This window comes from Haladaptatus sp. DYF46 (genome assembly GCF_021083305.1).
Lineage (GTDB): Archaea > Halobacteriota > Halobacteria > Halobacteriales > Haladaptataceae > Haladaptatus.
Genome location: NZ_JAJFAY010000002.1, coordinates 55862 through 166720 on the forward strand (window position 1 = coordinate 55862; position 110859 = coordinate 166720).

The 110859-nt window shown below is 61.5% G+C and carries 120 protein-coding genes, 2 tRNA genes and 1 pseudogene (1 of these 123 running past the window's edge); 43 read left to right on the top strand and 80 right to left on the bottom strand.

Annotated elements, in window-relative coordinates; all coding sequences use genetic code 11:
- A protein-coding gene (locus tag LJF34_RS11325; protein WP_231185122.1) for an acyl-CoA dehydrogenase family protein crosses the window boundary here: on the top strand, positions 1 to 518 show its final stretch. Its footprint begins 622 nt before the window's first position; 518 of the gene's 1140 nt are visible here — the last part of the coding sequence; the start codon falls outside the window, past its left edge; it ends in the stop codon at positions 516 to 518.
- A gap of 6 nt (positions 519 to 524) precedes the next feature.
- The gene (locus tag LJF34_RS11330; RefSeq protein WP_231185123.1) at positions 525 to 734 is read left to right on the top strand and encodes a tautomerase family protein; all 210 of its coding nucleotides are present in this window, start codon (positions 525 to 527) and stop codon (positions 732 to 734) included.
- A gap of 184 nt (positions 735 to 918) precedes the next feature.
- Here the strand turns inward: LJF34_RS11330 and LJF34_RS11340 are convergent, their stop codons facing one another.
- From LJF34_RS11340 to LJF34_RS11370, 7 genes are all read right to left on the bottom strand, one after another.
- On the bottom strand, positions 919 to 1248 hold the full coding sequence (locus LJF34_RS11340; protein WP_231185125.1) for a hypothetical protein: 330 nt from the start codon (positions 1246 to 1248) through the stop codon (positions 919 to 921).
- Positions 1249 to 1611 (bottom strand): hypothetical protein, encoded by a 363-nt coding sequence (locus LJF34_RS11345; protein WP_231185126.1) that lies wholly within the window; start codon positions 1609 to 1611, stop codon positions 1249 to 1251.
- A gap of 475 nt (positions 1612 to 2086) precedes the next feature.
- On the bottom strand, positions 2087 to 2266 hold the full coding sequence (locus tag LJF34_RS11350) for a hypothetical protein (RefSeq protein ID WP_231185127.1): 180 nt from the start codon (positions 2264 to 2266) through the stop codon (positions 2087 to 2089).
- Positions 2267 to 3336: 1070 nt separating this feature from the next.
- A complete protein-coding gene (locus LJF34_RS11355; RefSeq protein WP_231185128.1) occupies positions 3337 to 3765 on the bottom strand; it encodes a hypothetical protein in 429 nt (142 codons plus the stop codon).
- A gap of 793 nt (positions 3766 to 4558) precedes the next feature.
- Positions 4559 to 5395 (bottom strand): helix-turn-helix domain-containing protein, encoded by an 837-nt coding sequence (locus LJF34_RS11360; RefSeq protein ID WP_231185129.1) that lies wholly within the window; start codon positions 5393 to 5395, stop codon positions 4559 to 4561.
- Between the two features lie 473 nt (positions 5396 to 5868).
- Positions 5869 to 6183, bottom strand: a complete 315-nt coding sequence (locus tag LJF34_RS11365) for a helix-turn-helix domain-containing protein (protein ID WP_231185130.1) — start codon at positions 6181 to 6183, stop codon at positions 5869 to 5871.
- 646 nt (positions 6184 to 6829) lie between these two features.
- Positions 6830 to 7837: an SDR family NAD(P)-dependent oxidoreductase gene (locus tag LJF34_RS11370; protein ID WP_231185131.1), complete on the bottom strand. Its 1008-nt coding sequence runs from the start codon at positions 7835 to 7837 to the stop codon at positions 6830 to 6832.
- A gap of 136 nt (positions 7838 to 7973) precedes the next feature.
- On the opposite strand from LJF34_RS11370, the gene LJF34_RS11375 reads away from it, so the two are divergent.
- Positions 7974 to 8120, top strand: coding sequence for a hypothetical protein (locus LJF34_RS11375; RefSeq protein ID WP_231185132.1), 147 nt, complete (start codon positions 7974 to 7976; stop codon positions 8118 to 8120).
- A 740-nt stretch (positions 8121 to 8860) separates the two neighbouring features.
- Here the strand turns inward: LJF34_RS11375 and LJF34_RS11380 are convergent.
- Positions 8861 to 9013 (bottom strand): annotated as a pseudogene (locus tag LJF34_RS11380) (IS4 family transposase); the annotation flags it as partial.
- A 338-nt stretch (positions 9014 to 9351) separates the two neighbouring features.
- Between LJF34_RS11380 and LJF34_RS11385 the strand changes: the two are divergent.
- The 3 genes from LJF34_RS11385 (at position 9352) to LJF34_RS11395 (ending at position 12250) form a co-directional block, all read left to right on the top strand.
- Positions 9352 to 9789: an SRPBCC domain-containing protein gene (locus LJF34_RS11385; protein ID WP_231185133.1), complete on the top strand. Its 438-nt coding sequence runs from the start codon at positions 9352 to 9354 to the stop codon at positions 9787 to 9789.
- 361 nt (positions 9790 to 10150) lie between these two features.
- A complete protein-coding gene (locus LJF34_RS11390) occupies positions 10151 to 10630 on the top strand; it encodes a hypothetical protein (RefSeq protein ID WP_231185134.1) in 480 nt (159 codons plus the stop codon).
- 459 nt (positions 10631 to 11089) lie between these two features.
- Positions 11090 to 12250: a site-2 protease family protein gene (locus LJF34_RS11395; RefSeq protein WP_231185135.1), complete on the top strand. Its 1161-nt coding sequence runs from the start codon at positions 11090 to 11092 to the stop codon at positions 12248 to 12250.
- 550 nt (positions 12251 to 12800) lie between these two features.
- Here the strand turns inward: LJF34_RS11395 and LJF34_RS11400 are convergent.
- Positions 12801 to 13142: a hypothetical protein gene (locus LJF34_RS11400; protein ID WP_231185136.1), complete on the bottom strand. Its 342-nt coding sequence runs from the start codon at positions 13140 to 13142 to the stop codon at positions 12801 to 12803.
- 189 nt (positions 13143 to 13331) lie between these two features.
- Here LJF34_RS11400 and LJF34_RS11405 point away from each other — a divergent pair, with 189 nt between their 5' ends.
- Positions 13332 to 13694, top strand: coding sequence for a hypothetical protein (locus LJF34_RS11405; protein WP_231185137.1), 363 nt, complete (start codon positions 13332 to 13334; stop codon positions 13692 to 13694).
- A gap of 290 nt (positions 13695 to 13984) precedes the next feature.
- Positions 13985 to 15103: an aminotransferase class I/II-fold pyridoxal phosphate-dependent enzyme gene (locus LJF34_RS11410; protein WP_231185138.1), complete on the top strand. Its 1119-nt coding sequence runs from the start codon at positions 13985 to 13987 to the stop codon at positions 15101 to 15103.
- An 82-nt stretch (positions 15104 to 15185) separates the two neighbouring features.
- Here the strand turns inward: LJF34_RS11410 and LJF34_RS11415 are convergent, their stop codons facing one another.
- Both LJF34_RS11415 and LJF34_RS11420 read right to left on the bottom strand, forming a co-directional pair.
- Positions 15186 to 15665 carry a DUF5518 domain-containing protein gene (locus LJF34_RS11415; protein WP_231185139.1) on the bottom strand — a complete coding sequence of 160 codons (480 nt, stop codon included), beginning with the start codon at positions 15663 to 15665 and terminating at the stop codon, positions 15186 to 15188.
- A 122-nt stretch (positions 15666 to 15787) separates the two neighbouring features.
- The gene (locus LJF34_RS11420; protein ID WP_231185140.1) at positions 15788 to 16417 is read right to left on the bottom strand and encodes an RNA ligase partner protein; all 630 of its coding nucleotides are present in this window, start codon (positions 16415 to 16417) and stop codon (positions 15788 to 15790) included.
- Positions 16418 to 16872: 455 nt separating this feature from the next.
- On the opposite strand from LJF34_RS11420, the gene LJF34_RS11425 reads away from it, so the two are divergent.
- The 4 genes from LJF34_RS11425 (at position 16873) to LJF34_RS11440 (ending at position 20606) form a co-directional block, all read left to right on the top strand.
- Positions 16873 to 17253 (top strand): translation initiation factor IF-5A, encoded by a 381-nt coding sequence (locus LJF34_RS11425; protein WP_231185141.1) that lies wholly within the window; start codon positions 16873 to 16875, stop codon positions 17251 to 17253.
- Positions 17254 to 18063 (top strand): agmatinase, encoded by an 810-nt coding sequence (speB, locus tag LJF34_RS11430; RefSeq protein ID WP_231185142.1) that lies wholly within the window; start codon positions 17254 to 17256, stop codon positions 18061 to 18063.
- 340 nt (positions 18064 to 18403) lie between these two features.
- On the top strand, positions 18404 to 19174 hold the full coding sequence (locus tag LJF34_RS11435; protein WP_231185143.1) for a Nif3-like dinuclear metal center hexameric protein: 771 nt from the start codon (positions 18404 to 18406) through the stop codon (positions 19172 to 19174).
- A gap of 319 nt (positions 19175 to 19493) precedes the next feature.
- On the top strand, positions 19494 to 20606 hold the full coding sequence (locus LJF34_RS11440) for a deoxyhypusine synthase (protein WP_231185144.1): 1113 nt from the start codon (positions 19494 to 19496) through the stop codon (positions 20604 to 20606).
- Positions 20607 to 20629: 23 nt separating this feature from the next.
- Here LJF34_RS11440 and LJF34_RS11445 read toward each other — a convergent pair whose 3' ends face one another.
- Positions 20630 to 21019, bottom strand: coding sequence for a pyridoxamine 5'-phosphate oxidase family protein (locus LJF34_RS11445; protein ID WP_231185145.1), 390 nt, complete (start codon positions 21017 to 21019; stop codon positions 20630 to 20632).
- Positions 21020 to 21310: 291 nt separating this feature from the next.
- On the opposite strand from LJF34_RS11445, the gene LJF34_RS11450 reads away from it, so the two are divergent.
- Entirely contained in the window at positions 21311 to 21670 is a 360-nt protein-coding gene (locus LJF34_RS11450) for a hypothetical protein (RefSeq protein WP_231185146.1), read from the top strand.
- A 66-nt stretch (positions 21671 to 21736) separates the two neighbouring features.
- On the opposite strand, the gene LJF34_RS11455 is transcribed toward LJF34_RS11450, so the two are convergent.
- Positions 21737 to 23362, bottom strand: a complete 1626-nt coding sequence (locus LJF34_RS11455) for a tryptophan 7-halogenase (RefSeq protein WP_231185147.1) — start codon at positions 23360 to 23362, stop codon at positions 21737 to 21739.
- Positions 23363 to 23547: 185 nt separating this feature from the next.
- Here LJF34_RS11455 and LJF34_RS11460 point away from each other — a divergent pair, with 185 nt between their 5' ends.
- The gene (locus LJF34_RS11460) at positions 23548 to 24327 is read left to right on the top strand and encodes a helix-turn-helix domain-containing protein (RefSeq protein WP_231185148.1); all 780 of its coding nucleotides are present in this window, start codon (positions 23548 to 23550) and stop codon (positions 24325 to 24327) included.
- A gap of 43 nt (positions 24328 to 24370) precedes the next feature.
- Here LJF34_RS11460 and LJF34_RS11465 read toward each other — a convergent pair whose 3' ends face one another.
- Entirely contained in the window at positions 24371 to 26035 is a 1665-nt protein-coding gene (locus tag LJF34_RS11465; RefSeq protein ID WP_231185149.1) for an MFS transporter, read from the bottom strand.
- A gap of 290 nt (positions 26036 to 26325) precedes the next feature.
- Here LJF34_RS11465 and LJF34_RS11470 point away from each other — a divergent pair, with 290 nt between their 5' ends.
- Positions 26326 to 32727, top strand: a complete 6402-nt coding sequence (locus LJF34_RS11470) for a PGF-pre-PGF domain-containing protein (RefSeq protein WP_231185150.1) — start codon at positions 26326 to 26328, stop codon at positions 32725 to 32727.
- A 278-nt stretch (positions 32728 to 33005) separates the two neighbouring features.
- Positions 33006 to 33200 carry a cold shock domain-containing protein gene (locus LJF34_RS11475; RefSeq protein WP_007977946.1) on the top strand — a complete coding sequence of 65 codons (195 nt, stop codon included), beginning with the start codon at positions 33006 to 33008 and terminating at the stop codon, positions 33198 to 33200.
- A 122-nt stretch (positions 33201 to 33322) separates the two neighbouring features.
- On the opposite strand, the gene LJF34_RS11480 is transcribed toward LJF34_RS11475, so the two are convergent.
- Positions 33323 to 33553: a rhodanese-like domain-containing protein gene (locus LJF34_RS11480; RefSeq protein WP_231185151.1), complete on the bottom strand. Its 231-nt coding sequence runs from the start codon at positions 33551 to 33553 to the stop codon at positions 33323 to 33325.
- Positions 33554 to 33680: 127 nt separating this feature from the next.
- Entirely contained in the window at positions 33681 to 33965 is a 285-nt protein-coding gene (gene eif1A / locus LJF34_RS11485) for a translation initiation factor eIF-1A (RefSeq protein WP_342765871.1), read from the bottom strand.
- Positions 33966 to 34219: 254 nt separating this feature from the next.
- Here eif1A and LJF34_RS11490 point away from each other — a divergent pair, with 254 nt between their 5' ends.
- Entirely contained in the window at positions 34220 to 35728 is a 1509-nt protein-coding gene (locus LJF34_RS11490; protein ID WP_231185153.1) for a phosphoenolpyruvate carboxykinase (ATP), read from the top strand.
- A 19-nt stretch (positions 35729 to 35747) separates the two neighbouring features.
- Here LJF34_RS11490 and LJF34_RS11495 read toward each other — a convergent pair whose 3' ends face one another.
- Positions 35748 to 35966, bottom strand: coding sequence for a hypothetical protein (locus LJF34_RS11495; RefSeq protein ID WP_231185154.1), 219 nt, complete (start codon positions 35964 to 35966; stop codon positions 35748 to 35750).
- A gap of 112 nt (positions 35967 to 36078) precedes the next feature.
- Positions 36079 to 37026 carry a SipW-dependent-type signal peptide-containing protein gene (locus LJF34_RS11500; protein ID WP_231185155.1) on the bottom strand — a complete coding sequence of 316 codons (948 nt, stop codon included), beginning with the start codon at positions 37024 to 37026 and terminating at the stop codon, positions 36079 to 36081.
- A 433-nt stretch (positions 37027 to 37459) separates the two neighbouring features.
- Here LJF34_RS11500 and LJF34_RS11505 point away from each other — a divergent pair, with 433 nt between their 5' ends.
- From LJF34_RS11505 to LJF34_RS11520, 4 genes are all read left to right on the top strand, one after another.
- On the top strand, positions 37460 to 38056 hold the full coding sequence (locus LJF34_RS11505; protein ID WP_231185156.1) for a hypothetical protein: 597 nt from the start codon (positions 37460 to 37462) through the stop codon (positions 38054 to 38056).
- Entirely contained in the window at positions 38053 to 38670 is a 618-nt protein-coding gene (locus LJF34_RS11510; protein ID WP_231185157.1) for a signal peptidase I, read from the top strand. The genes LJF34_RS11505 and LJF34_RS11510 overlap by 4 nt, the downstream gene beginning before the upstream one ends.
- The gene (locus tag LJF34_RS11515) at positions 38667 to 38948 is read left to right on the top strand and encodes a hypothetical protein (protein ID WP_231185158.1); all 282 of its coding nucleotides are present in this window, start codon (positions 38667 to 38669) and stop codon (positions 38946 to 38948) included. Before LJF34_RS11510 ends, LJF34_RS11515 begins: the two co-directional genes overlap by 4 nt.
- 144 nt (positions 38949 to 39092) lie before the next feature.
- Positions 39093 to 39932, top strand: a complete 840-nt coding sequence (locus tag LJF34_RS11520) for a fructosamine kinase family protein (protein WP_231185159.1) — start codon at positions 39093 to 39095, stop codon at positions 39930 to 39932.
- A gap of 12 nt (positions 39933 to 39944) precedes the next feature.
- Here LJF34_RS11520 and LJF34_RS11525 read toward each other — a convergent pair whose 3' ends face one another.
- Positions 39945 to 40595, bottom strand: a complete 651-nt coding sequence (locus tag LJF34_RS11525; RefSeq protein ID WP_231185160.1) for an HAD family hydrolase — start codon at positions 40593 to 40595, stop codon at positions 39945 to 39947.
- 30 nt (positions 40596 to 40625) lie between these two features.
- Here LJF34_RS11525 and LJF34_RS11530 point away from each other — a divergent pair, with 30 nt between their 5' ends.
- Both LJF34_RS11530 and LJF34_RS11535 read left to right on the top strand, forming a co-directional pair.
- Positions 40626 to 40928: a hypothetical protein gene (locus tag LJF34_RS11530; protein ID WP_231185161.1), complete on the top strand. Its 303-nt coding sequence runs from the start codon at positions 40626 to 40628 to the stop codon at positions 40926 to 40928.
- Positions 40929 to 41178: 250 nt separating this feature from the next.
- Entirely contained in the window at positions 41179 to 42096 is a 918-nt protein-coding gene (locus tag LJF34_RS11535) for a sulfite exporter TauE/SafE family protein (protein WP_231185162.1), read from the top strand.
- 4 nt (positions 42097 to 42100) lie between these two features.
- On the opposite strand, the gene LJF34_RS11540 is transcribed toward LJF34_RS11535, so the two are convergent.
- From LJF34_RS11540 to LJF34_RS11550, 3 genes are all read right to left on the bottom strand, one after another.
- Positions 42101 to 42412 carry a hypothetical protein gene (locus tag LJF34_RS11540; RefSeq protein ID WP_231185163.1) on the bottom strand — a complete coding sequence of 104 codons (312 nt, stop codon included), beginning with the start codon at positions 42410 to 42412 and terminating at the stop codon, positions 42101 to 42103.
- 56 nt (positions 42413 to 42468) lie between these two features.
- Positions 42469 to 42780 carry a nucleoside triphosphate pyrophosphohydrolase gene (locus LJF34_RS11545; protein WP_231185164.1) on the bottom strand — a complete coding sequence of 104 codons (312 nt, stop codon included), beginning with the start codon at positions 42778 to 42780 and terminating at the stop codon, positions 42469 to 42471.
- 62 nt (positions 42781 to 42842) lie between these two features.
- Positions 42843 to 43265, bottom strand: coding sequence for a pyridoxamine 5'-phosphate oxidase family protein (locus LJF34_RS11550; protein ID WP_231185165.1), 423 nt, complete (start codon positions 43263 to 43265; stop codon positions 42843 to 42845).
- Positions 43266 to 43388: 123 nt separating this feature from the next.
- Here LJF34_RS11550 and LJF34_RS11555 point away from each other — a divergent pair, with 123 nt between their 5' ends.
- Positions 43389 to 43967, top strand: a complete 579-nt coding sequence (locus tag LJF34_RS11555; protein WP_231185166.1) for a DUF6663 family protein — start codon at positions 43389 to 43391, stop codon at positions 43965 to 43967.
- Positions 43968 to 43997: 30 nt separating this feature from the next.
- On the opposite strand, the gene LJF34_RS11560 is transcribed toward LJF34_RS11555, so the two are convergent.
- Entirely contained in the window at positions 43998 to 45584 is a 1587-nt protein-coding gene (locus tag LJF34_RS11560; protein WP_231185167.1) for an MDR family MFS transporter, read from the bottom strand.
- Positions 45585 to 45826: 242 nt separating this feature from the next.
- Here LJF34_RS11560 and LJF34_RS11565 point away from each other — a divergent pair, with 242 nt between their 5' ends.
- A complete protein-coding gene (locus LJF34_RS11565) occupies positions 45827 to 46561 on the top strand; it encodes a TetR/AcrR family transcriptional regulator (protein WP_231185168.1) in 735 nt (244 codons plus the stop codon).
- 34 nt (positions 46562 to 46595) lie between these two features.
- On the opposite strand, the gene LJF34_RS11570 is transcribed toward LJF34_RS11565, so the two are convergent.
- From LJF34_RS11570 to LJF34_RS11580, 3 genes are all read right to left on the bottom strand, one after another.
- Positions 46596 to 47024, bottom strand: a complete 429-nt coding sequence (locus LJF34_RS11570; protein ID WP_231185169.1) for a universal stress protein — start codon at positions 47022 to 47024, stop codon at positions 46596 to 46598.
- Positions 47025 to 47093: 69 nt separating this feature from the next.
- Entirely contained in the window at positions 47094 to 48563 is a 1470-nt protein-coding gene (locus LJF34_RS11575) for an MATE family efflux transporter (protein ID WP_231185170.1), read from the bottom strand.
- Complete coding sequence (locus tag LJF34_RS11580; RefSeq protein WP_231185171.1) at positions 48560 to 49168, bottom strand: TetR/AcrR family transcriptional regulator; 609 nt, start codon at positions 49166 to 49168, stop codon at positions 48560 to 48562. The genes LJF34_RS11575 and LJF34_RS11580 overlap by 4 nt, the downstream gene beginning before the upstream one ends.
- Before the next feature lie 163 nt (positions 49169 to 49331).
- Between LJF34_RS11580 and LJF34_RS11585 the strand changes: the two genes are divergently transcribed.
- Positions 49332 to 49931, top strand: a complete 600-nt coding sequence (locus LJF34_RS11585; protein ID WP_231185172.1) for a TetR family transcriptional regulator C-terminal domain-containing protein — start codon at positions 49332 to 49334, stop codon at positions 49929 to 49931.
- 6 nt (positions 49932 to 49937) lie between these two features.
- Here the strand turns inward: LJF34_RS11585 and LJF34_RS11590 are convergent, their stop codons facing one another.
- Entirely contained in the window at positions 49938 to 51185 is a 1248-nt protein-coding gene (locus LJF34_RS11590; RefSeq protein ID WP_231185173.1) for an ABC transporter permease, read from the bottom strand.
- Positions 51182 to 51925: an ABC transporter ATP-binding protein gene (locus tag LJF34_RS11595; RefSeq protein ID WP_231185174.1), complete on the bottom strand. Its 744-nt coding sequence runs from the start codon at positions 51923 to 51925 to the stop codon at positions 51182 to 51184. Before LJF34_RS11595 ends, LJF34_RS11590 begins: the two co-directional genes overlap by 4 nt.
- A gap of 220 nt (positions 51926 to 52145) precedes the next feature.
- On the opposite strand from LJF34_RS11595, the gene LJF34_RS11600 reads away from it, so the two are divergent.
- Positions 52146 to 52289, top strand: coding sequence for a hypothetical protein (locus LJF34_RS11600; protein WP_231185175.1), 144 nt, complete (start codon positions 52146 to 52148; stop codon positions 52287 to 52289).
- A 38-nt stretch (positions 52290 to 52327) separates the two neighbouring features.
- Positions 52328 to 53242 (top strand): alpha/beta hydrolase, encoded by a 915-nt coding sequence (locus tag LJF34_RS11605; RefSeq protein WP_231185176.1) that lies wholly within the window; start codon positions 52328 to 52330, stop codon positions 53240 to 53242.
- A gap of 9 nt (positions 53243 to 53251) precedes the next feature.
- Here the strand turns inward: LJF34_RS11605 and LJF34_RS11610 are convergent, their stop codons facing one another.
- A complete protein-coding gene (locus LJF34_RS11610) occupies positions 53252 to 53722 on the bottom strand; it encodes a metal-dependent hydrolase (RefSeq protein WP_231185177.1) in 471 nt (156 codons plus the stop codon).
- 95 nt (positions 53723 to 53817) lie between these two features.
- Between LJF34_RS11610 and LJF34_RS11615 the strand changes: the two genes are divergently transcribed.
- Entirely contained in the window at positions 53818 to 54510 is a 693-nt protein-coding gene (locus LJF34_RS11615; RefSeq protein ID WP_231185178.1) for an SDR family NAD(P)-dependent oxidoreductase, read from the top strand.
- Between the two features lies 1 nt (position 54511).
- Here LJF34_RS11615 and LJF34_RS11620 read toward each other — a convergent pair whose 3' ends face one another.
- Together LJF34_RS11620 and LJF34_RS11625 are read right to left on the bottom strand one after the other, a co-directional pair.
- Positions 54512 to 55216, bottom strand: a complete 705-nt coding sequence (locus LJF34_RS11620) for a DUF2071 domain-containing protein (RefSeq protein WP_231185179.1) — start codon at positions 55214 to 55216, stop codon at positions 54512 to 54514.
- Between the two features lie 17 nt (positions 55217 to 55233).
- Positions 55234 to 55464 carry a hypothetical protein gene (locus tag LJF34_RS11625; RefSeq protein ID WP_231185180.1) on the bottom strand — a complete coding sequence of 77 codons (231 nt, stop codon included), beginning with the start codon at positions 55462 to 55464 and terminating at the stop codon, positions 55234 to 55236.
- Between the two features lie 85 nt (positions 55465 to 55549).
- On the opposite strand from LJF34_RS11625, the gene LJF34_RS11630 reads away from it, so the two are divergent.
- The gene (locus LJF34_RS11630; protein WP_231185181.1) at positions 55550 to 56383 is read left to right on the top strand and encodes a ZIP family metal transporter; all 834 of its coding nucleotides are present in this window, start codon (positions 55550 to 55552) and stop codon (positions 56381 to 56383) included.
- A gap of 74 nt (positions 56384 to 56457) precedes the next feature.
- The gene (locus LJF34_RS11635; protein WP_231185182.1) at positions 56458 to 57108 is read left to right on the top strand and encodes a hypothetical protein; all 651 of its coding nucleotides are present in this window, start codon (positions 56458 to 56460) and stop codon (positions 57106 to 57108) included.
- A gap of 60 nt (positions 57109 to 57168) precedes the next feature.
- On the opposite strand, the gene LJF34_RS11640 is transcribed toward LJF34_RS11635, so the two are convergent.
- The gene (locus LJF34_RS11640) at positions 57169 to 57678 is read right to left on the bottom strand and encodes a hypothetical protein (RefSeq protein ID WP_231185183.1); all 510 of its coding nucleotides are present in this window, start codon (positions 57676 to 57678) and stop codon (positions 57169 to 57171) included.
- A 228-nt stretch (positions 57679 to 57906) separates the two neighbouring features.
- On the opposite strand from LJF34_RS11640, the gene LJF34_RS11645 reads away from it, so the two are divergent.
- Entirely contained in the window at positions 57907 to 59475 is a 1569-nt protein-coding gene (locus LJF34_RS11645; RefSeq protein WP_231185184.1) for a globin-coupled sensor protein, read from the top strand.
- Positions 59476 to 59494: 19 nt separating this feature from the next.
- On the opposite strand, the gene ppc is transcribed toward LJF34_RS11645, so the two are convergent.
- Together ppc and LJF34_RS11655 are read right to left on the bottom strand one after the other, a co-directional pair.
- Positions 59495 to 62170, bottom strand: a complete 2676-nt coding sequence (gene ppc / locus LJF34_RS11650) for a phosphoenolpyruvate carboxylase (RefSeq protein ID WP_231185185.1) — start codon at positions 62168 to 62170, stop codon at positions 59495 to 59497.
- Between the two features lie 74 nt (positions 62171 to 62244).
- Positions 62245 to 62574 (bottom strand): transcription factor S, encoded by a 330-nt coding sequence (locus tag LJF34_RS11655; protein WP_231185186.1) that lies wholly within the window; start codon positions 62572 to 62574, stop codon positions 62245 to 62247.
- Positions 62575 to 62670: 96 nt separating this feature from the next.
- On the opposite strand from LJF34_RS11655, the gene LJF34_RS11660 reads away from it, so the two are divergent.
- Positions 62671 to 63126: a hypothetical protein gene (locus tag LJF34_RS11660; RefSeq protein ID WP_231185187.1), complete on the top strand. Its 456-nt coding sequence runs from the start codon at positions 62671 to 62673 to the stop codon at positions 63124 to 63126.
- A gap of 13 nt (positions 63127 to 63139) precedes the next feature.
- On the opposite strand, the gene LJF34_RS11665 is transcribed toward LJF34_RS11660, so the two are convergent.
- The 10 genes from LJF34_RS11665 to LJF34_RS11710 form a co-directional block, all read right to left on the bottom strand.
- On the bottom strand, positions 63140 to 63550 hold the full coding sequence (locus LJF34_RS11665; RefSeq protein ID WP_231185188.1) for a hypothetical protein: 411 nt from the start codon (positions 63548 to 63550) through the stop codon (positions 63140 to 63142).
- Positions 63547 to 64395, bottom strand: coding sequence for a hypothetical protein (locus LJF34_RS11670; RefSeq protein WP_231185189.1), 849 nt, complete (start codon positions 64393 to 64395; stop codon positions 63547 to 63549). Before LJF34_RS11670 ends, LJF34_RS11665 begins: the two co-directional genes overlap by 4 nt.
- A gap of 128 nt (positions 64396 to 64523) precedes the next feature.
- A complete protein-coding gene (locus LJF34_RS11675) occupies positions 64524 to 65360 on the bottom strand; it encodes an HTR-like protein (RefSeq protein WP_231186316.1) in 837 nt (278 codons plus the stop codon).
- An 11-nt stretch (positions 65361 to 65371) separates the two neighbouring features.
- On the bottom strand, positions 65372 to 66349 hold the full coding sequence (locus LJF34_RS11680) for a beta-ribofuranosylaminobenzene 5'-phosphate synthase family protein (protein WP_231185190.1): 978 nt from the start codon (positions 66347 to 66349) through the stop codon (positions 65372 to 65374).
- 80 nt (positions 66350 to 66429) lie between these two features.
- Entirely contained in the window at positions 66430 to 67386 is a 957-nt protein-coding gene (locus LJF34_RS11685; protein WP_231185191.1) for a hypothetical protein, read from the bottom strand.
- A 361-nt stretch (positions 67387 to 67747) separates the two neighbouring features.
- A tRNA-Pro gene (locus LJF34_RS11690) sits at positions 67748 to 67818 on the bottom strand.
- Between the two features lie 44 nt (positions 67819 to 67862).
- On the bottom strand, positions 67863 to 68969 hold the full coding sequence (locus tag LJF34_RS11695) for a succinylglutamate desuccinylase/aspartoacylase family protein (RefSeq protein WP_231185192.1): 1107 nt from the start codon (positions 68967 to 68969) through the stop codon (positions 67863 to 67865).
- A 67-nt stretch (positions 68970 to 69036) separates the two neighbouring features.
- Complete coding sequence (locus LJF34_RS11700) at positions 69037 to 69909, bottom strand: RNA-guided pseudouridylation complex pseudouridine synthase subunit Cbf5 (RefSeq protein WP_231185193.1); 873 nt, start codon at positions 69907 to 69909, stop codon at positions 69037 to 69039.
- The gene (gene cmk / locus LJF34_RS11705; RefSeq protein ID WP_231185194.1) at positions 69909 to 70487 is read right to left on the bottom strand and encodes a (d)CMP kinase; all 579 of its coding nucleotides are present in this window, start codon (positions 70485 to 70487) and stop codon (positions 69909 to 69911) included. Before cmk ends, LJF34_RS11700 begins: the two co-directional genes overlap by 1 nt.
- A gap of 39 nt (positions 70488 to 70526) precedes the next feature.
- Complete coding sequence (locus LJF34_RS11710; protein ID WP_231185195.1) at positions 70527 to 71441, bottom strand: DUF106 domain-containing protein; 915 nt, start codon at positions 71439 to 71441, stop codon at positions 70527 to 70529.
- Positions 71442 to 71586: 145 nt separating this feature from the next.
- On the opposite strand from LJF34_RS11710, the gene LJF34_RS11715 reads away from it, so the two are divergent.
- Positions 71587 to 71931, top strand: coding sequence for an SHOCT domain-containing protein (locus tag LJF34_RS11715; protein WP_231185196.1), 345 nt, complete (start codon positions 71587 to 71589; stop codon positions 71929 to 71931).
- A 7-nt stretch (positions 71932 to 71938) separates the two neighbouring features.
- Here LJF34_RS11715 and LJF34_RS11720 read toward each other — a convergent pair whose 3' ends face one another.
- A complete protein-coding gene (locus LJF34_RS11720; protein WP_231185197.1) occupies positions 71939 to 72556 on the bottom strand; it encodes an adenylate kinase in 618 nt (205 codons plus the stop codon).
- An 86-nt stretch (positions 72557 to 72642) separates the two neighbouring features.
- Here LJF34_RS11720 and LJF34_RS11725 point away from each other — a divergent pair, with 86 nt between their 5' ends.
- From LJF34_RS11725 to LJF34_RS11735, 3 genes are all read left to right on the top strand, one after another.
- Complete coding sequence (locus LJF34_RS11725) at positions 72643 to 73116, top strand: hypothetical protein (protein ID WP_231185198.1); 474 nt, start codon at positions 72643 to 72645, stop codon at positions 73114 to 73116.
- A 158-nt stretch (positions 73117 to 73274) separates the two neighbouring features.
- Complete coding sequence (locus LJF34_RS11730; protein ID WP_231185199.1) at positions 73275 to 73709, top strand: universal stress protein; 435 nt, start codon at positions 73275 to 73277, stop codon at positions 73707 to 73709.
- Complete coding sequence (locus LJF34_RS11735) at positions 73709 to 75964, top strand: amino acid permease (RefSeq protein ID WP_231185200.1); 2256 nt, start codon at positions 73709 to 73711, stop codon at positions 75962 to 75964. The genes LJF34_RS11730 and LJF34_RS11735 overlap by 1 nt, the downstream gene beginning before the upstream one ends.
- 67 nt (positions 75965 to 76031) lie before the next feature.
- Here the strand turns inward: LJF34_RS11735 and LJF34_RS11740 are convergent, their stop codons facing one another.
- A complete protein-coding gene (locus tag LJF34_RS11740; protein ID WP_231185201.1) occupies positions 76032 to 77630 on the bottom strand; it encodes a TrkH family potassium uptake protein in 1599 nt (532 codons plus the stop codon).
- A complete protein-coding gene (gene trkA / locus LJF34_RS11745) occupies positions 77627 to 78967 on the bottom strand; it encodes a Trk system potassium transporter TrkA (protein ID WP_231185202.1) in 1341 nt (446 codons plus the stop codon). The genes LJF34_RS11740 and trkA overlap by 4 nt, the downstream gene beginning before the upstream one ends.
- A gap of 289 nt (positions 78968 to 79256) precedes the next feature.
- Between trkA and LJF34_RS11750 the strand changes: the two genes are divergently transcribed.
- On the top strand, positions 79257 to 80285 hold the full coding sequence (locus tag LJF34_RS11750) for a bifunctional oligoribonuclease/PAP phosphatase NrnA (protein ID WP_231185203.1): 1029 nt from the start codon (positions 79257 to 79259) through the stop codon (positions 80283 to 80285).
- A gap of 19 nt (positions 80286 to 80304) precedes the next feature.
- On the opposite strand, the gene LJF34_RS11755 is transcribed toward LJF34_RS11750, so the two are convergent.
- From LJF34_RS11755 to LJF34_RS11765, 3 genes are all read right to left on the bottom strand, one after another.
- Positions 80305 to 82707, bottom strand: a complete 2403-nt coding sequence (locus LJF34_RS11755; protein ID WP_231185204.1) for an amino acid permease — start codon at positions 82705 to 82707, stop codon at positions 80305 to 80307.
- A 157-nt stretch (positions 82708 to 82864) separates the two neighbouring features.
- Positions 82865 to 83071 (bottom strand): hypothetical protein, encoded by a 207-nt coding sequence (locus tag LJF34_RS11760; protein WP_231185205.1) that lies wholly within the window; start codon positions 83069 to 83071, stop codon positions 82865 to 82867.
- A gap of 120 nt (positions 83072 to 83191) precedes the next feature.
- Positions 83192 to 83605: a hypothetical protein gene (locus LJF34_RS11765; RefSeq protein ID WP_231185206.1), complete on the bottom strand. Its 414-nt coding sequence runs from the start codon at positions 83603 to 83605 to the stop codon at positions 83192 to 83194.
- Between the two features lie 165 nt (positions 83606 to 83770).
- Here LJF34_RS11765 and LJF34_RS11770 point away from each other — a divergent pair, with 165 nt between their 5' ends.
- On the top strand, positions 83771 to 84739 hold the full coding sequence (locus LJF34_RS11770; protein WP_231185207.1) for a succinylglutamate desuccinylase/aspartoacylase family protein: 969 nt from the start codon (positions 83771 to 83773) through the stop codon (positions 84737 to 84739).
- 756 nt (positions 84740 to 85495) lie between these two features.
- On the opposite strand, the gene LJF34_RS11775 is transcribed toward LJF34_RS11770, so the two are convergent.
- On the bottom strand, positions 85496 to 86461 hold the full coding sequence (locus LJF34_RS11775; RefSeq protein WP_231185208.1) for an mRNA 3'-end processing factor: 966 nt from the start codon (positions 86459 to 86461) through the stop codon (positions 85496 to 85498).
- Positions 86462 to 86626: 165 nt separating this feature from the next.
- Here LJF34_RS11775 and LJF34_RS11780 point away from each other — a divergent pair, with 165 nt between their 5' ends.
- The 3 genes from LJF34_RS11780 (at position 86627) to LJF34_RS11790 (ending at position 89419) form a co-directional block, all read left to right on the top strand.
- Entirely contained in the window at positions 86627 to 87430 is an 804-nt protein-coding gene (locus tag LJF34_RS11780; protein ID WP_231185209.1) for an alpha/beta hydrolase, read from the top strand.
- 110 nt (positions 87431 to 87540) lie between these two features.
- Positions 87541 to 88245, top strand: coding sequence for a 5-formyltetrahydrofolate cyclo-ligase (locus LJF34_RS11785; protein ID WP_231185210.1), 705 nt, complete (start codon positions 87541 to 87543; stop codon positions 88243 to 88245).
- Positions 88246 to 88360: 115 nt separating this feature from the next.
- A complete protein-coding gene (locus LJF34_RS11790; protein WP_231185211.1) occupies positions 88361 to 89419 on the top strand; it encodes a NosD domain-containing protein in 1059 nt (352 codons plus the stop codon).
- 52 nt (positions 89420 to 89471) lie between these two features.
- Here LJF34_RS11790 and LJF34_RS11795 read toward each other — a convergent pair whose 3' ends face one another.
- The 29 genes from LJF34_RS11795 to LJF34_RS11935 form a co-directional block, all read right to left on the bottom strand.
- Positions 89472 to 90467 (bottom strand): AI-2E family transporter, encoded by a 996-nt coding sequence (locus LJF34_RS11795; RefSeq protein WP_231185212.1) that lies wholly within the window; start codon positions 90465 to 90467, stop codon positions 89472 to 89474.
- 55 nt (positions 90468 to 90522) lie between these two features.
- Complete coding sequence (locus LJF34_RS11800; RefSeq protein WP_231185213.1) at positions 90523 to 93264, bottom strand: N-6 DNA methylase; 2742 nt, start codon at positions 93262 to 93264, stop codon at positions 90523 to 90525.
- Between the two features lie 66 nt (positions 93265 to 93330).
- Positions 93331 to 94242: an FAD-dependent monooxygenase gene (locus LJF34_RS11805; protein ID WP_231185214.1), complete on the bottom strand. Its 912-nt coding sequence runs from the start codon at positions 94240 to 94242 to the stop codon at positions 93331 to 93333.
- Positions 94239 to 95471, bottom strand: coding sequence for an ABC transporter substrate-binding protein (locus LJF34_RS11810; protein ID WP_231185215.1), 1233 nt, complete (start codon positions 95469 to 95471; stop codon positions 94239 to 94241). The genes LJF34_RS11805 and LJF34_RS11810 overlap by 4 nt, the downstream gene beginning before the upstream one ends.
- A gap of 214 nt (positions 95472 to 95685) precedes the next feature.
- Complete coding sequence (gene secY, locus LJF34_RS11815) at positions 95686 to 97158, bottom strand: preprotein translocase subunit SecY (protein ID WP_231186317.1); 1473 nt, start codon at positions 97156 to 97158, stop codon at positions 95686 to 95688.
- 237 nt (positions 97159 to 97395) lie between these two features.
- On the bottom strand, positions 97396 to 97884 hold the full coding sequence (locus tag LJF34_RS11820) for an uL15m family ribosomal protein (RefSeq protein WP_231185216.1): 489 nt from the start codon (positions 97882 to 97884) through the stop codon (positions 97396 to 97398).
- Between the two features lie 2 nt (positions 97885 to 97886).
- Positions 97887 to 98351 (bottom strand): 50S ribosomal protein L30, encoded by a 465-nt coding sequence (gene rpmD, locus LJF34_RS11825; protein WP_231185217.1) that lies wholly within the window; start codon positions 98349 to 98351, stop codon positions 97887 to 97889.
- Positions 98351 to 98992 carry a 30S ribosomal protein S5 gene (locus LJF34_RS11830; protein ID WP_231185218.1) on the bottom strand — a complete coding sequence of 214 codons (642 nt, stop codon included), beginning with the start codon at positions 98990 to 98992 and terminating at the stop codon, positions 98351 to 98353. The genes rpmD and LJF34_RS11830 overlap by 1 nt, the downstream gene beginning before the upstream one ends.
- A 1-nt stretch (position 98993) precedes the next feature.
- A complete protein-coding gene (locus LJF34_RS11835) occupies positions 98994 to 99548 on the bottom strand; it encodes a 50S ribosomal protein L18 (RefSeq protein ID WP_231185219.1) in 555 nt (184 codons plus the stop codon).
- Positions 99549 to 99550: 2 nt separating this feature from the next.
- Complete coding sequence (locus LJF34_RS11840) at positions 99551 to 99991, bottom strand: 50S ribosomal protein L19e (protein WP_231185220.1); 441 nt, start codon at positions 99989 to 99991, stop codon at positions 99551 to 99553.
- On the bottom strand, positions 99984 to 100691 hold the full coding sequence (locus LJF34_RS11845) for a 50S ribosomal protein L32e (protein WP_231185221.1): 708 nt from the start codon (positions 100689 to 100691) through the stop codon (positions 99984 to 99986). Before LJF34_RS11845 ends, LJF34_RS11840 begins: the two co-directional genes overlap by 8 nt.
- Positions 100692 to 100694: 3 nt before the next feature.
- Positions 100695 to 101267, bottom strand: a complete 573-nt coding sequence (locus LJF34_RS11850) for a 50S ribosomal protein L6 (RefSeq protein ID WP_231185222.1) — start codon at positions 101265 to 101267, stop codon at positions 100695 to 100697.
- Positions 101268 to 101271: 4 nt separating this feature from the next.
- Positions 101272 to 101664, bottom strand: coding sequence for a 30S ribosomal protein S8 (locus LJF34_RS11855; protein WP_231185223.1), 393 nt, complete (start codon positions 101662 to 101664; stop codon positions 101272 to 101274).
- A gap of 2 nt (positions 101665 to 101666) precedes the next feature.
- On the bottom strand, positions 101667 to 101843 hold the full coding sequence (locus LJF34_RS11860; protein WP_007983484.1) for a 30S ribosomal protein S14: 177 nt from the start codon (positions 101841 to 101843) through the stop codon (positions 101667 to 101669).
- Positions 101840 to 102358, bottom strand: a complete 519-nt coding sequence (locus tag LJF34_RS11865; RefSeq protein ID WP_231185224.1) for a 50S ribosomal protein L5 — start codon at positions 102356 to 102358, stop codon at positions 101840 to 101842. The genes LJF34_RS11860 and LJF34_RS11865 overlap by 4 nt, the downstream gene beginning before the upstream one ends.
- Positions 102355 to 103059 (bottom strand): 30S ribosomal protein S4e, encoded by a 705-nt coding sequence (locus LJF34_RS11870; protein ID WP_231185225.1) that lies wholly within the window; start codon positions 103057 to 103059, stop codon positions 102355 to 102357. Before LJF34_RS11870 ends, LJF34_RS11865 begins: the two co-directional genes overlap by 4 nt.
- A complete protein-coding gene (rplX, locus tag LJF34_RS11875) occupies positions 103056 to 103412 on the bottom strand; it encodes a 50S ribosomal protein L24 (protein ID WP_231185226.1) in 357 nt (118 codons plus the stop codon). Before rplX ends, LJF34_RS11870 begins: the two co-directional genes overlap by 4 nt.
- On the bottom strand, positions 103409 to 103807 hold the full coding sequence (locus LJF34_RS11880) for a 50S ribosomal protein L14 (protein WP_231185227.1): 399 nt from the start codon (positions 103805 to 103807) through the stop codon (positions 103409 to 103411). The genes rplX and LJF34_RS11880 overlap by 4 nt, the downstream gene beginning before the upstream one ends.
- A complete protein-coding gene (locus tag LJF34_RS11885) occupies positions 103807 to 104145 on the bottom strand; it encodes a 30S ribosomal protein S17 (RefSeq protein WP_231185228.1) in 339 nt (112 codons plus the stop codon). Before LJF34_RS11885 ends, LJF34_RS11880 begins: the two co-directional genes overlap by 1 nt.
- The gene (locus LJF34_RS11890; RefSeq protein WP_231185229.1) at positions 104136 to 104564 is read right to left on the bottom strand and encodes a ribonuclease P protein component 1; all 429 of its coding nucleotides are present in this window, start codon (positions 104562 to 104564) and stop codon (positions 104136 to 104138) included. The genes LJF34_RS11885 and LJF34_RS11890 overlap by 10 nt, the downstream gene beginning before the upstream one ends.
- Before the next feature lies 1 nt (position 104565).
- Positions 104566 to 104772: a 50S ribosomal protein L29 gene (gene rpmC, locus LJF34_RS11895; RefSeq protein WP_231185230.1), complete on the bottom strand. Its 207-nt coding sequence runs from the start codon at positions 104770 to 104772 to the stop codon at positions 104566 to 104568.
- Positions 104772 to 105770 carry a 30S ribosomal protein S3 gene (locus LJF34_RS11900; RefSeq protein ID WP_231185231.1) on the bottom strand — a complete coding sequence of 333 codons (999 nt, stop codon included), beginning with the start codon at positions 105768 to 105770 and terminating at the stop codon, positions 104772 to 104774. The genes rpmC and LJF34_RS11900 overlap by 1 nt, the downstream gene beginning before the upstream one ends.
- On the bottom strand, positions 105770 to 106231 hold the full coding sequence (locus LJF34_RS11905) for a 50S ribosomal protein L22 (protein WP_231185232.1): 462 nt from the start codon (positions 106229 to 106231) through the stop codon (positions 105770 to 105772). The genes LJF34_RS11900 and LJF34_RS11905 overlap by 1 nt, the downstream gene beginning before the upstream one ends.
- Before the next feature lie 3 nt (positions 106232 to 106234).
- Positions 106235 to 106660 (bottom strand): 30S ribosomal protein S19, encoded by a 426-nt coding sequence (locus LJF34_RS11910; protein ID WP_231185233.1) that lies wholly within the window; start codon positions 106658 to 106660, stop codon positions 106235 to 106237.
- Entirely contained in the window at positions 106657 to 107379 is a 723-nt protein-coding gene (locus LJF34_RS11915) for a 50S ribosomal protein L2 (protein WP_231185234.1), read from the bottom strand. The genes LJF34_RS11910 and LJF34_RS11915 overlap by 4 nt, the downstream gene beginning before the upstream one ends.
- A 2-nt stretch (positions 107380 to 107381) precedes the next feature.
- Complete coding sequence (locus tag LJF34_RS11920) at positions 107382 to 107633, bottom strand: 50S ribosomal protein L23 (protein WP_231185235.1); 252 nt, start codon at positions 107631 to 107633, stop codon at positions 107382 to 107384.
- A complete protein-coding gene (gene rpl4p, locus LJF34_RS11925; protein WP_231185236.1) occupies positions 107630 to 108376 on the bottom strand; it encodes a 50S ribosomal protein L4 in 747 nt (248 codons plus the stop codon). Before rpl4p ends, LJF34_RS11920 begins: the two co-directional genes overlap by 4 nt.
- Before the next feature lie 3 nt (positions 108377 to 108379).
- Entirely contained in the window at positions 108380 to 109396 is a 1017-nt protein-coding gene (locus LJF34_RS11930; RefSeq protein ID WP_231185237.1) for a 50S ribosomal protein L3, read from the bottom strand.
- Positions 109397 to 109400: 4 nt separating this feature from the next.
- Positions 109401 to 110243: an RNA methyltransferase gene (locus LJF34_RS11935; RefSeq protein ID WP_231185238.1), complete on the bottom strand. Its 843-nt coding sequence runs from the start codon at positions 110241 to 110243 to the stop codon at positions 109401 to 109403.
- Positions 110244 to 110456: 213 nt separating this feature from the next.
- Between LJF34_RS11935 and LJF34_RS11940 the strand changes: the two genes are divergently transcribed.
- Positions 110457 to 110527 (top strand) — tRNA-Gly (locus LJF34_RS11940).
- The last annotated feature ends 332 nt before the right edge of the window (positions 110528 to 110859 follow it).

Sequence of the window (110859 nt, forward strand, 5' to 3'; positions counted from 1 at the left end):
CGCGCGTTTCCCTTTCAGACGTCCATGTTCCTGCTGATCGCCTCGTTGGCGAGAAAGGAGAGGGATACACCGAACGTGGTGAAATCCACACCGGTGTAAACGTCCCTGCCCGTGGTGTTGGTATCGCTCGTGCTGCGCTCGAAGACACAGTTTCGTACACGAGTTCAAGAGAGCAATACAGCCAGCATATCAGTGACTTCCAGGGCGTACGATGGGAGATCGGCGAGATGGCAGAACGTGTCGACACAGCTCGATTGCTCACACTTCGAGCAGCTGACTGCGCTGATCGGGGCCACGATGTAACACGCGAGTTTGCCATGGCGAAGATCAACGCAACGCAGGCCGCAGTCGACAATGCGAACAGAGCGGTTCAACTCCATGGCGGTCTCGGATACACTACCGGATATCACGTTGAACGCTACCTTCGTGATGCGAAACTCCTGACGATAGCTGGCGGTCCAAATGAGGGTCACAAAGACACGCTTGCAAAAGCTGTGATCGAGCGGGACGGAGAGTGATTCCGTATGCCGTTAGTTACAATTTCAGTGCTGGCGGGCAAGTCCGACGAGTATCGAAATACAGTCGCTGATGCGGCCAACACGGCTGTGCTCGATACGCTTGACTTCCCACCAGGTGACCGCTATCAACTTATTCAAGAACTCCCTTCGCAGGATTTCGAGTTACATGATCGAGACGGGGATCTCCCCAGAAAATGTGATGATCGTCATCACTGAGAATAGTGAAGAGGACTGGTCTTTCCGAGATGGTGTGGCCCAGTTTATAGCTGATAGCGAATCAGATTGAGAGCAAAATGTACCCTCTATAACTAACATACAGCCGGATTCCTTCCGGCGAACGTCCGAAGCAGAAGTGAACCAACCTCGGTACCCTCAATGAAATCTGTGGGTACAGTTACCGTCATCGAAGATACGTCTCAAGCGAATCAACGACGTGATCGACGAAGTCCTTCGTGACTCGGCCCTGCCACGCAACCAAATCTTCGATACGAGGGGAGTGGACTGCCCATGGAGAGACGAACGATTCGTACGGTACACCACCTGTTTTCCAGCTAGCAGACTCTAGGGGAATCGAATCACCGTACTCTTTCGTCGAGAGAGCGACAGCCACGTACTGCTCGTCGCCGAACGGATGCGATTCGTTGTTGACGATGAGCCACGGTCGTTGGCTATCGTCGCCCAGTTTGAACGGGTCCGAACTTCGAACCACATCGCCACGTTCCGGTTGCATCTAGTCGTCTCGCTCGCTTGGATGCGGTTCGTCCGGAGCGACTGCGTCCCACTCGTCGGGTTCGATCGCTCCGTCGTCTTGATCGAGCCGTTCCGTTATCGTGTGGAGGGCATATGCGTCTGCAACCCGATCGAGATCGTTCGTTATCGCCCAGTACTCCCCTCTGTGTCGGACGAGTTCGCGCTGTTTCAACCGCGAGAGGGCAGTCCCAACTGTGTTCGGATCCGCGTCGATACTGGTAGCGATTTCAGACCGAGTGAACGCTTTGTCCCGGTTTGTGTATAGATAGGCAAGTACCTGTTCGGGCACGCTCGGGCCATTTGGGAGGTTTCCAGCTTCGAACTCCTCGATACGAACGGGCATGCGCTGTACTTGGTGTGCCGACGTAATCAATGTACGGGCGTGCTGAAGCTGTGATCCAGTGGAGGGTCACTACCAACAGATACTCTCAATCAGTTGGCTGAAAATGGTAGAGGTTATCCATCGCTCGGCACTGTCTAGTTAAGAGATTCCGTTGTAAAGTGGCGTTTCAACGTCTCTACCATGAGTAGCTAACGAATCTCTTCGTCTCATCATGACTAGGTTTTCGGTGAAGCAATCGAATTCAGTCTTCTCACAGTGCAGTCGATCTAAATCTCAAAAATTAGTACGTATGACTAGTGCATAAATCCCCGCCAATTGTACCGCTGCCACTTGGTTTTCCTTATCTAGACAGTGCCCTCTCTGAAATTTGGTCGTTTTAGCGGATTGACTTCCTGTGGGCAGTATAAGCGGCAGTGGAAATAGCCACCATCACCCTCTCAGAGAAGCATATTTCGTCCGTTCGCACCACTCACCACTATGGGATGTGAACCGCTCGGGCAACGAGTTCCACCTCGGTGACTTTGATACAGGACCCTTCCACGTTGTGTGGGTCGTTCGAGGCGGTCGGCAGTGGATAGAAATATCGGTCATTCGATGGACGCGGATAGTCGTGTGGATGGACATCCGTGGTTTCGACCTGCCGAATCGGTGGCATAGATGGTTGAACTAAGCAGAGAGCCAAACCAGTTGCTTCGTTCCATACTGGTGGATTTCAATGAAGATCGGTCATATTTATTGTAACCACCAGTTACCGACTCAATTGTTACGATCAGGGAGTGTATAACGAAATATAGAACTGTATTTGATGCGGATGTAACATGCAAAAAAGACTTGGCGACCAAAACAAGTTTGATCGAAGAGGAATCGGGGAAGCCGAGCTCGCTACCGGCGTCATGGCCGATTCTTTCGACACATGGTGTGTAGACTCAAGTGACATGGGATACACGAACAGGGAGAACGTCTCTCTTGAGTCCTATGTCAACGCATCATCAGCCAGTATTAAATCGAGTTCACAGAAGTCCTCATCGGAGGTCGCGGTATGACATCAGACCGATTTGACAGGAGGGCCTACCTAGGGATGTTAGCAGCAGGTGGGCTTGCTGCTTTAGGAGTAGATCGGGGTATAGACAGTATCCAAGCCCAAACCACAGATCCTGGGGTAGTCGATCTTGGAGCGGCCGGTGAGTATACGATTCTAGCAAAATCGGGAATCTCTACCGTTCCGGATTCCGATGTGACCGGGAATATTGGAGTGAGTCCAGCCTCGTCGACTGCCATAACTGGCTTTTCATTGACGTTGGACTCATCGGGCGAATTCGCGACATCGAATCAAGTGAGTGGACAAGTATATGCGGCCGATTATGCGGAACCGACTCCGTCCAACCTGACCACGGCCGTGAACGATATGGAATCCGCATACACCGAAGTCGCTGGACGCGGACCTCCGGACTTTAACGAGTTGAACGGCGGAAATATCGGAGGTTTGGTACTTCCCCCGGGGATCTACCACTGGAGCACAGACGTGTCGATAAGTGAGGATATAACGCTCGTGGGAGGCCCGGATGATACCTGGGTCTTCCAGATAGATGGCAACCTTACCACGGCTAGCGGGACGAATGTCATCTTGAGTGGCGGCGTCCAAGTCAATAACATCGTCTGGCAGGTTGCTGGCGGTGCCGGTGTGGAGCTCGGAACGGACTCACAATTTGCGGGAATTGTGATGACTCAAACGAAAATAGATGTGCTTACCAATGCGTTAGTGAACGGCTGCCTGTACGCACAGACTGCTGTCAATCTCCAGATGGCAACAGTCACAGGTTGTGAATCTAACGAGCCAACCACAACCACGACCACGGACACCACCACCACGGACACCACCACGACCACAGACACCACCACCACCCCGACAACAACCACGGACACGACAACGACCACGGACACCACCACCACCCCGACAACAACCACGGACACGACAACAACCACGGACACCACCACCACCACGGACACCACCACCACCCCGACCACGACCACGGACACCACCACAACCACGGACACCACCACCACCCCGACAACAACCACGGACACCACCACAACTACGGACACCACCACCACACCGACCACCACCACGGACACACCGACCACCACCACGGACACACCGACCACCACCACTAAAAAGCATCACAAGCACCGCAAAAAGCACCGGAAGCACCGTAAAAAGCACCGGAAGCACCGTAAAAGGCACCGGAAGCACCGGAAGCACCGGAAGCACCGCAAAAAGCACCGGAAAGACTGCAAAAAGCATCGGAAGCACCGCAAAAAGCACCAGAAGAAACACGGAAAAAAGCATCGGAAAGACTGCAAAAAGAAAGACCGGAAGAAAAAGCGACCCGACGACAACTGTGAGGACAACAACACTAAATAGCTAATCGGTGAAGGGTTCAATAGAATTTTTCACACTGTGCTGTTGGTACTCCCCGGATTATCTCCGCGTTCATCGATCTAGTGCTTTTCTCAACCGAGAACTGCTCAGCGAGACGTTGGAGACCGCGAATTGTGCATGGAGCGCGTGTTCGGATGCAGTGATCCGCCGTCTTTTCCTGCTGATTATTCCACTGTCGTCGTGCCGCGCGGCGTGGCATGATGCATACAATGGGACTAGTGAATGTTATTGCCAAAACCTGTATGAGTGGTCATCAATCGAACGAGTACCGCTGTCGTCGAAACCGTTGCCCAGGCAGCACACTGCGACCAGCAGGAGCTCAGTCCACTCAATGAGTGGATTGATCCTGACGCCTTCGATGCGATGATTGCACCCCCACTGGCACGGAACACCGATACGACCGCGTCGATCTCCTTCACCTACACTGACTACTCCGTCACTGTCCACAGCACTGGCTCCGTTCACGTTGCTCCCGCCTAAGAACCCCTGCTGCTAGTGCACCGAAAACTAATCCTCCGCAGTCGTATCGGGGTCTTGTCGCGGTGGTAGTCCCGTCGCCATCAGTCGTCGGGCGATCACCACAATCCCATTGTCGAACCCCCGCCCAAACACCGCCTTTTCCGTCTCAACCCCACCAGTGTCCGTCTCATGCACCGAACTCACGAGAATCGTGTTCTTGTCGATCAATAGTAGCCGACTGATCGTCGTATCGTCGGTTGCCTCAAGCGGTGAACTGTGCAACCACTCTAACCCGGAGACGAACACTTCTGCATCGGGCAGTGCCTCTGCAATTTGCTTGCGGAGTTCCTCGGTTTGGGTGCCAACCAGCACATCAAGACCCGTATCGAGCGCCTCTTGGAGCTGTTCAAGTAACCCGTCAGTAATAACCTCGTCCCGCCCGACGATGAGCACGATCTCTCTCCCGGCGGCATCGATGAGTTGTTGAGTCCGATTCGAAATCGCAGTGGTCCCTGAGAGTGCCCAGACTTCGTGCGTGATTTCCTCATCCCCATCCGGAATCGCGGGTTCAATATTGTCTATCGCCTCGATGAGTGTGTCCGTCCGTGATTCATACTCCTGACGCAACGTCTCTGCGGCTTCCTCGATCGGTACGGCGCGAAATTGTTGAGGATTCGAATGCTGGATCTCGACGAGGCCCTTGGTTTCTAACACGCGAATTGCATCATACACGCGTGTTCGCGGAACCTCGGAGGTCTCGTTGATTTCTTTAGCTGTCCCCTTTGGCAGGCGTGCTAAGGCGACAAAGCAGCGTGCTTCGTACTCCTTTAACCCGAGTTGTTGGAGCAGTTCGATCGATCGTTGTTGATTAGATAGCTCGTTCATGGGTCCCAACCATCTGTTTGCTGATACCGGTGCTGGTCACACCGTTTTGTCGTCGCCTGTCGGTCAGCTGGTGTCTGGCCCAGCGAACGTGATCGACAGGTCGATTCACTATCAGTACATTTTATTTCTCCACACGTATCAAAGGCACTCATCCCCACACTGGCAGATTGCTCCTTCACCAGCCTGTATACCATTCACTCAGATAATCACAGGGGCACAATCATGAAAACGCAATTTATCGCAGTACGATTGCTGATTTCACACCACCAATCGAGGTCGGTTCGATGGAATCTGTAGTGAGAGATATAAATTTCTGCATCTACTAGATAGATACTTGATCAGTAACTCACATAATCACAGTAGGGTTATACAGGGCTAGCGCGAAGGACAAAGTGGTACGGAGTTCGACTGGGTCCCAACCACTCGCCACTCCGTGCCCAGACTGCCACGTCTGTGGCAGTTTTCGAATGAATTTAATCGGGTGGCTCACCAGCGAAACCTCCACTGTGATTCTCCGCGAGTGTTGTAACAAGCGCCTCGATGTCGTCGAATTGTGATCCCTTTGTCACCTCTCCCGTCTCTTGATTCCAGTCGATGAGCCCGTGATCTTCTAGTCGGGGAAGGTGGCTATGGTGCATCGCAATTGCGTGCTCCCGAACGCCGCCGTCTGCCTCCACTGGGTCTGAAGAGACAGTGGGGATATTGTATGGTGATTCCTCTGTGAGTGCAAGGAGGAGTCGCCGTCGATGTCCGTTCGAAAGTACTGAAAGCTGATCATCGAGCATCATGAGTTTCACCTCGTTAAGACAGTGCAGAGGATTAAACACCGCATATTTTACGAGTGAGTAGTTGTGTGAGTAACTGAGTGAATGCATTAGAACGGCTTTATCAGGAGAATTCACTCCATTTCTCACGCACTATTTACGCTCACCTATTGTACCCTTCAGTATGAGCCGACCATTGGATAACGTGGATCGGGGCATTCCTATTGAATATTTGGTGTATAAGCGGTAGTGGATTGACTCCAGGTGATCTTTAGTATGATTCAATTCGTTTATGGAAATATGTCCAGTGTGATTCCCGACCGAGTGCGCAGAATGTATAATCCAGATATTCGTATAGTGACGATTATCTTAATAGGTGCTCTATACTATTTGATGGTTCTTCTCTCTAATCAGGATTTCACAAATCCATATTATAATATTGGGCAGATAGTGACTGTTTTCACTATCATATCTTCAGTAGCTACCATCGCTTACGAACGGAGAGCTCGCCTTTAGGGAACATGGAGATCGACCAACGAATCGCCTGGGTACCGTCCGAGTAGGTGAGTTTGGCGTTCCTCATTGTTGCATTCGATGAGGGCCCCTCGACGATCGCCGGTTTCGGTGCATGCTTACCCTCCCTACGCGCGTTCCCCAGCGCCATATCTCGTCAATCAACGTTGCCGATATTATCACCATTCAGGTCGACGAGTGCGGCGCTCTCTTCCCACAGCGTTCGCTGCAATTTCTCGTCGTAGGACATTGGATGAGTGTGGCTGATCTCTCTTCCATCGATGAACTGTCCAGAGACGTTCTCAAAATCCGGACCGGTGACGAGCCGTGCCAGATCATGCCCGCTCTCAGCAGGGCTTCTCACTGCTGGCAGCACCCGAAATGCTGGTAACACTGTATTCCACAGAAATTTCATCATCTGACCGTAATCACGAGCCAACCCCGTCCCAGGCATCAGTCCCGGACTGAAGACGTTCGAGGTTATCGGCGCGTCAGGGGAACTCAAACCGGCGGAACGAAGACGGTGGTCAAGTTCGTAAGCAGTAAGCACGTTCGCTAGCTTCGACGTTGCATACCGCTGTGATCCGACCTTGCTTGGATCTGTATCTGAAGTATCCTCGGGAACTGCTAGCTCACGTAGATTTTCGAAATCCGTTCGTGGAGGGGACATCCCGAGAGCATGTTCCCAAAACCCCATCCCTTGGGAACCGGCGCCAGCGAGAAACACGAACCGCCCAGGTGATCGAATCCGAGAGAGGAGAAGATTGACTAGTAAGAAGTGACCGAGGTGATTGACGGCGTAGGTTATTTCGAATCCGTCGTCGGTGTAAACGGTTCCACTCACCTGTAGAGTAGCAGCGATACAAACAACTGCATGAAGTGGAGGAATTTCTCCAGAATCGATGTCCTGATGGAGTCGGTTAGCAAATCTGTGAACGGAATCAAGGGAGGCAAGATCGAGCTGCATTGTGGTTGTAAGCGTGCTACCAGTCTCAGATCGTAGCTTCCTTGCTGCTTTGTCGGTCCGCTGTTCGTTGTGTGACGCAAGAATCACGTGCCACGAAGGATTTGCTCGGATTAGAGCCTTTGCACATCCAAATCCGAGTCCGGACGTGGCTCCAGTGATGACAACAGATCTACTAGCTTTTTGTTGAGTGGATGCCATGGTCGATTCAGATTCGATAGTATGCTACCGGACTGTAAGGTATTTATTAATAAATGTTCTGACCATTATCCCCCATATTTTCAGCAACGCGGTGAAGGAGTCGTGTTAGTCGGGCGACTTCAGTATGGGAGAATCCATGAAGAAACTGTTCGGTGAAGGCTTCTGGCCACGGAACACCATCATGTTTGAGGAAGGCATCGCCGAGCACTCGGTCGCACTGCTAAAGGATACCGAGGAGCTTACGACCTCTGAGCGGGCTGGAGGGCTGGCAGGATATGTATGATCTGCGTGTAAACGGAGGGATGACTGTCAATCAGGGTAACTCGTGTCTGGAGACAGTGAAGAGAGAATGCTACTAACCGGACAATCCCGACGCCAGGTTTTCCGCACGATTGCTGCGACCTCATACCGCGAGTGGTCTTCCTACGGTGAGACGCCGCTGTAGTCTCAACTTCAGCGGTTCGGAGTTTGACCGATCTACAAACGGGCTCTCAAAATACCAGAGGTCGGAAGTCAGAATAAAACCCTGTTCGAATCAAACTGGATTGGGCCGAGAATAGAGTCTCGAAATCAGGCAGTATAGCGAAAAATATCGAGTTACAGAACAGCGCAACCGCTCACAAGTAGGAGAATACGGGGATTCACTCATCAATATGGTGGGTCGAGAACATTCGCGATCGTGTCCACACAGCCGTTCGCCGTGATCACTGGCCACGGCCGCGTTCGGCCCTCCTCTGGGCCGTAGTCATCGTATTTCTCGTAGACGAGGATCTTCATCATGAAGTCTACAATCCGCCAGACATTGTAGAGCAGCGTCGAAAACATGAATGCGAAACACCGCATCCGGAAATCGGTCGATGCGATCGATGGCAGGAATCGCTTGATGGACTTGTACTCGTTCTCGATATCCCAACGCTGCGAATACCGATCCGTGAGACCCATCGCGTCGTCCGATGAGACGTCATCACGATTCGTGACGAAGACGGCATAGCTTCCCTCCGGGCCTTCGGTCGCCTCGAAGGAGCCGAACACGAGCGCCCAGACCATCGCTGGAACCTGAAACTTGCCGTCGCGTTCGACCACGCCGACTGCCTCGGCGTGGTCTTCGAGTGCAGTCGAAGGAAAGAGCGTAGTGAGTCGCCGTTCAATCCGACGTGAGGAGGGTTTTGAAGGCATTGACACCTGCCCTTCCTCATTCCCCTCACGAACCAACTTCGATACCAGCCGCAGTCATGCGGTTTGCCTCTTAGATAAAGACGGATGTGCCTGAAGTGTTAGGGCTATATATGAATGACACGCATCGGTTAGTACTCCTACTAATGGCACTGCCTAGATGAGGAAAACCAAGCGATAGCAGTACGATTGTCGAAGTTTAACCCACCGATCGTAGATGGCTGATTTTAGAAAATATAAAATGAATTGTATGCGTGCCACCATCTATATACTACTATGAGACATAAAGGGGTAACAACGTTGAGACAGCGCTTAAAATACGCCGGCAGGAAGCTCATAGAATGAAAGTAATCGAGACGGATATCGAAATCCATGCTTCAGTAGAGGTCGTCTGGGACGTTCTCACCGATTTCGGAAAGTACGCCGAATGGAACCCGTTTATCACCGAAGCGAGCGGGGAAATCCGCCGCGGCGAACAACTGAAAATTCACATCGAACCACCAGGAGCAAGAGGCATGACGTTCCGTCCAACAGTGCTCACTGCCGAGCGTGGCAGGCGCTTGGAGTGGCTCGGCCGGTTGCTCGTTCCGAAGATTTTTGATGGCCACCATCAACTTCGTATTCATCCGCTTGACACCGATCGCGTACGATTCGCCCAGCGTGAGGAATTTTCTGGCCTGCTGGTTCCGGTGTTCTTGAACGAAGAAGCCACTGCGCAGGGATTCAGGGAGATGAACGAAGCGCTCAAAGAGCGAGCTGAAGCACTGACCCGCGCTTGAGACCTGATCGAATCCTCCGACTTGTGGGGATCGCTGTTTTTCCGGAGCGACCACAGCGTACCTTCATCTCGATGGGTCGCTCTGGCTCTACGTGCTCTTGTTCTTCGCGAGAACAAATTCGTGAGATTTTGGAGACGATTTCCGCATTGGTGGAGAGTGAAGATATCGCTCACTCGTGCTGTACGCCGTAACCCAACCACCGCACGTCGATATCGATGGGGTGGTTCTGAACGTTTGGACGCCAAGGTAGACCAAGTACGCTGCACCGACCAATTTGACGATTCCACTCACTCTCTCCGTTCTCAGATATGCACGGCGAACCGGGACGCTCTTGTGGAATAATCTCGTCGCGACGCTTGCGTTGAGCTCGCGGCTAATCGGGCTGCGAGCACTTGAGACGGTTGGGTTTCGTACTCCTCGAATAACCTTCGAAAAACCCGAGTTTGAGTACGTCGCAAAGCCCTGCTACATCTGGCACGGTGACCCCGAACTGAACGGGGAGGGAGAGTTCTATCAAGAGCGAATCCACACGGAACCCATCGATTACAAGTACTACGCCATCAACGATGGAACGCGAGTTCAGACGGCGGCCAAGCGCGTTACATCAAAGCTCCACGGCCCCAAGCGATTCCTGAATCAGATACGTCCCAGACCGACGCTTACGCGACGCCTTCGCCGCCTCGTCACCCGACTTAATCTTCGTGGCGTCGGGATCGACTTAGTCAAAGATGACGAGGACCGGTTCTGGGCCGTAGACGTCAATCTCGCCGCAGGGTACCGGGACAGCGGGTTAGAACCGGCCCTCTACAAGTCGATTCGTGAATGTCTGCCCGACCGGTAATCTGAGAGCCACTTTTCGAACTAGTACTGAGAAGAGGGTTTCTGTTGAATCCACGTTCTATAGTCAACAGGAAGCCGGGCTTTTACTCCATACTCTCGTAAGTGGAAAGTGAGTCAGTCTCGGTAGCCCCGAATAGATCTGTATGTAGTTCGCATTGCGAGTGAGCCATCAACCTATTTTGGAACGTTAGTCTCATTTATCGTCTGTTTCACTTAGACACCTGAATCGGCTGTATAATTATATATACAAGCTCATATAGGTAAATAACTTCAGTATCGCTATTTATTTTCAATTTAATCTTATTTAGCTTATAAAATGGTTGTTCCAAGTGATAGGGATGATAGTGGCCGAGTACGGTGTTGCCAACGTCGAACGAAATTGCTAGGGTGATACCAACCGAACCACCAATATTCGATATTCGGGGGATTACCTGATAGGGCTTGAGCCCGTAGTAACCACATGGCGAGTCTCCGTCTCGGTTCGCTGTTCGGCATCCCGATCAGACTAGGCATTTCGTTCTTGTTGATCCTCCCACTGCTGGCCTACCTCATCGGTTCGCAGGTTGGCCTCACAGTGAACTTGATCAACGGGGTCTTCGGGACCCCACTCGATCCTGAACCGCTTACCGCGGGGTTGCTCCCCTGGCTCTTGGGGGTAGGCGCTGCACTCGGCCTCTTCGCCAGCGTTCTCCTGCACGAACTGGGTCATTCACTCGTAGCACGCCGGTACGGTCTTGAGACTGAATCGATCACGTTGTGGTTCTTGGGCGGTCTCGCACAGTTTGCGGAGTTGCCTGACGACTGGCGCCAGGAGTTCGCGATCGCCATCGCCGGCCCGGTCGTTAGCGTTGCACTTGGGGTCCTGTTCTACGGGTCGTTCGAACTACTCGCTGGCAGGCTCCCCGCAGTTCGGTTCGTGATCGGCTACTTAGCGGTGCTCAATGTGGTGCTCGCGGCGTTCAATATGCTTCCCGGATTCCCGATGGATGGTGGGCGAGTCCTCCGTGCGGTGCTCTCGCGCAACCGGTCGCGCCTGCAGGCAACCCGCATCGCCGCTGCCGTCGGAAAGGGGTTCGCGTTCCTACTTGGAATCGCTGGGGTCGTTACGTTCAACCTGTTTTGGATCCTCATCGCCTTCTTCATCTATATCGCCGCAACGAGCGAGACCAACCAGGAGGTAATGCAGGCGGCCTTTGAGGGACTGACCGTCAGGGAGATAATGACGCCGGCGGTCGAACTCGATACGGTGGCACCCGAGACGTCGATCGATACCTTGCTTGACCGGATGGTCCGCGAACGTCACACCGGGTATCCGGTCGTCGACAACGATGATCTCGTCGGCATCGTCACGCTCGAAGACGTCCAAGAACGGGAATCTGATCGCCGAGATGATGCGACAGTCGATGACATCATGTCGACAGATCTGGTGACGGTCCGACCCGGTGGCGAGGCGGCGAATGCGCTCACGACCCTCCAGCAGGAGGATATCGGTCGGCTTCTCGTAACCGAAGGCGATGGCTCGCTCGCGGGTCTGATCTCGCGGACAGACCTGATGACGGTCCTCGAAATCACCCAGACCAGTCAATCGACGGCCGCCACCTCACCGACGATCGAACGCTGAGTATGATTCATTGAGAGGGAGTTTCAACTCAAAGGCGGAGTATCGACCTGGTTGGTGAATACGTGATTCAAAGCATCGAAGATACCCATAATCCCTTGGTCGGTCGTCTTCACCCGAGTTCCTTGAACGTGTTATTGATCACGATGGGGTATTTCGGGACAAGAGTTACTCTGTGATTTCCTGCGTGAGGATTTCGCGAAGAGAGCGAGAGACTGTGGAACCGGCGTAGTGGGTCGGGTCAAACGGACTTTTACTCATGTGCAACGCACAATGGATAATCGGGGTCGTTCGTCATCACGGAGACGTGGGGCACAGTAATTCCGCTGCCGAAGATGCAACCGTAGTGTGGTGTGTCCACATCTGCTTAGTGCAACATGGAGAAGTAGACACTCTCTAGGAATGACGCTGTAGTCCACACACAATCGCTTTGTAATCACCGTTCTCGTGGGGTGTATTGTTGCAGTGAAAAATGAGAGTGGTCGTGATTTGCCGATTCCCATCTGGGAAATGACACGGGAAAATTCCTCATGCGGGATTTTACCGAATCGGTTTATGATATCTTGGGAGCGGAGGGTGAGTCAACCCCAATTCTTCTCAAACTGTTTGGCATAGCGGGGCCAGTACTCCTCGAAGTGATCGATGGCTTCCCAAATGTCCCAATCAACGGGCTTCTTATCTTTCGGATCACGAAAAAGGCGGTCCATATGAGTATATCCATGGGATGTATCAACAGAGCGATATCGATACTACTCTCTGTTGCGGCGTCTTTGTAGTATACATTCACAGAAAAGTCGTCAGGGTCGAAGTAGTCTGAGGTCCCTCGGACCGCCATAAGATACGTTCGCCCCCGCCACGTCCCAAGGTTGTCCTCAAAATTCTGGGGTCCGGCCATTATTGAAATTCTCCTACATAAGCACATATCCCGTAACTATTTGGCTGTTGACCTCCTAAGTCATCATAGAACCAGAGGACAACCCTTCACTGGAGTTGGTCGAGATACCTATGAAAGTCAGAAAACAACCGTGTGATGCCAGGGAAGGCGTATCGCTAGAACACCGCAGCCGGACGGGAACGGATTAGGATGAATCAGAAAACAAAGTTCATTCGGCGAGTAGCAGAAGCTGACTTCGACGATGTGCTGCTACTCTCCCGCTCGACCGCCGAAGAAGTGCTCACAGAAAAACGGATGGAGCTACTCACCGAGATAGCTACTGACGATCTCGAATCAATGCGAGATCTCGGTCGCCGCGTTGATCGAGATATCAGTATCGTCAAACGCGATCTTGACATCCTGTACGAGGCAGGAGTTGTCGAGTATGAGCAAAACGGTCGTGCAAAGCGACCAGTGCTTGCTCACAAGAACGTGTTCGTCAAACCCGTCGTGTTCGAAGGTGAGCCAATGGAGGACGCAACCAACCACACTGGCGAGATAGCTGCTGACTAAGGCGAATTTGAAGTTGTACTGTCGAATGGATTCGAGGAATCGAATACTTCCGCTAACCACCATTAGCGAAAGTGAAATCGATTGGAGCGCCATCCTCGCCGAAGCAAGCGTTCTTTCTCCGACCGATTCGCGCTTCATCGTCGGCGCCCGTTTCCCCACCGGTTCGACCATCGGTCACGACAGACAGTACGACCCGTCCAGAGAAATCCGTCCCGTCACCGCGATTGTTCTCTCAATTCCCTCCCTGCCACATTCCGTAGCTTTTCGACCGACCGCTTCCAACTCAGAGTATGAACATCGAACCCTTCGGCTTGGAACGCTGGTTCGCCGAATACGAACACGAGGCCGACATCATGCTGGCCGAGAGCGGCATTCGAAGTCTGGACGTCGACCGCTTCGATTTGGACCCCGGCGAACTGGGCTACGTCATCCCGACGAACGGGAACCCCGAATTTCGGGCTGAGGTCGGCGAGCGCTACGGCCGGAGCGAAGACGAAGTGTTGTTCACCTGCGGGACGCAGGAAGCGAACTTTCTAGCGTTCTTGAGCCTGTTGGACGACGACGGACGTGCGGTCGGCGGCGACGCCGCCTCCTCGTCCCGTGCGCAAAGTGCGCACGCCGTAGTCGTAACCCCGACCTACCAAGCGCTCCACGCGGTCCCCGAATCGATGGGAGAGGTGAACAGGGTGTCGCTCGAACCGCCGGAGTGGGAACTCGACGTGGACGCCGTCGCCGACGCGATTCGGGACGAGACGGACGTCATCGTCCTCAACAACCCGAACAACCCGACTGGGCGGTACCATCCGCAGGAGAAAGTCGAAGCCCTCTACGACCTCGCGGAGGACGCCGGGGCGTACCTGCTCTGTGACGAGGTGTACCGACTGCTCTCGCCCGACCCGGTGGACCCCGTCGCCAGCATGGGCGAGTACGGCATCAGCACGACGAGTCTCACGAAGGCCTACGGACTCGCCGGACTCAGATTCGGATGGCTCGTCGGGGCGGAGGAGGTCGTGAACGGCGCGTGGGAGTGGAAGGACTACACCACCATCTCGCCGGGCATCATCGACCAGCACGTCGCCCGGCAGGCGCTCGGCGAACACGAGGACGACATCCTCGCGGAGAACCGCGAGTTGGCGGCGAGCAACCGCGACCGAGTCCGCGAGTTCGTGGACGAATACGGGTTGGAGTGGTACGACCCTGTAGGCGTCAACGGTTTCGTTCGGATTTCGGACGGCTTCGAGGACGGCGAGGAATTCTGTCGCGGCGTGGTCGAGGAAGAGAGCGTCGTTCTCGCACCGGGGAACCTGTTCGGCTTCGACCGGTACTTCCGCATCGGGTTCGGACTCCCCGCCGAGGAGTTGGAGGACGGATTGGGGCGCGTCGAGTCGTTCCTCGACGGTCACGCGTAGTGACGGACGCGTTTCAGTAGTGTCCGGTTCGTTTCGGTGGTGTCCCGTCCGTTCACGTGACTCCGTCGGAGCAGGGTTTCGGTTAGCCGGTCGAACCGAACAATCGTGACGAGTGGAGGCGCTCGTTGAGCCATCCACCGATACTGCCACCCACCCTGCCGACCAGCGAGACGATGACGAGGAGGATGGTGACGGAGACGAGTGCGAACCCGCCCGCAACCACGAACCTCGACGCTGATTCTCCGACCGCATCGATTACGAGTGGGGAGTTCCATGCGTCGCTGAATCCGATCGCACTTTGCCAGAACACCACCGGCAATCCCCCGACGAATCCAGTTATCGTCCCCGCACGGGAACTCGTCGCTGGCCGTGGACAATAGGCGTATCCCGCAATCACGGACGCAATCAGTAGCGCGGATACCTCACTACCGCGGGGGAGCGTGTTCGGTGTGAGTATCCAGTTCAGCCACACCGTCGCGGGAATCGACGCGAGGCCGAGGAGGACCGCGAGACGAAACTGCTCGCTGGTCCCGTCGGTGACGAGATTTCGGAGCGAGAACATAGGAAAACAATTCCTGTAGGCTGTCTTAACACTATCGTCAAAGTAACGCACAGCAGAACGGCCACCTCGCGCCTGCATTCAGCATATTACGGCAGGGAAGTTCGAGGACGCTATCGTCGGGGTTACATCTCTTCGCTGGCTTCGAGATACGAATCGAGGAGCGGCGGGAAATCGCGACCGCGGAGGTAGCGCAGGCCGAAATCCTCGGCCCAGTTGATGATGCCGGTATCTTCGGTGACGACGCCGGCGTCCAGTTCGCGGGCGAGGATGAGCAGGTCGAAGTCCTCGCGGGAGTCCAAGACGCCGCGGCGGAGGGTCGAACGGTACTGGCTTCGCAAGTCGGAGATGAGCGCGCCCACGTCGGCGTGGCCGCCCTGCGAGGCCTCCCGGACGGCGTCTTCCGACACGCGGAGACCCTTGTCCACGCGCCCGCTCATCTCGTCGATGAACCGATAGACCAGTTCGGCGGGAATCATCACCTCGAAGCGGGCGGGATTCTTCTTGATGATCCACGTTTCGAGTTTCGAGAGGACGCTGTCGGAGACACCGCGGTCTTCGAGGATGGCCGTGAGTTCGTCGTGAACGGACGGGGGAATGTAACAGGAGATGTTGAGCGCGAGTTTCGCGGTGGCGATGGAGTCGAGAAGGCGCTCGATCGCGTCCTCCAACTCCTCCCCTTCGGATCGAATCTCCTCGGAGAGGAAGACGGACGTATCGAGGACGAACCGCTGTTTCAGCGGGTGTTCCGGCATGTATGGCGATTCGCGCCGCGGGATAAAAGCCCTTCCATGTTATTTGTTCACGTGGAACATGGCAGAACTCCTGAAAAACGTTTATCATTATCGATGACCAAGATATGGATGTCGTAGGAACCACGAGAACAAACCGGATGGCTTCCGTCGATTAGACGGAAACGCGGGGCAAACACCAAGTCGTCGGTCAAACGGCAACGAGGTCAACGCTCCGACGGAAAACCGAAGCGGCGCAGTAATCGTCCGCAAAGACGATCGTGAAGACCAAGTAACGGACGGCGTGAAAACGGCGTTCGCGAAACTGGTGGAAGCCAGCCACGGTCGTAGGCGTCGTGGAAAACGTTTCCCATCCGGGTTCTATTCGCGGTTCCTGTGCGTTCTTCGTTCCCACAATCCACGAGCGGACGCGACGCGTTTCCAAACGGTTTATACCGCCGGGAGGGCAATTCCGCGATATGGCGAAAGAGCAAAAGGAAGTCCGCGATCTTAAAGAAGGCAACTACCTGATGATGGACGACGCCGCGTGTGTCATCAAATCCTACAGCACGGCAAAACCCGGCAAACACGGCAGCGCGAAGGCGCGAATCGAGGGCAAAGGCGTTTTCGACGACAAGAAGCGAAGCCTGAGCCAGCCGGTCGACGCGAAGATCTGGGTCCCGATCATCAACCGCAAACAGGGACAGATCGTCAGCGTCGAGAGCGAAACCGTCGCGCAGGTCATGGACCTCGACACTTACGAAACCATCACCATCAAGACGCCCGAGGGAATGGACATCTCGCCCGACGACACCATCGAGTACCTCGAGATGGAAGAGCAGCGCAAGATCGTACGCTAAATGTTTCCCGGCGCGTCTACTGACCGCGGACAAGCGGACTTCGTGGTGGTGGGTGCGCCGCTCGACGTATCCACCACGTTTCAGCCCGGCACACGGTTCGGTCCCGACGAAATCCGTAAATTCGCACGGACCTTCGACGACTACGACCGCCGAACCGGGCAGTATTTTTCCGACTGTTCAGTCCACGACCACGGCGACGTGCACGCGTGGGACGACGCCGAAGAGTATCTGGAGTACCTCGAAGGCGTCGTCACCGACGTGGTTTGGGACGACGCCGTTCCCCTACTCCTCGGCGGAGAACACACCGTTACGGGGGCCGCCGTTCGCGCGACAAACCCCGACGTGTTCGTCTGCCTCGACGCTCACCTCGACCTGCGAGAGGAGTACGACGGCAACCCGTTGAGCCACGCGACCGTTACCCGACACGTCCTCGATGTCGCCGACGAAGCCGTGATTCTCGGCGCTCGAACCGGCAGTGAGGAGGAGTGGGAGCGCGCCGCGAAATCGGACGTAACCGTCGTGCCACCCGAAGACGTGGCCGACTGGACACCCGAGTTCGACGGGAGCGCGTATCTCAGCGTGGATATCGACGGCGCCGACCCCGCGTTCGCTCCCGGGACCGGCACGATGGAACCGTTCGGCCTCACCTCGCGGGAGATGCGCGATGTGGTGCACGACGTGACCGAAGCGGCGGACATCGTCGGTTTCGACGTCGTCGAGGTGAACGACCGCGACGACGGCCAAGCGGCCTCCCTCGGCGGAAAGCTGTTGCGCGAGTTCGTGTTCTCACACGCCGGAAAGACGGCCTGAGAATCGGATTCGAAACGACCACAAACGCCGGTTTTTCGAAGAACGGTGAACGAGTTCTGATCGCAGGGATTCCTCTCTCCGTCGATGGTGTCACCCTGAAAAGCGGAAGAGGCGCTGTTAGAGCGCGCGCCGTACTTTGCGCATGATACGTCGCCTGAACCGTCGTGGAAGACGTCGCCACGTAGACATGGCCTTACGGAACTTACTCATGGTTGAACACCTCTGTTGTCGCTTTTCCCCGGAATGGGGGTGTAAATATCGTTCGCACTCCGTCTTAACCGTGGTGGCAGACGGTCCGAAAGCCGGGGCTTACAAGCCGCCGGAACCACGAATGACGGGTATGAAACTCGCCGAACTCGTCCAGCGATACGACGACCGACTTCGAACCGACGATTTCGCCGACATCGACGCCAGCGCAAACGGACTGCAAGTCGGCCCGGACGACCCGGAATCCGTCGCCATCGAACGCGTCGCGTTCGCCGTGGACGCCGCCGAACGGACCATCGAGGAGGCCGTCGAATGGGGTGCGGACGCGTTGGTCGTCCACCACGGACTCTCGTGGGGCGGCATCGAACGCGTGACGGGCCGCGACTACCGACGACTCGCCCCGCTCATCAAGAACGACGTGGCGCTGTACGTCTCGCATCTCCCGCTCGACTCCCACCCAGAACTCGGCAACGCGGCGGGCATCGCCGACCTCCTCGGTCTCGAATCGCGGGAACCGTTCGGTCGGATGGGACCGGAACACATCGGCCAGCAGGGACACGGCGAACTCGGCATGGACGAACTGAGCGACCTGTTGGCGAGCGAACTCGACACCGGCGGGCAGGGGGTCCGGGAGTTCGACTTCGGCCCCGAGACGGTCGAACACGTCGCCATCGTCACGGGCAGCGGTGCGGACTGGTTGGACGAGGCCGTCGAAGTCGGCGCGGATGTGCTGATTACCGGCGAAGGGAAGGGAAAGGTCTACCACGAAGCGCGAGAAGCCGAATTGAACGTCGTCCTCGGGGGCCACTACGCGACGGAGACGTTCGGGGTGCAGTCGCTCGAATCCCTGAGTCAAGAGTGGGGAATGGTGACAACCTTCATCGACGCGCCAACCGGTCTGTAACTACTCACGTCGATACGCTGAATTTTCGCGATTCGTCATACGATTTCGTCGAAACAGGAGGTATTAAAAGGGGAGGCGACGAGGAAACGGACGTGTCCTGCGGGTATCAACGGCCCGAGAGGACCGCCGGAACCATCGAGGTCACGTTCCGGTCTCGCCGGACACGGGCCGCCGCCGACCGGCCCCGATAGCCGAACTTCGGTTACGGCTAATCGAAGCGTCTCTGGCCCTTGACCTCGCGTCACGCGCGCCCTCGTGGCAGTCGGCAACACAGTTTCTAACCGAGGCATTGAATCACCTGTAGCCGACACTGTGGCGTATGACCGACCACGATGAGCGCGGCGGCCACGATGAGGCCAATCACGACGACCACGGAAAACACGCGGGACACGAGCACCGCGTTCACCGCGAGGAGTTCCGCCACGACCCCATCGCCCACGCCGAAGTGCGTGCCGGGATGACCGTCGGCGAACTGGCCGACGAATACGGGAACGCGGGAGTCGGTGCAGCGAACATCCATAAAGCCGTGGACATCTACGCCGAGATGCTTTCCGACGACGTGACCACCTTCTTCGGACTCGCGGGCGCGATGGTCCCGACCGGAATGCGAAAAATCGTCGCCGACCTCATCCGCGACGGACACATCGACGCGCTGGTGACGACGGGCGCGAACCTCACCCACGACGCCATCGAGGGCATCGGCGGCAAGCACCATCACGGAAGGGCGTACCCTTCCTGCTCACACTCGCAAAAATCGCGTGAACATGGCCGCGATGAACAGGGTGGTAAATCCATGCGCGAACACGACGAACAACTGCGCGACGAGGAGGTGGACCGAATCTACAACGTCTATCTCCCGCAGGAACACTTCGCACTGTTCGAATCCCACCTCCGCTCCGAGGTGTTTCCGAACATCGAGGAGACCGTCACCATCCAGCGCCTGACGGAGGAACTCGGCCGCGCGAACGGCGAGGTGAACGAACGCGAGGGCGTCGAGGAGGACGCCGGAATCGCGGCGGCGGCCTACGAGAACGACGTTCCTGTCTACTGCCCCGCCGTACAGGACTCCGTCCTCGGATTGCAGGCGTGGATGTACTCCCAGACCTCCGACTTCCAGTTGGACGCGCTGACGGACATGACCCACCTCACGGACCTCGCGTTCGAGGCCGACAGCGCAGGTGCGATGGTCGTCGGCGGCGGCGTCCCGAAGAACTACGTCCTCCAGACGATGCTCGTCTCGCCGAAGGCCTACGAGTACGCCGTCCAGTTGACGATGGACCCGCCCCAGACCGGCGGCCTCTCCGGTGCGACACTGGACGAAGCGCGTTCGTGGGGCAAACTCGAAAAGGCCGCGCGAAACGTCTCCGTTTACGCCGACGCGACGATTACGCTCCCGCTGGTCGTCGCCGCCGCGCGGGAGCGAATCGAGTAGTCGAAAGATCAGTACCGCGTTAATCAGTACCGCATGAACGTCCCCGACCCCACGTCGATTCTGACCAGCGTGTTCTCCGGATAGGCGTCCACGTCCGCACCGTAGCGCGGGTTGATCCGTTCGGCGGCCTTCAGCGCCTCCTCTTTGTCCTCTATCACCCGGGCCGTCCCCAGCATCGTGACCTTCCACTCCGCCTTTCCGGCGATGTCCTTCTGGATGGAAACCCCGACTCGCGGGTTCTCGCGGAGGTTCTCCAGTTTTCTCCCGCCCGTGAGAATCGACACCGTCCCGTCGGCGTAGTGGTACCACACCGGCGCGACGTGTGGTCGTCCGTCGGAGCAGGTCGCGAGGTGCGCCATCACCGACTCCTCGGCGAGGAGAATTTCGGCTTCGTCGGGAAGAACGTCTGCCATAGTTGAACGACGACGGGGCGGGAAATGTGTGTTGTGGAATGCGGTGTGATGGATTTTTGTGCCGGAGCGGAGTAGGGTCGAACGGCCGATGACGAGAACGGCGTTCCGAACCGGCGTGGCGGCCGGTTATGACGAACCCTATGAGTGCCGAGGCCACCGCATTTACTCGTGTCGACGATTGGGTCGTTACCGACACGGATAGCACAATGAAGGAATCAATTCCGCGAACATGTTATTTTATAATTTAATCTAGAAAAGATTTATATTCATATAATATAGTTTATCTAATGCATGTCAGGTGAAAATACAGGAGGCAGAAGATCGTTTGTGAAAAAGGCCGCCGCGTCGTTGGTCGTCGGTGGTATAGCGGCGACCGGAACGGCCGCTGCCGCAAAGGAAAACGAACTCATCGTGACGGCACCGGGCAACGGTAGCGGACAATTCGATATCGAAGTTCCGGATTCGGGTGCGGTATACAAGGACAAAGAGCTACTCGATCGAGACCATCTCGAAGTGACAAGTCACGGTACTGCGATTGCCCACGGATACGTCGGTAGCGGTCAGGACCGAATTCTCTTCGACGGCGACCCGGGCGACGTGAATCCCATCGACGTTCCGGCCGATATCGAGACAGAAATCCGATCGCTCTAGAAACGGAACTCGAACGAACGGCAACCGAACCGACATCCGTTTTTTACTAATACGAGAGAACGCGGCTTACCCCATCTTGGGAAGCTGGAAGTCGAAGAGCTGCTCGCGGAGATGATTCGGCGATTCGGTTTTCCCCCACGTGATGAACGCGTCGACGAGTTCCGGGTCGCTGAAATCGACGTGACGGGCATCCTCGCTCCCCCAGTCGTAGACGTGCTTCGGCAGCCACTCGGCGTCGCGCAGTTCGCCGAGGATGACCTCGGCAGCCGCCTCGGCCGACACTTCTCCGGCGGCGTAGCCGTCGAGTGCGTCCGACGTGGTCTCGAACATCGCACTCGCGTCAGGGGCGAACGGCGCTTCAACGCCCGGCCTGCGTTCGGTGAGCAAGCTGTCGAACACCGTGCGCTCGCCTGATTCGAGATAGTCGAAACAGTGGCGCTGAATGTAGAGGTCCTCGAACAGCATCTGTGCGAGTTCGAACTGTGCCCACGCGTTCCAGACGGCGAAGTCACCGAGCGCCTTGTACGCGTTGCTGACAGTGGCGTCGACCGTCTCGATTTGCTCGCGGTGGAGGTCATCGAGCCGCTCGAAGCGCTCGGCCGAGAAGTCGTTGGCCTCGAACGCGTCCAACAGGAGATTCGTCGAGACGAACACCGACTCGAATGTGTTCACCAGACCGAGGGAGTACAGTGGGTCAACGAAGCCGTACGTACTGCTCGTCAGGAAGTGGCGATGACCGGACGAGCGACTGGCCGTGCGTTGCAGGCGTCCCGTCCGAACCCACGGCGTTGTCGGCTCGACACCACCGAGGTGATGCGCGATACCGGGGAACCGCTCGACGATGCTGAAGAACTCCTCTTCGGGAGTCACGGACTCGTCGGCCGGGTAGGCGTCGCGGTCGAGCACCAACCCGACGCTCGCCGTCGTCGCGTCCGAGCGCTCGAAGTTGTCGAACGGAATGATCCACATCCAGCCGCCGTCGAAGACGTGGTGGAGTGTGCCGTCGTGGAGACGGTTCGACTGTCCGGGGCGGTCCGCTTCGGCGATAACGTCGTCGAACGGCTCCAGTCCCTCGACGTGTGCGAAGATGGCCCGAGAGTCGGTGGTGAGCGCCGACGCCTCCTCGTGGTAGCCGCGCTTCTCGGCGAGCACCGAGTTCCCACCGGTTGCGTCGATATAGAACGCGGCCGTCGTCTCCCCGTCGTCAGTGGTGACGGTGACATCATCGGTACCGATATCGACATCGACGATGGGCGTCTCGTCGACGTAATCGACGCCGTAAGCCTCGGCAGTCTCGACGAGGTAGTGGTCGATATCGGCGCGCAGGAAGTGGCTCTCGTTGTAGAGCGGCAACCGCGGCGGGATGAGTTGGTGGGCGTCGTCGCCGTCGAACGACTCGTCCTCTCGATGGTAGCTGAACGCGATCGAGTGTTTGATTCCGCACGATGATGTAATGTTGTTCACCACTTCGTCTGCGTCACTCAGATATCGGATCTCCGGAATGTCGAAGTATTCGCCGACGATCCACATCCACATCGAACTCTGTGGCAACAGCCCTTCTCCGATGGCGAAGCGTGGATGTGCACTCGCCTCGACCAACAGCACGTCCAACCCGGCGTCGGTGAGGATCGTTGCCGTCGTCGATCCGGCGATACCGGAACCGCCCACGATGACGTCGTAGTCGGTGGTCATCGTTCTCCTCCGTCCGTCGTTCTCGTCGCTACGATGCAAATGGACGTGTTACAGTTCAGTATCATATCATTCATGACATGAGGTGGTTGATGTTCGCAGTTATAGCCACCGACAGGACAGTGTTTCACGGTTGAAACGATGGACAATTCCTGAAACGTTATGTCGGACAACACAAACGTATGCGTATGAACCAATCGGCGCTCGACGGGGACACCCAGTTGCTACGACGGGCCCCGATGCTGGCCGCCTGTCGTGACGGACCCGTGAGTCGCTCGACCATCGCGGAGCGTGCGGACTGCTCGCGGACGACGGCGTACCGAGCGACGACCGAACTCGTCGAACACGGTCTGCTCGAACAAGCCGACGGCGGCTATCTCCTCACCGGATTCGGGACGACGGCGCTCGATCGTATCGAGCGGTTTCGGGCAGCGCTCGACGGAGCCAGACGGCTCCGGCCGGTATTGGACTGTATCGATGCTCCGGTATTGCGCTCGAACACCCATCTGTTCACGGACGCGGTGGTCATGGAGGCCGACTCCGAGGCCCCCTACGCCATCGAACAACGGTTGGAGTCGATCATCGCCAACGCCAGCGAGCGCATCTACGGCGTTTCGACGAGTTTCGGCTCGCCGATAACCCTCACTCGAACCGTCGACCGTGTTGAGTCCGGGGTCGACTTCGAATGGGGCCTTCCACGAGCGGTACTCGAACGCCTCGAAAACCAGCACGGCGACTTGCACACACGGATTCGAACCCACCAGAATACCACTGTGCACGTCGTTGAGGACCCGGTGGTCGACTTCTCGCTCTACGACGACACACTCGTTCTCACAGGTTTCGACGAGGACCGCGGGACGCTGGCTGCCGTCGCTGTCACAGATAACCACGATGCCCGTGCATGGGCCGAGAGACTCTACCGTCGATACAGACGCCGTGCCGATACACTCGATTCCATAGCGTTTTAGCTCTCTCACGTGTCGAATTCCGGGGTAATTCGGGATGGTCGGCTCATTCGTCGGCGTCCGGTATTCGCCGGGGCAAGAACGTCGATGCGATGAGTAGGAGCAACACGAACAGTACCAAGAGGAGCAGTGCCGCCCGTTGCGCGTCGAACATCGCGGCCTTAAAAATACTTTTGAGCAATCGTCGTTGCGGAGGAGCGAGTTGGTTCAGGAAGTGTCGCTGCGTGGCTTCGGTCGCCGTCTCCGCTGCGTCTTCGAGCGCGATCACCAACTCGTACCGTTGTTTCATCGGGACCGACACGCCGCGCGCTCGCAGGATGCCGTCGACGACGCTGCCGTAGAACCGTCCGAGAAAAAACGAACCGACGACCGCCGTCCCCAGCGAAAATCCGATCGAACTGCTCACGTTCAGGACTCCGGACGCCTCGGCGGAGTCCGCGGTGGGGACGGCCGACATCGTCATGTTGGTTATCTGTGCCAGTATGAGTCCGACACCGGCCCCGTACAGCGCCACCGGGATAACCATCCTGCCGATCGTCTGATCGGGTCCCGTCTGCTCGTACAACAACACCAGTCCGAAGCCCATAGACACGATGCCGACCTGGATGAGCGTCTTCGGCGAGATGAACCGACGCCAACTTGGCGTAAATGTCGCGAACAGGACCGACGCGAGGGAATACGGTAGCAACGCGACTCCCGTTTCAAAGGCGGTGTATCCGAGTACTGCTTGGAGATAGACCGGGAAGATGAACATGAAGCCAGCCGAGATTACTGACCGAACGTTGTACGTGATGACACCGGATAAAAAAGAGCGGTTCGTCAGCACGGTCAGCGGAACGAGCGGCGATTTCCCGGCGCGTTCCATTCGGCGTTCGTACCGAACGAACGCGGCGAAGGCGAGCAGTCCGACCCCGAGGAACCAGATCGCCGGGGACGTGCCGAACGGGTTGAACTGCACGTCGCCGACGAAAAACGGTCGCCTCGCGAGGAGCCATCCGTACTTCCCGCTGAGAAGGAATCCGGTGACGAGCGTCGTCGCACCGACGATGGACAGCGCCGTCCCACCCTTGTCCAGCGAACCGCGGATTTCCGACAGCGGGTTCGGAGTCACGTACCGAACGAAGAAGAGAACGATCCCCACGCCGACGAGTTGGAGCGTGAATCCCCACCGCCAACTCGCGTACGTGGTCAGTGCGCCGCCGATAATCGGTCCGAGAGTCGATCCAGCCCCGCTCACGCCGGCCAACAGTCCGAACGCCTTCGCCCGGTCATCGTCTTCGTAACTGACCGTCAAGACAGTGAACGTCAGGGGGAATAACACGGCGGCCGCGGAACCCTCGATGAGCGACCAACCGAGATAGAGGATCGTCGTGTTCCAGCTGATCGCCGCCACCAGCGTTCCGCCGGCGTAGACTATCAGTGCGACTGCCATTACGTGCCGACTGCTATGCCGAGACGGCAGGGTACCGGCCGGGAGAATCAGCGCAGCGATCACCAGCGAGTAGAGTGCGACCGCCCCTTGAATCGCGGTGACCGTGGTATCGAACTCGTCCACCATCGTGGGAATCGCCACGTTCATCAGGGACGCGTTGATGACGATAATGAACGTCGTCAGACTGACGGCGATCGCTGGACCCCAGTATCGTACGCCCGCCTTTACAGCCGTAGAGGGATGAGAACTTCCGCTGGAAGCGGACCCATCTGAAGGCATGCAGCGGTCTACCACTGTGACCCTCAAATAGCATAGACCCGGGCAGTCACCGAGAGTCGGAGATACTGCCTGACCCTCCGGGAAGGGAATGTCAGTTCGATTCGCCGGACCGAGTCGTCGTCGCTCGTCTCCCGTCCGTGTACAGCGTCAAGTGACGGAGTTTCTATAATAGCTGCGGCTGTTCGCCCGACGGGATACCCCAACAGATTTGTATCTGCGCTGATTGCTGCGTATGAACTGGTCTTTAGTATCGAATCTGATAATTGCGCCACACAGCCCCATTCACAATCATGACACGAAATCACGGCCGTACTCGTGCGGTCCTTCTGGTAACGGTATTGCTGCTGTCGGTCGTTATCGGCGTCGTTCCGTTCTCGGAGACGGGCAAAGCGGCCGTAACCAGCTTTGCAATAACTTCGGAGGATACGGAAATTGCTCCGGGCAATTCGTTCGACTACTTCGGTTTTCACGAAACCAGTAGCGACTACTTGTACGTAGTCATCGACGAAGACGGTAACGGGGCGTACACCGCGGGCGAACAGTACATGAACATCTCGGTGGGAACGGCGTCGTTCGACAAAACGTTTCCCGGGGGGAAGACCGTCGGTCTAGACGGGACATACCAAGTGTACGCCGTCGACGGCACGACGTTTGCAGACGGAACGCTCGATGCCGGCGACGACTTGACGAACGGAACATCGGCGCAGATATCCATCGACGCCAGTTCTCCGTGGGTTACCGACGTGAACCTCACGAACCCGTCGGGACGAACACTGCAATTCTCCTTCACGACGAACGAGCAGGTGAACGGCACGAACGTCTCGCTCACCGGGCCGGAACCGGACACGTTCAACAAGACCAACTTCACCGAAACGAGCGACAACGGAAGCTACAGATACACCGCATCCTACGCGGGAAGCAGCGACGGGAACTACACGGCGGAAATCACGCTGGCGAACGACACCGTCGGCAACGATGCTGCGAGCAATCAGTCCGCGGCGGAACTGAGCGACTCGGTGACGGTCGATACCGTTCCACCCGAATTGCAGGGCGTCGAGACGGCGGTCGGAAGCGATACGGCGGTGCTCACGTTCAACGAAAGCGTCGTCGATGGCTCCGGTAACGCCCTTTCCACCGGGGATTTCCAGTTCAGCGACGGCAACGGGGGCGGTGCGATGGGCATCAGTTCCGTGAGTCACACGGCGGGGACGAACACGGCGACGGTGACGTTCGACGCCGCCGTTTCGGCGACCGACCTCGGAAACGACACCATCGCCGCGAATGCGGGAGGCGTGTACGACGGGTACGGAAACGCCGCGGGAACGGCGGCGGAACCGCTTCGGGATACGGTGGGACCGAACGCCCCGACCGGCGCGTCCGCGTCCGCCATCAACGCGAGCAATCAGGGCGATTACGACGTTTCGGTGACGCTCCCCGACGACCACGAAGCGGGGACGCTTCGGCTGTCGCTCGACGGAGGTGCGATAACGACCAGTACGGACGTCGCGAACGAATCCGACGCCGATTCGAGCGGTGACGTGGTCGCGTTCGGCGGCATCGACGTCACCGGCCTCTCCGAGGGGAGCGTCTCGGTCGACGCGACGTTCACCGACTACGGCGGCAACTCGAACGGCGCTTCGGGACTGGTGACCGTGACGAAGGACACTGGCCGTCCGGCCGTCACCGACGCCAGCATCACGAACGCGCCGATAGGGACCTACGACGCCGGGACCGCACAGACCGTGACCGTCGAGTTCAACGAGAGCGTCGACGGGAGCACACCCAAAGTGGAGGTGACGAACCTCAACCGGACGTACGCCGTCAGCGGGAGTTTCGACGACGCGACGACGTGGACCGGGACGGTGACCATCGTCGACGACAACGAACAGGGGACGGCGACGATTTCGATTTCGAACGCGGCGGACACGGTCGGGAACGTTATGACTGCCGACACGTCGAACACGTTTCAGGTCGACACCACGGGGCCGGCGAAACCGGATTCGACCGACGCCGCGAACCTTACGCTGAGCAATCGGAACGATTACGACGTTACCGTGAACCTCGTCGCCGATTCCGAAGCCGACGAGGTGAGCGTCAGAGTAACGGACGGAACGACGACGGTGGTCGAAAACCTGAGCATCACTCCCGGAACGGAGAGCGCGACCGTTACCGGCCTCGACGTCTCCTCGTTGGACGACGGGGCGATCACCGTGAGTGCGTTGGCACTCGACGGTGGGTACCCGAACACCGAGGGATACTCCGCGACGACGGCGGTGACGAAGGACACGAAGCGACCGAACGTGTCGTCGATAACCGTCGGCGACGGGGAAATCAACGATACCGACGCCGGAGCGGGACAATCCGTGACGGTCACGTTCGACGAGGACATGAATCGGAGCGCGAGTCCGACGGTGAAAATCGTGGACCTCAATCGAACGTACACCGTCAGCGGGAGTTTCGACGACGCCACGACGTGGACGGGAACGGTCACGGTCGCGGACGACAACGAAACGACGACCGGGAACGTCGCGGTGACGGGTGGGGAAGACGCGCTCGGAAATGAATTGGTGGCGGCGAACCGGACCGTTTCGGTCGATACGGAGACGCCGACGATAACCGGGTTCGACGTGACCCACACCGGCGGCGGAACGGTCGCGGTGTCGTTCAACGCCAGCGAATCCCTCGATTCGGCGTCCATCTTCCTCGATACGCCGACGGGGACGACGACGCTGAGTTCGTTCGCCGAGTCCGGGGGCGGGCCGTACCGGTACACCGCGACGTATTCGAGTGGAGATGACGGTTCCTACGCGGCCACGCTGGACGCGGCAAACGACGCGGCGGGGAACGATGGAGCGACGGGGCAGTCCGACACCGTAACCGTGGACACGACTCCGCCGACGTTCGGGAATCCGACGCCGGACGCGACGACCGTCACGGACGACGAGTCGGTGCTCTCGGTCGATATCGCGGACGTGACGGGCACCGTCGATGCGGCGTCGATTCGCGTTACGGTAACGGACGCGAACGGAACCCAACTCGCCGACGTCGGGACGGCCCACGGCGGCGTGTCCTACAGCGGTGGAACGCTCACCGTCGACCCAAGCGGGGCGGGACTAACGCTGGCCGACGGCGACGTGAACCTCACCGTCGCGGCGAACGATACGGCGGGCAACGCGAACGCGACCGACTTCTCGTTCGTCGTCGATACGGCGGCCCCGACGTTCGAAAACGCCGGTCCGACCGGAACGGTGACGAACAACCAGACGGCGATTCACGTGGACGTCGCCGATGCGACGAGCGGTGTGGACGCGGGAAGCGTCCAGGTAACGCTCCGAAACACGAGCGGACAACTGTTCAGCGGCGGAACCGCCACCGACGGCGTCTCATTCAGCGGCGGGACGCTCACCGTCGACCCGACGGGGACGAGCGTGCCGACCCTTCCGAACGGTACCGTCACGGTAAACGTTTCTGCGAGCGACACGGTCGGGAACGGCGGAGCGACCGATTTCGAATTCGACGTGGACGTGCCACCGTTCGTGGGCGGATTCGAGGCGACGAAGGCCGGGGGCATGGACGTGGACGTGTCCTTCGATTCGACCGACGAACTCGACGCGGTGACGGTTACGGTCGGGGGCGCGGAGAACGCGACGCTGACAGCGGGGGACTTCACAGCCACCCCGGATGGCGATGGCGGATACACATACACGGCGACGTACACCGGGGGAACCGACGGGAACTACACGTTCGAGTTGGTTGCGGCCGACGACGGACGGACCGACGGCGCGACCGGGGAGACGAGGACCGTGCTGGTCGACGAAACGGCACCCGCGGTGACCGTCTCGGCACCCGACAGCGGGACGGTCTTTCGCGGCGGGGAGACGACGACCATCGAGTGGTCCGCGACGGATTCCGTGAGCGTCGATACAGTATCCATCGTGTACAGCACCGACGGTGGCGGGAGTTGGACGAGCATCGACTCCGATACGCCGAACGACGGAAGCGAGGACTGGACGGTTCCCGCCGTCGATTCCGCGTCCGCGTTGGTTCGCGTCAGGGCGACCGACACGAGCGGGAACGTCGCAACCGACGCGAGCGACGCGACGTTCGCCATCGACTCGACGGCACCGACGGTGGACGACTATAGCGTGGCGAACCCCGCCGGGCAGGACGTCGCCGTCTCATTCGATACCGACGAACGGTTGCAGACCATCGCCGTCGCTATCTCGGGAACCGAATCGACGACGCTGACGATCCCGGATTTCGTCGAGACCGACCACGGAAACGGCACGTACACCTACGCGGCGACGTACGCGGGGAGCAGCGACGGGAACTACACCGCGACGCTGAGCGCCGCGGGGGACGACGCCGGTAACGACGGTTCGACCGGGCAGTTCGGGAACGTCTCCATCGATACGGCCGTTCCGACGGTTTCGAACTTCGACCTGCGCAACCCGGACGGCAGAAACCTCACGGTCGCGTTCGACAGCGACGAACGCCTCGGCTCGGTTACGGTCGCCGTCTCGGGAGCGGAGAGTTTTGATTCCACGTTGGCGGACTTCTCGCGGAACGGGACGACCTACACCGCAACGTATGGGGTGGGATCCGACGGGAACTACACCGCGACGCTCGTCAACGCGTCGGACGAGGCGGGCAACGATGCCACGGCGGGTCAGACGGACTCCCTCGACATCGACACGACGCCGCCGACGATCTCCGACGTCTCCGTGTCGAATCCGACGCGTCAAGAGGTTCGCGTTGAGTTCGACAGTTCGGAATCGCTCTCGTCCATCCAAGTCGCCATCTCCGGTGCCGAAACGGCCACGCTGACCCGAAGCAACCCGTCGAAAAGCGGCGGGTCGTACGTCGTCACGTACACCGGGAGCGTCGATGGGACGTACACCGCGACGTTAGGGGAAGCCCTCGACGCCGCCGGGAACGATGGCGCGAGCGGCGAATCCGGGTCCGTTACCGTGGACGCGACCCCGCCGACCGTCTCGAACGTCACGGCCGCGAACCCGGGCGGCGGCGAAATCCGGGTTCGCGTCGAGAGCTCAGAATCGCTTTCGACCCTCGACACCAGCATCTCCGGTGCGGAGAACGCGACGCTCACGCTCGCCGATTTCAGCGCGAACGGCACGACCTACACCGCGACCTACAACGGGAGCACCGACGGGACGTACGACGTGACGGTCGTCGAGTTCGCGGACGCCGCGGACAACGAGGGGGCGGCGGGGCAGACGGACGACGTGACGTTGCACGTCGGCCCGCCGACCGTCTCGGACTTCGTCGCCACGAACCCGTCCGACAGGCGGATGGTCGTCAGTTTCGACAGTTCGGAACCGCTCTCGGCCGCCAGCGTCTCGATTTCCGGCGCGGAGAACGCGACGCTCACGCTTGCCGATTTCAGCGCGAACGGCACGACCTACACCGCGACCTACAACGGAAGCACGGACGGGACGTACATCGCGACGTTGGACCAGGCACTCGACAACGAGAGCACGGACGGGGCGTCGGGAGAGGTGGCGAGCGTCACCATCGACACGTCACAATCGAGCGGTGGCGGGGGTGGAAGTGGCGGTGGGGACGATGACGGTAGCGGTGGAAGCGGCGGCAGTGATGGCGGAAGCGGGAGCGACGGTGGCAGTGGAAGCGACGACTCCGGCGGAGACTCCGACGGCGGGTCGGACACCGACGTCTCGGACACCGCGCCCGAACCGGAACTCTCCGTCACGGTCACGCCCGGGGCGAACGAAACGACCGCCGTCACCGTCGAAAACGCCGATGCAAACGAGCAGGTCGGCGTGGGATTCGAGAACGATACCGGTTCGAGCGGCGTGAACGTCAGCCGATTGAACCTCACTGTTGAACGCTCGATGAACTACGACCTGACCGTCAACGCCTCCGTGGGCCGCCTCGGGGAGGCGAGCGATTTCAGCGGCCACGCGGTCGGCTTCGTCGAAATCGACCACTCGATGCGCGATGCCGACATCGACGGTGCGGACCTCACGTTCCGAATCGATGCACGCCGCTTCGAGGAAACGGACATGGACGCCACCGACGCCGTGGTGTACCGCTATCACGGCGGGCACTGGAACGCGCTTCCAACCGAAGTAATCGGCCAAACGAACGGTTCTTACGTCGTGCGAGCGGACTCCCCCGGCCTCTCGGTGTTCGCCGTCGGACTCCGGGATGCCGACCTCCTCTCGGTGACGGGCGCGAGCCTTTCGAAACCGTCCGCTGCCGTCGGGACGCCCGTCACCGTTTCCGCGACGGTGACGAACCGCGGAGACTGGCTGGCGAACGAGTCGCTCGCCGTGACCGCGAACGGGACGGAACTGACGGAACGAATCGTCACCGTTCCGGCGGGGGAGACGGTGACGGTCACGTTCGACGTGACGCGCGGCGGGTCCGGAACCTACGGCATCGCCGTCGATGCCGTCTCCGCCGGAACCGTGGCCTTCTCGGGAATCGATGAAGCCACGACGACGACTCGAACGACCACCCGGACAACGCAGAAAGCGACGACCACGGCCGCATCGACCACGACACCGACGGTCCAAGCGACGGAAACGAGCGAGACGACGCCCGTCGGCGGTCCACGGCAGAGAAGCGACGGTCCCGATTGGTGGCTGTTTGCGGGAGGTGTCACACTCCTCGGGTCGGTGGCCGTCCTCGCGTGGCGTATGCGGTAACGGCTTTCGAACCGTTTTCACCGCACTTACGCGCCGATTCGAGGTACCACGAGAGCGGTGCGCTGAGAAGACATACCACACTGAGACAACGAATCTGTGGATATCACGGAAGTCAGCGTTCGTTATGCCGAATCGGTCACCGAAGACACGAATAACTCAGCATACGTATCCATGTGACCAAAATACGGTTTCGTAATAGAGTGTCCGTCTAAAAAAATTGATTTTTTGAAAACGAATGCGGAACCCTTAACCGTGTCGTGGGATTGTGTATAGTTGTAATGGCAAACGGTAAAGTTGATTTCTTCAACGACACAGGCGGCTACGGTTTCATAGAGACTGACGACGCGGACGAGGACGTTTTCTTCCACATGGAAGACGTTGGCGGCGAGGACCTTACGGAAGGTACCGAGATCGAGTTCGACATCGAGCAGGCCCCCAAAGGCCCGCGCGCGAAGAACGTCGTTCGGCAGTAAATAGAACGTTTCGCACCGTCGCCACACGGCGACAGGGCGCATTTTCGTTTCTTTCGACACCCTCCCGGAGAGCGATAGCTCCGTAGAGAGATCCCGCTAAAACGAGTTTTCCACGAGAGCGTTCAGAACAGTCGCCAGAGCAACGACCGGAGCCGATAGCCGAGAGACCCGGCTCGATAGCCGCGCCACGCGCTCATGCCGCCCGTGAGGGTGGTGGTGTCGTACACCGGGAGGTTGTGACTACCGTCGATATGGTTCGATTGATACGCCTCCCGTGGCCGGATATCGAGGACGGACGGCGCGTCGGGGTCGTCGAGACGCTCGTCCAGTTCTCCGGGGCGAAGCTTGCCCATATCTCCCACGATCGCACCGTACGGCTAAATCCCCGGCGTCATCCCTGCGGACGAGAAAGCGACCGCTACGTAACCCTGTGTTCCCGGAATCGACGGTGAGAAGATCCGTTTCAGTTCGCCGAAGGCGTCATTGAATGTGGCCTTCGCGGCGGAGTTGATCCGCATCCTGATTCGTGTAACGCCACTCGATGTTGGCCTTTTCGTCCTGCCAGTCCCACGGCTCGATGAGGACGATGTCGCCCTCTTCGATCCACGTTCGGTATTTCATGCGACCGGGAATGCGGCCCATCCGTTCCTTTCCGTCGTTGCATCGGAGCTGTACGTGGTTGCCACCGTTGTGCTGGGTGACGACCGCGAACATCTCGTCTTTGTTTGGCATTCGGAGATTCCGACGCCCTGATTCTTCACTCACAGGCGAAATACGTGACGGACACGGTTAAGTGGTAGGTGTCTTTCGATACCGTTTGTCACGCCCATCGTCGGGACGGACGGACCTCGTATTCGGCGTGTTGGACGGGGGATCCATGCCAATCGTTCACCCACTGAAACGAGGATTATTTACTCGCGTTCGAAATCACAATTCCGCCGATATCGGCGTTATGAGGCCACTAAGACGGTTGTAAACCGTGCATAATTATACGTCTCGGGATGGCCCGTTCAAGCACGATGTCAGACACTGGGCAGTCAGTCCAATCCCTGCAATCTACGCTCTCCAACCCGACAACGGCGAAAAACGTTCTTTATAACCCGTCTTCGGAGCAACTCCGCGAGTTCTCGCGTGAGTTGGAGACGACGGCCGAGTTCGGGTCCGCGTCGTACGTCAGTCGCGAACGATCGCGCAACTCGGACAGGACGAAGAACGCGGTGGACGAACAGTTCGATGCGGACGATTTCGCTCACATCGAGGATGCGATGGCGTACGCCCGAGAACACGAGATGCTCTGTGTCGACCGCATGATGGGCCGACACGACGACCACTCCTACCGATGCCGACTCTACGTTCCGAAGAAGTACGGTCGCATCGCGCTCGCGTGGGCGAACCTCTTCGAACCGGTCGACGGACCCGGCGAACCGGACTTCGTCACGATTCAGGTTCCCGACTGGGACGACATCGCCATCCGGATCCTCCCCGAGGAGGGTCTGACCGCCGTCCTCGGCAGCGACTACACCGGCGAGGCGAAGAAGTCGTTCCTCCGATTGTTCATGTTCCACGCCAAGAAAAAGGGTGGCCTCGGACTGCACGCCGGCAGCAAACGGGTCACGCTTCGGGACGAAAACGACGAGCTTCGGGACGTCGGACAGGTGTTCCTCGGCCTCTCCGCGACGGGCAAATCCACGCTGACGGCTCACGGACTCTGGTTGGACGACCCCGAATCGGCGACGATGCTACAGGACGACGTGTGCGCGCTGCTCCCCGACGGGAGCGTCGCGGGCAGCGAAGGGAACGGCCTCTACGTCAAGACCATCGGTCTGGACGCCGAGGAGCAACCGGCGATGTACGACGCCGTGACCCACGAATCGGCAGTTCTCGAAAACGTGGACGTGGACGGGGACGGTACCGTCGATTTCGACAGCGACCGTCACACCTCCAACGGACGCGCCATCATTCGCCGCGACCGACTCGCTTCGTCGAGCGACGACATCGACCTCGACGGGGTGGATCAACTGTTCTTCATCACGCGCAACCCGACGATGCCGCCGGTTTCGAAGCTCTCCCCGGAGGAGGCCGCGGTGGCGTTCATGCTCGGCGAATCCATCGAAACCAGCGCGGGCGACCCGTCGAAAGCCGGGGAGTCCATCCGGGTCGTCGGGACCAACCCGTTCATCGTCGGGTCGAAAGGCGAAGAAGGCAACCGCTTCCGCGACCTCATCGACGACTTGGGCGTCGAATGTTACATCCTCAACACCGGCCACCTCGGCGGCAAGGATATCGGCGTCACGGAGTCGGTGACGCTCCTCCGCGAAATCGCCCGCGGGACGGTCGAATGGACGGACGACGAGGCGACGGGTCTCACGGTTCCGAGTTCGGTCCCCGGCATCGATATCGAGGAGTTCGACGTCGCCGACAACGTCTCCGACCACGAATCCGAGTTGGAACGACTGCGAACCGAACGGGAGGTACATTTGGACACGTTCGAGGACCTGGACGAGGACATTCGGGACGCCGTCTACTGACGCAAGACCGCTTTTCGATTCAATTCAGCGCCTCGACTTCCCCCGTCAAGTCGCCGGGTTCGTCGACAGGGCCGTTCACGAACAGTCCATGGCCGATTATCGCGACGGCAACGAACCCGGCACCGATGACGGACAGCGTCAGCGAAATCGTCGTCAGATAGCCGACGCCGACGCCGAGGACCATACTGGCGAGGATCCCGGCCAGCACGAGGTCGTAGTACTGCCACGTGTAAACCATGCTACTAAGTAGCACCTACTTGCCTGAATAACTAGGGGTGGGTGGAACGCTCTTTTAGTATCGTCCGAAAAGTGGCAAAATAGTCGTTATGGCGTGTCCGTCGCACGGACGATTACGCGCTACTGTCGGGTTGCCCGTTGTCGAGCGTCGGACCCAAAACCACGTCCTGGTCGGCGAGCGAGTCGAAGGCACCCGATGCGTACTCGTCCGCCCACGGGGTCTCCGGGTATCTGTCGTCGGGCGTGTCGTTGGGGTCGCGGAAACGCTCTTCGGGGTTGTGGCGCGACTGTTCCGCGTAGAAGTCGAAACAGACCCGAATGCTGTCGCTCTGGATTTCGTTGCCGACGTCCTTCGGGAGCGACCAGCGAACCGTCACGTACTGCGGTGTACCGTTCCCGAACGGGTCGATGGGTTCGCCGTCGGGGTACGCACCACCGACCACGTCCGGGGAGTCCCCGTCGCGGACGCCGTCGAGGAGGACGGGAACGGACCCGTACTGCGGCGTCGTCGTCTGCGTCCCTTTGAGGTCGAGCGGTTTCTGGATGTAGCGGTCGTTCCAGAGGTTACCCGACTCCGGCCCGTCACCGACGGTCGCGTTCTCGTTCTGGTCGTAGAACGAACGGAACTCCAGGTTCTCGTCCATCTCACCGTATCCGTTGGTGTCTTGCCCTTCTGCGTCCAGTTCCGGGTCGTTCTGGCCGTTCTCCTCGGAGTGGCTGAGACGGCCGCGGAACCAGACCCACGCGGGGTTGTTCACGTTCAGAATCTCGAACCGAATCCATCCCTGGTCGCCGGGTTTGACGTCCCTGAGTTCCATGCCGAGTTCGGTGTTGTCGGTGTCTTGGGCCTCGACGACTCTGGGTTCGACGTCGTTGCCGTAGTGGTCCACTTCCCAGCCGATCTTCAGGTCGAGTTTGCCAGCCGTGAACGTCGCGCTGGTTCCTTCGTCGTCGTTCAGGAGTGCCATCGTACCCGCGCCGCCGAGTACAGCGCCAGCGCCGATACCGCCGAGGCCGAGGAGTGCTTTTCGTCGCGTCAAGTCGAACGTTTTGTCTGACATTGTAAATCTCCGTTCTTCGACACCGAAATCGCCCCGATCGTGGCGTGTCGCCGTGTCGAAGACGCAACCGAAGCGAACACCTGTCACCCCGTATATATATACTCGATAGTGGTTTCATAGACGCCGTATAGCGCCCCCATATACGGTGTATAGTGGGGATTCGGAGATTCAGGGTCGATAGTTCCGTCGCCCATATACGGCGTATATGCGGGATACAATCCGTTGTTACTCGTGAATTTCATCAAATACGACAGGAGGTGAAACCGTCTCGCGCGCCTTGGAACCGCGCGGGCGTTCACTGGACTGTTATGAAAAATGCCATAGCAACTTCATAATTATATTACAACAGTTCAAGCTATCAATTGGACACAGAGATGACAACGACGAGTAGGGGGGCCAGTGACGGAACAGAACGAAACGGTTGGGTCCGCACATGAGCACGGCTGCCTCCGTACCGGCCCGACCCGGAGAGACGAACGAACGCGAACGAAACGGGGAATCGGACACGCTCACACAGGAAACCGCATTCGAGATACTCAGCTGTCGGCGACGGCGACACGTCGTTCACTACCTCCTTCAACGGGGTGAACCGACCTCGCTGCACGAACTCTCGAAACAGCTCGCGGCGTGGGAGAACGAGATTTCACCGGAAGCGGTCACGTACGAACAGCGGATGCGCGTCTACACCGCGCTTCGACAGGCCCATCTGCCGAAGATGGACGACGCTGCCATCGTCCGGTTCGACGCGAACGGCGGAACGATACGGCTCACCGACGACGCGACGAAGTTGGAAGTGTATCTGGATATCGTCCCCCACGACGGACTCCCGTGGAGCAGTTACTACCTCGGACTCTGTGGCGTCGCCGTCGGGGTTCTCACGGCGGCGCTGCTCGAACTGTTCCCGTTCAACCTCCTCCCCGGCATCGCGTGGGGCTTCGTCGTCGTGGCGCTGTTCTCCGCCTCCGCGGTCGCACACAAACGACACGACGAGCGACACCACCTCGGACAGGAGGGGAAGCCACCGATATGAGGGCGTTCGCCACCGCCCGGAAACCGCGACGAATCGCCCGTATCGGTGGGGGAGTCGTCCTCGCCTTCGCCCTCGTCCTCACGACCGTCGTCGTGTTCCCGCAGATGGTCGGCGCGAGCGGGAGCTACGTCGTGCTGTCGGGGAGCATGAGTCCGACGATACACGCCGGGGACGTCGTCATCTCCCGAACCGTCGAGACGGCGGACATAGAGGCTGGTGACGTCATCGTCTTCCACGATGGGGTCGTCCCTTCCGACCGGACGACCCACCGCGTCGTGAACGTGGTTCACCGCGACGACGGGGTGTTCTTCGAGACGAAGGGGGACGCGAACGAGGACCCCGATCCAAATCCCGTTCCCGCCGACGACGTTATCGGCCGCGTCTGGTTCCACGTACCGTACATCGGCCACCTCATTCTGTTCGCCCGGTCACGGATGGGTCTCCTCTCGCTGGTCATCGTTCCGTGTCTGCTCCTCGTCGTCACGGAAGCGTACTCGCTCGTGAGCGCGGCGTTGGGCGGCGATTCGGACGGAACCAGTGAGGGGAAAAGCGAGCCTACCGAACCGAACGCGTCGACGTCCGACGACACGGAACCCGTGGAGAAAATCGGATGATACGAGGATTCGACCACAGATTCGTCGTGCTCGCGCTCGCCGCGCTCTGTCTGATGACCGCGGCGAACACGCACGTCACGAACGGCCGATTTGCCGACAGCGAGACGGTTCGTTCGGGGGAGATCGTCGGCGCGACCGTCACGACGACAACGAACGTCAACGCGACGAGCGCGAACGAACCCGATACGAACGCGACGGTCGACCGGACGGCCACCGCGAAAACCACGACCACGGCGGGAACCACGACCGCCGTGAACACCGACACGGCGACCGGTTAGGTGACAAAACCGAAACCGAGTTCCGGAACGGTGAAAACGCAGAAACCGACTTCCGATTCGGACTAACCGAGGTATCGCCAGTTAGTCGGCCGCGACGGCACGGAGTAGTGGTGTTTTACCTCGCGGTAGGCCGTATCCGAACCGATGGACGACATCGCGGCCCACCTCTCGACGGTCGTCGACGAACAGCCGACGGCGGTTTCCGAACTCGACGGCGGTAAGATCGGCACCGTCTATCGAGTCGAGTTCGATGGCCGAGCGCCGCTCGTGGCCAAGACGAGCGAGACGCCCCTCTCGATCGAAGCGACCATGCTCACCCACCTCGCCGACCGCGGCCTTCCGGTTCCCGAGATCGTTCACGCGACGGACGACCTCCTCGTACTCGAACACGTGGACGGCGATTCGGCAATCTCCCCCGAAATAGAACGCGACGTCGCGGACCACCTCGCCGCCCTCCACGACGTGACCGCGCCGGCCTACGGGTTCGAGTGCGACACGCTCACCGGGTCGCTTCACCAGCCCAACCCGTGGACGGATTCGTGGGTGGACTTCTACCGCGACCAGCGGTTGACGTACGCGACGGGAGTCGCCAGCGAGGCCGGAGAACTCCCCGATTCGACGGTCGAACGGGTCGAGGCGCTCGCCGCCGACCTCGATTCGTTGCTGGTCGAACCCGAGGCACCCGCGCTGATTCACGGCGACGTGTGGACGACGAACCTCCTCGCGTCCGACGGGGAACTCCGCGCCTTCCTCGACCCGGCGGCCTACTACGCCCACGCGGAAATCGAACTCGCGTACATGGACTGGACGGGGACCGTCGGCGACGCCTTCTTCGATCGGTACGACGAACGACGCGGCATCGATTCCGGGTTCGAATCGCGCCGCGACGCCTACGTGTGCTATCCGCTGCTCTCGCACGTCTACCACTTCGGGGAGCGGTACCTCTCCGAACTCGACGGAACGCTGGCGCGACTGGGGTACTGACGTCCTCTCGACTCAGTTCATTATATCGAGAATCTCGGGCAAGCCCTCGATTTCGTACGTCGGAGAAACGGACAGGTCGTAGTCGGTGCGGTGCGGTCGGCGGATGAACGCGGAGTCCACGCCCGCGTTGTGCGCGGCGACCACGTCGCTCTCGCTGTCGCCGACGAACAGGGCGTCCTCGACCCCGAGGTCGGCCAGCGCGAGTTCGAGGAAGTGCGGGTTCGGTTTCTTGCGGCGGATTCCCTCGACGGTCGGCGGCCTGCCGTAGTACGTTTCGAAGTGACGGCCGAGTTCGAAGTAGTCGAGCATGAACTCCACCGTGGCTTGCTGATTGGAACTGACGAGTCCGAGCGGACGGTCGAACTCCGAAAGCGTCGCGATGTCCTCGTACGTCGTCGTCCGTCCCGCTCGAATCTCCCGGAGTTGGCTCTCCGAGGCGGCGCTGTCGCGGGCCTTCCAGAACGTCTCCGGGTCGAACCCGTACGCCTCACACACCCGCCGAAATCCGTCGGGGGTGGCGCTGTGCATCACCTCGTTCAAATGTTCGTCCGCCGGATCCACGCCGAACTCCTCGAAGGCGGAAATCGCCGCTTCGCGGAGCAACGCGAGTTTCGGCGGTTTCACGAGGACGCCGTCGTTGTCGAACAATACCGCGTCGTACATTTGGTGAGTCTCGTCAGCGAGCGGAGGTATGTGTTCCCATTTCGAACGGCCGAAGTGAGTTTGGGCATCGAGGGCGTATTCGGGTCGATGGACCCGGACTCCGACTTCTCGGACGAACAGGTGGGAAAACGCGTCGTCGCCGCCGACGGAACGCCGCTTGGAGACGTGACGGAGGTGCGAAACGGGACGCTGTACGTCGAGGTGGGCGCGGACCCGAACCCCGATACCATCGACGAACTCGGATGGGGCGGCGTCGTCAACCAGTCGGTGCACGAGTTGCGACGACAGTTCATCGCGACCATCACCGACCACGCGATACGGTTGTCGGTGTGAGACCGGATGAACGGGCCGGCGTCAGACCGATCTGACGGTCCACCGGTTCGCAAGGACTGCCGGTACCTCCGACGCACACCGAACTGCCATTTCCTCGTTTTCGACGATTTCGAAGCCTCCGCGACTGTCCTCGCCGAATCGGTACGTCACCGCTGGCGGAGACGGTTTCCCGATTTCTTCCACCTATCTACGCGGGGCGACAACCGCCGGTAATGCGAACGAAACCACGAACACCTCGGGGAGGGCACTGATGTCCGGCGAGTCGGCCGTCCGTCCCGAGGAGTTCGTCAGAAACCTCCGGCGATTCCGATACCGGGAACTGCTGATGGCGTTCGCGACCGTCGCGGTGGTCGTCGCCGCAGTCGGCCTCTTTCCCGGGGCGGAGAACGTGACGAACGGGCTGAAGACGAACGCGACGACGACGGACCTCGCGCTCTTCGTCGCTCTCATCGTGCTGGCCGCGATGGTCAAGGGAATGGTCGGGTTCGGGTTCGCGCTCATCGCCACGCCGCTCGCGGCGTCCGTGATGAACGTCGAAATCGCCGTCGTCGTCCTCGCCGTCCCGCCGTGGATGATAAACGTCTTCCAAGTGGGAGAGACGAACACGGGACTAGCCTACGTTCGCCGCGAGTGGTCGCTCATCGGCCTCGCGCTGGTCGGCAGCGTCGCAGGGGTGTTCTTCTTCTCCGCGTTCAAAACCAGCGCGTTAGTGACGTTCCTTATCGGCGTCGTCCTGTTCGGCTACGTCCTGTTTCAACTCGGCAAGGGGTTCGTCTCCGTCGAAGGGACGCACAACCCCGTCGCCCTCGGCATCGTCGGTCTCTTGGAGGGTTTCCTCCTCGGCGCGGCCAACCTCGGACCGCTCCTCCCGACCTACCTCCACACGTTCGAGCGGGACAAAGAACGCTACGTCGGCGGCCTCTCGATGGTTCTCGGTCTGGTGTTCACGGCGAAAATCGTCCAGATGTTGGCGACCGGCGTCATGACGACGTATCACCTTTGGTTGGGTTCGGCGCTCGCCGTCGTCACCCTCGTCGGCCTGTTCGCCGGAACTTACCTCCGGCGCGTCGAAATCGACGAGCGCAAGTTCAACTGGTTGGTCGTCACCATCCTCCTCGTCATCTCGCTGAAAATCTTCTCGAAGACGGTTCCGGCGCTGTTCCTCTGAGGATTCACCGCACCGAAGCGACACGCCACTCGTCGTCCGTGATTCGCTGTTCGGCGATGGTTTCGCCGTCGCCCAACACGCGGACGGAAAACCCCTCTCCGTTCCGCTCCGTTTGGAGTCGAACCGTCCGCACGTCCGCCTCGACTTCGGTTCGTCGTTCATCCGGGGACCAGTCGTCGCGGATGGCCGTCAATCCGAAATCGCCGTACGAGAGACGGGTCGATTCCTCGATGGTGCCGTCGGCGCGAACCTCCGCGATGATACCCTCGCTGCTCTCGCTTTCCCGAACGAGGAGCGTGTAGGTCGTTCGTGACACGGGCGGACCTTGGCACGCTTCGATTATGCCCGCCGGGGTTGCATACGCAGGGCGTTTTATTCCACCCGTTCGAGGACGATACCGTCCTCGAACCCGCCGCGCTCTGTCGCTTTCTCGGCCCGAAGGCGTTCCAGTTCGTCGCGGGAGACGCCCTTGCGATCGGCCAGCGCGTACACGACTTCGAGCACGTCTGCTAATTCCATCACGTCACCCGATTCGTGGACTTCGGCGACTTCCTCGTCCAACTTCTCGGCGAGGCGTCGTTCGTACTCGTCCGAGTCTGCGGTGTGTGTTACCGCCGTTTCGTCGTTCTCCTCGATGATTTCGGGGATGGCGTCGCGGACCAACTTGTCGTACGTTCGAGCCATAGATTTCGTGTCGAATTCCGCGTGCAAAAGGACACCGACTGCACCGCCATCGCCGTCGCTCGTCACGTCTTCCGGCCCGTCACCGACTCCATTCGGAGTTCGTACAGTTCCGGTTCCACGTCCGAGATCGACTCGCCAAACACCCGGAGCGGGACGAAACGCTCGTTTATCGCGGCGTCGTCGAGCGATTCCGACGCCGGTTCGAGGTGTCCTCTCACGAGGATGCTCCACGACTCGTCGCCCGCCGCCTCGTAGACCACGAAACTTGCCGTCCCCGTCCCCTCTAGGAACGACATCTTTTCGCCACCCTCCTCGACGCCGAACCTGAGGAGGAGTCGTCGGCCGTCGTAGTGAAACGAGACGGGAACGGCGTAGGAGTCGGAATCACGCGCGAGCGAGAGGACGCCCGTGTTCGCGTCCCGTAGCTTTCCTTCGAGTTCCGTTTCGTCCATGCCGAACGTGTAAACGTACTCCACGTGCTCCATACGGGGAGTACGGCATGGACGGGTATAGGTCGGATGCCCCGAACGGCCACTCCCGACGGGGAAGGGAGAAGACGCGATATCGGATGCGAGCGTCTTTTCCCGCGTCCGGGCGGACCACTCGGTATGGAAACCGATCGCTTTCGCGTCCTCGCCAACGAGGGGGGATCACTTCGCCTGTTGAATCGGGAGACGTACGAACCGGTCGTCACCGCCGCGGAGGGCCACGACGTCGACGTGGAAGGCCTCCACCCCGGCTATCGCATCGACGCCGACCTCGATTGGACGACGAGCGACCCGACGATTCGGTCGTTCTCGGTGGAAAATCGGACGCTGTACGCCTTCGCCGACGGAATCGAACCCGTCTTCGAGGCGGCACAGGGGGCGTGGACGGAGGCGCAGATGGCGGGCGATTCGATGAACAGTCGCGTGACTCGCAACACGGACAACGAAGTGAACGGTGTCCTCTACGTGTTCGCCGAAAACGACAGGGGCGGAATCTTCGAGGCGTTCCGCGACGGCACCCGCCCGGTCGAACCGCTCGTGGACAGGGTGAACGAGGAGGAAGGGAACGACCCACGCGAGGTGTTCGTCCTTCGGCCCGCGGAGGGGCGATACGTCATCGTCACCATCGCGCTCCGAAAGGGCGGGCAGTTCGCGGAGACGCTACGGGACACGTACGACTGTCCGTCGCCGTCGGAGTAAGAAAGCGCGTCGAGGGGACTGTTTCGACGGTCAGTCGTCCATGGGTTCGGCTGCCCCTTCGCCTTCGCCCATCGAGACGTGGGCGTCTTCGCTGAGTTCGGCGTTGGGGAGCGTCAGTGCGACGACGAACGCCAGTGCGAGGACGCCGGTTCCGGCGAGGAACACGGTGTCGATGCTGTTCGCGAGCGCCGTCACGACGACGTCGTGAATCCCCTTGGGAAGCGCGTTGATGGTCGCGGGGTCGATGCTTCCGCCGGACGCCGCGACGCTTTCCGACCCGCCTTTCGAACCGAAGGCGTCGGCGAGGCGGTGGGTGAGTTGGTTCGTCAGCAGCGCACCGAAGACGGCGACGCCGATGGAGCTACCGAGGCTTCGGCTGAAGGTGACGGAGGTCGTCGCGACGCCGAGGTCCTCGCGGTCCACGGCGTTCTGCACCGCGACGGTGAGGACGGGCATGACGAACCCGAGTCCCATCCCGGTGAGGAACATGAACGCGGTCGATTCCGTCGAGGTCGTCGCGGGACCCATGGTGTGGAGCAACCAGTATCCCGCGGTGCCGACCACGGTGCCGATGACGGCGAACATCTTGTACCGGCCGAGTCGGGTCATGAGTTGTCCCGTCACGGCGCTCGTGACGAGCATGCCGCCGACGAGCGGGAACAGGAGCAGGCCGGAGTTCGTCGCGCTCGCGCCGAGGACGGTCTGGAGGAAGACGGGGAGGTAGATGGTCGCCCCGAACATCCCGATACCGAGACAGAAGCTCAGCGTCATGACGCCGACGACGGTGTGCCTGTCGAGCAGGTGGATGGGGAAGACGGGTTCGCTCACGCGCAGTTCCTGCAGGACGAACAGGACGCCGAAGACGACGGTACCCGCGGCGAGCGCGAGGATTTCCACGGAGTCCCACGCGTACTTGTCGCCGCCCCACGTCGTGACGAGCATGAGCGCCCCGACCGCGAAGACGAGGAGCGCGGCCCCGAGGTAGTCGATGTCGTGGTCGGCGTCCGGCGTCGGGAGGTCGAGTTTGAAGTGCGTGATGGCGATGGCCGCGAGTCCGATGGGGACGTTGATGTAGAAGATCCAGCGCCAACTGTAGTGGTCGGTGAGGTAGCCGCCGAGAAGCGGTCCGCCGATGGTCGCGACGCCGAAGATGAGCATCATGTAGCTCATGTACTTCCCGCGTTCGCGGGGCGAGAAGATGTCGCCGAGGATGGTCGTCGCCATGGCGATGAGACCGCCCGCGCCGATACCCTGTAGCGCGCGGAAGAGCGCGAGTTGGGTCATCGGGGCGACGACGTCGTTGATGGCGGCGAACTCGCCCGCGAGGCCCGAGAGGATGGAACCGATCAGGAAGATGGTGATGGACGACTCGAAGATGATGGAGCGTCCGTACAGGTCACTCAGCTTCCCGTAGAGCGGCGTCGTCACCGTCACCGTCACGAGGTAGGCCGTGACGACCCACGACAGTTTGTTCGCACCGCCTAATTCGCCGACGATGGTCGGGAGCGCCGTCGAGACGATGGACTGGTCGATGGAGCCGAGAAGCATCCCTAACATGAGGCCGCCGAGGATGACGAGGCGTTCACGACCGATTCCGTCGCTCGTTTCAGTACTCACGTCCGAACCCTCCGCTCGGACGAAGATATCCGTAATTCGAGGTGAATAAACATTCAGCCATCTATGGCTTACTGAACAGTTAGTCAGTTATAAAGCTTCCGAGACAGGAATTCCCACGAGAACAGCCATTCGAGTCCTTTTCGCCCGTACCCCACCGATGTGAGACGATTCAGTTCACAGTCACGAGCGTCTCACAGACTACTGAATGTTCATTCAATTTTTATATCTCGCGTTCGTAGAGCGTGTATGCACGAATTCGATGCGACGACCGCCACGCGCGGAGGGCGGTTCGCGGAACGGGATTCCCTCGCCGTATCGTTCCACCCGGCGACTCGAACGACCGTCCACAACGGGTCTTTCGGCCGATGACGGAGACGCCGTCCTTCCTCGAAGACCCGACCGACACGCGCGACGCCATCATGCGGGCGACGTATCTCGCCCTCTGTAAGCACGGCTACGCCGATTTGACGATTCAGCGTATCGCCGACGAGTTCCCAAAGAGCAAGTCGCTCCTGTACCACCATTACGACGGCAAGGACGACCTCCTGCTCGACTTCTTGGAGTTCATGCTCGAACACCAACGGGAGCGGATTCCCGCCGAACGGATGGGGAGCGCCGACGAACACCTGAACGCCATCCTCGACCGCGTGTTCAGCACCCCGGTTTCGGACGACTATCGGGATTTCTCGCGCGCGATGGTCGAACTGCGCGCACAGGCCGCCCACGACGATAACTACCGCGACCACTTCACGCGCAGCGACGAGTTCTTCCGCGAACTGCTCACGGACGTCATCCAGTCGGGTATCGACGACGGCGTGTTCCACGACGTCGATGCCGGACAAGTGGCGGCGTCCCTCCTGATGACCATCACGGGAGCGATGACACAGCGCGTGACGACGACGGAGGAGACCATCCCGGCGGTTCGTGACGAACTCGACGCCTACATCCGCCGTCGGTTGCTCGCCGACGGGGAGTGAGGGGTGCGGCGAGGAGTGAAGGTGGGACGAGGACTCAGTGAACGATGGTGACGGGAACCGTGGCCCGCCGTGTCACCGCCTCCGCCACGCTTCCGAGGACGATTCTGTCGAGTCCGGTTCGACCGTGGCTTCCCATGACGATGCCGTCGATGCCGTTTTCCGTCGCGTACTCCACGAGGGTGTGTGCCGGGCGACCCATCAACCGTTCCGTTTCCACCGTCGCACCCGACTCCTCGGCCGTCCGCCGCATCTCGGAGAGGAGTTCGTCGGCCGTCGATTTCTTCGTGTCCTCGACCGAATCGTCGTAGAGGATGTCCCCGTATTCGTCCGAGGAGATCCAGCTACTGGGGTCGAGGACGTGAACGAGGACGAGAGTCGCGTCCGGATAGATGTCGAGTGCGTGTTCGAGCGCGCTATCCGACTGCGGTGCGTTGTCCACGGGGACGAGAATTCGTTTAGGCACGTTTCCCGTATGGATGGCGGTCGGTACAGGTGTTTCGGTGACGACGGTGAAAAACGCCCGAGGGTCGCGTCAGTCCGCGGGGGACGGCGTGTTGGCTTCGCCGACCTCGCTCGTCTTCCACGTCCCGCGTCGGAACCAGAGGAAGGCGAGAATCGCTGTCACGGTGTTCGAGAACGCGATGGCGTACCAGACACCCGTCGCACCCATGTCTCCCACTTCGAGGAGGTAGTACGCCACGGGAATGCGGAACACCCACAGCGAGAGGATGGTGAACACCATCGCGGTGGTGGTATCACCTGCCCCACGGAACGCCGACGTGACGACTCGGAAGACGCCGAGGAACAGGAACGTCGGCCCGATGATGTGGAGGTACTGTGCGCCGAGTTCGATGACCCGTGCACGGTTTGCGCTGTCGCCGACGAATATTCCGACGACCGGTTCCGCGAACACCCACGCGAGGACGCTCACCACGGCGAGCACGACCGCTAGCGTCATCGACGCGTAGTACACCGCTCGCTCCGACCGGTCCGGTTTGTCCGCGCCGAGGTTCTGGCCGACGGCCGTCGTCGTCCCCTGTGCGAGTCCGATGCTCGGGAGGAAGACGAGCGAGTTGAGTCGGTTGCCGATACCGAAGGCGGCAACCGCGGGATTTCCGGCCATCGAGACGATGGCGGTCAGGAACGTGATACCGAGCGCCCGCATCGACATGTCCACGCTGGCGGGAGCGCCGATACGAACGATTTTCCCGATAGTCTCCGGGTCGGGAACGATGTTCTCGGGCGTGAGGTGGATTCCGACCCGCCCGCTGAACAGGATGGTGAGTCCGATGACCGCGCCGACACCCCGGGAGAGAACGGTGGCGATGGCCGCACCCTGAACCCCGAATCCGGTAAATCCGGTGAGAGTGAGAAGGGTCGTCTGAAGACCGCCGAGTCCGAGGGTCTCCAACAGCAGGTTGTTCGTGAACCCGTAGATGAAAAACGGGTCGAGGACGATGTTGAGCGTCACGCCGAACGCCATCAGGTACATCGGCGTCTTCGTGTCGCCCCATCCACGCAGGAGCGCCTGAAACATGAAGAAGCCGAACATGAAGAACACGCCGACGAACGTGGTCTGCGTGAACTCCACGGTCCAACGGTACACCTGCGACCCCGGGGTCGCGCCGATGAGCGAGACGAGGGTCGGCGCGGCGAAGTAGCCGATGACCGCGAAGACCAACGAGGCGAGCATGGTGAACGTGATGGTCTGTCCGGCGACGTGGTCCACGCGCTCGTGGTTGCCCGCGCCCTTGTTCTGGGAGACGAGCGCCGTTCCGGCGATGGAGAACCCGGTTCCGAGACTGATGAGCAGGAAGACGAGCGGGAACGCGTACGAAACCGCGCTCACCGCCCCGGAGCCGATCTGACCGACCCAGAAGGTGTCGGCGAGGTTGTAAACGACCTGCATCAACTGACTGGCGACGATGGGTGCCGACAGCAACAACAGCGGTTTGAACAGGTCACCGTCTGTGAGGTTCACGTCGCGGTTTCCGGCGCTCATTCGCCGTCACCTCCGACGGTTATCCGTCCGACGAAATCGCGAATCGCTTCCCGACCGACGTCGTTGGGTGCGTCGGTGTCGAGGACGACGCTTCGCCCGCGAGCGCCGTCGAGGAGTATCAGCAGGTGCTCGGCGGCCCGCTCCGGGTCTATTTCCTCGAATTCGCCGCGCTCGACGCCGTCCGCGACGATGCGCGAGAGCAGGTCCTTCAAGCGGGCGTCGTTCGCCCGAAACTGGTCCCGGAAGTCGTCGTTGTACGGCGCTTGCATCCCCATCTCCAACATGGCGGTGTCGAAGTCGGCGTGACAGTCCGCGTCGGGGAGGAGTGTTTCGACGGTAAACCGGAGCGTCTCTTCCCCGCCCTCGTGTCCCTCCGTCGAAACCGTTCGATCGAATTCGTCGAGCAGGTGTTCGAGAAACGAGACGAGCAACTCCTCTTTGCCGTCGTAGTGGTAGTGGAGGAGCGACTTGCTCTTTCCCAGTTCGTCGCTGATACGTTGCATCGTGAGGTTCGCATAGCCGTACTCACAGAGTGCGCGATGTGTAGCGTCCATGACCGCTTCATGTGTCTCGGGCAGTGGCCCGGTCGAGCGATGTCGTTTCATCTACTTACTGAATAGTTAGTCACCTCCGTTAAGCGTTTTGTTGTTCGACCGTCACGACCGTCCAACGGGGCGGTGGAGTTCCACGAGACGCACCGCAAATGCCGAAAACCCCGTTCGGTGGACGACCACAAGCGTTTTGCCGCGATAACTAGTTGTTTAGTTAATGGCAGAGCCATCCGACGGTGACGAGCGTTCCGAATCCGAACTGGAGATAATGCGGGCCACCTATCGAGCGCTCTGTGACCACGGCTATGCGAACATGACGATGCAGACGATAGCCGAGGAGTACGGTAAATCAACGGCGGCCATCCACTACTACTACGACACGAAGGACGACCTGCTCGCGGCGTTCCTCAGCTTCCTGCTGGACAAGTTCATCGACAGGGTTCACGAAGTCGAGACGACGGCCCCGAAGGAGCGACTCGACCTGCTGTTGGACCGCCTGTTGACCGACCGCGAGGGGAACCGCGATTTCATGGTGGCCATGCTGGAAATGCGCGCACAAGCCCCGTACAACGATGCGGTACGGGAGCAGTTCCAGCGCAACGACGAGTACATCTGCTATCTCCTCAAGACCGTTATCGCCGACGGGGCGGATTCCGGTGTGTTCACGGTGGAGGACCCGAACCACGCGGCGGAAGCGCTCATGCTCATCGTCGACGGGGCGCGGACGCGCTATGCCTCCCTCGAAGAGGAAAACGCGCTCGAAGAGGCGCGTGAAACCGCACGGGAGTACGTCGAATCGGTGCTGATGGAAGAATAAAAAGGATTACTCGTGTCGGAGCGCGTCGATGGGGTCGATTCTCGCGGCGTTCCACGCCGGGTAGAGCCCCGAGACGAGGCCGACGCCGATACCGACGGCGATGGCGATGGCGAACCACTTCGGCGCGAACGCGAGGTCGAAGCCGATGGCCTGCGCGGCGGCGTACCCGCCCGCGATGCCGACGACTGTTCCGACGACGGACCCGATGACGCCGAGGATGACCGCCTCGACGAGGAACAGTTGGATGATGTCCCGTTTCTGCCCGCCGACGGCTTTCATGATGCCGATTTCGCGGGTGCGTTCGGTCACACTCACCAGCATGATGTTGGCGATGCCGATGGCCCCGACGATGAGCGAGATGACCGCGATACCGGTGATGAAACTCGTGAACGTCCCGATGACCTCCTGAATCTGGTCCACCAGTTGCTGGTTCGTTTGGAGGGACACCTCGTAGGACGCGGGTTTGAGTCGGCTCGCGTCGGATTCGTTCGACAGGTACGATTTGACGGCGGGTTGAACGCCGTCCACGTGGTCGTAATCGACGGCCCGAACCGTGACTTGCGAGTAGGCCCGTTGCCGTTCGCCCGTCGTCGGACTCTTCACCGTCGTGCCGTAAAACGGGTCCGTCGGGACGTATATCTGGGGCTGTGCCGCGCCGAACGCGCTCGCGGTGGCAGAGGCGTTGAGGATGCCGACGACGGTCACGTTCCGCGGGCCGCTATCGAACTGAAGCGTGAGCGTGTCACCGGTCGTGACGTTCGTCGAGAACAGGGTCGCGGCCGGTTCGTTGAGGACGACCTCGTCCTCTCCGGGCGTGAACGTGCGCCCCGACTCGAACGAGTCGGCGGCGAACGAATCCGGCGTCGTCGCGGTCACGCTCTCCCAGCCGATGGTTTGCCCGTCGTGGGCGATGGAGGAAACCTGCACGTTCCCCTGCGGCACGACGGAATCCACGTTCGAGAGTCCCCGCAACTGCTCGACGTCGTGTTCGGTGAACACAGGCAGAGAACTCCCCTGCCCCTGTGGACCGCCGGGTCCGTCGTTGGAACTCGGCGGGCCGACGCTCGCCACGATGGACGGGTTGTCCTCCGTGGTGACCTGACCGACGACGGCGGCCTGAAGGCTCGCGCCGAGCGTGACGAACGTGATGACCGACCCGACGCCGATGATGATGCCGAGCGTCGTCAGCACCGAGCGGAGTTTGTGGTCGCGGATGGACCGCCAACTCATCGCGAAACTCTGGCGGACGTTCATGCGTTCGCCTCCATCCGCCGCGGCGAATCGACGGTTTCGATGCGCTCGATTTCGCCGTCCAACAGGTGGACGATTCGGTCGGCGTGTTCGGCGACGACCCGCTCGTGGGTGACGAGGAAGATGGTGTTGCCCTCGTCGTGAAGCTCCTCGAACAGGGAGAGTATCTGGCCCTCCGTCTCCGTATCGAGGTTGCCCGTCGGTTCGTCGGCGAGGATGATGGCGGGGTCGTTCGCCAACGCACGCGCAATCGCGACCCGCTGACGCTGGCCGCCCGAGAGTTCGTTCGGACGGTGGTCCAACCGGTCGCCCAGTCCGACCCGTTCGAGGAGGTCGCTCGCCCGTTCGTTTCGGGGGTTTGTCTTCACCCCTTGGAACACCATCGGCAGGGCGACGTTCTCCTTCGCGGTGAGTTTCGGCATCAGGTTGAACGTCTGGAAGACGAACCCGATTTCGTCGCCTCGGAGGGTCGTCCGCTTGGAATCGGAAAGCGTCGTCACCTCGGTGCCGTTCACCGTAATCGACCCGTCGGTCGGCATGTCGAGACAGCCGACGGCGTTCATCAGGGTACTCTTTCCCGACCCGCTCGGCCCCATGACGGCGGTGTAGGACCCGGTTTCGATGGCCAGGTCGACGCCGTCGAGGGCGTGAACGGGTTCGCCGCGGTGGTAGGTCTTGCGGACGTCGGTCAACGTCACGGCGGCCGTCGATTTCCGTGTCGCGTTCGTGTGTTTGTCTGGCATGAAGTTGTGATAGTGTGTTCGGTAGCTCGGTGGCCTCTCGTAGTTGTTCATGAGTGCGTCGAGGGTATCGATAGTTTCGGGGTCTCCGCACGTACTGACTGAACATTCATTCAGCCACCCATAAACCTTTCCGATACGTCGTAACAGAGTCCGACTCGAAACCCGATTGCGGTTCCGCGGAGGGGCGGGTTTGACATTCACGGGCGTTGACTGGTTCGGTATGGGGGTATGTGACATCTGTGAACGACGGAAGTCGAACGGGACGCACCTCGTCGGACGAACCGGCGAGTTGTGGGTGTGCCGAGGGTGCATGATGCGGGCCGTCACGGGAAAGAAGGAGGAGTTATCGTTCGTTAACCCGTGAGATGACTTTTATGTTCCTCGTCGTCCTCGTAGGAGATAATGACGAAGACACGGGGACGCGAGCTATCACGGTTGCGGTACGCGAGGAACGACGCCGATTTCGAGAGCGACGGGACGCGCTGTGCCGGGTGGCTCTACACGCCGGAGGGCGTCTCGAATCCGCCCGTCGTCGTGATGGCACACGGGTTCGGAGCGGAGCGAACCTTCGGGTTGCCGGAAATCGCGAAGGAGTTCGTCGCCCGCGAGTTCGCCGTCTTCCTCTTCGACTACCGGAACTTCGGCGACAGCGACGGTGAACCACGAAACCTCGTGAGCGCGAGTCGGCACGTCGAGGACTGGAAGGCGGCCATCGACCACGTCCGGGGACTGGACGCAATCGACCGACGCAACATCGCGCTCTGGGGGACGTCCTACAGCGGCGGGCACGTCATCCAAGCGGCGGCCGACGACCATCGAATCACCGCGGTCATCGCACAAGTTCCGTTCGTGGACGGACGGGCCGTCGCCCGCGCGTCCGGCGTGAAAAAGCTCCTGAAGGGAACGGTCGCGGGCGTCCGTGACCTCGTCAGGAAGTACACGTTCCGAGGTCCGCACACGGTCCCCATCGCCGGATATCCCGAGGAGTTCGCGGTGCTCAACGCGCCGGGAGCGATGGAGGGAATGGAAACCATCGTTCCCGACCCGCCGGTGTGGGACAACGAAGTCCCGGCCCGCGTCTTCCTCGAAATCCCGTTCTACCGGCCGGTTTCGGTCGTGGAGGACGTGCCGTGTCCGATGCTCTTCGTCGGGGGCCGGGACGACGACATCGTCCCTGTGTCGTCGGTTCGGTCGGCGGCGGAGGCGGCCGACGCGACGTACGTCGAACTCCCGGTCGGTCACTTCGACGTGTACGACGATGCGCTCGATGAAGCGGTCGGCTACGAAGCGGCGTTTCTCAACGAGCACCTAGGATAGTCACGAGGATCATCCGAGGAGGTGGCCGAGCGTCCACGCGCCGCCCGCCGACACGAGGCCGAGGACGAACAGGAGGACGTTCGCACGCAGGTCCTTCGCGGGCACGATGTCGAGGGTGAAGTTCCGCTCCGAGAGCGGCCAGAACGGACGGACGCCCATCGGCGTGATGACGTCCGCGAGCAGGTGGGAAACGATGGCGAGCGTGCCGACCAGTAGGCCGAACTCCGCTGCTTGCACGCCGCCGAGGAGGCCACCCGCGAGGGCGGTCAGCATCCCGACGGTTCCCGCGAACGCGATGGAGTGCGTCGGCCCTCGGTGTTCGAGTCGGGGAGTTCGCGTATCGAGGTCGGGAATCATCGTGAGGACGACGGTAATGACACCACCGAGGAGGGCGTACGTTGGAGACCCGGTCGCAACGAGACCACAACCGATGGGGGCATAGAGCGCGAGTGCCACGCCGCAGTGGCCCGGCTGATACATGGTTTTCACTTGCACTGCACGGGGGTTAACTGCAACGGGGGAGTTCGAAGGGGGACGACGACAATCGATTTTACCGTCGCCTCCGTCGTTCCCCCATGGACGGACTGACGGCGGTCGTCACGGGTGGGACGCGAGGAATCGGTCGAGGAATCGCGGCGGCGTTCGCGGACGAAGGCGCGACCGTCACCCTCTGTGGGCGGGACTCGGAGGAAGTCGAGGAGAACGTCGAAGCCATCGAAGAGCAGGATAACGCCGCAATCGGCCTCCGCGCCGACGTGCGCGACGAGTTCGACGTGGAACGACTGATGGAAACCGCCGCCCGAGAAGGTGACGGCGGTATCGACGTGGTGGTGGCGAACGCCGGAGTCTATCACGGCGTGCCGGGCGAAACGCCGCTGACGGCGGAATCGTACGCGGCCTTCGACGACACGCTTCGGACGAACTGTCGAGGGGTGTACACGACGATCCGGGAGTCGCTTCCCCACCTCGCCGAAGACGCCCGCGTCCTCGTTCCGACCGGCGGTATCGGCCACGAAACCCACGCAGGTTACGGTTCCTACGCCGTCTCGAAGGCCGCCGCGGAAGCGCTCGTCCGCGGCTTTTCGGCCGAACTCGACGGAACGGTCGTCGGCGTCGACCCCGGCGTGGTCGGAACCGACATGATGGGCGGGAAGGGACGCGACCCGGAGGACGTGGCCGGACTGTTCGTCTGGGCCGCCACGGACGCACAGGAGGTAAACGGGGACATCGTCGGTCTGAAGCGGTGGCGGCAGGCGACGCGGGAGTGACTCAGTCGAGTCGCTTGGGCGCGTGGACGTGAAACTCCATCTCCGGGCAGTACCGAACCCGCGGTTCGGCATCGGGCACTGATAGACCGACGGCATCGAAGAGCGAACCGGCGCGGACGTCGGCCTCGGCGGGGTGAAGCGTCCACGGGTCGTGTTCGACGCGGGCGGTCATTTCGGCCTGCGGGACGAACAGCCGATAGCGCTCCGCGAGGAAGTCGGCGAGCGACCCGGGTTCGGGGACGGTTGCGGTAGCATTCGGGCGATACGTCGCCTCGAATTCGACCGGGAGCGTTTCGGGATGGAATCGGTGACTCCGAACGCGACGCGTTCGTTCCGCGTTACTCGTCTCGTCCGTTCCGTCGGTTTCGATGGAGATGTCGGCGTGAAAGTACGGCAGGTGATACAGCCGTCGTGCCACGCGGGTCACAAGCCGACTCGCCGTATCGAGGCTCAAAAAGTAGACGCCGGTGGCGTCGCCGAGGCGGACGTAGGTTCGGAAGTTGACCTGCGGAAACGTCATGCCGAGCGCCCTCGGCGCGCCGGGAAGTCTCGCGTTCTCGATGGTCGAAGCGAGGACGCTGACCCATGCTCGCCCGTCGTACGTGTGGAGCGCCAGCGAATCCGGAATCGCGTTTTCGAGCGGCGCGGTGCCGACGGGCCAGTGGACGAACAGGCAATCGCGCCACGTGAATCGAAGGGCGCGCATGGTCACGACCGCCAGTGTTACCAGCAGGCGAAACAGCAGAACGGGACGCCGAAGGAGATGGCGAGGACGGGAGCGAGCGCCAGCACGCCGAGCGACCCGGCGACGAAGGCGTCGAGGCCGAGACGCGAAAGCGTGCCGTACACCAGTTCACCCGCGAACGGAACGGTGAGTCTGAAGAGGAGGTACGCCACGAGCGTCTGTGCCACGCGAACCGAAAAGCGGGCACCGCGAATCGTCTTCGTCTCCATCGTTTTTTCACGTGCCGTCGCTCGGCAATAGCTTTGTGGTGGCCGACCGACGGACTTAACAACATCAGAGGGGAGATTAATAATCATGCCACGACTGTCACGGCTCGGCGTCGCCGGGTTCGTCGCCCTCGTCGTCCTCACCGGGGTGGGGGTGACGGCGGGCCTGTCCAAAGTCCTCGTCATCGCGTGGGTTGCGTTCGCGGCCATGGCCGCGGGTGCCGCGCTCTCGAAGGGGACGAGCGACTCCATGCACGCGAAAAAGCTCGTCTGGGCCTTCGGGTTGGCGAGCGGCGCGATGATAACCAGCGCCGCCGTCTTCCTCGTCCCGAGCGCGATTTCACATCACCCGGAGTTCGGCGGGTTCGGCATCGCCTTCGGGATTCTGGTCGGCTTTAGCGCCCACACGATAGGCCACCGAGCGACCCACCTCGACACCGCGCTCGACCACACGTCCGTCGAACTGACCGCCCACTCGTTCGCCGCGGGCGCCATCATCGGCCTCGTCTACGGCAACATGCCGGACCTCGGGTTGCTCCTCGGCCTCGCCATCGTCTCGCACAAGGGACCCGCCGGGTACGTCGCCGCCCACCGACTCCGGGACGGCGGAAACCCCGCCTCCGTCCTGCTCCTTCCCGCCGCCGGAATCGGTATCACTGCTATCGGTTCCGCGCTCCTCCACCTCCCGTCCAGCGCCGCGATAAACGGCCTCGTCTTCGGGTTCGCCGCGGGCGTCTTCCTCCACGTCGCCATGGACTTCCTCCCGCGCTGCGAACTCGGCGGCGAGGTGTACGAGGTGGCCCAGTTGAGCGACAACGCACACCATCTCCTCGACGAACTCCGCATGCACGCCGTAATGAGTACCGCACTGGGTGGAATCGTCGTGTTCGCGCTGTGGGCAGTCATCAGCGGATCCGGCTAGCGACGGTACAGTTCGTTTTCCGGCGTTTCCGTGGAAAAGAGATATAACATTGCCCGAGAAATGTAAGAACAGTAATGGTTCGGACCCATCTCCCCCTCCGACGGACCGTTCCCCTCGGCGTCGGAACGTTCGTCTTCGGATACCTCCTGACGTTCGTGGCGACGGCGGGCCGTACCGGCGAAATCATGGCCATCGAACTTCCCGGGAGGTATCTCGACCCAACGTCGCTCTCGCATATCTTCGGAGGGCCGCCACCACGGTGGGTGCTTTCCGGATGGGTGTTTTACAACTCCCATCTCGTACCGACGGGTCTTCCGACGGCGGATACGATCAACGGCTTTCGGTCGCTCACGAACCGGTCCCTCATTGCGATGGTCGGCGGGCCGTTCTTCCTTCTCTATCTCGTCCCGCCCATCCTCCTGATCGGCGCGGGATACGTGGCGGTTCGGACCGGAACGACGCCAGGCGCTAACGGACCACGGAACGCCGGAGCCAGTATCGCGGTCGGGTATCTTCCCTTGTTCGTCGTCGGTACCTTCGCCTTCGCTGCCAGTGCCGCCAACGCCCCGGTAACCGCCACACCGGACGGCATTCCGGCGATTTTCCTCGGTCTGGTCTATCCCATCGTCTTCGGCGCACTCGGCGGGATGGCGGCGGAACGGCGTTCCGGAGACGGGACGGAATCGCCCGCCAACGACGCCGAAACGGCGTCGGGAAGATACTGATAACGGTCGCTGTGCCGTATGAATCCCGCCGAGTACGGTGGCGGTGAAACCAGTGAATCCTCACAGTTCCCGAACCGAATCCGGGTTCTCCACGTCCCACAGATATTCGGGTAGAAAGGCGTCCAAGTGATCGATGATTTTGCGGTCGCTTTCGTTCATTCCCTCACAGTGGTCCCACGCCGATTCGCGGATATCGACGTGCATCTCGCCGCTCTCCTCGCGGATGGAAACCGGATAGACGAAACACCGGGCCGGCTTCCAACCGTTTTCGGCTTGCAACTCACAGAGGCCGTCCTCGCGGAGGAAGTGACAGGCACAGCCGTCTTCCGCCGTCTCGTCGTGGTCTTTCTCCTCGCGGCGCACGAAATCCTCGCCGCGAAACTCGGTGGTCGCCCCGTTCAAGTCGGCGTGGTTTCCCAACTCGAAGAACTCACGGTCGTACAGCATGACGCCGTGGTGACAACACCACGTACAGCTATCGACGCATTCGAACGTGAGGTCGGGGTCGAACTCCACCACCGCCTCGCGGCCCGGATGCACTTCGACGCGAACGGGCGTGTCGGCGCTCACGTTTTCGCCTCGTCGCGTGTGCTGAAATGAGATACGGTTTTCGGGCGGCCGGAACCGAGACCACTCGGAGGATGGAACTCCGGCGACGAACTGTGTGAAATATAACCGAGAGGTAATCGCACCACACAATCCGATCAACACACTACCCACTTCATGACCCGTTCTTTCCACCGATTCCCGGACACCGATAACGGTAATAATTTAAATATATTTCGCACAGTTCTAGACATGGACAGAACGGGAGACGTCTTCGGGAACTCGGATCTCGGAAAGCAGCTAGATATCAACGCGCAACTCGACGAGATGGGTCTCGATATGGCGGAAATAGAGCGGCGAAAGTCGTTTCTCGACTTCGACGCGGTGGACGCCGACCGACTGTCCGCCCTCCGACCGACGTTCGAGGAACACCGCGGAGAAATCGCGGACCGATTTTACGAGAACGTACAGGCAGACACCGAGACGGACGACATCCTCTCGAACTCCACGCGAACCATCGAATCGCTCAAAGCGATGCAGGGCGAGTATCTCGTCACCCTCACGAACGGAACGTACGACGAGGAGTACGTCCGAAACCGCGCACGAATCGGAAAGCTCCACGACGTGCTGGAGATGCCGCTCAACCACTATCTCGGACAGTACGGCGTCTATTACGAATTCGTCTCGGAGCTGTTGGAAGAACGGCTGCAAGACGACCTCGAAGCGATGGTCCGGGAGCGCGTTTCGCCCGCGGCGACCGACGGGGGGCAACTCGCACAATCGCGGGCCGACGTGGACGAACTCGTCGCCGACGTTCGGGAGTCGGTTCACGAACGCTTCGAGGACATGCTCTCGGTGCTTCGCGTCCTCGACCTCGACATGCAGATAGTGGCGGACACGTACGTCCACTCCCACAGCCAGCAGATGAAGGCGGAAATCGAGCGTTCGCGCGCGCTTCGTGAATCGACCGAACAGCACGTCCTCGATGCTCACGAATCGGCCGCCGACGTCGCTGAAAGTTCGAGCGAAATCAGTCAGCTCACCGACGAACAGTCGAGAAACATGGAGCGAATCGCGAGCGAGGTGTCCACCCAGAGTGCGACCGTCGAGGAAATCGCCGCCAGCGCGAACGAAGTGGAGCGCCAGAGCCGCGAATCCCAACAGCTCGCGGAGGAGGGAAAGAACCTCGGCCAGCGGGCCATGAGCGCGACCGAATCGACCGAAGAAGCGCGCGAGAGCATGGTGGACGACGCCGAGGAACTCCAGAACGCGGTGAGCGAAATCGGCGACGCAGTGCGGATGATAAACGACGTCGCCGACCAGACGAACCTCCTCGCGCTGAACGCTTCCATCGAAGCGGCGCGGGCGGGGGAGGCGGGCGACGGCTTTGCCGTCGTCGCCGAGGAGGTCAAATCGCTCGCCGAGGAGTCGAAGGAACGGGCAGCAGAAATCGAATCGATGGGCGAGCGCATCGAGAATCGAACCGAGAGCACGCTCGACAGTCTCGGCGAGAGCGAGGCGTCCATCTCGGAGACGGTCACAGCCGTCCAGCGAACGGGCGAGAAACTCGAACGAATCGTGGACTCGGCCACGGAAACCGCGGTCGGAATGGAACAGATAACCGCGGCGACGGACGAGCAGGCGTCGAGCACCCAAGAGGTGGCGACCATGATAGACGAGGCGGCGGAGACGTCCGCCCGCGTCTCGACGGAGGTGTCGTCCATCGCGAAGACGAACGAGGAGCAGGCACGAACCATCGAAGAACTGGACGAAATCGTCGCCAACCTCGGCGACGAGGAGAGCGATATCGGTCGAATCTGAGTGTGAAAACGAAGCGCGACTATCCCGTGTTCTTCATCCCCGCCGCGACGCCCGTGACGGTCAACCGGAGCGTCCGGCGCTCCGTCTCCGTGAGGTGCGACTGACGAAGCAGGCGCACTTGGAGGAGGTTGAGCGGGTCCACGTAGGGATTTCGCCGGTCGAGGCTCTCCCGAAGCCACTCGCGCGAGAGGAGGTCATCGCGTCCGGTGATGTCCAACACGAGTTCGGCGGAGCGTTCGTACTCCGCTTCGAGTTCGGGGAAGAACTCCTCGCGCAGGTTCTTCGGCGCGAGGTCCGCGTACTCCGCCGTGATTTCGAGGTCGGTTCGGGCGAGCGCCATCGCGGCGTTGTCGATGGTGGTCCTGAAGAACGGCCACTCCTCGTACATCTCCCGGAGGGTTTCGACGTCGCCGTAGGCGTCCAGTCCCTTGGCGAGCGAGTACCATCCCGGCAGGATACAACGGCTTTGGGTCCACGAGAACACCCACGGAATCGCGCGGAGGTCCTCCACGGTCCGTTCGCCGGAGCGGGAGGCGGGCCGCGACCCGAGGTTCAGGTCCTCGATGACGGTTATCGGCGTCGTCTCCTCGAAGTACGAGACGAAGCCGTCGGATTCGAGCAGGTCGCGGTAGGCGTCGCGGGCGGCGTCGGCCGCGACGTCCATCGCTTCCTCCCACTCGTCGGGAATCGTCTCCTCGTCGTCCTCCAGTGCGGCGTATCGCGCCCGAATCTGGGCGTCGAGCATCTGTTCGACGTTTCGCTCCGCGATGACGGGGTTCGCGTACTTCTCCGCGATGGCCTCGCCCTGTTCGGTGAACTTGACTTGACCCGAGACGGTTTCGCGGGGGAGCGCCAGCAGCGCCTCGTTCATCGGGCCGCCGCCGCGCGAAATCGATCCGCCGCGTCCGTGGAAGAGACGAAGGGTGACGTCGTGCTCGTCCGTGATTTCGGCGAGTCGTTTCTGGTTCCGATAGAGGCTCCAGTTGGCGGCCAGAAAGCCGTTTTCCTTGTTCGAATCGGAGTACCCGAGCATGATCTCCTGCGTCCCGCCGCGCGCTTCGAGCGCCGCGGCGTAGGCCTCGTTTTCGAACAGGGTGCCGACGATGCGCCGTGCGCCCGAGAGCGCGTACTCGGTTTCGAGCAGGGGAACCACGTCGAGTCCGGAATAGCCGGGCAGGTCCACGATTCCAGCTTGATCCGCGAGGAACAGCACTTCGAGCACGTGGCTCGCCTCCTCGGTCATGCTGATGCAGTACGTGTCGATGGTCTCCGCGCCGTACTCGCGCTGCCAGTCGGCGGTTTCCGAGAAGAGGGTCAGCACTCGGCTCGCGGTCTCGGAAAGCCCCTCGGTGTCGAGGTCGATGATGGGTTCGTCCTGCAGGATGGCGTCGGTCAGCAGTTCGACCCGTTCGTCTTCGTCCATCGAATCGTAGTCGAAGCCCTCGCGGGCCAGCGCCTCCGCGATCGCCGCGGTGTGGTTCTCCTGATGGTCGCGCAAATCGAGCGCGGCGAGCGAGAACCCGAAGGTTTCGACGCGGCGGCGAAGCGGGTCCACCTCCGTATCGACGACGCTCTCCGCGCCGTCCTTCCGGAGGCTGTCGGCGATGGCGTCCACGTCCGCGAGGAGTTCCTCGGCGTCGTGGTACCCGCCGGGACGAACGTCGCCGACGCGGTCGATTCGCTCGCGCATCAGGGCGAGTTTCTGGCGGTACGGCTCCTCCGGGTAGCGCTCCGTCACGCGCTCCGCGATGGCGGGGAGTTGCTCGCGGTCGGTGTCGAGGCTCGAATCGAACAGACTGCTCGTCTCGATTCGGTCGCCGTCCTGACTCAGCACGCCGGAGAGGCGCTTCAGTTCGTCGCGGTAGCGCTCCAGAACGACTTCGCGCTGGCGCTCGAGGGTTTCGGCCGTCACCTCGGGCGTGACGTGCGGGTTGCCGTCCCGGTCGCTCCCGGCCCACGAACGGAACGCGAACAGTTCCGGTACGTCCACGTCGAACTCCTCGCCGACGGTGTGGTCGAGTTCGTCGTACACGTCGCCGACGATGTCGAAGAGGACGTTTTCGAGGTACCAGAGGACGTTCCGCGCCTCGTCGGCCACCTCCGGGCGGCGCTTTCTGACCTGTCGCGTCTCCCAGAGGCCGGTCACTTCGCTCTCCAAGCGGCGTTCCAATTGATCCTGCTCGCGGTCGGTCAATCTGCGCTCGTCAAGTTCCGAGAGGAGGACTTCGACGGAACGGAGTTTCGCCTTGACCGTCTTCCGGCGCGCCTCGGTGGGGTGGGCGGTGAAGGTCGGAACGACGTTCACGTCCTCCAGCACTCGCTCGACGGTTTGCGGGTCCGCACCGTCCTCGGCGAGCGTTTCGGCGGTGGCCCGAAGGCTGTCTTCGAGCGTCCCGTCCTGCGTTCCCTCGCGGATGGCGCGCACGCGTTGGCGCTCCTCGGCGAGGTTGATGAGTTCGAAGTACGTCGCGAACGCCCGCGCGACGTGTCCGGCCAACTCGGGCGGGAGTCGGTCGATTTCGTCGCGGAGTACGTCGCGGGACGCCGCGTCCCCGTGTCGGTAGTCGATGGCTCCGGTTCGTACCGTCTCGACGGCCTCGAACGCCTCCCGCGACGCGAGTCGCGAGAGGACGTCGCCGAGTAAGCCAGCCAGTTCGCGGACGTCCTGCCGAACGTCCCGGGTATGTAATCGCATACCAGAGTGTCTGCACCACACCACCTAAAACGTCGGTCTGCGGGTAAAATATGCGAAGGAATTTGATATGATAATTAGTTGTATTCGCGCCAGCGATAGCCGCATTCCTTGCATTTGAAAAACCGCGTCGGTGCCTCGTCGGCGGACGCGGTCTGTTTGATGGTGTACCACGCGACGTCGTGGCCGCATTTGTCGCAATGCACGTCCTTCGCGGTCGGTTTACCCTCGAAATCCGCGCCCTCCTCGGTCTCGATGACGTCCGAATCGTCCTGTGCCTCGGTGGAGACGAACTCGGCGGCGCGCTCCTCGTCCTTCGCCACCGTCGCCTGACAGTCGTCGTTCGCACAGACCATCTGTGATCCCATGGTCCGCATCATCGAACCGCATTCGTCGCAAAATTGCATACCCCGCCTTGTGCGCGGAACGTGAAAAACGCCACGTACGGACGGACGCATTATGTTTGAAAAGAGTTATTTTCGGGAAATACATCACTCTTTTCGATGCTCTCCACTCCCTCGAGACGCGAACTCCTCGTCGCCGGTGCGGGTTTGGCGGCCACGGGCCTCGCCGGTTGTTCCGGTTCGAACAGTTCGTCGAGCGCCGACTGTGAAACGAGCGCCGTCGCTCACGGTGACGGGAAAATCCTGCAGGCAGTGTCCGCGGTCCCCGAAGAGGAAACCGTCCTCCTCTCGATCCTGTTTCTGAACGGGAAACAAGCAGACACGGACCGGCTTCGACTGTACGACTCGTCGGACGAACTCGAATACGAGATTCCGACCGGGAACCGACGGAGATATCTCCAGACCATCGGGCAACGACCCCAACACGGACGACTTCGGGTCGTCTCGATGAAAAACGGCGAAGAAACCGACGAACTGGTCGTCGACTTCAACTGCTGGATAGACGAGGATTCCGCCTTCGCACCGAAAACCGCGACCGACTCGACGGAATCGTAGCGACCCGCTGCGGTCATCCGTTCGCCGAGTCGAGATCGTCCACGTCCTCGTCCGCAACCATCGGGCAGTCCGCCACTCGAAAGTGTTCGACGTCGGGCATCGACAGGATATCCGTCCCCTCGTGGGTACACCTGAGATCCGGCGGGTTGCCGACGTGCGGACACCCGTGGCAGGTCGTCTTCGGGATCGTGCGAACGTCGCGGTCGTCCCATCCCGCCTCTCGGGGGACGCTCACGACCAGTTCGCCGCCGTCCTCGTTCAGCAGGTCGTCCCAGAGTTCGTCGGTGTCGACGTCTCCGACGTCCACCTCCTCGAAGGCGTCATCGACCCGTTCCGACTTCCGATTTCGACGTTCCTCGATGTCCGAGACGAGGCCGGAGAGCGGTTCGTCCGCTCCTTCCGGGTTCGGGGAACGGTCGTTCACTCCTCCGTCACCTCGGACAACAGGTCGGCAGCCTCGGGGTCGATGTCGACGTCCGGGTCGATGGTGTCGCCTTCCAGCGCCGGTGGACGACCGACGACGAGCCAGTTCGACCCGAAGAAGCCCTGCTTGGGTTCGATGTCCTCGAACGTCGCGCCGCAGTGCGGGCAGGACGGGTCGGTCAGCAGCGCGATGGTGACGGTCATCTCGCAGTCGCCACACTTGGCGCTCTCGATGCCGTTTCGGTTGGCCGTTCGTGCGAGTTCGGCGGTGGCGGCCCGCGTCGCGTTCACCGTGGCGAGCATGCGGGCTTGGTCGCGGACCGAGACGAGCGCACGCGCGAGGACGTCGAGTCGTCTGTCCAACTCGTCGGTCGTCTCGGCGAGATAGTCGAGGACCTCCTCGTAGTTCTCGAAGCCGGAATCGAGCCGTTTCCGGTTTTCCGTCACGCGTTCACGGAGGTGGTCCACTTCCTCCGCGACGTTCTCGACGCCACCCTCACCGTCCTCGTCGTTTTCGGCGTCCACCGCCTGCCGGAGTTCGTCCAGTTCGTCCCGCAGGTCCGAATGGTCGTGGTCCGCCGGGGCCTTCCCGTCCGTTTCGCGTTTTATCTGCACGACCCGCTCTCGGACGTCCGTCAGTTTTCGCATGAACTCCTCTCGGAATTCGTCCAGTTCGTCGAGTCCGTCATCCGCATCGTCCCCGTGGAGGGACCCGTGGGCTGCGAAAAGTTCGGAGAGGAGGCGCTGGCGGGAGACACCGAGTTCGTCGGCCGTTTCGGTCACCCACTGGGCAACCGACGTCGGCAACTCTACCGCTGGAACGTGGCTCGCGTCTTCGCTCTCCATTCGGTTGGATACCTACTTCTCACAGCGCTGACTTAACGTTTCGCCCTTCCCGGGGCGGAATTCCGAACGAAGTGGCGTCGTTTTGAGGATCGATACCGGCCGTCGAATTTGCACCGCGGGAGTCCGACCTACCGAATCTTTCGGACGTTGCTGATGTCCAACCCGTCGCTCCGTATCTCCGTTTCGAAGCGGACGATATTTTCCTCCTCTATGCGAGAGAGGACGCCGCGATACTCGCGGACGAACATGGTCCGCGCGCGTTCGTTGCCGCCGCTTTCCCACTCGAAACTGATGGTGCCGTCCGTCGCGCTCATCAGGGACCCCATCTGTCGCCCGGTCAGACTCTCCTGTGCGACGAGGACGAGTATCAGGCCGCCCCACGCTTTGGCCGCCTTCTTCATGCCTTTGAGGAGCATCAGCATCTGATTCCAGTCCACCTGCTCGTCGGGGAGCGCGGATAAGTCGGTCAGCGAATCGATGACGACGAGGTTCCCGGGTGCGTTCTTCGAGAGGTATTCCCCGAGCGCTTCGAGGATGCCACGACGCTCGTGACTGCTACCGAGGTCCGTGATGGTGCGGCGTTTTTGGACGTACCAGTCGTTGGGAATCGGACTCAGTTGGAAGTATTCGGCCGAAAGGTCCTCGAACGAGATGACCTCCGACGCCGGTGAGACGATCGACTCGTCGATGGTGTGCGTGAGTTCGCCGACGATTTCGGGTTCGTTGGCGGTAAACGAGACGTAATGAATCTCGTCGGGAAGCGACGAGCGCGAATCGACCGCCCCGTAGTGGAGTTCGAACAGGTCCGAATCGGCGTCGCCGAGGGCGTTGATGGTCGCGCTGGTGTACGCGAACTCGCGTGCGCCCGCCCCGGCGTCGCCGGCCAACAAGACGACGCTTCCGGGCGGGGACCCTCCGTCGATGAGGGAGTCGAACTGCGAGACGCCGAACGGGATGCGGTCCATGTCTTCCTCTCTCATTCCTGACGGTTACCGTTTACGCTCGCCCCGGCGTTGCGCGCCGACGTGAGCAACACGTCCCCACCGACGCCCGTGGAATCGAGCGCGTCGTGAGCGACTTCGACCGCTCGGTCGGCCATCTCCAGCGTCGTCACGCCGTACACCGCGGGTCCCCACGACGACTGCCCCGCGCCGAACACCGCCGGGGCGGACTCCATCGCGGTGACGAGTTTGCCGACGGGTGGTCGATAGACGCCGCCCTGCTCGTCGGCGTACCACGCCCCGTTTCGGCGGCCGATTTCCGCGACGGCGGACCCGAACCGCTCCGGGTCCGACTCCGCGATCGACGGAAGGACCCGCCGGAGAAGAATCGAGGAGATGTCTTCGGCGATGGTCGGGTCCGCCCGTTCGACCACGGAGCGCATGCTCGCGTCCTCGTCGGTGCCGTTTCGTCCCGGTTCGGCGTTCGGGAGGACGAGGACGAATCGCCAGTCCTCCGGGACATCGTGTCGGGAGACGACGGGCGGGACCGACCAGTCTCCTCGTTCGGGTCGGTCGGTGGTAAAACGCTCCGTGGGGTGTCCGGCATCGACGACGAAGCCGCCGCGTTCGAACGTCGAAACGCCGATACCGCTCCTCCCTGCCCTGTCGAGGGCGGGTGCATATTCACGAACGTCGGGGTCGGTGCCGTACGCGTGGGCGACGGCGGCGAAGACGGCCAGCGCGAGTTGCGTCCCGCTCCCGAGGCCGACGTGTCTCGGTAACGTCTCGTGGATTCGCACGTCAGCGCCGGGGACGGACAGCAGGTCCGTGGCCATGCTCGCGTACTCGCGCGCACACGAGTCGTCACAGCGAACCTCGCCCGCGGGCGTCGCCTCGACGGAGACGGTCGGCGAGGAAAGTGCGACTCCTAACCCACCGTACAGTCTCTCGTGGGCGAGCGAGAGGTTCTGAAAGCCGAAGTGGAGTCGACCGCCGACCGTCACCTGTGCCATATCTAACGGTCGGTAGAGAGCGGAATGGCGATTTCGGCAGTGGCAAATTACCGTGCCATTTCGAGAACACCTAAAACGAGCTATTCCATGTGGTCGAGGACGTACTCGGCCGCTCGGTCCGCGCCGTTTTCGTACTCGGGGGCCTCGGGCGGATGGCGCACCGCGCGGGTGACGTGGGGAATCGAGTGTTCGATCTGGAAGCCCCGGAGACCGCGGCGTTCGATGACCCGCGAAACGCCGTGCTGTTCGTCGGTGAACGGATAGATGATACACGGCGTCCCCGCCACGGCGGCCTCCATCACGGTCGAGTAACCCGAACAGACGACGACGTTCGCGGCCTGAATCCACGGGAGGAGGGACGGGACCGAATCCCATCCGTCGTGGCCGACGAGGGTCACGTTGTTGCCGTCCGCTTCCAGTTCGCGGGCGAGTTCCACGAAATTGGTCGTGTACGTGCTCGGGACGAGGAGGACGTCGACGTCGTCGGGAGCCTCCGCACCGTTGGCTTCGAGAGCGATGGGAGGGATGTGGACGACGCCCGGCGGGTCGCCACCGTCCGGCGGCCAGACGGCGGGGTAGAAGAACGCGTGGGACACCGAAACCTGATAGCGGTTGAGAATCCACGTGAACACCTCCTCGATGGCGGCGTCGTAGTAGGACGCGGCGTTGTGGGTGAGGACGTACAGCGGCGTGTCCGTGCAGTGGGCCGCCATCGCCGCGAACATGTCGTCCGTCACGAGGGCGGCGGGGTCCTCGCGGCGAAGCCACCGTACGAAGTCGAACACGCGCCGTCCGCTGTTCGGAACGCTCCGCGTCAACACGTCGAAGATCGACCCGCCCTGATAGTCGCCGATGTAATCGACCGTCGCCGGACGATAGACCTCGTATCCGTTGTGTTCGATGAACTGGGACCCCGGACCGCCGCCCGCGAGGACGACATCCGTCTCCGGCCCTTCCAATGCCTGTGCCACCGCGAGCATCCGGGTCGCGTGTCCCGCACCTTCCGGATAATGTGCGACAGCAACGGTCCGGCTCATGGCCAACTGTCTTCCCTGCCGTGGGAAGAATATTTGGATTTCCCGCTTCGGAAGAAAAACCGAGCGACGACGGTCGAAACGGAGGGGTTCGGTCGCGGTGCTACGAGTCGTTCACCGCTCGATATAGCTTTGCGACTCACGAAACAGTTCGTCGCAAAACAATGGGAGCAGGAAAGGCGAGCTTTTCTCGCCTTTCCTGCTCCCATCAAAGAGTGGGACCGCTGAGAGTCGAACACCGTCGTTTCGCTTCGCTTCACGACGAGCTTCGGACTCGCTACGCTCGTCCGACATCGCGCAACGCGCGATGCGACGCTCGGCGGTCGACTGATTTTCCTCCTCACGTACGTTCGTCGTAAAATCATGGGACCGCCGAGAGTCGAACTCGGGTCCTACGGACCCCATCCGCAGAGGATACCACTACCCCACGGTCCCGCTACGTTTCGAAGAAGGAGAGTGCCTATGTTAAGCCCTTCGTTTCATTCCTGCGAGCGGGGGACCACCAAGTCGCCGTCGTCCCGCACTGCGAGGCTCGTGACCGGGTCGTTTTCGTACGCCGCGACCCCGTGATAGCGTCCCACGACGTAGCCGTCGTGGTCCGTTTCGACCGTCGCCTTCGGTTCGCCGTGCGGCGTGACGATGTCCGCGATGACGTCGCCCCCCTCGAAGGTATCTCCAGCATCGACGCGATGGCGGACGATTCCGGCCGTCTCGGTGTGCGGGTGGACGGCGCGTTTGACGGGGAAGTCCACGGGCGCATCGAGGCCGGTTGGCTCCGGTTCGCCGGGGAGCATGTCGAGTTCGCGCATGACGTTCAACAGGCCGACGACACCCTTCTCGCGGGTGTTTTCCTCGACCACCTCGAAGCCGCCGAGTTCGACGGTGAACGCGGGAATTCCGGCGTTGTTCAGCGCCGCACCCGCCGTCGAGCGCTGGAGGTTCTGCTCCATGTACTCCTCGGCGGTGTACTCGTTGATGACCGGAAAGTCGTAGGCGTCCGCGAGTCGTTCGAGTTCGTCGGCGAGTTCGCGGGCTTCGTCCTCGTCGCGCTCGGTGCCTCGCGGCGTTGCCGCTCCGGTATCCGCGGAACGTCGTTCCGCGCTTCCATGTAGCACTCTGTCCCGAATCACGAACGGAATCGACCCGACCTGCGCGGTGTGGAGGTCCACGAGCGCGTCCGCCGAGTCTGCGAACGCCTCGAACACCCGTTCGTCGATGAGTTCCTGCACGCGCGGCGGGCGCGACCCGTCAGCGTCCGGGTCGGGGAAGTAGCGGTTCGGGTCGTCGCCGTGGTAGTAGGAGGTGCGCGTCGTTCGGCGCAAACCGGCGGGGTTCAGGTTCGGGAGACAGACTACCGTTCCGCGAATCTTCGACGCCAACTCCTCCCGCATGACGTCCTGTGCGGCGGCGAGGGCCGTCACCTCGTTGCCGTGAATCGACGCCGTAATCCAGAGCGTCGGGCCGTCTTCTTCACCCTCCGCGATGAGGACGGGGAGGCGCTCGGGCGTTCCTGTGGGAAGGTCGGTGACGTCCAACCACCCCGTGACGAGTTCGCCGGGGGACGATTCCGCGGTGCCGATTTGCATACCGAGAGGTGATTCGCCCGCGACAAAAAGGGGTGTGAACCGGCAGGCGAAAACGGAATTTCGAGGCTTAAACCAACACGCGTTCCAGTTCGACGACCGTCCCTTCCTCCGCATCCGCGTCCCCGACCATTCGGCCGAGACAGACCGCCGCGCCGTTCGGCGTGTGACAGGCGACGAGTTGGTCCTGCTCCGCTTCTTCGGCCTCGATGATGCCCGGCGCGTACACTTGTGCGCCCTGTGCCACCTGTTCGGCGGCGTTCGGCGCGATGGTCACGCTCGGGAGGTGGGTCAGCGCGGCCTCCGCGGGGCGGACGATTTCCCGAAGCCAATCATCCTCGTCCTCCTCGCGCCAGCGCGCCAATGCGTCCGAGAGGTCGTGTAAGGTCACGAGGTCGGTGTCGTCGAACGGGTCGGTCGCCGTCCGGCGGAGGTGGCCCATGTGCGCCCCGGTTCCGAGCGCGAGGCCGATGTCGTGACAGAGTTTTCGGATGTAGGTGCCACTCTCGCAGCGAATCCGGAGAAGGGCCTGTCGGTCCTGCACTTCCAGCACGTCCAAGTCGTAAACCTCGCGCACGCGAAGCTTCCGCGAGACGGCGCTCTTTCGGGGCGGTTTCTGATACAGCGGTGCCTCGAACTCGTCGACGATGGCCTCGATGTCGGCCGGAGCCGTCTCGTGCAGTTCGAGGACGGAGACGTACTCCTTCGACCCTTCGAGGAAGACCTGCGAGAGGCGGGTCGCCGCGCCGGTCAGCGTCGGCAGACACCCGGTGACTTTGGGGTCGAGGGTGCCCGCGTGGGCCGCCTGTTCGACTTCACAGAGGTCCCGCACCCACGCCGCGACCTGATGGGCCGACGGGCCGGGCGGTTTGTCGAGGTTGACCACCCCGAATTCGAGGAGTTCCGCGGGCGAACGCTCGGATGGTGGGCCGCGAAGCGTCATCAGAAATCGTATGAGACGCCGGTAATCGGGTACTTGCCCTCGTCGGAGTTCGGTTCGTAGTTCTCGACGGCGGTCGTCAGCATGGCGAGAACGTCGTCCGGGTTCCACCGCGCGGTGTTGATGCTCAGGTCGTAGATGGTGAGGTCGGTAATGTCGATATCGTAGTACTCGTCGTAGCGTTGGGCCTCACTGCCCGCTCGGGCGCGGGTTTCGGTCGCAGCCTGCTTTTGGGATTTCTCCTCGCGGTCCGCGATGCGGGCCGCGCGCACGTCGAGCGGCGCGTCGAGCCAGATTCGGAAATCGGCGTACTCCCCGGCGAGCCACCCGGCGAGCCGAGATTCGAGAACGACGTCGTCGTCCTGTGTGGCGACCTCGCGGAGTCGCTTGTCCAGTTCGCGGTCTATCCCCTCGTCCTCCTCGGCGAGTTTGTTGAATTCGAGCGGCGTCAAGTCGCGCTCGGCGGCGAGTTCGCGGAAGATGTCGCCGCCGCTCACGTGATCCAATCCGAACGCATCCGCGAGTCCGTGCGCAGTCGTACTCTTCCCACTCCCCGGTGGGCCTGAGACGGTCAATAACATATGTACCCTCGAACGGGCACCAAGAAAGAGGTTTTGAACTTACGTCGGCGTCGTCTGGATGTTCAGCGCCTTCCGGATGAGTTGCGTGAACGCCATCGAGCAGAGGAAGTACCAGATGATCCACGTCTGCATCGGGCCGATCGCGCCATGCGTCCATCCATAAGGCCCGCCGACGAGGGGGAGTACAACCTTGTTCGGAACGACCGCCGGCGTACCGTCGCCGATGCGCCAGTACATCCAGAGGAAGGCCGGGATGGTGATGAACATCGTCCAGACCATCGGGCGGAACTGCTCTTTGAACATGCCCGTCTGGTCGCCCATGGCTTCCATCTGTTCCTGTCGGATGCGCTCCATCGCCTGCTCGTCGCCCTTCTCCTTCGCTTCCTTCTGGCGCTTCTGGATGTCCTTCATCCGCTCCTGATACATGCCCATCTTCTCCATGTCCATCAGGTTGTCCTGCAGGAGCGTGGTGTACAGGCCAGTCAGCATGGCGACGATCATGATGACGACGTAGAACGGGAGCGCGGCGTCGATGGGACCGAGCACCACGTCGACGACTTGCCCGACGGCGGCGCGGATGTTGTTCTGGGAGTAGCCCAAGAACAGTCCGATGCTCGCCACCCCCGCGAGTTTATCCCATTTCGACCACGACGTGGTTTCGATGTCGTCCACGTCGCTCGACGAGGACGTCGTGCTCGACGTCGATGTGCCGGAATCATCGAGAGCGTCCGCGACCTCGTCCGGGTCCGCGAGTTCGAAGCCGTGGATGCCGTCCACGAGGATTCCCTTCTCTATCAGGCGACCCCACTGGCCGCTCGTGAGGTCGTCGTTGACGTCCCGCCACTCGACTTCGTCCGACCCTTCGTCGGTTTCCTCGTAGATGACCGAGAGGGCGTCGGCCATCGCCGGGTCCTCGGCGATGAGCGATTCTACTTTCTGCGCTGTCCGTGCCATTGTGGCACGTTTGGGATTCGGCGTTAATCAACCTTCGCCATCGACACGAGCGCGCGGCGAACGGACCCCACTGACGCGGGGAAACCGGCCGAGGGATGAACGGTTAGAGGATAAATTTTTTACCGTTGTCACGTAACCCGATGGCATGAGCGAACTGAGTGAAATACTCCCCGAAGACGACTTCTGGCGTGTGGTCGTACTGGGTGGGTTTGCCGTCTTCTTCACGGGTGTCATCGCGATCGTCGCCTCGGAAGCGTCCTATCTCCTCGGAATCGTGGCCGTTCTCGGATTCCTCGTGTGGTACCTTCGGGACGGCGGTGAAACGGTCGTCGAAAAGGAAGCGGAAGAAACCGAACTCGACGCCGTGGAAGTCCTCAGGGCCCGCTACGCGAACGGCGACATCGACGAAGCGGAGTTCGAAGGGCGACTCGACACGCTCCTCGAAACGGAAACAGCGGAATCGCGGGAAAAAGAACTCTCCTTCGAGTAGACCGCTTTCAGGCCTCGTCCTCGACCGTTTCCTTGATTTCGTTCCACACCTCGTCGGGCGTCTGCTCGCCGTCGATGCGGACGAGTTCGCCCGTGTCGTCGTAGTGGTCGATGACGGGTTCCGTGTTCTCGCGGTAGACGCGGAGGCGTTCGCGCACCGTCTCCTCGGTGTCGTCGTCGCGCTGGACGAGGCGTTCCTTTACCGCTTCGTCCTCGGCGGGGTTGTAATCGACGTGGTAGATGTCGCCCGTCTCGGGGTCGAGTCGGCGGCCGGTGAGGCGGCCGACGAGTTCGTCCTCGGCCACGTCGAGGTACAGAACGACGTCGAGGTCGGTGATGTCGTCCAGATACTCCGCCTGCGAGGGGTTTCGCGGGTAGCCGTCGAGGACGTAGCCGTCGGCCTCGGCGAGCGCGGCTTGAACGATTTCGTTGACGACGGCGTCGGGGACGAGTTCGCCCTCGTCCATGAAACTCGCGGGAGTTCCGTACTCCGTCTCCATGTGCTTGTTCGCGCGAAGCGCGTCGCCGGTCGTGACGTGTTCGACGTCGAATTCCTCGGCGATTCGTGCGCTCTGTGTCCCTTTCCCAGCACCGGGGGCACCCAAAATCAGGATGTTCGGGTTCATGCACTCACCTGCACCGTCTTCGCATAAAGGCTTACGGAAACCGAGCGGAGCATCCGGTTTTTGAGGGCCGAGGACGAACGACTGGTATGACCCGATTCAGCGCTTCGACCCCGACGGAACGACGGAAACTCGTCGTGGACGCCATCACCGCACACCGCGAGCGCGGAAGCCCGTTTTGCACGCTGACCGCCGACCCCGAAACGGCGTCCGAACCGGACTTCGATTCCGAATCGAAATCGGCGGCGTCGGGAGCGGACGACGGCAGCGACGCGGGCGACGAGGACGGGACGGAAGAGGAACTCCCGCCGTGGATTCAGTTCGGCGACCGGACGCTCAACCTCGACTGTACGGACGAGGAGTTGGAGGCGCTCAAGACGCTGGTTGGGGAGTTCCCCGCGTTCAAAATCGAGCAGCTACGGAGCCCCGAAGATGCGGACGGGACGAACGTGCGAATCAGCGCGAAAGCGGACGCGAACCGCATCGCGCAGTTCGTAGACCGGGCGTTCCGCGAGGTGTACGGCTGTTCCGAATCGGTGACGGTGTGGGCCGTCGAAGTGTGATGATGTGGCTGGTTCCGTAGTCGTTATCACGCTCCTCGGATATTACGGGGACGTATGACACATCGCCACGCCATTCGAGATACTCCCGATATCGAACACTGGACGGACGCGACGCGACGGTACACCCGACAGGTCATCGATACCGGATGGTACGTTACATGACGGGGCTGTTCGAACGAATCGTCCTCCCGGTTGCGAGCGAGGAGGATGCGGAGACGACCTGTGACGTGGCGCTCGACCGCGTCGCCGATGCCGACGGCCGCGTCGTCGCGGTTCACGTCGTCGAGAAGGGCGGCGGGGTTCCCGACAAGGCATCGGTCGAACAGCGCGAAGAACGGGCGGCGGACATATTTTCCGTCGTCACGGATCGCTGTGACGCCGCTGGAATCCCGGTCGAAACGAAACTCACCTACGGCACGAACGTCGCGGAGGCCATCTTCGACGCCGCGGACGACGTGGACGCGACGGCAATTGTGTTCTCGCCGCGGAGCGGCAGTCGGTGGATACAACTGCTCACGGGGGACGTGGCGCACACGCTCGTCACGGAGGCAAACCGACCGATAATCGTCCTTCCCGACACGGAGGCGAACTGATGGCGGACGAGGAACTCGCGAAGGACCTCGGACCGCTCGCCGCACTCACCATCGGCGTCGGAACCATGATCGGCGCGGGAATCTTCGTCCTACCGCGTCAAGCCTACCAAATAGCGGGTCCCGCAATCGCCCTCTCGTTCGTCGTTGGCGGCGTCATCTCGCTGTTCACCGCGCTTTCAGCGAGCGAACTCGGAACGGCGATGCCGAAGGCGGGTGGCAGTTACTACTACGTCAATCACGCTCTCGGTCCCCTGTTCGGTTCGATTGCGGGCATGGGTAACTGGATGGGATTGGCGTTCGCCTCCGCTTTCTACATGATCGGATTCGGGGACTTCGTCACCGCACTCGTCACGGTCCCGCCCATCGATCTCAATGTTATCAGGATCCCCGGAACACAAGTCGCCGCGTTTTTCGCAGGGATACTGTTCATCGGTATCAACTACGTCGGCGCAAAGGAAACCGGGCGACTGCAGAACGTCATCGTCATCATGCTGGTCGCCATCCTAACTGTATTCTCGATACTCGGGTTTCTGCAGGCCGATCTCTCTACGCTCAAACCGTTCGCACCGACGAAAGACGGGTACGGTGCGGTGCTCCCCGGGACCGCGCTGGTGTTCGTTTCCTTTCTCGGCTTCGCGAAGATCACGACCGTTGCGGAGGAGATCAAGAATCCCGGTCGGAACCTTCCCCTCGCCGTCGTCGGATCGGTCGTCATCGTCACGACGATGTACGCGATTCTGATGATTGTAATGGCGAGCGTGATAAACTGGACGGAACTCGCGGCCCCCGGTGCCGACCCGGTAGTCGAAGTCGCCGAAGTCGCGTTCGGGAATAGTCTCGGACTGGCTGGTGTCGGTGCCGGGCTTATCATTTTCGGCGGCCTGTTGGCGACCGCTTCCAGCGCGAACGCATCGATTTTAGCGTCCTCGCGCATCAACTTCGCGATGGGGCGTGACAAACTGATCACCGCGTGGCTCAACGACATCCACGACAAGTTCGCCACACCCTACCGCTCCATCGCGGTTACCGGCGTCATCATTCTCGTCCTCATCCTCATCGGGAACATCAAGACTCTCGCGAAGGCGGGGAGCGTACTTCACCTCATCGTCTACGGCCTGCTCAATCTCGCGCTTATCGTGATGCGGGAGGCCGATGTCGCGGAGTACGATCCCGCGTTCCGAGTACCGCTCTACCCGATAACGCCGATTCTCGGTGCGCTGTTCTCGTTCGCCCTCATCGCATTCATGAACCGCATCGAAATCGCGCTGGCCGTCCTGTTCGTCGTCTTTGGCATCGGCTGGTTCTTCGTCTACGCCCGGCCACGAACCGACAAACAGGGAGTACTGAGCAGATACATCCTCAGCCGACCGGACGATATGCCCGAACCGGCCGTCTCCGCGGCCACGTCCGTGAAACCGGACGGTGGCGACTACCGGGTGATGGTGCCGCTGGCCAACCCCGAACACGAGACGGACCTCATCTCGCTCGCAAGCGCCGTGGCGAGCCAACGCGGCGGAACGGTCGTCGCGACGCACATCGTCCAAGTGCCGGACCAGACGCCGCTGGCGAGCGGCGCGGAACACGTCGAGGAACTCGACGCCGAATCGGCGGACCTCCTCGAACGGGCGCGAAACGACGCCGAAACGTTCGGCGTTCCCGTCGAAACCCACACCATCCTCTCACACCGTTCGTTCGAGGAGATATTCGACGCGGCCCAGAGCCACGACGCGGACCTCGTGGTCATGGGATGGGGCGAGGACAGCCACGGGTCCCCCGGCAGGGCGGAGAGCGCCCTCGACGAACTGACGAACGGACTCCCGTGCGACGTCGTCGTCCTCCGCAATCGCGGGTTCGACCCCAGTCGCGTCCTCGTTCCCACCGCTGGCGGGCCGGACTCCGCACTCAGTGCGGCCATCGCACAGATGCTGCAAGCCGAATACGGCTCCGAACTCTCGCTCCTCCACGTCACGGACGAGTCGCGGGAGGCGGGCGAGGAGTTCCTCGCCGACTGGGCGACGGACCACGACATCAGGGACGCGAACCTCGTCGTCGTGGAAGAAGACGACGTTGAAGCGGCCATCGAACGCGCGGCGGCCGACTGCTCGCTGCTCGTCATCGGCGCGACGGAGGAAGGACTCCTCGCGCGCCTGTTCCGAGGGTCGCTCGCGCTCGACATCGTGGACGACGTGGACTGTTCCGTCCTGCTCGCGGAAAAGCAACGAAAACGCTCGGTTCGGGAACGTCTCCTCGGATAGCCGTCCCGCGATTTTGACGCTCGGGCGAGTTCCGTCCGTCGCCGGAAAATCGATTCCGGCGGAACGCCTACGACCGCCAGTACGCGCCGGTCAGCAGGACGAACACCGGGAATATTTCCAACCGTCCGACCCACATCAGGACGACCATGAGGAGTTTCGCACCGTTGGAGAAGGGCACGTAGTTGTTCATCGGACCGACGAGTTGGAACCCCGGTCCCACGTTCCCGAGCGTCGAAGCGATGGCGCTCATGGCTTCGAGCGTGGTGATTTGCGGTCCGGCCCGCTCGATGTCGAGGAAGAGGAGCAGCGTGGCGACGAGGAAGATGACCACGTAGAGGAGCGTGAAGGCGTAGATACCGCGGACAGCACGTTCGTCGAGAGCGCGTCCACCGAGTCGAACCGGGCGAACCGCCTCGGGGTGAACGTTCGTGAACAGTTCCCGGCGGAACGATTTCAGGATGACGAGCCAGCGGACGATTTTGATGGCACCGCCGGTCGAACCCGCACACCCGCCGATGAGCATCGCGGCCAGCATGAGGTACTGGGCGGAACTGTTCCACGTGTTGAAGTCCATGCTGGCATAGCCCGTCGTCGTGACGATGGAGATGAGTTGGAAGGTGGCGTGGCGAACCGACGATTCGATGTTCCCGGCGACGGCCGGCCCGCCCGGGACGGACACCAACCCCTGATGGGTGTACAGCAGGACGGACAGAATCGCCGAAAGGACGGCCAAGATGCCGACGTAAAAGCGGAACTCCACGTCCTCGAACAGGCGGCGCGGGTTTCCGTTCAGGACGTGCCAGAACAGCGCGAAGTTCGTCCCCGCGGCGATCATGAACGGAACGATGACCCACTGAACGATGGCGGAAAACGCCTCGATGCTCCGCGCCTCGGGGGAGAACCCGCCGGTCGCCATCGTCGTGAAGCCGTGGGCCACGGCGTTGTAGAACGTCATTCCGGGGGCGAGCGGCGTCCCGAGTGCCTTTCCGAGAACGTGGAGGCCGAACAGCAGAACGATTTCGAGCGCGGTGATGCCGAGGTAGGCCTTCCAGAGCGCCCGCGCCGTCTCCGCGATTCGCGGGGTGAGTTTCTGGATGCCGGGGCCGGGCGCTTCGGCGTCCATCAGCTGTGCGCCCCCGACGGACAGTTCCGGCAGAATCGCGACGGCGAGGACGACGATCCCCATCCCGCCGAGCCACTGGGTCAACTGCCGCCACATCAACAGCGCGCGGGAGTGCGTCTCGAAGGAGATGTCGCCCATCACCGTCGCGCCGGTCGTCGTGAACCCGCTCATGCTCTCGAACAGCGCGTTGACGGGGTGTGCGAGCGTGGACGGTCCCGACGTGATGGCGATGTACGGAAACCCGCTCAGCAACGAAACGCCGTTTCCGGCGATGACGTAGGGCAGTCCGCCGACGATGGACACCGCGAACCACGTCAGCGCGACCATCAGGAACCCCTCCCGCGCGCCGAGGTCGGGGTCCGGGTCGACGCGTTCGAGCGACCACCCGACGACGACGGCGACGGCGATGGTCGTGACGAACGTTCCGATGCCCTCACCGTAGTACAGGCCGACGAGCAACGGGAACACCAGCGGGACGGAGAGCCACTTCACGACTGTTCCGACGAGGCTGACGCTGGCCCGCCAGTCGATGCGAACGGTCATAGCGCGGCGCTCACCTCGGCGACCACGTCTCGATGGACGAACACCACGATGTGGTCCCCCTCCTTCACGGTCGTGTCGCCGCGCGGGACGATGAACTCGCCGTCCCGGGTTATCGCACCGATGACGACCCCGTCGGGGAGGTCGGCGACGCCCTCGCTGATGGGTCTATCGAGGAGGACGCTGTCGCCGTCGATTTCGATTTCGAGCACTTCCGCGCGGTCGTTCTCGATGAGCGCGATGTTCTCGGCGCGCTCCTCGCGGGTGAAGCGTGTTATCTCCTCCGCCGTGACCTCGCGCGGGTTTATGACCACGTCGATGCCCACCGTCTCGAACAGCGAGACGTACTCCGTGTTCTCGACGATGGCGATGGCCCGTTCCGCACCGAGTTGGCGAAGCAACAGGGATACGAGGAGGTTTTTCTCGTCGTTTTCCAGCGCCGCGACGACCACGTCGGCTTCGTCCACGTGTTCCCGCACCAGAAAGTCGGTATCCGTGGCGTCGCTCGCCATGACGACGGTCCCCGGCAACGCCTCGGCGAGCGTTCGGGCGCGGGTCGGGTTCTGCTCGATGAGTCGGGGGCTGAGGTCGCGGTTTTCGAGCAGTCGAGCGGTGTGGAAACCGATTTCGCTCCCGCCGATGACGACCACGTCCTTGTCCGTGTTGGATACCTCCTCGGGTGCGACTTCCATGGCGAACCGCTGGACGCTCTCCGGACTCCCGATGACGACCACCTTGTCGTCGGTCTGAATGACCGTCTCCCCGCGCGGGATGTCCACGTCGCCGTCGCGGATGAGGGCGGCGAAGGTGAGCGAGTCGAACCGGTCGGCCTGCCGAATCGTTTGGTTCGCCAGCGGACTGTCGCCCCGTACCTCAAACTCCGCCATCTGGACCTTTCCGCCGGCGAACGGGTCCACGTCGCGCGCCGCCGGAAGGCCGATGACGCGGACGATGTCCGACGCGGTCAGGAGGTTCGTACACACCAGAAAGTCGACGCCGAACGCGCCCGCTTTCGCGTTCTCCCACGTCTGGAGGTAATCGACCTTCTTCACCCGCGCGATGGTGAACGGGTCGTCCACGGTCTTCGCCGTCCCGCACACGACGAGGTTCGTCTCGTCGTCGTCGGTGCTGGCGATGACCATGTCAGCGCGTTCGATACCCGCGTCCCGTAACGTGTCGAGCGAGGTGCCGTCCCCCTGTATCGGGAGGACGTCGAGCGTGTACGTGAGCGATTCCACTCGTTCGCCGTCCCGGTCCACGACCACGACTTCGTGCGTATCGGAGAGGCTGGCCGCGATGGACGACCCGACTTCACCCGCGCCGACGATGACGATTCGCATACGTTCGTTCGTTTCTCGTGTGCCTCTCCACCGAGAAGGTGTCGTTCCGTTCCGCACGACGAGTTCCGGGACGGACCGAATCCCAAACGGCGACGAGGACGCCTACATCGTGTGTTTTCTCGCCGCCGCTTCGTTCGAAGGGGGAAGATACTACCCTGTTCGTCGACGGTAGGCCGACGCTGAAGCCACTACTGTCAAAAATATAATCAATAACAACTACGGTCCTCGTCCTCGATATCACGTTTCACGTTCTCGACCGCGCTGTACGGTCGTGAACACACGACGAACGATGTCTCTCGATACGCCCCACCTACAACCGACCGACCGATGCGATTCGTTGCTCTCCGTCCTCAGCGGTGCCGATTCGCTCGCGGTCGTCTGTCACAACAACCCGGACCCGGATAGCATCAGCAGCGCGCTCGCACTCGCCGCAATCGCGGAGTCCGCGGACGTCTCTCGAACCGACCTCTACTACGGCGGCGAGATTACCCACCAGCAAAACCGGGCCATGGTCAATCTGTTGGACGTGGACCTGCGCCCTTTTACCGACGAGTGCCTCGATTCGACCGACCTAATCGGGTTCGTTGACCACGCGGTTCCGGGACAGAACAACTGCGTCCCCGACGAACGCGTCCCCGACATCGTCATCGACCACCATCCGAACGAGGGCGTCGAAGGGACGCACGTCGACCACCGCGAACACGTCGGCGCGACGGCGTCCATGCTGACGGAGTATCTACAGGAACTGGACGTCGAACTCGACGCTCGATTGGCGACGGCCCTGCTGTTCGGGATTCGACGGGAGACGCTGGAGTTCACCCGGGGCGCGACGGAAGCGGAGTACACGAACGCCCGACGCCTACATCCGCACGCGGACGTGGACCTCCTCCGTCGACTCTCGGACTCGTTGTTCACCCACGAGACGCTCGATTCCATCGCCGACACGATTCAAAATCGGACCGTCCGCGGGTCGCACCTCGTTTCGCACGCGGGGCGAACCACCGAGCGGGACACGCTCCCGCAGGCGGCCGACTACCTCCTCAACCTCGAAGGCGTCTCGACGACCTTCGTCTTCGGCATCATCGACGAGACGGTGCATCTGAGCGCGCGAACCCGAAATCCGCGGATTCACGCCGGCGACCTCCTGATGACGGCCTTCGATGACATGGGAAGCGTCGGCGGGCATCAGGCGATGGCGGGCGGGGAGATTCCGCTCGGACTGTTCGGCACGCTCGATGACCGGGACGACGCGTTGGTCGAACTCGTGAGCGAAGTGCTGACCGAGCGGTTCTTCCAAGAGACGTCCTGTAACTCGTAAAACGAAAGGAGACCGTGGTCTAACGCAACCAGCGTGAAAGCCGGGACGTGATGCCGAGGTTGCGCTTCGCCATGATGATGGTGCTCTTGGAGCGCCATCCGACCTGTTCGGGAAGCGCACCGAAGACGAACTGTTGGAGCAGTCCCTCGCGGGTCGCGCCGATGATGGTCAGGTCGTGTTCGCCGGTTCGTTCGACGATGGTGTCGATGACGTCGTCGCCGGTCAACATCTCGGTCGTCACCGTCGTCCCGTCGCTGAACTCCGCCTTCGCATCGTCGAGTACCTTCCGCGAGTCCGTGCGCTCGCTCTCGCTCGCATCGGGGCTCACGACGTGAACGATTTCCACGGTGGCGTCGTTGGAGCGGGCGATGTTGTCCGCCACTTCGGTGGCGAGTTCGGCGTGCGGGCCACCCGCCGTCGGGACGAGGATGGATTCGACCTCACCCCCGTCCGGACCGATACGTTCGACCAACACGTCACAGTCTGCGTTCTGGACGACCCGGTCCACGTTGCTGCCGAGGACGATGTCACGGCGTTGGCTCTTGTGCTGGCCCTTCCAGCCCATGAGGACCGCGTCGCTGTCGTACTGTTCGACGGTGTTGAGGATGGCCTTCCCGACGTCGTGACCGATTCGAATCGTCCCGCTGACGGGGACGTCCCGGTCCTCGGAGATATCCATCGCCTCGTTCAGCACGTCCCGCTGGTCGTCGATGAACTTCCGGCCTTCGGACAGCGGCGTCTGCTGTGGGACAGTGACGATGCTCATAACGAGGATTTCGCCGTTCCGGTCCCGCGCGATGTTGGTCGCGGTCCGCATCAACTGCGGGGCGCTCTCGGGGTTGGCGATGGGGACGACGATCTGATTGTCCGCCTCCGAGGGGACGCGCTCGGTGACGACCGTCGGCGTCTCCTCCTCTAACTGTTCTGCCTCCTTCTGCTTGGAGTAGCCGTAGTAGACGCCCAGACCGATTATCATCCAGACCGCGGTGGTGATGAGCGCCACGAACCCGTGGGAGTTCTGTCCGGTGAGTCCCGGTTCCAGTCCGAGTTCGTAGATGAGGAACGGGGTGAGCAGGACCTGCAAGCCGATGCCGATGAGCGGCGGCCACGGCATGTACGGGACCTTGTAGGTGCGCGGCAGGTCGGGGTGCGTCTGGCGCATCCGGATGAGCGTCCAGTTCACCTGCACGAACAGCAGGATGAACATGATGTCTGCCGACGCCGCGACGCTCTCTATCGGCAGGATGATGGCCATCAGGATGATGAGGATGCCCGAGAGCAAAATCGCCCAGTAGGGCGTCCGCTTGTCGGGATGAATCCTGTCGAAGAACGCGGGAAGCGCTCGGTCACGCCCCATCGCGAACGAAACACGGCTAGAGGAGTAGACCGTCGCGTTCAGCGCGCTCATCGTCGCGGCGAGTCCGGCGAACAGCAGGAGGAACGCGCCGTACGGCACGAACTGCCCCGCCGCCTCGATGATGCCGAGTTCGCCGAGTCCGCCGAGGAGTTCCCACGTCGGGACGCTTGCCGCCGACCCGCTGGTGCCCGTGGCCTGACTGATGAGTTCGGCCGTCGGGGTGATGCCGCCGATGGCCGCGAACGCGACCAGCACGTAAATCGGGACGACGATGGCCATCGAGTAGAAGACCGCCTTGGGGACGTTCTTTCCGGGGTTGACGACCTCCTCGCCGGATTGAACGATGATCTCGTACCCTTCGAAGGCGATGTAGGTGAATCCCATCGCGCCGATGATACCGACGATACCGTGGGGCGCGAAACTCGGACTGTCGAGAAACTTCGCCGTCCAGTTCGGGTTGTTGAACGTCGTCGCCAGTCCGAACGCGACGAAGATGCCGAGAATGACGACCTTGATACCGGTCACGATGACGCCAGCCTTCCCGGTCTCCTCTGCACCGCGGAAGTTGATGTACGCGAACGCGATGACGACCAACGCCGCCAGACCCTTTTCGGCCATGATGGGCGTGATAAAGCCCAGGAGGGCGAACTCGTTCGAGAGGCCGAATCCGATTCGGAGGAACTCGACGAAGAAGGTCCCGAAGGTCACGGCATACAGCGCACAGGCGACGGCGTGGGCGAACCAACTCATCCACCCGGCGTAGAAGCCGTTCGGGTCGACGAGTGCCTCTTTCACCCAGAGATAGCCACCACCGGCCTCGGGGAACGCTGCGCCGAGTTCCGCGTACGAAACGGCGGTGAACATCGCGACGAACCCGTTGATAATGAACGCGACGGTCAGGGCAGGTCCGGCGATACCGGCCGCGAACCCCGTCAGGGCGAAAACACCCGCCCCGATCATCGCGCCGACACCGATAAAGGTGATGTCGAATAGACTCATGTCGCGGGAGAGTTCGGTTTCGACGGAACCGCTCTCCGCTTCCGCCTCTGTCGAACTATGGTCCATCGATATCACCTCGTATTCCAGTAAGGAAAGTTCTACCGCAATCGTTAGCAAACATTGTCATGAATGATTGTTACAAGAGGTATTTTAATCGTAAGAACCGGGCAGAGCCGTTTCAGCGCACGAAACAGCTTCCGTTCATCGTCACGACAGTCAGGCGCTACAGTTCCTCGTGAATCCAGTAATGGGCGATTTTGGACGCGTCGACCCAGTGGACTTCGTCGTCCGCGTCGATGCGAATGAACGGGTCGTCCTCGAACTCGACGTTGTGGGTGTGAAGTTCGAGTTCCTCGCCGCCGGCGAGTTTTATCATTATCTCTCCCTTCTCCTCCAAACCGTCTTCCAACCGCTCGTAGATGGATGTCATCGCGACTTTCTCCACCGAACTCAACGTCGGGCGCGTTCAAAAGATTTGTTGCCATTTTCCGGAATTATGGTCAGTTTCAGTCGGTTCAGCGCCTTTAGCGCACGAATATGACCGTTTCGATTACACGACGTCGTTGTCCCGAAGGAGGTCCGCGAGGACGTGGAAGTAGAGGAGGACGGCGGTGAAGACGGCGACCGGCGGCCAGAGGACGACCAAGATAGCAACGAGGACGCCGCCGATTGCGACGTGCGAGAGGATGCGCATGTGTTCCAGTTGCGCGTTGTCCACGTCCTCGAACACCCAATCTTGGTCGCCGAAGGCGTCGGTCGGGTTCGCCAGACACGCACGGAGGTGCCGCCAACTTCCCGTTTCGAGTCGCGTGAGAACGAAGTGGTCCAAGTCGATGAAGACGCTCAGCAGGACGCCGTAGACGAACAGGGCGGCCAAAATCGGCGGACCGAAAAGATTCGAAAGCGGAACGAGCAACAGAGCGGAGACGACCGCGCCGATGAGGAAGTGTTCCCGCGAATACATCGCTCGAATCGAGGCGGCGGCGGGGCTAAAAGATGGCGTCCTGTACTTTCACCGAATGGCGAACGTATTTATCTGTTCGCTCCATTTTCGTGCGAATAATTCCCACGGATTGCCGCCGACGAGGTTCGGTACGTTCATGGTGTTGCCATCGCAGTATTGCATCAAATGGAAGGACACACGGCGGAACGTGTCACGCTGGCTCGGCTTCCGTCGGGCGTCGAACTCGAAACGACCATCCACACCTACGACGGTGCCGAAGACGGTCCGACGCTCTACATTCAGGCGGCACAGCACGGGCGCGAAATCAACGGCAGCGAAGTGCTTCGCCGGTTTCACGAGGAACTCGACACGGAGCGCCTCGCCGGCCGAATCGTCGCGGTTCCCGTCGCCGACCCGCTCACGTTCGACCGGGTGTCGTACACGACACCCGAACAGCTAGACAGCATCAATCCGAACATGAACCGGGTCTGGCCCGGCGACGAGGAGGGAACGCTCCACGAGCGCATGGCGGCGACCTTGTGGGAGTTCGCAAGCGAGGCGGACGCCATCGTGGACCTTCACACGGGAAGTCGGAACATGATGACCCACGTCGTCTTCATGGAAGGGGACCGGGAGTCGCGAGATCTGGCCGAAGCGTTCGGGACCGACCTCCTCCTCTCCGAGGAGGCCGGCGACGACGCCGACGTGGAGTGGTCGGAGCGAAACTTCGGCGGCAAGTTCCGCGTCGCGGCCACGCGCGAAGGGATTCCGTCCATCACGCCGGAACTCGCGCACAACAAGGAAATCGTCGAGCAAGCCGTCGAAACCGGGTTGACCGGCGTCGTCAACGTCTGTCGCCATCTGGGAATGCTTCCGGCGTCGCTCATCGAAAACGGGGAGAAGGTGCTCGCACGCAACCACCTCGGCCGCGTCGATGCCGCCGATTCCGGGCTGTTCGTGGTCGAGTCGAATCACGAACTCGGCGACACCGTCGAGGCCGGAGAGCGCATCGGCACCCTGTACGACCCCGCGACGTACGAAGTTCGGCAGAACGTGGAAACCGACCGCGACGGCATCCTGTACGCACTCACTCGCGAATCGACCGTCTGCGGCGGCGGGAAACTGCTGAGCGTCGCGCTACTCCGCGAGGAGTGAGCGAGCGACGGCGATAGCTCCCCCAGTTTCGGAACGCGGGCCACCGCCACGCCGAGGATCCAGTTCGGACGAACCGGCGAGGAGATGCCGACGGCTTGGTCGTAGTACCCGTTCGCGTCCCCTTTGGTGATGAACCCCGCGTGCGGGGCCGGGCAGTTCCGCAGTTCGGCACAGTCGTCCGCACCCGCGAGATACGCCGGATCGCCCTCGTCGTACCAGTTCTCCCCCGCAGAGACCCAGAACCGCGCCCGGTGGAGGACGGGAATCGCCGACTGGTTTCCGTGGGGTCGATAGACGAGGACGTTGCCCGGACCGCCGAGCGTCTCGAACCCGTCCCGTTTTCCGTTTCGTGCGGAGACGACGCCGCTCCGGCTGTCGGGCGGCGTCACGCGGTTTTTGTCCATCACGACGACCACGTCTGACGTGTTGACGTGCGGCGACATGCTTCCGCTGATGACGGTGTACGCGGGTGGCCAGACGCCCAGCGTTGCGACGAAGAGCACGCTCACGACGAGAAGAAGTGCGACCGCGCTGGCGAGCAGTCGTCGGAGGCTGAACACGACACGGTGGGACGCGAACTACCAGCTTTGTTATCTCCCACCTGTGAAACAGAACGTGTCCCTTTCCGCCACATGCGCTGGGGAAAGTGGCGACAATACGGCCGATAGGTGTCACGATACGGCCGATAAGTATCGTTTCGGATACGACCCCGGAAGCGGAATGCGTCCACCGGAAATCGAACGCTACCCCTCGTAGTTACTCACTTCCGAAGTCGAGGAGCGACCGCTGATGACGCATCAACGGGCGGGCGTCGTATCCGAGCTTCTGGAGGTGTCCCGCGAACTCGTCGGCGAAGCCGTGCTGCGTGTAGACGACGTCGGGGTTCACCGCCTCCACGGTCGAGACGAGTTCGTCGAAATCGGAGTGGTCCGACAGCGGAAACGTCGCGTCGTACCCCCCGCGGTAGCGATACGAACTCCCGACCGCCCACCCGGAGAACCCGACCATCGACCCGTCGACGCGCTCGACGAGGTTCCGTACCCAGTCGGCCCGGGAGAGGTTCGACGGGAGCACGACGATTTCGTCGCCCGAAAGCCCGTCCGTCTCGAACGGTTCCGCGTCGAAGGTGATACCCGTCGTCGCCTCGATCGCTGCGTTCACCGTCCGAATCGCGTCGCTGACGACGAGCGGGCGATTCGTCGCCCGACGGGCCAGACGTTGGAGTTTCTGTGCGCGGCCGAGCGAGTAGCCGAACAGGAACAGCGGTTCGTCGTGGTCGGTCAGCCAATCACATATTTCGTCCTCCAGTTCCGCCTGCGACGGAAAGCGATATCGCGGGTCGCCGTAGGTCGTCTCCATCACCAGCACGTCGGCGGGGACGGGGTCGAACCCGTCGAGATACAGCCTGTCCCGCGTCGAAAAGTCCCCGGTGTACAGATACCGACGGTCGGCGTCTATGAGCGCCGCTCGCGACCCAACGACGTGGCCTGCCGGGAGGAGTTCGATACCCGGTACCGATTCGGTGAACTCGAATTCCGCGCCCGTCCGCGCCCGAACGAGCGCGGCGGTCTCGGCCGAACAGAGCACCGTCTCGGGGGTCCTCCGAAACGTGTGGTCGGCGTGGGCGTGGCTCACGAAGTTCACGTCGCCCACGGCGCTTCGGGAGTCCGCGACGATGGTTCTGTCAGTCTCGATGTGAATTCCGTCCCGCAGTCGAATCACACGTTTCGTTGGGACGCGACGGATTTGAACGCTCGGGCGCGTACTGGTCGGTCCGTGACGGGAGTAGTCGGGTGCAATCGACAGGGGGGTTCGATCCGAACTGGCACCGACCCATCGGTGCGGCTAACACGCTTAATAGCGTGCCAGTAGCAACCACGGTTTGCCATGACACGAGTAGAGACCGACGACGGAACAGAACTGTTCATTCGAGACGTGGGGGCCGGTGATCCCATCGTCCTCGTCCATGGGTGGCCGGTGGACCACCGAATGTTCGAGTACCAGTACGAAGGGTTGCTCGCTGCGGGCTACCGGTGTCTCGGGGTGGACCTACGCGGGTTCGGCAAATCGGATAAACCGTACGGCGATTACAGCTATGACCGCTTCGCCGACGACCTGAAGAGCGTGTTCGAAGCGTTCGATACCGAGAACGCGACGCTCGCCGGGTTCTCGATGGGAGGCGGGGTGGCGACGCACTACATGAGCCGCCACGACGAAGCTCACGTCGATAAGCTTGCCCTGATCAGCGCGGCGAGTCCGTGCCTCACGGAGAAATCCGACTTTCCGGAGGGGCTGTCCGACGACGACCTAAAGCCGTTTATCGAGGGAGTGCGGAACGATCGAGCGGCGATAAACGCCGAGTTCGGGGAGTTGTTGTTTCATACCCGTCCGAGCGACGGGATATTGAACTGGCTCTGGGGGCTCGGAATGGAGGCGTCGGGCTACGCGACGGCCAAATCGGGCGAATCGCTCCGAGACGAGGACCTCAGGGACGAACTGGTCGACATCACGGTGCCGACGAAGGTCTGTCACGGTGTCGAGGACGAAGTCTGTCCGTTCGAAATCACGGGCAAAGTGCTCGACGAAGGCATCGAGAACACGGACCTCGTTCGATTCGACGAATGCGGTCATGGGACGTTCTACGAGGAGAAGGAGAATCTCACCGACGAGATACTCGATATCGCCGGGTAGACCGCACGAATCACCCTGTTTTCACCCGCTTTACGGTTCCGAGATACGTTCCGGTACCTCCGTGACATGGGGTCGAAGCGTTGAAGGCCCCGTGAGGAACCACTCCTGCCATGGACAAGGACGACCTCCGCGACCGAATCTGGACGCGGTTGGAGGAGGAGGGCATCGCTCGGTTTCCGTTCCCACCGCACGGCCGGATTCCGAACTTCGCGGGCGCTCGGGACGCGGCCGGCCGACTCGCGGAACTCCCCGAGTGGCGGGACGCGTCGGTGATAAAGGCGAACCCGGACGCTCCCCAGTTGCCGGTTCGGCGGCGGGCCTTGCGGGAGGGAACGGTCGTCTACATGGCCCAACCGCGGCTTCGTGACGAAAAGCCGTTCATGAAACTCGACCCGGCGGAGATCGAGGACACGGACGCCGCCGCGACGGTGTCGAAGATGGACGGCTACGCCGAACCGGTCGCGCCGGACGAGGTGCCGCACGTCGATTTTATCGTCTCCGGCAGCGTCGCGGTGACGGAGGATGGGGCTCGAATCGGGAAGGGGGAGGGATACAGCGACCTCGAATTCGCCGTACTTCGGGCGTTGGGGGCGGTGGACGAGGGAACCACGGTCGCCACGACGGTCCATGAAGCACAAGTAGTCGAGGAAGCACCGGCGGTCGAGGCCCACGACGTTCCGATGGACGTCGTGGTGACGCCGGAGCGGGTGGTTCGAACCGACTCCGATTTCGAGCGACCGGGGGGTATCGACTGGGACGCGCTCCCGTCGGAGAAAATCGAGGAGATACCGCTCCTCCAGCGGTTGCAACCGTGACCGAAGGGACGGAGCGAGTATTTCGACACCGGTTGTCGCCACAACCGAAACGCAACGGGCGATTGTCGAGAAGTGGCGGGTAAATAACGAACCGTGAGCGAAGCGAGGTTCGTCCATGCGCGTCGAACCGCCGACACGGACCGTCGTTTCGCTCATCGCCGTACTGGTCGTCGGGTTCCTCGTCGTTTCGACGGCCGTCGAAGCGCTCGCTGTGACCCCCGATTCGGCCATCGGAATCGCGGCGGGGCAACAGGGGGCGGATGCGACCGAAATCGATTCGTGTCGAACGATTTCGTCGTCCGGTCGCTACGTCCTCACCGCGAACGTTCGAAACGCGACGGTCGATACCTGCCTCCGCGTGACCGCGAGCGACGTGACCGTCGACGGGCAGGGCCACCGCGTCGACGGCGTCGGCGATTTCGGCACCACGGGCGTCCGCGTCGACGGCGGGTCGAACGTGACGGTTCGGAACGTGGAAGCGACCGACTGGGACGACGGAGTCCGATTCGTCGGCACCCGTCGCTCCCTCGTGGCGAACACGACGACGGCGCGAAATCGCGTCGGCCTGTCGCTGGTGTCGTTCCGCGATAGCAGGGCCGTGAACAACGTGGCCCGTTCGAACGCCGTGGCCGGCGTCTTCCTCGTCGGGAGCAGTTCGAACGTCACGCTCCGGAACACGAGGGCGAACGAGAACGCCTTGGTCGGCGTGCAACTCGTGGAGGCGACCGAAGCCACCGTCACCGGAACGGTCGCCCGCGGCAACGAGTACGGCGTCGCCCTGTTGGGCGCGAACGGAAACGTCGTTCGCGACAGCACGGCGACCGGAAACCACATCGCCGGGATTTGGCTCTCGGCGGCCAGCGACAACCGAATCCGCGACAATCGCGTCACGAACCGGTTTTACGGGGTGTATCTCGCGGACGGTGCGGAGAACAACACCGTCGAAGCGAACGACGCCGTTGGAAACTCCGTCGGCGTTCGACTGCGGGCGAGCGACCGCAACGCGATTCTTCGCAATCGGGTCGTGGACAGCAGCGACACCGGAATCCTCCTCATTTCGAGCGACGGAAACCGAATCGCCGGAAACAGAGGGGACGGAAATCGACGAGGAATCGTCGTTTCGAAGTCCTCGTCGGGGAACGTCCGCTCGAACAACTCCGTCGGCGAAGCGTGAGACGGTGAGCGGGAGAGACGTGGTGGCGAAACGGACGAACCGCGTGCTCGTGTTACTCCTCGTACTCGCGGGCGAAGACGGTGACGAGCGACCGGAAGATACCGAGGACGATCGGTCCGAAGAACAGTCCCATGAAGCCGAACACGTAGACGCCGCCGAAGATGCCGACGACGAGGATGCCGGGGTTCAGTTTCGCCTCGTGTCCGCTCACTAACGGCCGGAGGTAGTTGTCCGAGAGGCTGATGACGAGGGTGCCGTAGACGAAGAGGAACCCCGCCGCGATCGGCCGGTTGACGAGGAACAAGAAGAGCGAGGCGGGAAGCCAAACGATCGACGCGCCGATGAGCGGAAGCAAGGAGAGCACCGTCGTCACGACGGTCCAGAACACCACGCCCGGAACTCCCGCGATTGCAAAACCGATGCCGGTCAGAATCCCCTGTACGATCGCGACGAGGAGGTTGCCGACCAACACGCCCCACATCACGCGGTCCATCTCGGAGTACAGTTCGTCCTGTACGTCGTCGGGAAGCGGCGTGCAGCGACGAATCCACGCGACGAACTCGTCGCCGTCCGTGAGGAGATAGTAGACCACGAACACCATCACGGTGAGACCGATGAGCGCGTTCGAGACGCCACCGAAGATACTGAGCGCGTTTTCGAACAACCGCGAGGAAATTCCCGCGGGAAGCAGTTCCTGTAACGTGCGTCCGTGGATGGTGACGCCGGTGTACCGTTCGACGAGAGCGATGAGTTCGGCGAACTGCGGGTCGCCTCGGACGATGGCCCTGACGAGCGTGACGGCCTGCTGGGCCGCGATGGCCGCGATGGCGACGACGGGGACGATGACGACGAGCGTGGTGATTCCGATGAGCGAGAACGCGGAGACGCGGGAGCTAACCCGCGATTCGAACCTGATTTGAATCGGATGGAGGATGTAGCCGAGGAGAATCGCCGCCAGCACGTACTGGAGAAACGGTTTGACGAGCAGGACGGAGAGGAGGCCGAAAACGACGATGAGGAACAGTAGAAATCCGCGTTGCCGATTCATGCCGGAAAAAACGGCGGGGGGTGGTATAAATCAATCCGATGACATCGGGAAGCGGTCACTCGTCGAACTCCATCTCGATCTCACCGTCGAGCGCGTCCAACCCCCGAATCAGCGGTTCGACGTCGGTCCCTTTCGCCCGACGGGTCTCCTTCAGCGTTCGGGCGATTTTCCCGAGCGTTTCGGCGTCGACATCGAGACCCAGCACGTCGATGACCACGTCGTCGATGACGGTTTGTCCCCGTTCGTCGCCCGCAGCGAGCGCCTCGAAGCCGTTCCGTACCGCGGTGGGTTGTTCCTCGGTCAGCGCCGTCGGGTCCACGACGCGGAGGGTTCTGAGATCGGAGCCGGAGAGGTTCACCGCGCCGCCGCCGGTGACTCTGCCGTGGCTCTCCACGACGATCTTCGAGAGGCTGGAGTTCAGCAGGCCGAGCAGGAGCGTCGAATCGACGCGCTTCGGCCGGACGAGGAGAAACCGATTGCTCGCGACGACGTTGCCGTCGGTGCGGAGGAAACGCCGCCGCGTATCCATCGCCTGCGGGCAGACGATAGGTGCGGTCTTCGCGTCCAACGATCCCATGTCGAACCACGGGTCGTTGTTCGCGAGCGACGCGTTCGATCGGGACGGTTGGGTCGCCGCCCAGCGAAGATAGGACGAAACGCCGTCGTAGCCGTCCCGTTCGAGCGACGACGCGACGAGGGTCGCACGGTCGGTTTCGGTCGTCCTCTCGTCCGTTTCCGTGGTGCCGGAGTTCGACACGACGCCCGCCACGTAGTCCGCCATGTCGAGCATCCACCGTCCCGCGTCGTCCGCCGTGTGTTCGTAGCCGTCGACTTCCCGGACGCTCTTGACTGCCGGGCGGAGAAACCGGGGTTCGATGGTTCGAGACCCGACCTCGTCCGCGTCGAGGATGAAAACCGGGTTCGCACCCGTCTTCTTCCCGCGGGTTATCGTTGCGAGATCGGACAGGGGAACGGTCGCGTCGTGTTCGACGACCGCCGTGTAGAGCGTGGGCGCGGTGATGTACCGCTGGAGTTTCTCGCCGAGCGTGGCTTCCAGATGCGACTGGCGGACCGCGACGGTCCGATGGCTCGACTCCCCGCGGATTTTCAGGTACGCGCCCTCCCGAATCCCCTCGGTTCGGTCGATGACGGCGAGTGCATCCTCCGGGTCCATTCGCTCGTTGATGCGAACGAAGTTCGTCTCGGTGGTTCGTCGCGCCTCCGCGTCGTCGGTCCGCTCCAACAGCAACAACACCGTGTCGACGAGCGCGTCCTCGAACAGTCGGTTCCGAAACCCGACCACGGCTTCGACCTTGTAGTGGTCGTAAAGGAACTCCTGCAGCGAGGGACCGTAATCCGCGGTCATCCACTTCGTCGGGAGGACCCACGCCAACCGCGCTCCTTCGCGGAGAAACCCCGTGACATGGGTCAGGAAATAGCAGTAGAGGTCGCTCCGACCGTCGATCTCCTTCTCACCGTCGGCGTAGGCACCTCCCCCGTCACGGCCGAACCGTTCGAGATGGTCCCGAAAGTGTGCACGCTCGGCGGCGAGGACCTCCTGTCTGACGTACGGGGGGTTCGCGACCGTGGCGTCGAACGGCCCGATATCGTCCGGGCCGAGGTCGAAAAAGTCGCCGTGGTACACGACGCTCCCGTCGGACCGTTCGTACCCGTTCCGCGACGCGAGGTTCAGCGCCGTCAGGTGCAACGGGACCTCGTTGATGTCCACGGCCGTCAACCGCGACAGCAGTTCGCGGTGCGAACACGAACCCAACTCGTCCAACCGCTCGTAGGCGTGAACAGTGAGCGAACCGGTGCCGCTCGCCGGGTCGAGAACGCGGTCCGTCGGGGACCGAACGGCCCACCGAGAGAGCAGTCGGCCGATTTCGTCCGGCGTGTAGAACTGTCCGAGCGCCGTCCGCTCGTCGTCGGGGATGAGACGTTCGTACATCCGTCCGGCGATATCGCGTTCGACCGTCGAGAGCGATTCCCCTTCGAGGCTCGCCGCGAACGCACGCAAGCGCTCTTTCGCCCCCTCGTCGGTCGGAATCCTCTCGAACAGGCCCGAACGCTCCGGCGCGGCCGACATCTCCGCGAAAACGGACCCGACTTCCCCGTCGCCTGCTCCGTCGTCTTTCCGCCCACGGTCCGCGAAGACGAGGCGAGCCATCGCCAGATACGCGTATCGCCGAGCGACGGTTCGGAACGTCTCCTCGATTTCGGGCCGGGCGACCGGATAGTCGTTCTTCCGCGCCCACGACAGCAACGAACCGCGAAATTCGTCGTCGTCCGCGAACGCCTCGGCGATACGCGATTCGTACCGCGGAACGAGGCTGGCGTGAAAACTCCTGCAACGGCCGACCATGAACTCCTCGTCGTTCCCGGGCGCTTCGTCGTCGTCCCGTGGCACCACCGCGTCGGCGAGTACCCGTTCGCCGAACGTCGCGAGGGACAGGGTACGCAAGTCGTACCACCGCCGGTCGAAGTCCGAAACGTCGGTTTCGGCGTCCGGTTGGGAACTGTAAAACAGGAAGGCGTCGGTTTCGCTGACCGTGACGAACGCGGACGCGCCGACGTTGCAGGCGCGTCGCCGGGTATCCCGTATCACCGTCGGCGAATGAGGATCGACGTCCGCCCGCACGATCTCGAAGATTATGCCGCCGCGGCGAGGGGATGGAACGAGGAGTTTCCCGCCGGGCGGTTCTTCGAGCGGGGTCTCGAACGGCGTGTCGTGAGCGGAGATGTACTCCGCCATCGCGGACCGAAGGCGGGCGCGAAACGCGGACTCCGACACCATGTTTCGTTCATGCTCGTCGCGAAGTAAGAAGGTTCCGTACACGTGGAATCCCGTCGGATCGGTCGATCACTTACTTCGGAGATTGCGCTCCGCATCGATTTGACGGGCACGTTGGAGAACGTGGTCATCGTCGAGTTGTTCGAGGAGCAAATTCGCGTCGAGTCGGGCCGCGAGTTTCCGATAGCCTTCGACTCGTCGCCGCTCCTTCTCTCCGGGCGTGATCTGCCACGCGCGATGTTCATCGACGAACTCCGAGCGAAGTTCGTCGATCTCTCGTTCGCTCAGATTCGTTTCTTCCGGAAGGGCGTCGTCGAACTGATCGTGGAGATTCTGCTCCCAGTCGTCGCCGCCGTACCCGCCTTCGACGACGACCCAGTCGTGGTACGCCGCCGCGAGTTCGTTGGGGAATCCCCGGTCCCGACGGTCGTCTTCGATGATTGTCAGTCCGACCGTGGCGCCGTGACCAGCGTTGGTGAGGGCCTGTGAACCCGCCTTCGCCAAGCTTCCGGCGACGTAGAGTCCGTCGACGTTCGTTCGGCCGTCGTCCCCGATGACTTTCTGATCGAGGATTTCGTACGCTTCGCCGTTGTAGTGCTTGGTCGTGAACAGGTCGTCGTCGAGACCTTCGAGGTGTCCGGTGTCGTATTTCGAGGCGGCGAGCACTCGTTTCGTATGCAGCACGCGCCCCTCGTCGGTTCGTACCCTGAATCCGTCTTCGGTGCGCTCGACGGCTTCAGCGAGGTCACCGACCACCTCGCAACCACTCTGTTCGGCGTGGGCGTGGGCCAACTCGTAGAACGTCTCGATGTCGATTCCACCGGGGAATCCGAGATAGTTTTCGAGGTGGGCGATTCGCCGAAGCGACGAGCGACCTCGGTCGAGCACGAGCGTATCGAACCCGTATCGTGCGGTAAATACGCCCGCCGCTGCTCCCGTCGGTCCGCCGCCGACGATGATGAGGTCGAACTCAGTCCTCACGCTCGGACGTCTCCGTTGATGATGTCCGCGACGCGCTGGCGGTCGAACAGCCGTTCATCCGCCGGGAGATCCGGGTAGCGCTCGGGGTCGAACGCCCCGAACTCGTCGGGGTAGAGTTGTTGTGCCGTCAGTTCCGTCTGGAACAGATTGACGATTGGCCCCTGTTCACCCCACGCACCCGGGAGGATTCGCTCCTCTTTGACGGCCGTCAACTGCTTGCCGACCGGATGGTTTCCCATTGGCTTGAGCCACTGTTCCGCAAAGGTTTCGTGGTCAAACGTTGCGCCGTGTTCGGACGTGCCGCCGATGCCCCAGTGGACGATAATGACTTCCGGGTCGACTTCGAGAAGGTACTCGTAGTCCGCATCGCTGCCACTGGCATCCGTATTTTTGAACGCACTGACCGCGCCGAGGTCGCGGTACGTCTTCATTTCGTAGCCATCAGCGACGACGTCCATCGGATAGAACACACCCTCCTGTGGGTTCGAACCGCCGTTGATGAGCCCGATTGCTGTTCGGTCCCCTTCGGATGGGATTCGAGCCTTCACGTCCGCCATGACCTCCTCGTGGAGTTCGGCGAACGCTCGGTATCGCTCTTCGCGTTGGAACACCGCTGCCACCTTCTCGAACGCTTCATACAACGGGTACAGCGGGTAGTCGTACTCCCGTCTGAATTCACGCCTTCGTCGGCAGTTGTTCCCGCAAACCGGACCCACAGCGGTCGATATCTCCTCGATGTCCTCTTCGTCCCAGTTCTCGTCCCACTGTTGGATTCCTATCGGGTCGAGGAAGTGAATGTCGGCGTCGAGTTCGTAGAAAATTTCCTTATCGTACCCGCCGTCTCGCCAGTAACTCACGTCGGAATCCCGGTTGAGCGAGACGTCGTACCCTTCGTAGAACATCTGTGGGGCCGGATAGGACCCGAGGGAGACGATCCCGTCTTCGACGCCGAGTGCGACGCCCATGTCCACCCACGCGCCACCCGCGGCGGCCCACGTCTTCGGGACCGATTCGAATTTGACCTCGCCTGCCGGTTCGATAGTGACGCTATAGCTGCCGTCCTCGGGTGTCGTCGTGGCCGGAGAATCGCCGGTCGTCTCAGTCGCCGCACTTTCCGACTGTGAGTCGTCCGTACATCCGGCGAGCAGTCCACCGCCGATAGCTACCCCGCCGTACTTCACGTAATCTCGCCGCGTCGGTCCACGATGACGGTTGTTTTCTCGTACCATGGGTTTTAGGCTCCCCTAAAACATCATAGCTCTTCCGAAATTTTGGTCGGCCTAAAAACGAGACTGGCAGAATTCACCGATTGCGACGGAGATGCATCGTATCGGGAAAACAGTCAACCGGTTCGACGCGTCGGGACTACGTCTTCGGGACTGCTCACAAGTATCGAAGCTCTGCCGACGTCAGTAGACGACAAAAAGTGTTGAGGTACGTGTGTTATCCGCCGAACATCTCGCGCATCATCGGATGCATCTCCATCAACTGCTCTTCCGCTATCTCCTCGTACAACTTGTACGTGATGGAGACGGCGAGCAACAGCGACGTTCCGGAGGTGCCGCCGATGGTGCCGAGCATGTTCGCCAGGACGGCCAGCAGGCCGACCAGCGCGCCGCCGAGGACGGTGACTTGCGGGATGTAGCGCTCCATCACCTTCTCGATGACGCCGGTGTTCTGGCGGAAGCCGGGAATTTGCATCCCGGAGTTCTGAATCTGCTTCGCGGTCGATTCGGGGCCCATGTCGGCCGTCTCCACCCAGAAGATGGCGAAGATGGCCCCTCCGACCACCATGAATCCGAGGTCGATGGCGACGCGGAGCAGGACCTGCCACGCTGCGTGGCCACCCACACCGCCCGCCCACCACATCCAATCGTTCGGGCTATGGATGGGCGCGAAGTAGTAGAACAGGCCACCCGTCGGATAGCCGTTCTGACTGTAGGTCCCGAGCCACGTGGGCATGCCACTCCCGAGTTGTCTGTTCAGAATTCGGCCGAGGAACTGGATGTTCGCCTGCAGCGCACGAACGAGAATCATCGGCAGAACGCTCGCGTAGATGAGCTTCACGGGGAAGCGACCGCGGGCACCTTTCACCCGCGCGTGGCTCAGCGGAATCTCGACCCGAACGCTCTCGGCGTACACGACGATGACGAAGATGAGTATCGTCGTCGCCAGCGCGAGGAGTTGCCCCCCGCCGAACAGGAGGTACTGAATCCCGCTCGACGTGAGGAGGGACGGAACGTTGCTCGCGCTCCCGGTGATGACGGCGATCCACTGCGGGATGATACCGACGCTGGAGCCGATTCCCTGCGGCGAGATGAGACCGCCGATGAGGCGCTGGCTGACACCGGCGACGATGAACAGCCCGATACCGCTCCCGACACCCCACTTGCTGACGATTTCGTCCATGAACAGGACGAGGATCCCGCCGACGAAGATCTGGGCGAAGATGAGCCATTTGACGCCCAGCATGCCGATACCGAGGCTCTGTGCGACGGCTTCGTTGGCCGGGAGGAAGCCTCCGATGAACACCATCGGGAGACCGGTCAGGCAGATCATCACGACGACCAGCAGCTTCTGCAGACCCTGATAGAGGACCTGGTCGCGCGGGTCGCTGGTGTCCAGTCCCAACAGGTCCGCACCGCCGAGCAACTGCAAGACGATGCTCGCAGTGACTATCGGTCCGATACCGAGGTGCAGGACTGTTCCCTGTCCACCGGCGAGGAGCGAGCGAAACTGACCGAAGATATCAGCACTTTGGTTCGCCCCATACAGGAAGACGTTTGTCAGGAAGAAATACAGCAGTAACACGCCTGCCGTCCACGTCAGCTTTCGCTTGAAGGGTATGTGTCCCTCCGGACGTTGAACGGCGGGCATTCGTGTGAGGACTGGTTCAGCAGTCTCTTTCCAACCCATGTTCAACATCAATTCGAACCTCCCTACATGTATCTCCTTCGACTCGCGTCACGGGAGAAATAGATAGGATAAAGTACGGAGACGCCTACACAATACGGTTTCGCGTTTTCGCCCTCCGTCGGCGCGAAAACATCGCTCCACGTCCTACCACGGACGATAGGTGTCAGGAAAGTTGACCAGAGAGATCGTTGTCACTGTTCGGTAGAACACACCAAAAAATACGGCCGACGAACGGGGTTACTCGTCGTCTTCGTCGTCTTCGCTTCCGCCGAACTCCTCTTCTTGGGCTCGTTCGCTCAGCACGGCGTCGCCGCCGGATTCCTCGATGAGTTCGACCGCGCTCGCCGAGAAGGCGTCCGCGGTGACGTCGAGGCTGTTGCGAACCTGACCGCTGCCGAGCACCTTGACGGCGTCGACATCCCAGCCGTCGTCGACGACGTCGCGTGCGTCGAGCTGGTAGCCGTCGTCGGTCTCCTCGGCGACTCCCTCGGCCGCGTACAGTGCGGCGTCCTCGTCGAGCTTCTGCACGGACACGGTGAGGACCGTCTCCTGTGCGTCTTCGGGTCGGGAGAACCCGTGCTTTCCGAGCGGTTCGTAGTTGTGGAACTCGTGTTTGGCGCGACCGGCGCGTCCGCGACCACCACGGTGTCCGGCACCGCGGCGGTTCTTGTGGGTTCCGCCCCCGTGCGTCCGCGAGCCACGCTGGCGTCGTTTCTTGCTCGTCATGGTTATCGCATCGCCTTGAGAAGCGTCGTGATCTCCTCGGTCGTGTGTTTGCCGAGCTGGCCACCCTCCTTCGTGGGGTGTTTGATGCCCTCGTGTCCACCGCGCGGTGGGTGGAGTCGGAGGACGGGCGTCAGGCCCTGCTCGCGGAGCGTCGTCTCGTCGTCGAGGAGCGCACCCACGAGGTCGGCAATATCATCGTAGTCGGTGTTCTCTGCGATCCACTCGTCGTCGACGTCGTCGCTGCCTTCGAGCGGTTGTGCTCGCTTCGAGAGAACCGTCTCCAGAACGTCCCGGTCGGGTTCCCCGTGGGCGACGAAGTCGTTGACCTTGGTGATCATCCCGCGATAGGTCTCGGATTCCGGGACTAGCGCGCAGTGGTTCACCTTGTGGATGTTGAGCATCGAGAGGGTGTCACGGACGTCTTGGTCCATGTTGACCTCACCGCGAATCTGGACGACTGCTTCCATCAGTCGGCCACCTCCGGTTCCTCGTCGGGACGGGCCCGCGGGCCGCGCGCTTGGGAGGCGTTCTCCAGCGCGTTGTACGTCGCCTTGGCGAGGTTGAGGGTCGTTCGCGTGTTGCCGTGGCTCTTCGTCCACGCGTTCTCGATACCCGCGAGTTCGAGGATCTTGCGGACGGTGTCGGTCGCCGCGAGACCCAGTCCGGCGGGTGCCGGGATGAGTTCGACTTCCACACTGCCCGCCTTGCCGGTCGTCCGGTGGGTCAGGGAGTGCGGTCGGTCGCTTCGGTCCTCCCACGACCCTGCGCCGCGGGGAACGTCGATGATGTTCAGCTTCGCGATCTCGATAGCCTTCTGGATGGCACCACCGACCTGATCGTCCCGACCTTCCGCGTAGCCGACGAAGCCATCGCGGTTGCCGATAGCACAGACGCAGCGGAACTTCACCCGCCGACCTGAGTCGGTCATGCGCTGGACCATGTTGATGTCCAGCACTTCGTCTTCGAGGCCGGGGAGGAGTTGGTCGACGAGTTCCGGTTCCTTGAGCGGAAGCCCGGAGTTGAGCGCCTCCTCCATCGTCTCGATGTCGCCTTCGACGACCTTGCGGCCGAGACGGGTCTGGGGTTGCCAGCCGTTTCTGTTACTCATATTATTCGTCCTCCTGCAGGTTCGAGAGCACTTCGTCGAAGTGCTCGGGTAGTTCAGTGGCGTCGAAATCCCCGCTGTACAGTGGCTCGTCCAGCTGTTCAGCGTAGTCGGCGATGTGCTCGCCGCGGTTGCGCGACCAATCCGCCATCACGCTTTCGTTGTGTGGGATGTCGAGGCCAGCGTCGATTGCACCTTCCTGTACTGCGAACGCCTTGCTGCCGGGCGTCGCCGTGTTGAGACCGATGTCGAGGACTGCCTCCTCGTACTCCGTGTCAAGTGCGCGTTTGCCGAGCAGGTATCCAGTGAGGTACGCGCTGGGGAGGTTGCCCGTGGGGGCTTCCCAGCCGTACTCCTCCAGATCGCCGGAATACGCACTTGCAACTGTGTTGTCGCCGTCGGGACCCATCGTGACCAGCTGTGCCCTGACGTGCTGGTTGCTCTTCCGAGCGACCAGACGTGGCTTGCCCGATTTCAGCAGGCGCAACCTTTGATGGTAGTCAGTCCGGACCTCACGGCGGCGGCGCATCGGCACCTTGTATCGTGGTCCAGTTGCCATTGTTAGTAGTTGTTCTCTATGTAGTTCAGCAGGTACTGCACGCTACGGAACTCCCCACCTTTGGACTTATCGTACAGAGTGCGGTACTGCGTCTGCGTGATTTCGCCCTCGGCACGGAGTTCGCGGAGCTTGCGTCGCTGCGCGCGGATTTGGTTCGTCCACTCCTCTTTCGAGTTCTTGCGGCCGCCCTTCTTCCCTTTGCGGGTTCCGGGTCCGGTTCGGTGACCGTAGGCGCGCTTCGCGTTGCGCTCACGGGCACGGCCGCGGGAGTTGCTCTTTGCGTCCTTCGATTTGATCGACCCGTCGTCGACGAGTTCGCGGATGTCCTCGCGGGTAATCGCGTCCGCGATGGAACCCTGTGCGTCGGGGTCGAACCAAACGCGGTTCTTCCCGACGTCGAGAACGTCGGCGGCGAGTCGCTTCTGTGCACTCAAGTCACTCATTGTCAACCTCCACTTCGACGTAGGTCGGGTTGAGCACGCGAATGCCGTCCTCTTCTGCGACTTCCTCGATACGCTCGCGCTTGCGAGCGCCGACTTTCGAGCCGATGCGAACCGCTTCGGTGTCGCCGTCCACGCCGTCGAGGTCATCGACGTTGTGGACACGAACCTCGTCGAACCCGCTCGGGTGCTTGCCCCGAACGGACTTCGGCGTGCGGTAGCCAGCCTGAACCATGTCGCCTTTGCCCTTGATGCCTCGGCGCTGCTTGCTGAGGTTTCCGCGGGGCTTGCGCCACGATTCCGGCGTGCGCTTTTTCTTGTGGTAGTCCTGTCGATTGAACTGCGGTTTGCCGGCGCGTTCTCGCTGCTTGAGAAGTCGCGCTTCCTCGTCTTCGAGGTCGGGCGTCTTCTCGGTCAGCCCGCGAGGCTGCAGTTCGGTTTCGACGTCTTCGGCCGGTTCTTCCTCGGCCTCCGGTTCCTCCTCTTCGATTTCGGCGTCGGTCTCCTCTTCGACTTCGAGGCCGCCGACGTCCGCCTTGATACGGGCGGCGAGCGCGTTGCCGATACCGTCGACTTCCGCGAGGTCGTCTTGACTGGCCGCTTTGATGTCCTCGACGGACTCGTAGCCTGCCTCTTGGAGCGACTCGGCCTTGCTTTCGCCGACACCGCTGATGTCTTCGATCGATTCTGGTTCGTCTGCCATCTATCAGGCACCTCCCGTGGACGGCTTCTCCGTAATGTAGACGCCGTCCTGGAACACGCGCGTGTCTTTACCCGACACGCGGGTGAGTTGTTCGATGTCTGCTGCGGTTTGGCCGACATCCTCGATACTCGGGCCGCGCAGGGACAGTTCCTCGTCGCTTACCTCGACGACGGTGTCCCCGTGGACGCCCGTTCGTCGCGGTGCTTTCTCTCCGAGGAAGTTCTCGATGACGACTTCGTCGCCTTCGGAACGCACCTGCATCGGGAAGTGAGAGTAGAAGACTTCCATCTTGTACTCCCACTCCTCGCTGACGCCGTGGACCATGTTTCGCACGTGGCTCTCGAACGTCCCCATCGTCGCCTTCGTCTTGGCGTCGGTGGCGTCGCTCTCGATGACCACTGCTTCGACGGTTTCACCGTCTTCGTCCGACTCGGTCGGAACGTCCTCGACGGTGACGCTGATGTCCGGGTACCAAAGCCGTCGCGTGACGGTTCCCTCTGGCCCTTCGACGGTCACGTCGAGGTGGTCCACGTCGGCGGACACCTCGTCCGGAATTTCGATTTCTACTCGTGGCATGATTCTAGTAGACGTATGCGATGACCTGGCCACCGATTCCCTTCTCGCGGGCCTCGTAGTGGCTCATGACGCCGTGGCTGGTCGTGACGACGAGCGCCCCGTAATCTCGGGCCGGGAGGAATCGCTTCTCCCACTTCTCGTAGTCGTCTTTGCCCACCGAATAGCGGGGCTTGACCGCGCCACAGTCATTGATAGCGCCTTTCAGTTCGATCTCGAATCGACCGGCTTTACCGTCATCGACGAAGTCGAATCCGTCGATGTACCCGTGGTCGTAGAAGACCTCGAGCACGCTGCCGATCTCGTTCGAGGCGGGCTGTACCGCGTGGGACAGATGACCGACACCCTCGGCGTTGTCCACGCCGGAGAGTGCGTTGCTGAGTGGGTCGTTTCCTGCCATAGTTATCGGTACTTCCTGAATCCCATGTCGCGTGCGATCTCGCGGAAGCACTGGCGACACAGGTTGATGTCGTACTTTCCGACCAGTCCCTGCTTTCGACCACATCGTTGGCACGTTTCGAGTTGGCCAGTGCGCTTGGTCGAATGCTCGCCGGTCGAGTCGTTCTCACTTTCGCTCATTCATCCACCTCAACGTCGAAGTTGGCCTGCAGGAACGCGAGCGCGTCCTCGGCCGTCAGACGGTGGTTCGACGGAATCTTGCGGGTGACTTTGTCGCGCTTGGCGACGCGGTAGCCCGGTCGAACGAGGTTGACGGTGACGTCAAGCCCGTAGATTCCGACGTTCGGGTCGTACTCCTGACTCGGGAACTCGGTGTGCTCGTCGATACCGAAGCTGAAGTTACCCGTGTCGTCGAACTGGTTCGACGAGAGGCTGACGAGCGGGAGCGCCGTTTCGAGGAACTCGTGTGCGTCCTCGCCACGGAGCGTCACCTTCGCACCGATGGGGTCGCCCTGACGGATGCCGAAGTCGGGGAGCGTGGATTTCGCCAACGTGCGGACGCTCCGTTGTTCCGTCACGTTTTCGAGGATCTCCTCGGCGTTGGCGAGTTCGCGACCACCTTCGCCGACGCCCATGTGGACGACGACCTTCTCCACTTTCGGCTCTCGCATTTCGTGGAATTCGGCTTCGCTCATTCGTCATCTCCTCCCGTGAAGTTCTCGTCGATGACGACGAGGTACTCCTCGACGGTTTCGAACGCGGTGTCGTCGCCCTCGACTGCGACCGTGTTCGAACCGCTGCCGGGCGTCACCGTGATTTCGGTGACTTCGCCGATTTCGCCGGCGTGCTGCCCGCGAACGGCGGTGACGAGACAGCCCTCTTCGTACGGGAAGTGGGCGAGGATGTCCTTGTCCTCGTTTCCGACGACGATGGAGTCCTTCGTGTTGTAGTCCGAATCGGACTCGACACGGAGGTTGCTCCCGTCGTGGAGGTTGAGTTGCGTTTCGCCACCGGGGACGTTCGTCTTGTCCTCGATTTTCGCCAGTCGGCCGTCCGCCGCATCCTCGTCGATGGGGGTCAGCGCGAGGCGACCGCCCTCGTCGGGGAAGACGCGGTAGAACTCCTCGCGTTCGGTGAACGCGATGATGTCGAACATACCGATGGGTCGCTGTTCGTCACTCACTGATTGTCCGTTCACGAGAACCGCATCCTGATCGAGCGCGTAGCGGGCTTCCTTCTTCGAGGCAGCATAGCCCAGTACGTCCCGCATCAGGATGAGGAGCGGAACACCGTCACGACCGTGTGGGCCGGCGCCGGCCTTCACGGTGAACGTGGCGGTCTTTCGCTCGACCGGCCATGATTTCGGAACGGAGAGTCGTTTCTGATGGTTGCTCATTCGGAATCACCTTCCAGACGCGCCTCGCGGCGGTCATCTGATAGGTCGAGGTCGGTCACGCGAACGTTGCTCGCTTCGAGCGGTCGCGGGACGTCCTCACCGTCGGCCTTTTCGAGGGTAACGTCCTCGACGAAGACGACTGCCTTCTTCAGGTCGACTGAGATGACTTCGCCTTCTTCGCCGGCGAAATCGCCGCGCATGACTTCGACCGTGTCGCCCGCGTTGACGCGGACGCTACGCCGGTCGAACTCCTCGCGGAGGTCGTCCGACAACGTCGCTTTGACCTGCTTGTGCCGCTCGTGGAGCGGTGCGCGTTCGGTCTGGTTTCGCTGTTTGCGTGGTTGTCGAGTCATACTATCATCGTAGCTGTGCTTGCGATACTTCCGAACCGCTCTGCGACTTCCTGCGCGATGGGACCCTTGATTTCGGTCCCTCGCGGCTCTTCCACGTCGTCGATGACGACGGCCGCGTTGTCTTCGAATTTGACACGCGTGCCGTCGGGGCGACGGATGGATTTGCGCTGTCGAACGATGACAGCTTCGAGCACCTGACGGCGCATCTCCGGCGTCCCTTTCGTGACGGACACGGTGATCTTGTCACCGATGCCCGCCTTGGGATGGCGGCTCTTCGTGCCGTGGTAGCCGGAAACGCTGATGACCTTCAGTTGTCGTGCGCCGGTGTTGTCGGCGCAGTTGAGCAGGGAGCCTTTCTCGACGCCCTGGGTCACGTCGGCCTTCAGTGCTTCCATCAGTCGTCACCCTCCTCGGCATCTGCCAAGTTCTCGACGACGACGTGTGATTTCGTCTTCGAGAGCGGTCGGGTTTCTGCGATACGAACCGTGTCGCCGACTTCGAGCGACATGCATTCCGGCGCGTGGGCCGGAACGCGGGAGCGACGTTTCATCTGCCGATCGTATTTCGGCACTGTAACGTCGTACTCCCGCTCGACGACAACGGTTTTGTCCATGTCAGTGGAGGCGACTTCCCCCTCGATTATCTGACCGCGCACGGAAAGCGATCCGTGAAACGGGCAGTCCTCGTGGGAGCAGGTCCCCTCCGGTTCTGATACATTCAATCCTAACGCCATTTCGAGTTACCTCCAGTTTCGGTACGCAATGCGGGTCGTGAGAGCAAATTCGTGCCATCCACCGTAACGTAGGCTCCGCCCTCGCAGTTCCGGGGTTGCTCCCCGGAGTTCACCGAGCGTCGCTCGGCGGCTGAGCCAGACTGACCGGAGTTCCCTCCGGCAGTTTCCGACCCCCGTTTGGACGGAGTCCCCGTTCCTTCGCAGGAAACGGCGGCTTCATTTGTGAGTTCGAATTCGAACGTCGTGCCCTGCTTTGGTACCTGCCACGACCGAGACGCGGACTCGACGGTAAGCGTGCGCATCGTCTCGGCAACGACTCGCCCTTCGATGGCTTCGAGGGACGGATTCGCCGCCGAAACGACCCGTACGTACAGGCCGACGAGTTCGTGTTTCGTGAGCGTCTCGGGTGTCAGTGGCATCTTATTCGAGGTCGCCTTCTTCTTGCTGAATCGTCTTGATTCGAGCGATAGTTCGACGGAGTTCCTTGATGCGACCGGGGTTCTCCGGCGCACCACCCGCGGCTTTGACGGCCTTCGAGTTGAGCAGTTCCGTCTCGAGGTCTTCGAGTTCGGTCTCCCGCTCTGCGGGCGTCATGTCACGGATTTCCGAGGTGTGGAGGATGGCCATTATTCCTCAGCCTCCTCTTCTGCCTGTTCCGCCTCTTCGTCTTCGTCTTCGTCCGACTCCTCCTCGCCCTCTCGCGGGCTTTGTCCGCTCGAACTTTCCGAGGAGCCCTGCTCCTCGCCTTCCATCTCTTCGAGGAGTTCCTCCGCTTCCGCCTCGACGTCCTCTTCGAGTTCGTCGAGTTCTTCCTCGACGGACTCGGTTTCGGATTCGTCGGCGTCGGCTTCGGACTCGTCCTCGATGACTTCCTCGACGACCTCTTCGTCGACGTCGGCATCGCCGGGTTCCGGCGATTCTTCGGTCTCGTCGGCGCGGAGGTCTTCGAGTTCGTCCTCGCTCGGTTCCTCGATGAGGTCGGCGGCCTCGTTGGCCTCGACGGCATCGGGAACGAGTTCTTCGGGGTTCGCGCCCTCCTCGATCTGGAAGTCGTCCGGCAGGTCCGCTCCCGGCGGGATGATCTTCACGTCGACACCGATGGTGCCGAGTTTCATCACCGCGACGCCCTGACCGTGGTCGACGATGGTCTGGGCGGGTTCGCCGTTGTGCTTGATGTAGCCGCGGTTGAACTTCTCAACGCGCGAGCGCGCACCCGTGACCTTCCCGGACAGGACGATTTCGGCGCCGAGTGCGCCGGAGTCCATGATGCGGTCGATGGTCGTGTGACCCGCCTTCCGGAAGTACCATCCGCGTTCGAGCGCGTTGGCAAGCCGGTCGGCGACGATGCGAGCGTTCAGGTCCGGTTCGTCGACCTCTTGAACGTCGATCTGCGGGTCGTCGAGGTTGAACCGCTCACCGAGTTCTCGGGTGATCTTCCGGATGTTCTTTCCGCCCTTTCCGATGACCATACCGGGCTTTTCGGCCATGAGGACGATCTGGGTCCCCATCGGCGTCTTGGCGACGTCCATGCCGCCGTAGCCCGCTCGACCGAGTTCTTCCGCGAAGAACTCGTCTATCTGCGAGCGCTGAAGCCCGTCTTCGATGAACTGATGTTCGTCTGCCATTAGTTGTCGACCTCCTCAAGGATGAGTTCGACGTCGACCTCGGGCGTGTTCCACGCGGATGCGCGGCCGAACGCTCGGGGTTTTCGTCCCTGCACTTCGCCGACCTTGTGGGCGGCGACGTGCATGATTTCCATCGATTCGCCGTCGAACCCTTGGGCGTCCGCGTTCGCGGTGACGTTATCGAGGAGTTCGATAAACGCCTTGCTCGCCTTCTCGGGGTAGCGACCTGCGTCCCAGCCGTCGATGTCCGAACGGTGGCCGACGCCGCTGTTGTGCTGCTTAAACGGCACCGACCGCTCTTCGTTCACGACCTGCTGGAGGTACGCTTTCGCGTCCCCGGCGGTTTTGCCCTTTATCGCTCGGGCAATCGCCTTACTGTGCTTGTGGCTCATGTGCCGATCTCGGAGCATCCCCTTGGCGGTGGTGTCCGGGTCGGCATCGACGCTGTAGCTGATTCCCATGGTTTATTTGAGTGGCACGAACTTCGAGGAGCGGGTCGCACCGATTCCCGCTTGTCCGTGTTCGACCGAGTTGCGGGTCAGCTGGAACTCACCGAGGTAGTGTCCCAACATCTCCGGCTCGATTCGCACGCGCTCGAAGTCGCTGCCGTTGTAGACGGCGAACGTCTTGTCGATGAACGACGGGAGCACGGGCATGTCGCGCAGGTGCGTCCGAATCGGGCTGTTCGCCGATTCTTGCTCGGTCTTCTCCTGGGCTTTGTCGAGCAGTTTCTCCTGCTCGACGGTCAACCCGCGAAGGATGCTTCGCCGCATTCGTGCGGGCAGCAGTTCCGCGACTTCCTCAAGACTCATGTCCTGCAGTTCGTCGAGATCGTAGCCGCGATAGGTGAACTCACCCTCGCGTCCTGTTCGATAATCGCTTCCGCTCATTTGTTACCTCCGCGTCCGGTTCGCTTGGACGCGATGTCTCCGACCTTTCGTCCCGGCGGAGCGTCCCGGGAGACGCTCTTCGGGCGTCCGGGGTGCTGGCGGCCACCGCCACCGAACGGGTGGTCCACGGCGTTCATCGCCACACCACGCACGTTCGGCCACTTGGTGCCGCGCGCCTTCATTTTGTGATACTTGTTACCGGCCTTGACCATCGGTTTCTCCGTCCGTCCGCCACCGGCGACGACGCCGATGGTGGCACGGCACTGGGGCGAGAGTCGTCGGACTTCGCCGCTCGGGAGTTCCACGATGGCGGCCTCTCGGTCGTGCGTGATGAGGTTCGCACCGACGCCGGATGCGCGGGCGAACTTGCCGCCGTCTCCGGGCTGGCGCTCGACGTTGCACACCGGAACCCCTTCCGGGATCTCGGCGAGCGGGAGCGTGTTGCCCGGCTTGATTTCGGCGGAAACGCCGACCTGAATCTCCTCTCCGACGCCGACGCCTTCGGGTGCGAGGACGAGTCGCTGGTCGCCGTCCTCGAACTCGATGGCCGCGACGGGGGCACTGCGGGCGGGGTCGTGTTCGATACCCACGACCGTCCCGGTGACCAAGTCGCTGTCTTCGGCGTTCTTGTGGCTCAGTTCTGCTTTGTATCGGTGCGACGGAGCACGGAAAGTCGGTCCTCCGCGTCCACGTCGCTGTCCCTGAATCCTTCGTCCCATTATCAGAACACCCCGATTCGGGAGGCGACGTCCTGTGCGTCGTCGTCGTCCGACAACGAGACGGTCGCCTTCTTTTTACCGTTCATCGTGACTTGGGTGTTGATCTTCTCGATGGTGACATCGTAGCGGTCCTCGATCTCGTCGCGGATCTCCGGCTTCGTCGCGTCGAGCGAGACGATGAACTGGAGCTTGTTGTCGAAGTCCATCTCGTTCATCGCCTTCTCCGTAACCCACGGATATTCCACTATACTCATCGGTCCGCCACCTCTTCGAGTGCGCTTTCGGTCCAGACGGTCAGTCGTCCTGCCTGCGTCCCGGGCGCGAGGTCTTCTGCGTTGACCTCACGCGCCGTCGCGACGTCGGCACCGGCGAGGTTTCGCGCTGCGCGCGATGGTTCCTCGCTGGTGACGAACAGGATCGATTTGGGCGTCTTGTACTTGCGGCCACGGGTCTTCCCGCGTCCGGCACGGATCTTCTTGTTGTCCTCCGCGCGTGCGATGTCGGCGTCGATGCCGACCGCTTCGAGGAAGGAGACGACCTCTTGGGTCTTCACGAGGTCTTCGAAGTCGTCGCTCACGACGAGGGGGAGTTCCGTGTCCTCGTCGAAGTCGTGTCCGCGCTCCGCGACGCGTTCCGCGTCCGTGGTCGCCGCGATGGCGCTCCGGACCGCGAGTTTTCGCTCCTTCTTGTTGATCGAGAGGGAGCGGTCTTTCTCCGCTTTCGGCGGGTGTGCGACACGGCCGCCCACGGTGAACGGAACGCGAGCACCCCGTCCGTTGGTTCGCGGGACGTGGGCCATACCGCGGCCACTGCCCGGCGACTCGGCGGAGGTACGCATCCCGGCGTGGGGGTCGGTACCGTAGTCCTGTTTCCGGTTTGCCTGTGCGGCGAGCACGGCACGCTTGATGAGGTCGGTGCGGACGGTCGTGTCGAACACGTCCGGCAGGTCGACCGTATCTGCGTCCTCGCCGTTCAGGTCACGTACTGTTGCCTGCATGGATTATCCCTGGTTGGACTCCGTACTTACGTAGCGCACCTCGGGGTCGAGGCGCGGTTGGTCGGTCGGTCGAACGGCAGGGCGGAAGCGCACGAGGCGCTTGTTCGGGCCCGGCACCGAACCCTTGATGAGCGCGTACGGACCATCGACCTCGCCGTAGTTGACGAAGCCACCGTCGACGGAGGCCTCGTCGTCGTCGCCGAGGTCGATGAGACGCTTGTTGAGTTCGGTACGCTGGTGGTACCCCATCTGACCCAACTGCGGAACCGTCGAGCGAACGCGCGACGGATTCCACGGGCCGAGGTTACCGATGCGGCGTCTCCAGCCTTGGCGGGCGTGTTTGCCCTTCCGCTTCTGGACGCCCCATCGCTTGACGGGACCCTGCGTTCCTTTTCCTTTCGTGACGCCGCTGGTGTCGAGGTACTCGCCTGCGCGGAACACGTCAGTGATGTCGTGTTCCCCGCCGTCTTCGAGTAGCTCGAGGGCGAAGTCGGCGCGGTCCTCGAGGGAGCCGCCGCCGATTCGCGTTTCCATGACGTCCGGTCGTTTCTTCGGTACGTTCTTGAGGTCGCTGGGGACGGTGTGGGTGATGACCCGGAGGTCTGCCACGTCGCCCGCCTCGATGGCCGCGCGGAGGTCTTCCTCCGCGCCGTCGGCGTCGTGGTTCTCCGGAACGTTGAGCGTGCGGCCGAGTTCGTCGTGGAACTCCGAACCCCACACTTCCGTCAGTGGTTTCTTCCCGTACGGCGTGTCTTCGTAGGCTCGAAGAGCGACGGCCCGCATCGGGGGCGTTTCGACGATGGTGACCGGTACGGTCTCCTCCATCCCTTCGCGGGGGGAGTTTGCCTCGTCGTTGACCATCACCACGTGGGTCATTCCTGCCTTGTAACCCGCGAATCCCTGCAGCGACGGCTGACCGTCACTGTCGGGCCACGAGTTGAAGCGCGGAACTTCGCTCGTCGCGCGCTTTCGGGGGCCGAAGCCCAGCGAACCTTTGCGTGGTCTGCTTGTTTCTGGCATCGTATCACTCGATGTTGAGGGTAAGGCTCGCGAGGGAGGCGAACATCGCTTCTTCAGTTCGTATGACCTCGCTGCCTTGATTCGGAACCGTATTCAGCCAGAGGTCGAACCGGGCTGGTACGCCGGATTCGACCGCGGAGATACCTTCGGGGGACACCCCGAATATCTCCGGCAGTCCTCGACCTGGCGAGCCGAACGCGACTGTCATTCCGTCGCGTTCGGTTCGCGTGACGACTTCGCCGAGTCGTTCGACGGAGAGCGGTTCTCCGTGACGCGACGTGGCGATCGTAACGCCAGCATCGTCGCGGTCGAGGGCCGCCGAGAGGTCCATGCGCATCACTGTGAGCCCCGGGATGGGGTCGTCCACGAGCTTCGCACGGACCGGTCTTCTCGAAGAGATCCTGACGGTAACGCGTTCCCCCTCGTCGACCGTCATTTGCGACGGAACGACGAGTGAGATCGGGTGTTGCAGTCCGCAATTGACCCGAACGCGCCCTTCAGGTCCGACCTCGGTCACGATTCCCTGTCTTAACGACCCCGAACTCTGTGATTCGAGGCCGGTCTGCGATGATGCGCGGAGCGGCGGTAGGATGCCCGCATACTCCAATTCGTCCCGCCTCCCGAATGCCTCCTTTCGAAGGTAGGGCGGTGTGGCGGCGTACTTCAGTATGGTTTCGACGAATCCAGCGCCCCACTTCCGTTCGCCTTCCCCGTCGGGGAAGACGACCAAGCGGTCCGCCCGGAACACGGTCGCCGCGCGGGCGACGTAGCCGATTTTGCGAGTTGCCTCGCGTTTGTCTTCGGCTTCCCGGACGAGGGACGATGGGACGAGTATGCTGACGGTCATACCGTTACGCTTCGACGCCTCATCACTAGACTGTAGCGAAGTTTTCGTACTGACGGTTAAAAGAGTGCCGCTTCGGATTTAGGCGCGTGACGTATTCACACGCCCCAAATCATCGAAATCAAGAGGAATTTGAGAGTGAGTTTCACACGTGCAGCACACCAACTCGCAAGTCTTATACAGTAGTCGGGAATACGAAAAGGTGCAAGCAACCCTGCGCTGGTAGTGTAGTGGTATCACGTGACCTTGCCATGGTCACAACCTGGGTTCAAATCCCAGCCAGCGCACTTCTATCGCGAGCAACTCGGCGAGCACCGCCTAGCGTGTGCTCGCCCAAACGCGAGCGATGAAATCGCAACTAGTGATTTGAATCCTGCAAGTCGCATGCCCGGAAGCGCAACGACCGGAGAGTGAGCATCCCGGAACGTCTTGCTCTGGTTCACAATCCCAGCAACCATACTCCTGCCGAATTTACAATCGCTACTGTACGCGAAAGAATTTCGAGACCGGGTTACTCACTACGGAGTTTACGCACGCTCTCGACGAAACCTCCGACGGTCAACAGAAGTAGCACGGTTGCCAACACCCAGCCGACTAACCCAAGGCCACGCGCTTCGAG

Bases quoted from the DNA above. Each gene is read 5' to 3' on its own strand.
- LJF34_RS11330 (WP_231185123.1), top strand. From the start codon at position 525: ATGCCGTTAGTTACAATTTCAGTGCTGGCGGGCAAGTCCGACGAGTAT.
- LJF34_RS11340 (WP_231185125.1), bottom strand. From the start codon at position 1,248: ATGCAACCGGAACGTGGCGATGTGGTTCGAAGTTCGGACCCGTTCAAA.
- LJF34_RS11345 (WP_231185126.1), bottom strand. From the start codon at position 1,611: ATGCCCGTTCGTATCGAGGAGTTCGAAGCTGGAAACCTCCCAAATGGC.
- LJF34_RS11350 (WP_231185127.1), bottom strand. From the start codon at position 2,266: ATGCCACCGATTCGGCAGGTCGAAACCACGGATGTCCATCCACACGAC.
- LJF34_RS11360 (WP_231185129.1), bottom strand. From the start codon at position 5,395: ATGAACGAGCTATCTAATCAACAACGATCGATCGAACTGCTCCAACAA.
- LJF34_RS11365 (WP_231185130.1), bottom strand. From the start codon at position 6,183: ATGATGCTCGATGATCAGCTTTCAGTACTTTCGAACGGACATCGACGG.
- LJF34_RS11370 (WP_231185131.1), bottom strand. From the start codon at position 7,837: ATGGCATCCACTCAACAAAAAGCTAGTAGATCTGTTGTCATCACTGGA.
- LJF34_RS11375 (WP_231185132.1), top strand. From the start codon at position 7,974: ATGAAGAAACTGTTCGGTGAAGGCTTCTGGCCACGGAACACCATCATG.
- LJF34_RS11385 (WP_231185133.1), top strand. From the start codon at position 9,352: ATGAAAGTAATCGAGACGGATATCGAAATCCATGCTTCAGTAGAGGTC.
- LJF34_RS11395 (WP_231185135.1), top strand. From the start codon at position 11,090: ATGGCGAGTCTCCGTCTCGGTTCGCTGTTCGGCATCCCGATCAGACTA.
- LJF34_RS11400 (WP_231185136.1), bottom strand. From the start codon at position 13,142: ATGGCCGGACCCCAGAATTTTGAGGACAACCTTGGGACGTGGCGGGGG.
- LJF34_RS11405 (WP_231185137.1), top strand. From the start codon at position 13,332: ATGAATCAGAAAACAAAGTTCATTCGGCGAGTAGCAGAAGCTGACTTC.
- LJF34_RS11410 (WP_231185138.1), top strand. From the start codon at position 13,985: ATGAACATCGAACCCTTCGGCTTGGAACGCTGGTTCGCCGAATACGAA.
- LJF34_RS11415 (WP_231185139.1), bottom strand. From the start codon at position 15,665: ATGTTCTCGCTCCGAAATCTCGTCACCGACGGGACCAGCGAGCAGTTT.
- LJF34_RS11420 (WP_231185140.1), bottom strand. From the start codon at position 16,417: ATGCCGGAACACCCGCTGAAACAGCGGTTCGTCCTCGATACGTCCGTC.
- LJF34_RS11425 (WP_231185141.1), top strand. From the start codon at position 16,873: ATGGCGAAAGAGCAAAAGGAAGTCCGCGATCTTAAAGAAGGCAACTAC.
- speB (WP_231185142.1), top strand. From the start codon at position 17,254: ATGTTTCCCGGCGCGTCTACTGACCGCGGACAAGCGGACTTCGTGGTG.
- LJF34_RS11435 (WP_231185143.1), top strand. From the start codon at position 18,404: ATGAAACTCGCCGAACTCGTCCAGCGATACGACGACCGACTTCGAACC.
- LJF34_RS11440 (WP_231185144.1), top strand. From the start codon at position 19,494: ATGACCGACCACGATGAGCGCGGCGGCCACGATGAGGCCAATCACGAC.
- LJF34_RS11445 (WP_231185145.1), bottom strand. From the start codon at position 21,019: ATGGCAGACGTTCTTCCCGACGAAGCCGAAATTCTCCTCGCCGAGGAG.
- LJF34_RS11450 (WP_231185146.1), top strand. From the start codon at position 21,311: ATGTCAGGTGAAAATACAGGAGGCAGAAGATCGTTTGTGAAAAAGGCC.
- LJF34_RS11455 (WP_231185147.1), bottom strand. From the start codon at position 23,362: ATGACCACCGACTACGACGTCATCGTGGGCGGTTCCGGTATCGCCGGA.
- LJF34_RS11460 (WP_231185148.1), top strand. From the start codon at position 23,548: ATGAACCAATCGGCGCTCGACGGGGACACCCAGTTGCTACGACGGGCC.
- LJF34_RS11465 (WP_231185149.1), bottom strand. From the start codon at position 26,035: ATGCCTTCAGATGGGTCCGCTTCCAGCGGAAGTTCTCATCCCTCTACG.
- LJF34_RS11470 (WP_231185150.1), top strand. From the start codon at position 26,326: ATGACACGAAATCACGGCCGTACTCGTGCGGTCCTTCTGGTAACGGTA.
- LJF34_RS11475 (WP_007977946.1), top strand. From the start codon at position 33,006: ATGGCAAACGGTAAAGTTGATTTCTTCAACGACACAGGCGGCTACGGT.
- LJF34_RS11480 (WP_231185151.1), bottom strand. From the start codon at position 33,553: ATGGGCAAGCTTCGCCCCGGAGAACTGGACGAGCGTCTCGACGACCCC.
- LJF34_RS11490 (WP_231185153.1), top strand. From the start codon at position 34,220: ATGTCAGACACTGGGCAGTCAGTCCAATCCCTGCAATCTACGCTCTCC.
- LJF34_RS11495 (WP_231185154.1), bottom strand. From the start codon at position 35,966: ATGGTTTACACGTGGCAGTACTACGACCTCGTGCTGGCCGGGATCCTC.
- LJF34_RS11500 (WP_231185155.1), bottom strand. From the start codon at position 37,026: ATGTCAGACAAAACGTTCGACTTGACGCGACGAAAAGCACTCCTCGGC.
- LJF34_RS11505 (WP_231185156.1), top strand. From the start codon at position 37,460: ATGAGCACGGCTGCCTCCGTACCGGCCCGACCCGGAGAGACGAACGAA.
- LJF34_RS11510 (WP_231185157.1), top strand. From the start codon at position 38,053: ATGAGGGCGTTCGCCACCGCCCGGAAACCGCGACGAATCGCCCGTATC.
- LJF34_RS11515 (WP_231185158.1), top strand. From the start codon at position 38,667: ATGATACGAGGATTCGACCACAGATTCGTCGTGCTCGCGCTCGCCGCG.
- LJF34_RS11520 (WP_231185159.1), top strand. From the start codon at position 39,093: ATGGACGACATCGCGGCCCACCTCTCGACGGTCGTCGACGAACAGCCG.
- LJF34_RS11525 (WP_231185160.1), bottom strand. From the start codon at position 40,595: ATGTACGACGCGGTATTGTTCGACAACGACGGCGTCCTCGTGAAACCG.
- LJF34_RS11535 (WP_231185162.1), top strand. From the start codon at position 41,179: ATGTCCGGCGAGTCGGCCGTCCGTCCCGAGGAGTTCGTCAGAAACCTC.
- LJF34_RS11545 (WP_231185164.1), bottom strand. From the start codon at position 42,780: ATGGCTCGAACGTACGACAAGTTGGTCCGCGACGCCATCCCCGAAATC.
- LJF34_RS11550 (WP_231185165.1), bottom strand. From the start codon at position 43,265: ATGGAGCACGTGGAGTACGTTTACACGTTCGGCATGGACGAAACGGAA.
- LJF34_RS11555 (WP_231185166.1), top strand. From the start codon at position 43,389: ATGGAAACCGATCGCTTTCGCGTCCTCGCCAACGAGGGGGGATCACTT.
- LJF34_RS11575 (WP_231185170.1), bottom strand. From the start codon at position 48,563: ATGAGCGCCGGAAACCGCGACGTGAACCTCACAGACGGTGACCTGTTC.
- LJF34_RS11580 (WP_231185171.1), bottom strand. From the start codon at position 49,168: ATGAAACGACATCGCTCGACCGGGCCACTGCCCGAGACACATGAAGCG.
- LJF34_RS11585 (WP_231185172.1), top strand. From the start codon at position 49,332: ATGGCAGAGCCATCCGACGGTGACGAGCGTTCCGAATCCGAACTGGAG.
- LJF34_RS11590 (WP_231185173.1), bottom strand. From the start codon at position 51,185: ATGAACGTCCGCCAGAGTTTCGCGATGAGTTGGCGGTCCATCCGCGAC.
- LJF34_RS11595 (WP_231185174.1), bottom strand. From the start codon at position 51,925: ATGCCAGACAAACACACGAACGCGACACGGAAATCGACGGCCGCCGTG.
- LJF34_RS11600 (WP_231185175.1), top strand. From the start codon at position 52,146: ATGGGGGTATGTGACATCTGTGAACGACGGAAGTCGAACGGGACGCAC.
- LJF34_RS11605 (WP_231185176.1), top strand. From the start codon at position 52,328: ATGACGAAGACACGGGGACGCGAGCTATCACGGTTGCGGTACGCGAGG.
- LJF34_RS11610 (WP_231185177.1), bottom strand. From the start codon at position 53,722: ATGTATCAGCCGGGCCACTGCGGCGTGGCACTCGCGCTCTATGCCCCC.
- LJF34_RS11615 (WP_231185178.1), top strand. From the start codon at position 53,818: ATGGACGGACTGACGGCGGTCGTCACGGGTGGGACGCGAGGAATCGGT.
- LJF34_RS11620 (WP_231185179.1), bottom strand. From the start codon at position 55,216: ATGCGCGCCCTTCGATTCACGTGGCGCGATTGCCTGTTCGTCCACTGG.
- LJF34_RS11625 (WP_231185180.1), bottom strand. From the start codon at position 55,464: ATGGAGACGAAGACGATTCGCGGTGCCCGCTTTTCGGTTCGCGTGGCA.
- LJF34_RS11630 (WP_231185181.1), top strand. From the start codon at position 55,550: ATGCCACGACTGTCACGGCTCGGCGTCGCCGGGTTCGTCGCCCTCGTC.
- LJF34_RS11635 (WP_231185182.1), top strand. From the start codon at position 56,458: ATGGTTCGGACCCATCTCCCCCTCCGACGGACCGTTCCCCTCGGCGTC.
- LJF34_RS11645 (WP_231185184.1), top strand. From the start codon at position 57,907: ATGGACAGAACGGGAGACGTCTTCGGGAACTCGGATCTCGGAAAGCAG.
- ppc (WP_231185185.1), bottom strand. From the start codon at position 62,170: ATGCGATTACATACCCGGGACGTTCGGCAGGACGTCCGCGAACTGGCT.
- LJF34_RS11655 (WP_231185186.1), bottom strand. From the start codon at position 62,574: ATGCAATTTTGCGACGAATGCGGTTCGATGATGCGGACCATGGGATCA.
- LJF34_RS11660 (WP_231185187.1), top strand. From the start codon at position 62,671: ATGCTCTCCACTCCCTCGAGACGCGAACTCCTCGTCGCCGGTGCGGGT.
- LJF34_RS11670 (WP_231185189.1), bottom strand. From the start codon at position 64,395: ATGGAGAGCGAAGACGCGAGCCACGTTCCAGCGGTAGAGTTGCCGACG.
- LJF34_RS11675 (WP_231186316.1), bottom strand. From the start codon at position 65,360: ATGGACCGCATCCCGTTCGGCGTCTCGCAGTTCGACTCCCTCATCGAC.
- LJF34_RS11680 (WP_231185190.1), bottom strand. From the start codon at position 66,349: ATGGCACAGGTGACGGTCGGCGGTCGACTCCACTTCGGCTTTCAGAAC.
- LJF34_RS11685 (WP_231185191.1), bottom strand. From the start codon at position 67,386: ATGAGCCGGACCGTTGCTGTCGCACATTATCCGGAAGGTGCGGGACAC.
- LJF34_RS11695 (WP_231185192.1), bottom strand. From the start codon at position 68,969: ATGCAAATCGGCACCGCGGAATCGTCCCCCGGCGAACTCGTCACGGGG.
- LJF34_RS11700 (WP_231185193.1), bottom strand. From the start codon at position 69,909: ATGACGCTTCGCGGCCCACCATCCGAGCGTTCGCCCGCGGAACTCCTC.
- cmk (WP_231185194.1), bottom strand. From the start codon at position 70,487: ATGTTATTGACCGTCTCAGGCCCACCGGGGAGTGGGAAGAGTACGACT.
- LJF34_RS11710 (WP_231185195.1), bottom strand. From the start codon at position 71,441: ATGGCACGGACAGCGCAGAAAGTAGAATCGCTCATCGCCGAGGACCCG.
- LJF34_RS11715 (WP_231185196.1), top strand. From the start codon at position 71,587: ATGAGCGAACTGAGTGAAATACTCCCCGAAGACGACTTCTGGCGTGTG.
- LJF34_RS11720 (WP_231185197.1), bottom strand. From the start codon at position 72,556: ATGAACCCGAACATCCTGATTTTGGGTGCCCCCGGTGCTGGGAAAGGG.
- LJF34_RS11725 (WP_231185198.1), top strand. From the start codon at position 72,643: ATGACCCGATTCAGCGCTTCGACCCCGACGGAACGACGGAAACTCGTC.
- LJF34_RS11730 (WP_231185199.1), top strand. From the start codon at position 73,275: ATGACGGGGCTGTTCGAACGAATCGTCCTCCCGGTTGCGAGCGAGGAG.
- LJF34_RS11735 (WP_231185200.1), top strand. From the start codon at position 73,709: ATGGCGGACGAGGAACTCGCGAAGGACCTCGGACCGCTCGCCGCACTC.
- LJF34_RS11740 (WP_231185201.1), bottom strand. From the start codon at position 77,630: ATGACCGTTCGCATCGACTGGCGGGCCAGCGTCAGCCTCGTCGGAACA.
- trkA (WP_231185202.1), bottom strand. From the start codon at position 78,967: ATGCGAATCGTCATCGTCGGCGCGGGTGAAGTCGGGTCGTCCATCGCG.
- LJF34_RS11750 (WP_231185203.1), top strand. From the start codon at position 79,257: ATGTCTCTCGATACGCCCCACCTACAACCGACCGACCGATGCGATTCG.
- LJF34_RS11755 (WP_231185204.1), bottom strand. From the start codon at position 82,707: ATGGACCATAGTTCGACAGAGGCGGAAGCGGAGAGCGGTTCCGTCGAA.
- LJF34_RS11760 (WP_231185205.1), bottom strand. From the start codon at position 83,071: ATGACATCCATCTACGAGCGGTTGGAAGACGGTTTGGAGGAGAAGGGA.
- LJF34_RS11765 (WP_231185206.1), bottom strand. From the start codon at position 83,605: ATGTATTCGCGGGAACACTTCCTCATCGGCGCGGTCGTCTCCGCTCTG.
- LJF34_RS11770 (WP_231185207.1), top strand. From the start codon at position 83,771: ATGGAAGGACACACGGCGGAACGTGTCACGCTGGCTCGGCTTCCGTCG.
- LJF34_RS11780 (WP_231185209.1), top strand. From the start codon at position 86,627: ATGACACGAGTAGAGACCGACGACGGAACAGAACTGTTCATTCGAGAC.
- LJF34_RS11785 (WP_231185210.1), top strand. From the start codon at position 87,541: ATGGACAAGGACGACCTCCGCGACCGAATCTGGACGCGGTTGGAGGAG.
- LJF34_RS11790 (WP_231185211.1), top strand. From the start codon at position 88,361: ATGCGCGTCGAACCGCCGACACGGACCGTCGTTTCGCTCATCGCCGTA.
- LJF34_RS11795 (WP_231185212.1), bottom strand. From the start codon at position 90,467: ATGAATCGGCAACGCGGATTTCTACTGTTCCTCATCGTCGTTTTCGGC.
- LJF34_RS11800 (WP_231185213.1), bottom strand. From the start codon at position 93,264: ATGGTGTCGGAGTCCGCGTTTCGCGCCCGCCTTCGGTCCGCGATGGCG.
- LJF34_RS11810 (WP_231185215.1), bottom strand. From the start codon at position 95,471: ATGGTACGAGAAAACAACCGTCATCGTGGACCGACGCGGCGAGATTAC.
- secY (WP_231186317.1), bottom strand. From the start codon at position 97,158: ATGGGTTGGAAAGAGACTGCTGAACCAGTCCTCACACGAATGCCCGCC.
- LJF34_RS11820 (WP_231185216.1), bottom strand. From the start codon at position 97,884: ATGACGAGCAAGAAACGACGCCAGCGTGGCTCGCGGACGCACGGGGGC.
- rpmD (WP_231185217.1), bottom strand. From the start codon at position 98,351: ATGGAAGCAGTCGTCCAGATTCGCGGTGAGGTCAACATGGACCAAGAC.
- LJF34_RS11830 (WP_231185218.1), bottom strand. From the start codon at position 98,992: ATGAGTAACAGAAACGGCTGGCAACCCCAGACCCGTCTCGGCCGCAAG.
- LJF34_RS11835 (WP_231185219.1), bottom strand. From the start codon at position 99,548: ATGGCAACTGGACCACGATACAAGGTGCCGATGCGCCGCCGCCGTGAG.
- LJF34_RS11840 (WP_231185220.1), bottom strand. From the start codon at position 99,991: ATGAGTGACTTGAGTGCACAGAAGCGACTCGCCGCCGACGTTCTCGAC.
- LJF34_RS11845 (WP_231185221.1), bottom strand. From the start codon at position 100,691: ATGGCAGACGAACCAGAATCGATCGAAGACATCAGCGGTGTCGGCGAA.
- LJF34_RS11850 (WP_231185222.1), bottom strand. From the start codon at position 101,267: ATGCCACGAGTAGAAATCGAAATTCCGGACGAGGTGTCCGCCGACGTG.
- LJF34_RS11855 (WP_231185223.1), bottom strand. From the start codon at position 101,664: ATGGCAGGAAACGACCCACTCAGCAACGCACTCTCCGGCGTGGACAAC.
- LJF34_RS11860 (WP_007983484.1), bottom strand. From the start codon at position 101,843: ATGAGCGAAAGTGAGAACGACTCGACCGGCGAGCATTCGACCAAGCGC.
- LJF34_RS11865 (WP_231185224.1), bottom strand. From the start codon at position 102,358: ATGAGCGAAGCCGAATTCCACGAAATGCGAGAGCCGAAAGTGGAGAAG.
- LJF34_RS11870 (WP_231185225.1), bottom strand. From the start codon at position 103,059: ATGAGCAACCATCAGAAACGACTCTCCGTTCCGAAATCATGGCCGGTC.
- rplX (WP_231185226.1), bottom strand. From the start codon at position 103,412: ATGACTCGACAACCACGCAAACAGCGAAACCAGACCGAACGCGCACCG.
- LJF34_RS11880 (WP_231185227.1), bottom strand. From the start codon at position 103,807: ATGGAAGCACTGAAGGCCGACGTGACCCAGGGCGTCGAGAAAGGCTCC.
- LJF34_RS11885 (WP_231185228.1), bottom strand. From the start codon at position 104,145: ATGGCGTTAGGATTGAATGTATCAGAACCGGAGGGGACCTGCTCCCAC.
- LJF34_RS11890 (WP_231185229.1), bottom strand. From the start codon at position 104,564: ATGCCACTGACACCCGAGACGCTCACGAAACACGAACTCGTCGGCCTG.
- rpmC (WP_231185230.1), bottom strand. From the start codon at position 104,772: ATGGCCATCCTCCACACCTCGGAAATCCGTGACATGACGCCCGCAGAG.
- LJF34_RS11900 (WP_231185231.1), bottom strand. From the start codon at position 105,770: ATGGCAGACGAACATCAGTTCATCGAAGACGGGCTTCAGCGCTCGCAG.
- LJF34_RS11905 (WP_231185232.1), bottom strand. From the start codon at position 106,231: ATGGGAATCAGCTACAGCGTCGATGCCGACCCGGACACCACCGCCAAG.
- LJF34_RS11910 (WP_231185233.1), bottom strand. From the start codon at position 106,660: ATGAGCGGAAGCGATTATCGAACAGGACGCGAGGGTGAGTTCACCTAT.
- LJF34_RS11915 (WP_231185234.1), bottom strand. From the start codon at position 107,379: ATGGGACGAAGGATTCAGGGACAGCGACGTGGACGCGGAGGACCGACT.
- LJF34_RS11920 (WP_231185235.1), bottom strand. From the start codon at position 107,633: ATGAGTATAGTGGAATATCCGTGGGTTACGGAGAAGGCGATGAACGAG.
- rpl4p (WP_231185236.1), bottom strand. From the start codon at position 108,376: ATGCAGGCAACAGTACGTGACCTGAACGGCGAGGACGCAGATACGGTC.
- LJF34_RS11930 (WP_231185237.1), bottom strand. From the start codon at position 109,396: ATGCCAGAAACAAGCAGACCACGCAAAGGTTCGCTGGGCTTCGGCCCC.
- LJF34_RS11935 (WP_231185238.1), bottom strand. From the start codon at position 110,243: ATGACCGTCAGCATACTCGTCCCATCGTCCCTCGTCCGGGAAGCCGAA.